The following is a 95,046-nucleotide window of genomic DNA, read 5'->3' as shown; positions in this document are numbered from 1 at the left end:
GTAGATCTCGCCGTCATAGGTACCGTGGGGATAGACGCCGCTCAGCACCTTCATCAGCGTCGACTTGCCGGCGCCATTTTCACCGCAGAGCGCGTGGATTTCGCCTTCCTCTACCGAAAAGCTGACGTCGCTCAACGCCTTGACGCCCGGAAACGTCTTGGTGATGTTGCGCATCTCGAGGATCACGCGCGACGCGGAGCGGCTCCCGGCGGCTGGGTCGGCCATGCTTTCCTCCCATGCGGGCGCTCCCACGCCCGACAAAAAGTCATCAGTTGATGACTTAATACGGGTGGCTGATTTCACCGTCAATGGTGAAGTGATAGGTAGCTTTGCGGGACGACCCATCGGCCGATCGGGCTATAGAGATGGGAACAGGCTTTGGAGGAAGGGCTGGGCATGGACGGGGAGAGCGGTGCGCGACGCCGGACCGGCAGGCGCCCCAAGACGGTGGAGTCGGGACGGACGGCGCTGCTGAGGGCGGCGATGCATCAGTTTTCCCGCAAGGGCTATGACGGCACGTCGCTCAGGGCAGTGGCTGATGAGGCCGGTGTCGACATGGCGCTGATCAATCGCCTTTTTGGCTCCAAGGCGGGGTTGTGGTCGGCGATGATCGATCTCGCCGCTATCCATGAAAGCCGCAACGCCGCGCTCCGGTCCATCAAGGACGACACAGGGATGAGCGTGCGGCAGCGGCTTGAACTGTTCATCGAGGTGGTCGTCGATGTTGCCATCGACCTGCCGGTATTTCCGGGCCTCCTGCTTCAGGAGGCGTCGATTCCGGGCGAGCGCATGGACATGCTGATGGATCGGTTGATCGGCCCGTTCGGGCAGGACGCCATGCCGCTGATCGAGGAGGGAATCCGCGAGAAGGTCATCGTCGATGTGGCGCCGAGCGTCTTCTTCTCGCTATTGATGAGCTCCATCACGCTGGCCATGGCGGCGCCGCACCACCGGCGGATGATCTCCACCGATCCGGTCGAGCTGGCGAACATCGTCAAGGCAGCGGCCAAGGCGATCTTCCTGAGGTGAGGCGAGTGTGATTATTCGGGGGAAGACGGGCGGCTCCTGCCATTGCCTCATCCTCGTGCCAGTGCGAGGTGTTCCTCACCAAACCCCGGGCAGAAGTCGCCAGCGTACCCGGCCGGCGAAATCCTCGTAGCCGGGAAGCTCGGCCCGGAGCAGCCGGTCTTCCCAGGCGGTGCGCAGCACGAGCAGGGCGGACGCCAGCGCGGCGGGCAGCAGCGCGATGACCGAGCCGAGCGCCAGCGCCATGCCGAAGAACAGGGCGATGGCGGCGACATAGCCGGGATGGCGCACGAAGCGGTAGGGACCGCCGTCGATCACCCGATGATGGCGTTCGGACTGGATGCGGACGCCCGGCTCGAAGAAGGGGTTGACCGCCTGTGCCCAGGCCGTCACCGCGATGCCCCAGAGCATCGCCGCATAACCAAGGACAATGAGCGAGAGCGGCAGAGGCAGCCAGTGAAACCGCCCGGCATCGAGCGCCGCGGCCGGCAGGATGGCCGCGATCGCCGGGAAAATGGCGGCGAGCAGCGCCCTGTCCCAGGCCTTGGTACCCTCCTGGAAACGACTCCGGGCGCGAAAGATGATCGGGTTGACGTAAGCGAGCAGCAGCGCCGATGCGCCGAAGGCGAGGACCAGCACGGCAATGAAAATCCACCCCGGCCACCAGGCGAGCGTGCCAGCCGGCAGGAAGATCAATAGAAGCAGCGCAATCGGCAGGCCGACGGCATAGGCGATGGCCTTGTTCCGCGACATGGCGGGCGGCTCACGGGGTGGTTCGGGCGTATCCATGGTGCCTTCCTTCCCGGCGAGGGGTTCACGGGGCGGCATCCATTCTACCACTGGACAAGCGCCCTGGCGCCCTCAGGCCGGCAGGCGCACCGTCGCCTTGAGGCCGCCATGCGGGCTCGGGCCGAGTTCGATGTCGCCGCCGTGGCTGCGAGCGACGTCGCGGGCGATGGCAAGGCCGAGGCCGGTGCCGGGCACATCCTGGTTGCGCGCCGCATCGAGCCGATAGAAGGGGCGGAACACCGCCTCCAGTTCGCTCTCGGGGATGCCGGGCCCGTCATCCTCGATGGTCACCGACAGCCAGCCCTCGCGCCGCTCGCCGGTGACCCAGACGGACGAGCGGCCGTAGCGGACGGCGTTGCCGACGAGGTTGGCGATCAGCCGGCGGAAGGCGGTGGGGCGCAGCGTCAACGCGCCATCGCCGCTGAAGGCGAAGTGGACCGTCCGCCCGGCCGGTTCGGCGGTCTGGCGCAGGCAGTCGGAAATCGTCGCCTCGACGTCCAGCGGCTGCGGCGCCTCGTCGGCGTCGCCCTTGGCAAAATCGACATAGGCCTCCAGCATGGCCTCCATCTCCGCGACGTCGGCCCTGAGGTCGGCGGTCTCCTCGCCATCGGGCAGCAGGGCGAGGCCCAGGCGGAAGCGGGTGAGGATGGTCTTGAGGTCGTGGCCGACGCCGGCCAGCATGGTGGTGCGCTGCTCGATCTGCCGCTCCAGGCGGCGGCGCATGCCGATGAAGGCGTGGGCGGCCTGCCGCACCTCGCGGGCACCGGTCGGTGCGAAGCCTTCCACCGGCCGGCCGCGGCCGAAGGCGTCGGCGGCGGCGGCCAGCCGTTCGATCGGCTTGATCTGGTTTCGCAGGAAAATCAGCGACACCAGCACCAGGAACAGGGCGGTGCTGACCATCCACACCAGGAAGAAATGCCAGTTGGCGGCATAGGCGAGGCTGCGGGCGAAATCGACCCGGAGCACGCCGCCATGGACGACCATCCTGACTTCGATGCGGTTGCCGTCGGAGAGGTCGTGGATGGAGAAGGGCCTGAGCGGCGTGCGCTTCTGGAGGGCGCCGGCCAGCATGCTGTGAACGATGTCGGCCGACGACCGGTGCGTCCGGCCGATCTCGCTGGGCGGCAGGATTTCCGCCGTCAGCCCCATGGCCCGTCCGGCGGTGGAGACGGTATCGGCCCGGAGCTCGTCGGGGAGGGCGGTGTTGTCGGCGATGCTGGCGAGGCCGAGGATGGAGCCGGCGACCGCATCGGACAGACGCTGGGTGACGAGGACCCAGTGGCGGTCCATGAAGACGCCGGTCAGCACGCCGAGCAGGATCAGCATCGGCACGACGACGATCAGCAGCGACCGGCCGAGCAGGCCCTTGGGCAGGGCGCGGTTGATGGCGTGGCCGGCGCCGGTCCAGGCACCGCGCACGAAGGCCGGGCTGTTGCGCGCGATGAAGAGGCGGACGTGACGGATGGCGTCGTCCAGCCGGTCAAGGCCGGCGGCAACGCGGCCGCGGGATTCAGCCGGCTCGGGGGTCTCCGTCATTTCGCTCACTCGAAGCGCAGGCGGTAGCCGACGCCGCGCACCGTTTGCAGGAACATGGGGTTGCCGGGGTCGATTTCAATCTTGCGGCGCAGGCGGTTGATCTGCACATCGATGGTGCGTTCGCCCACCTCGCCCGGCTCGCCGGCCAGCGCCTCGCGCGACAGCGTGCCATCGGGGCTCGCCGCGAACTGGCCGAGCAGTTGCCGCTCGCGGTCGGTGAGGCGCACCGGCGTCTCGCCGTCGTAGAGCTCCTCGCGCTTGGCGTTGAAGACGAAGCGGCCGAAGCGGACCTCCTCACGCGTCAAGGGCGCCTCGGGCAGCGGCCGCCGCCTCAGGATGTTGTTGAGGCGCAGCAGCAGCTCGCGCGGCTCGAAGGGCTTGGTGAGATAGTCGTCGGCACCGGCTTCGAGGCCGCGAATGCGGTCGGCGCCGTCCGACTTGGCAGTGAGCAGCAGGATGGGCACATCCTGCGCCGACCGGAGCGACTGGGTGAGGCTGAGGCCGTCCTCGCCCGGCATCATCACGTCGACCACCAGGATGTCGAACTCGATGGCCGAGATCTTGCGCCGGGCCTCGGCGGCATCGGCGGCAGCGGTGACGCGATAGCCGTGGCCGCCGAGATATTTGGCGAGGAGCTGGCGGATGCGGCTGTCGTCATCGACGACGAGAACGTGGCTGGCGCCATCGGCTGGGGCAATGGAGGCCATCGGTCAGTCTTCTCCGCCGGCGGGTGCGCCGGGCGCACGGACGTCGATCATGTTGCTCAGAAAGTCGCGGACAACGGCGCGTCCACCCGGCGGCAAGGGGGTAAGCGCCCTGGCGATGCGGGCATTCTGGCGGGCGGAGAGGTCGGTTGCCAGCCGTTCGCCCTTCTCGGAGGCGTAGAGCAGCCGCTCGCGACGGTCCACCGGGCCGGGGCGCTGCTCGATATAGCCGTCGTCGACGAGCTGCTTCAGGACGCGGCCGAGGCTCTGCTTGGTGATCTGCAGGATGTCCAGGAGGTCTGAGACGCGCAGGCCGGGGTTGCGCATCACGAAATAGACGACGCGATGGTGGGCCCGGCCGTAGCCGATGGCTTCCAGAATGTGGTCGGCCTCGCCGACGAAGTCGCGGTAGGCAAAGAACAAAAGCTCGATCAGCTCCAGATCGAGCCCCTCTCCGCCGCTGCCATCCTCGCGACTCGCATCGGGCTCATCGCCTTTGGAGATGGCGTCGAGGGGAAAATTTATGGCAGCCATGTTGACATACTTCGATTCATTTGTTACTTGAATGGCCATCACGACGAAACGATCGTTCGTATGACGCGGTCGTCACGGACATTCGGCGCCCTGAAGATGCTTCTCTCCAACGAGCATAACCGCTTGTCGGCGTCGAGGCAAAACGTGTCGCCTTCCGTGCCGTGCACTGTCCGGATGTGCCGGACAGCGGACAAAAAAGAAAAGGTCTGGGAGTTTCAAGATGGCCAGTGTTCCCTTTGACAGCCGCGACGGTGTGATCTGGTACGACGGCAAGTTCGTCGACTGGAAGGACGCCAAGGTTCACGTGCTGACCCACGCGCTTCATTATGGCAGCGCCGTCTTCGAGGGCGAGCGCGCCTATGGCGGCGAGGTCTACAAGCTCCGGGAGCACAGCCAGCGCCTGATCGAGTCGGCTGAGATCCTCGGCTTCAAGCTGCCCTACAGCCTTGAGGAGATCGAGGCGGCCACCAATGCGGCGCTGGCCCGTTCGGGCCTGGTCGACGCCTATGTCCGGCCGATCGCCTGGCGCGGCTCGGAAAACATGGGCGTCTCCGCCCCCAGCAATACCATCCACATGGCCATCGCCGTCTGGGAGTGGCCGAGCTACTTCAGCCCGGCCGAGAAGCTGAAGGGCATCCGCCTGACCTGGGCGCCCTACCGCCGCCCCGATCCGCTGACCATCCCCTGCAAGTCCAAGGCGGCCGGTCTCTACATGATCTGCACCATCTCCAAGCACGCGGCGGAGGCGCAGGGCTACACGGATGCCCTGATGCTCGACTATCGCGGCTATGTGGCGGAATCGACCGGCGCCAACATTGTCTTCGTCCGCGACGGCGAGCTGCACACGCCCGATCCGGACTGCTTCCTCGACAGCATCACCCGCCAGTCGGTGGAGGCGATCGCCGCCCGCCATGGCATCAAGGTCAACCGCCGGCACATCCTGCCGGAGGAGCTCACGACCTTCACCGAGGCCTTCCTCGTCGGCACCGCCGCCGAGGTGACGCCGATCTCCGAGATCGGCGAGCATCGCTTCAAGCCGGGCAAGATCAGCGAACTCCTGATGCACGCCTATCTCGACGAAGTGCAGCCCAAGAAGGTCGCCGCCGCCGAGTGACCGGTCCTGAGGTCCGACATTGATGAGGCCCCGTCGCATGCAAGTGCGGCGGGGTTTCCGCATTCGCGTGTCCTCTCGGGCGGAGGCTTACCGATACCAGGTCGGCCCGGTGACGAGCCTTTGGATCGTGAAGATCATGAGACCCATCGCCACCGCCGCGGCCAGCCAGAAGGGCATTCCCATGCCTTGGAAGTAGACGAGGACAGCGAGGACGAAGGCGAGCGGGCCCAGAAGCCCGGCGGCAAGGAGAAACAGCAGGCCTCGGGATCGCCGGTTGAAGTAGAGGTAGCCCCTCTCGGCGCCGCAGGTGGCGCAGACGAAATCCGTCTTGGAGACGGGGCTCAGGCAGTATGGGCAGTGCGCCATGTCACGACCTACTTGAACGAGAAGACGAAGGCACGATCGGTGTCGGAAATCCGCCGGTCGTCGAGCCGGCTCGCATCCTGGCGGACGCGGTCGAGGCCACGATCGGGCCCGGCGTCCAGCTCCTCCCTGACCCAGGCGGCGCTGAACAGGGTGGCGAGGTAATCCTCGAGTTCCCCGAGCTTGCGGATCAGGTCACGGCGGGCAACCCGCCCCTCTTCGGAGACGGCCGGAATCGCCACGACGTAATCCACCGCCAGTCGAAACTGCCGTTCCAGCTGTCTGGCGCCGTCTTCGCCAAGGCAGAGCTGTCCGGCCAGCCGGACGCGATGGGCAAGCAAGGCGCAAGCGGTCTCGATGTTCCTGTCGATCTCCGAGAGATGCGCGGATAATACGGCGCCGCGCCGCTCCTGTATTTTCGGGTGCATGGCATCCTCAATATGGCTTACGTGACCTGAAACTATGAAAACTAAGTATTTCCAGTGCTTTATCGAAAAGTCAGGCTTGGGTTGACGACCTGTGAAAGCCTGGCCGTACTGATCTTGCGACGTCCGCGATGCCTCGTGGCCGGTCGAGCCGCCACGGTGACCGCATTCACCTTGGATCGTTGTCTTGTTGTACTGTGGGAACGCAGCGCCTCTTGCGGCGTTGAAATCGGGATAACGGGGGAATGCTGTATAAAGCCAGGGAACGAAATGAAAGCTCTCAAACAATACGACGGAAAAACTCCGTCGACCACCCTTCGCGTGGAAAACCGAGCGTCAGGTCAGTTCGATCCGTATATATGACAGGCTATATCCTTGCAAGCGCCGGTCAACTTTGAGGCGGCTCGGCTTTGAGAGGAGCGAAGATGACCCTTTCAGATCCCTGGGACAGCGAGACGGCCAAAGCCTACGACAAACTCGATGCGGCGATGTTCGCGCCCGCCGTTCTGGGACCGATGGTCGACCGGCTCGCCGCGCTGGCCGGCGGCGGCCGGGCGCTGGAGTTCGCCATCGGAACCGGGCGGGTCGCCATCCCGCTCCATGAAAAGGGCGTCCCGGTCACCGGCATCGAGCTGTCGACGGCGATGATCGACGAGCTGCGCGGCAAGGTCGATGACGCGACGATTCCGGTGATCGTCGGCGACATGGCCACGGCCTCGGCGCCGGGCCGCTTCAGCCTCGTCTATCTCGTCTACAACACCATCACCAATCTTCTGAGCCAGCGGGAACAGGTCGCCTGCTTCCGCAATGCGGCGCGGCACCTCGAGGCCGGCGGGCGCTTCGTGCTGGAGCTCGGCGTTCCCGATCTGCGCAAGCTGCCGCCCGGCCAGACGGCCGTCGTCTTCGCCGATCAGCCTGGCTACATCGGCCTCGATACCTATGATCTCCTGAACCAGCGCGTCGTGTCGCATCACTTCCGCTTCGGCGACGACCGGCAGGCGAACCTCTTGCGCTCCGCCCACCGCTACGTCTGGCCGACGGAGCTGGACCTGATGGCGGAGCTCGCCGGCTTCGAGCTGGAAGAGAGGTCGGCGGACTGGGCGGGAGCGCCGTTCACCGCCGAGTCCGGCTCGCATGTCTCGATCTACCGGCTTGCCCGCTGACGGTCAGCCGTTGGCGGCGGCCTGCCTTTTCAGAACGTCGGCGCAGGCGGCCGACAGCTCGCTCTTGTGGTCGGCGAAGCACTGGCGCAGCTCGCCACTTCCCGGCGAGAAGTCGCTGCACAGGCGCTGGTAGTCGGAGTAGCAGGCCTTGCGCATTTCCGAGCGCGAGGGAGCCTGGGCGGCCACGGCTGCCGCCGAGGCGAACAGGCAGACAAGGGCAACGGAGAGGGCACGAAGTCGCATGTTTGTCTCCTTCACCAGCAGCGCCGGCCGGCGCCGACCACCGTGCGCTTGGGACCGGCATAGACCACGCCGCCGGCCCGGCAGCGCGGCTCGCGGACGGGCACAACGACCGGTGCGACGGGGTAGGGCATCACGGCGACCGGAGGCGGAGCATAGTAGTAATGCGGAGGAACCACAACGACGGGCGCGGGCGCCACTCGGACGGGCGGCGCGACGACCACGACGCTGCCGGCCGAGGCGGGCAGCGCCCCCAGGGCGAGGGCAAAGACGGCGAGGGGCAGGCGAAAACGGGTTTGCATGGTCAGCATCTCCAGGGGGTGGTTAGGCTTGACCTTGCTGCTACGTCCGGCCGGCGGCTTTCCCTCGTTCAGCCCTTGCGAAACCTTTCGACCAGCGAGCGGCGCTGGGCCGGGGGCAGGACGGCGAGCATGTCGACGAAGGCATCGACATAGACGTCGCCCATAAGGCCGCGATGGCCGCGTGCTTCGACGATGGCTGCCTTGACGGCGCCGGTGTCGACGGTTTCGGCCGCGATCAGGCTGGCCGCCCTCTCCAGGGCGGCGCGATAGCCGCTCCGTTCCGCCTCCAGCACGGGGCGGCTCGCCTCCAGCCTGGACCGAAGCATCTCGCCCGCCTCGCCGGGCAGGCGCGCGGTCAGGGCGTCCAGCATCTGGGGCGGTATCGGGTCGGACAGCAGCGCCAAGGGACGAATGCGGTAGAGCGCGTAACCGTAGCCGACGAGGGCGGCGTTGAGGGCGACCGACAGGAGGAGGGCGGCGATCAGGAGTGTGCGCAGGCGCATGGCTCAGCCTCCGAGGCCGGGAAGGGCGAGGTCGCCGGCCTCGATCACGAAGGCGATCGGGTCGAGTGCCGGCGGAGCCAGCGGTCCGTGCAGCGCCAGGATCATGCCGAAGGCCGCCGACGCGGCGAGCCCGCCGGCGCCGGCCACCGCCCAGGCGACAAGGCGCCCCAAGGAAAGGCGCGGCCGGGCGGCGATCCGGTCGAGGGTGCCGGCGATGGCCCGTCCGACCCGGTCGGGCGTGGGAGCATCGACGTCGGCCGCCGCAAGGTCGGCTTCGAGGTCGGCCAGCTCGGCGAGCCAGGCGACCGCCCAGGGTTCGGCCGCCAACGGTGTTGCTTCGGCGCGCAGTCCGGCCGGCCAGCGGGTGAGATCGGCACCGTAGATCATCGCCGTCTCGCGGAATTCTTCCTTGCCCATCATGGAGTTCTTCCCTTCGTGCTTGCCGAGACCCAGGCCTTCAGCGCCGCGCGCCCCCGCCCGAGCAGGGACTCGAAGCTCTTCTCGCTGACATTCATCGCCGCCGCCCCCTCGCGGCCGGTGAGGCCTTCGAGGTGGAACAGCGTCAGCGCCGCCCGCTGCCGCTCCGGCAGGGCGGCGAGACCCGAGCCGAGCAGCCTGACGCGCTCGCGCCGAACCAGAGTTTCCTCGCCGTCCGGCGCGCTGTCGGCCACGTCCAGCGCGTCGTCGAGCGGCGCATGGCCGGGCCGGCGCGCCCGGTCGAGCGCCAGGTTCATGACGATGCGATAGAGCCAGGTGGTGAACTGGGCCCTGTCCTCGTCGAACCGCGACGCGTGCTTCCATACCCTGACGAAGGCCTCCTGCGCCACGTCGTCGGCGGCGGCGGAATCGCGCAACACCCGCTCGGCGAGCCGGATGGCGCGCGCCATGTGGCGATCCATGAGAAGGCGAAGCGCCCGCTGGTCGCCGGCGGAGATTCGCTTGAGGAGGCTTTCGTCGGTGTCGGCCTGCATGGTGCCCGGTGTTGCTCGTTCCGGTGCTGCTACGGGGCGGCTGGCGATTCCCCTCGCGACAAACGAAGGAAAGGCGGTGTTCCTTCGTAGCAGGGGGACACACGGCTCAAGGTCCGAGATGATAGCAGCCCCAACATCCGAGAGCACCACCCGTTCGCTGCGGAGGCGCATCCGCCCCCTTCCGGTCGTCCTTCTCCTCCTCGCGGCGGCGGGTGCCGTCGCCTATGCGTCGTCGGTCACCACGCCGGTGAAGCTTCGCGGCGCGATGGTGACCGAGACCGCATTCGAGGAAACGGTGACCGGCGTCGGCACGCTGACGGCCGAAGGACGGGCGGTGCTCGCCGCGCCGGTGCAGGCGGTTCTTCTTTCGATCGACGTCACGGCGGGTCAGGCGGTGACGGCCGGCACTGTCATCGCCAGCTTCGACGCGCGGGCGGCCGAGGCCGACCTGCGTGCGACAAGAGCCAAGGCCGAGGCGGCCGGCCGGGCGCTCGAAAGCGCCGACGCCGCGCTCGCCAAGGCGCGGGCAGCCGCGTCCGAGGCCACCGCCCGCCTTCAGCGGCTCGAGGCGCTGGCGCGGTCCGGCCACGCCACGGCGGCCGATCGCGACAGCGCGGCGACGGCGGCGGAAACCGCCGGTCTCGACGTGCGCGCGGCGGAGGCGGCCCGGGCATCGTCGGCGGCCGACGCTGCGGCGGCCGACGCCTCGGCTGACGAGTTGTCGGCGCGGCTCGCCGACTACACGCTGAAGGCACCCTTTTCCGGCGTCGTCACCAACGTGCCGGCCAGCGCGCATACCCTGGTCTCGCCGGGAAGCCCGGTGGTCGAGATGGTCGATCCCGCAACGCTGTCCGCCGACATCCGGCTCGACGAGGCGTCGATGGCCAAGGTTTCCGCCGGCGCGCCGGCCAGCCTCAGCATTCTTGCCATGAACAGGACGGTGGCGGGCCGGGTGGCGGTGGTCGACCGCTCGCTCGACCCGGCGACGCGGGAGGGTCGGATACGGGTGCGCCTCGCTGCGCCCCCCGACGGCTGGGCGATCGGCCAGCGGGTGACGGCATCGATCACCGTCGGCCGGGTGCCGGACGCCACCGTGGCGCCGCTGATGGCGCTCGGCTGGGAGGATCGCACCCCCTATGTGCTGGCCGCCGAGGCCGGGCGGGCGCGTCAACATCCCGTCGATGTGCTTGCTTATGGCGAGGACAGCGTCCGCCTGGACGGCGTCGCGCCGGGAACGCGGCTGTTGCCGCCCGGCAGCGTCCGGCCGGGGCGGCGGGTGGAGGTCATCGAGTGAACCTTGCCATCCGCGACATCGGCCGGTCCGCCGCGCGCTTCCTGCTCACCGCCTTCGGCATCGGCCTGCTCACCTCCGGCAGCCTGGTGATGCAGGGCATCTATCGCGGCATCGTCACCGACGCGACCAAGCTGGTGCGGACGGTGGACGCCGATCTCTGGGTGGTGGAAGCGGGGACGACCGGCCCCTTCGCCGAAACCTCGCGCGTGCCACGGTCACTGGCCGACCGGGTCGCCGCCGTGCCGGGCATCGAGGCGGCGCGGGCTTTCGCGCTCGCCTCGGAGACGGTGACCACAGGCGGGCGGCGGCAGACCGCCTCGCTCCTGTCGCTGGACCTGCCGGATGACGGCGGCTGGCTGCCGCTTCAGTCCGGCCGCCTGCTGAGATCGGCCGGCGAGATCGTCACCGATGCCTCGCTCGGCGTGCCCATCGGCGGCGCCGTCGCGGTGGGTGGCGAAATGCTGACCGTCGTCGGGCTGATGGAGGGCATGGTCGAGCCGAGCGGCGACCCGATGGCCGCCGTCACTGCAGCCGACTTCCGCCGCATCCAGGCCTACCGGCCGCCGGAGGCGGTGGAGCTCGCCCGCGCCGGCGGCGACAGTTCGACCGGCGAGGGGGCGGGCCTCTCAGCCGTCACCGCGTCGGTCCAGCCTGGGCGATCGCTGGCCGAGGTGCTCGACCGCATCCGGACGTGGCCTGACGTGGCGGTGCTGACGCGCGACGACCAACTCTCCCTGGTGATCAACGGCCGCCTCGAACGGCTGCGAAAGCAGATCCTGCTGTTCACCGGCCTGTTGTCGGTGATCACCGCCGCCGTCGTCACCGTGACCATCTACGCCATGACGGTGGAGAAGCAGCACACCATCGCCCTTCTCAAGCTGATGGGCGCCCGCGACATCATCGTCCTCCGACTGATCCTCGATCAGACCGGGCTGCTCGCCCTCTCCGGCATCGCGCTCGGCTTCTGGATCGAGGCGACCGTGGCGCCGCTGTTCCCGCGCCGCATCGTGGTGGACACCGGCGCGGCGCTGCAGGTGTCGGCGATCGTCGTCGTCACCTGCCTCATCGGCTCGGTGGCCGGCATCTGGCGAGCCTCGCGCATCGACGCCCGCGAGGCGCTGTCGTGACGGCCGTTCTGACGATCGACCGGGTAAGTCGCGTCTTTGAGAGTGGTGGCGAGCGCATCGCCGTGCTCGACGGCGCGTCGCTCACCGTTGCCGCCGGCGAGATGGTCGCCCTCAAGGGGCCGAGCGGCTCGGGCAAGAGCACGCTGCTGCTCATCGCCGGCGCGCTCGACCGACCCGACGACGGCACCGTCACCGTCGCCGGGATGCGCCTCTTTCCCGATCGTCATCCCGAGTCGGCATTGCGCGCCCTGCGCCGCCGGGCCATCGGCTTCGTGTTCCAGAAGGCCAATCTCGTGCCCTTCCTGACCGCCGCCGAGAATGTGGAACTCGCCCGCTTCATCGATGGGGCGCCGCGCGGCGAGGCGAGGGTGCGGGCACGCGAGCTCCTGACGACGCTCGGCCTCGGCGAACGGCTCGGCAGCCTGCCGTCGCGCCTGTCCGGCGGCGAGCAGCAGCGGGTGGCGGTGGCGCGGGCGCTGGCCAACCGGCCGGCGCTGATCCTCGCCGACGAGCCGACGGCGGCGCTCGACGGCGCGCGAGGGCGGCAGGTGCTGGAACTCCTGAAGGGCGCGGCGAAGACCGGCGTCGGCGTGCTGGTGGTCACCCATGACGACCGGGCGCTGGACCTGTTCGACCGGGTGGTATCGATCGCCGACGGAAAGATCGTCCGTGACGGCGAGGGATCGGCGGCGGCGGGGCGTAGCAAGGCCGTTACCTTCAGCGACACGGAGCAGTCATGACCCTCCCGCAACGAATAATCGCCGCCAGCTTCACCTCGCTCTTCCTCGGCATCGGTTCGGCCATGGCCGCCGATCTCGCGGCGCCGGATTCCGTGACGGTTCCCCAGGCCGAGGCATCGGCCTTCGACTGGACGGGCTTCTATGTCGGCGCCAGCATCGGTTACGGCTTCGGTGAGGAGACCACCGACCTCCAGGCCTTTCCCGATGTGCCGGCTGTCGATTTCGGCGCGTTCGACCTCGACGGCATGACCGGCGGCGTCCAGGCCGGCTACAACAGGCAGTTCGGCTCCTTCGTCGCCGGCATCGAGGCCGACTTCCAGATGACGGGCTTCGACGGGCAGGGCTCCGGCAGCGTCAACAGCGTGAACACGGACACCGATTTCGGCATCGACTGGTACGGCACGCTGCGCCCGCGCGTCGGCTATGCCTTCGATCGCACGCTGGTCTACGCGACGGGCGGCTTCGCGTTCGGCAGCGTCTCCGGCACCATCGACGCCGATGACGGCGGCAGCGTTGCGGCTCGGGTCGAGTCCGACAGCGCCGGCCTCGGTTACGCGGTGGGCGCCGGCATCGAGCACGCCCTCACCGAGAACCTGTCGATCAAGGCCGAATACCAGTATGTGCATCTCAGGGCCGAGGGGCACGGCGTCGTTTCCTCCGGCGGCGTCGATACCGGTGTTACCGCCTCGACCTCCTTTGAGCCAAATCTGCATACGGCGAAGGTCGGCCTCAACTATCGGTTCTGAAAAGAGCCTTGCGCCGCCCGCCGCCTTGACCCAGAGAGAAACGCAGCCGGCGGCCCCATGCCGCCGGCTTCGATCATTGGCGGGAGGCGAGGGTGGAGCTGCTTGAGGGAGGACGCGGGGGAATATGCCGCGATGGCGACACCGTCACGCGGCCGGCCGGCCCGTGGACGCCGACGGTGCATCGCTTTCTCCGTCATTTGAGGGACCGCGGCTTTACCGGCGCGCCCATTCCGATCGCCATCACCGAGCCCGGGCAGGAGGTGGTGAGCTTCGTCGAGGGCCGCGTCTCGGAGGATTTGAGCGATCCGCTTGTCGGTTCCGAGGATATGCTGCGGTCGGCGGGCGAACTTCTTCGCGACTTTCATGCGGCGTCGCGCGGTTTCCTTGAGGCCGATCGGCAGGTGCAGACCTTTATGCTCGATCCGAGGGAACCGTGCGAGATTGTCTGCCACGGCGATTTCGCACCCTACAATGTCGCCGGCGACGGCGGCCGGGCCGTCGGCCTCATCGACTTCGACACCATTCATCCGGCGCCGGCGCTCTGGGACCTCGCCTATGCCGTCTACCGATGGGCGCCGCTGTTCTCGCCGGGCCATCAGGGCGGCGTGTTCGACGAGGACACCCAGCTTCGGCGGGCGCGGATCTTCTGCGACGCCTATGGCGCGACGTCCGAGCAGCGGCGGCAGTTGCCGGACATGATCGCGGAGCGCCTCGGGGCGCTCGTCGCCTTCATGCGGGGGAGAGCCGAGGCGGGCGATGAGGCTTTCGTGGAGGACGTGGAGGCTGGCGAGGCCGCGCTCTATCTTGCGGACATCGCCTATATCGAACGCATTGGCGGCCGGCTCCGGCAGATGCTTCGCTGACCTTGTTCCCGCGCATCCGCTGATCCGAAAAGTCTGCAACTTTTCGGGCGGATGCTGTAACGGACTTTTACCTATAGGAAATCTGAAGGGAGCTTTCAGAAGTTGCGATTAGGTCGTGGCGGCTTCCGGGCCTATATTGAGGGCGTCAAGAGAGAAGAGAAAAGAGGCCGGAAACCTCCGGTCTGGAAAGAAGGAAGATCGAAATGTTCGCCACCCTCAAGCGTACCGCCAAGGCCCTCCGCGTTCCGACCCAGGCCGAGCTCGATCTCGCCTACCTCAACGAAGCCGGCGACCGCTACGACCTCGAAGCCCGCGAGCGCAACCTCAGCCGCCGCAGCCTCAACCGCGCCCTCGGCTTCTGAGGAGCGGACGGCCAGACCAGCCGACAGAATGATCCGACGTTGAGCGCTCGACCTGACCGGTTCGGGCGCTTTGTCGTTTCTGGCCCCAGCGACTTCCGGCCGACAATATCGACTTCACCAAGCCGCAAGTATTTCATGATATGAAGAACTTGCCGGCGTTCGGGGCACGAAAGTCCCGTCCGGCATCCGGGGAAGGGGACTATCATGAAGTTTGCATTCGTGGTCGGCGCGCTTGCCGCCGCCCTGCCGACGCTTGCCGTTGCCGGCGAAAAGGTCGACATGGCCGAACTCACCTGCCAGCAGTTCCTGGCCGATGAAGAGGGCATCCTGCCGACGGTGGTGTGGATCGACGGTTATCTCAGCCACCAGAGCGGCAACACGGTGATCGACATGGATCAGCTGGTGGCCAACGTGAAGCAGATCGCCGACGAATGCGCCGGCGAGCCCGACAAGAAGATCATGGAGCTGGTGCCGGAAGAATAATCGGCGCCGTCCATGGATCGATCAGGACCGCTCCCGGCGAGGCCGGCGGCGGTCCTTTTCATTTTGTCGGAGAGGGGGAAGCGGGAGAGGCCGAAGCGGGTTTGGCAGCGGCAAGCTCGGCGTCGATGCCGGCGATGAGACCCACGATGTTGGCGGTGTTGCGCCCGAGGTCGTAATAGCCGATCTGGCTGCGCGAATAGGCATAGAGGTAGGAGCCGCCGCCGCGAGCCGGCGTCACCATCACCGACAGGGTCGAGGGCATGCGAAGGAGCGGCGAATAGACGATCACCCGGAAGCGGGTGTTAACAGGGTTGGCGCCGACTTGCCGCACCTTGCCCGGCAGACGCCGCACCACCTGCTCCGCCAGGGCGAACAGGGTGGCCGGCGGCAGGTCGTAGCGGCGGGTCTCGATGTCGGGAATGCCTTTCTGGCAGTCGTCGGCCGGGCAGGCGAGCGTGTCGTTGAGCTTGCCGGTGCGCGAGGGCACCGAGAAATCATAGGGTCCGAGGTCGGCCCGACCGAACACCGCATCCCAGCTGGCTTCCCGGCCGTAGGTGTAGAAGGCGAGCACCAGGAGCAGAAACGCCCCAAACAGGGCCGCAAGCACCAAACCGAGGAAACGCAGAGGGGACATTGGCTACCGGGGTCACGAGCGCGAACGATCCCAGCTTTTAACCCGATTGAACAGGGCGCGCCAGAGGTCGGCCGAAACCGCCAGCCAGCCGGCGAGAACCGCCATGACGACGATCATCGCGAGGCTGCCCGACCGGTCGCCGGCCGGGCTGCGCGCCTCGGCGACGGCAAAGCTCATGTCGCGCGGCAGCGCCTTGACGAATGGAACGGGGTCGCCCACCGGGCGAATGGCGCCGGTCTCGGCGTCCAGGGTGGCGACGACCGGCGCGGCTTCGGCCGCCCTGACGGGGGTGAGGCTGGCGAACAGCAGCGTCACGGCCAGGATCAGCGAGGCGGCCACGGCGACGACGATGGACGCACCGGCCCCGACGGAAAGCTCGTGGTGCCCGGTGGCTGCGTTGAAGGGGGTGTCGTCGATCCTGTCGGTCATCTCTCTCGTCCTTGCCGCTCTATCGCTTTGCCACCGGATGGTGCCTCTCGCCGGTGACTTTCGATGGGCAAGAGATGCCTTGCGAATGGGTCGTGCCGATGCCGGGATTGAGGTGGGTGACGGGAGATGTCGTGGCGATTTCGTGGCGGGGTTAACACTTGGACGGTGGAGAGCTGGTGGAGAAGATTGCCTCCTTGGAAATGTGGATTTCTTTCAACGGGTTGTATGGCTGCCGCTCCATCGGCTGGTTAATGACAGGTAAACGCAAAAGCTCGCCTTTTCGGCAATCTCGGCGCCACCGCGCGCGTTCGCTCCAACCGTATCAGCAGGTTTTCGGGTCGACGGCAGCCGTTGCATTCTGCGACGATATGGTTGTATGTTACAACTATATCGGAGGCCGCCGTGAACGCCGATCCCCATGTCATCGAAGACATCCGTGCCCTGTCGCGCGCCCTGGTTCGCGACTGGGGCTTCATGGGCGGCGCCTTTGCCGGCACCGACCTGTCCCCCTCGGCGGTGCATGCGCTGATCGAGATCGAGAAGGGCGGCCTCACGGCCCGCGATCTCGGCACGGTCCTGCGCCTTGAGAAATCCAGCGTCAGCCGCATGCTGCGCAAGTTGGTGGCGGCTGGCGACGTGACGGAGACGGCGGATGAGGCCGACGGCCGGGTCAAGCGGCTGTCACTGACCGCCGAGGGTCGGACGCGGGTGGCCGGCATCCACGCCTTCGCCCGCCGGCAGGTCGGCGGCGCGCTCGCTCTCCTCAGGGCGGGCGAGGCGCGGACGGTGCTCGACGGGCTGCGTCTCTACAGCCGGGCGCTGGAGGGGCGGAGCGGGGAAGGCCCTGACGCGGTGGAGATCGTCGCCGGCTACCGTCCAGGGCTGATCGCCCGCATCACCGAGATGCACGCGCGCTACTATGCGCGCGAGCACGGCCTGGGGCGGCGCTTCGAGTGCCTGGTGGCCGGCGGACTCGCCGACTTCTGCGATCGGCTCGATAACCCGCGCAACGGCATCTGGACCGCGCAAAGGGGTGGGGAGATCGTCGGCTCCCTCGCCATCGACGGCGAGGACATGGGCGAGGGCGTCGCCCATCTGCGCTGGTTCATCGTCGGCGACGACCTGCGTGGCAGCGGCGCGGGACGGAGGCTGCTCGATAGGGCGCTTGCCTTCGTCGACGCGCATGGCTTTGCCGAGACGCACCTCTCGACCTTTGCCGGCCTCCATGCTGCCCGCCACCTCTATGAATCGCGCGGCTTCGAGCTCGCCGAGGAGCTCGCCGGCACGCAGTGGGGCAAGGCTCTGCTGGAGCAGCGCTTCGTCAGAAAATGAAAGGGGACCGGAGCCGCAGCTCCGATCCCCCATGGTCTCGCGAACTGTTCAGCGCTTACGACAGCGAGGAGGCGAAGCGCTGGATGCGGATGCAGGCCTCTTCCAGGTCCTTGGTGGCCGTGGCGTAGGAGATGCGGAAGTTGGGGCCGAGGCCGAAGGCCGAGCCCTGCACCACCGCGACGCCTTCCTGCTCCAGGAGCTCGGTGACGAAGTCGTCGTCGGAGGCGATCACCTTGCCGGCCGCCGTCTTCTTGCCGATCAGGCCGGCGCAGGACGGGTAGACGTAGAAGGCGCCTTCCGGCGTCGGGCAGTGGATGCCCTTGGCCTGGTTCAGCATGGACACCACGAGGTCGCGGCGCTCCTTGAACACCTTGTTGTTCTCGGCGATGAAGTGCTGCGGGCCGGTGAGGGCCTCCAGCGCCGCATATTGCGAGATCGACGAGGGGTTGGAGGTCGACTGCGACTGGATGGTGGCGATCGCCTTGATCAACTCGGCCGGGCCGCCGGCATAACCGATGCGCCAGCCGGTCATGCAATAGGCCTTGGAGACGCCGTTGACGGTCAGCGTGCGCGACATCAGCGACGGGTCGATCTGGGCCGGCGTCGTGAACACGAAGTCGTCGTAGACAAGATGCTCATACATGTCGTCGGTCATGATCCAGACGTGCGGATGGCGGGCGAGCACGTCGGTCAGCGCCTTCAGCTCGTCGCGGGTATAGGCGGCGCCCGACGGGTTGGACGGCGAGTTGAAGATGAACCACTTCGTTCTAGGGGTGATCGCCTTCTCCAGCGCCTCGGCGGTCAGCTTGAAGTTGGTCTCGATCGTCGCCTCGACGAAGGTGGGAGTGCCGCCGGCGAGCAACACCATGTCCGGGTAGCTCACCCAGTAGGGGGCGGGGATCAGCACCTCGTCGCCGGGGTTCAGCGTCGCCATCAGCGCGTTGTAGAGCACCTGCTTCCCGCCGGTGCCGACGGTGATCTCGGCCGGCTTGTAGACGAGGCCGTTCTCGCGCTTGAACTTGTCGACGATGGCCGTCTTCAGCTCTGGAATGCCGTCGACCGCCGTGTATTTCGTCTTGCCGTCACGGATCGCCTTGATGGCGGCTTCCTTGATGTTGTCCGGAGTATCGAAATCCGGCTCGCCAGCACCAAGGCCGATGACGTCGCGACCGGCAGCCTTGAGCTCACGCGCCTTGTTGGTGACGGCGATGGTGGCAGAGGGCTTCACACGGGCGAGCGACTGGGCAAGGAAAGACATTGAAGGACATCTCCGAACGCTGAGGGAGGTCAATCGTATCGGTTTAAATACGACGTTCCTGCTCTATTGCGGTGCGCCCGGTTGCGCAAGGCCAAACCGCATCAAAGGCAAGCAAACCAGCTTCCCGAAAATGCAAGGCGGCCGCCTGCGGGAGGCAGCCGTCGATCTTGCGGTAGGTTGGGCACTGCCATTCAGGCGGCGCGGATGCCGTCGAGCAGGGCCTTGAACTGGTCCTTGAGGCGCGTGGCGTTGTCGGCCAGCATGCGGGCGGTGGCCTGCATCTTGTCGGCGCCGGTGCCGGTTTCGGCGGCGTTGCGATAGACGGTCTCGACGCGCCGGACGACGCCGTTGGTGCCGCTCGCCACCTCGGTGATGGAGCGGGCGATCTCCTGCGTCGCCGCCTGCTGCTCCTCGGCGGCGGCGGCCACCTCGTTGGAGGCGGTGTGCATGCGCTTGATGGCCTCGCCGATGCCCTTGATGTTGCCGACGGCATTCTGGGTCGCGGCCTGCAACTGGTCGATCTGCGAGGAGATTTCCTCGGTGGCCTTGGCCGTCTGGTTGGCGAGCGTCTTCACTTCCTGCGCCACGACCGCGAAACCCTTGCCGGATTCGCCGGCGCGGGCGGCCTCGATGGTGGCGTTGAGGGCGAGAAGGTTGGTCTGCTCGGCGATGCCGCGGATCAGCTGGACGATGTCGCCGATGGTCTGGGAGCCGCTGGCCAGCGTCTGAACGTCGTGGTCGGTGCGGTCGACCTGGCCCACCGCCTCGGAGGCGAGGCGGGAGGCGGTCAGGATGCGCTCGCCGATCTCGCGGGCGCTGGTTGCCAGTTCCTCGGTGGCGCCGGCCACGGTCTGGACGTTGTCGGTGGTCTGTCCCGCCGCCTGCGACAGTTCTCCGGCGGCGTTGCTGGTCTCGCCGGCACTGCCGGACATGGCGATGGCGGTCGCCTGCATGTCGGTGGCGGCGACCGAGAGCGAGGTGACCAGCTCGCCGACCTGCCGCTCGAAGTTGGCGGCGATCTCTTCCATCATGCGACGGCGCTCGCCGGCCAGCTCGCTGTCGCGCTGCTCGGCTTCCCGCTGCAGCCGATGACGCTCGGCCAGGTCGTTGCGGAAGCTGGTGACGGCGCCGATCATCGCGCCGATCTCGTCGCGGCGGTTGGCATCGGGCAGCTCGACGGCGAGGTTGCCGCCGGCCATGCGGTGCATGGCGTCGGTGATGGCGACGATCGGCCGGGCGATGCCGCGGTTGGCGAGCAGCAGGCTGACGCCGATGCCGATGAGGATGGCGGCGGCGGCCGTTGCCAGCAGCACCATCGCCGAGCGGTCGGCCTTGGCGCCGGCTTCGGCGCGGGCGGCGGCCATCTTCTCGGAGGAGTAGGTGCTGTAGACCTTCACCTTGGCGGTGACGTCCTTCTGAGCGTCGAGCGCCTTGCCCAGCGCCGGCGCGACGGCGGCCGGATCGCCAGCGGCGGCCACATCGACCATGGCGCCGATGGCCTTGAAATAGGTCTCCAGCGAGGCGCGGATGTCCGACAGCTGGGTCTTCTCGGCGGCATCGGCCACCGCTTCCAGCTTGGGCAGGCGGTCCAGCATCTCCGACGAGCGCTTGGCGGCCTCCGTCTTGAAATCAGAGGCTTTTTCCGGCGCCAGGGCCAACTGGTAGGTCATGCGGCTGATGGCGATGATGTCGACGCGCAGGTCCATCGCCTCGCGGGCGGCCTCTTCGGCACGGCCGACGTTGGTGTAGGTCTCGGTCGTCGATTTCAGTTCGGTCCAGCCAAGGATGGCGATGGCCACAGCGACGAGCCCCACCAACAGCACAACGGCCAGGATCTTGCGTGCAATGGAGATGTTTTTCATCGGACTGTCGCCCTCGTTCGACCATGGTTCGGCAGATGGAACGATGATTGCCGAAGATATCTAATTCGAGGTTAATCAACGCTTTCCGGGATTGCCTGCACCACCGTGGACCCTTGGAAGGTTACCGGCATCCGCGTCCAGCTAGGCTGAATGGTCTTGGCCAGCAGGCGACCTGCCCTCCTCGGCAGCGGCATGACGGACGGGAGTTGGGGAGCAAAAAAAAAGCCGGGCACGAAGCCCGGCTATTAAGTTTTGGAATGCGGATCGCAGGGACGATACCGCACCTTCCAGAGGGGAACAGCTGAAGATTCGCTTTCGCCGGGAGGATGGCGAGGGAACCAACACATCAGCTAAGGTCTATATGCACCCGTGACCGGTGCAAAACAAGCAGGCAAACTGCAAATCTGCTATGCAATATCCCGGTTATTTTGCCCAAACCGTAACATCGCCGTGAAGTCTTTACGGTTTATCGGTGTTTCCCGCTAAGGGAAAACGCGAGTCTTGCACAAGATGCACAAGGATACGTTGGAGAGGGTCGCCGACCCGATGACGGCGGTCCATGGCGTCGGCTTGGCCCGGTTTCTTAATATGACCAGCGCTGGGCCTTCGACACCAGGAAGTCGCGGAAGGCGTGGACGCGCGCCGAGTTCCGGAGTTCGTCGGGATAGACGAAATAGGTGTCGTAGGAGAGGAGATCGACCTCGGGGATCAACTGCTGCAAGCCGGAATCCTCTTCCACCAGATAGTCGGGAAGAAGCGCGATGCCGACGCCGCGCTGCACCGAGTGCTTGATGGCGACGAGGTTGTTGACCCTGAGCGCCGGCAGGCGCGGATTGTCATAGGGGCGGCCGACGCTTTCGAGCCAGTTCATGTCGCGGAGATAGTTGGGCGCCGCGACGCCGAAGGTGATGATGCGGTGCTGGTCGAGGTCCTCGATGGTCTTCGGGCTGCCGAAGCGCTTGATATAGGCAGGCGAGGCGAACAGGTGGAAGTGCACCGTGAACAGCTTGCGCTGGATGAGGTCGGGCTGCGTCGGCTGGCGCAGGCGGATGGCGACGTCGGCCTGCCGCATGGCGAGGTCGAGTTCGTCGTCGTTGAGGATCAGCTGCAGCTGGACGTCGGGGTATAGGTCGACGAACTCATCGACGCGCGAGGTCAGCCAGGTGGAGCCGATGCCGACGGTGGTGGTGACACGCAGCGAGCCCGAGGGGCGTTCGCGGCTGTCGGTCAGCCGGCCCTGCACGTCTTCGAGCTTCAGGAGCACGTCATGGGCGGCACGGTAGAGCAGCTCGCCCTGTTCGGTGAGGATGAGGCCGCGGGCGTGGCGATGGAACAGCGGTACGCCGAGATCCTGCTCGAGCGCGCTGACCTGACGGCTGACGGCGGACTGACTCATGTTCAGCGTGTCGCCGGCGTGGGTGAAGCTCCCGGCATGGGCGGCGGCATGGAATATTCTGAGCTTGTCCCAATCCATCGCTACCCCCTTTGCCGCCCCCTCGGTATCGATGGCCGCTCTCGGCCACCGCTTGTTCACGTCGGGCAAGGGCCGGTCTAGCGGACCAGCCTTGTCGCGTCCTTGCTTTAGCGCATCCGCCTGCCCGAAAAGTTTGGCGACTTTTCGAGCGGGCTCGTCATTTCTTCCTACCGTGGGGCCCTAGCCAAAAAGTGTGAAAACTTTTCGGTGGCCGTTTCTACCTTGGCGCATCCTCGTTTCGGCGCAAGCCCTGAATTGCATCGTACCGCCAGTTGGTTACGCAACCTTGGTATCAGTTTCGAGGGCGCCGATGTAGCGTTCGGCCTCCAGCGCCGCCATGCAGCCCATGCCGGCCGCCGTGACCGCCTGGCGGAAATGCTCGTCGGTGACGTCGCCGGCGGCGAAGACGCCGGGCACCGAGGTGGCCGTCGAATCGGGCGCCGTCCAGATATAGCCCGACGACTTCATCCGGACCTGACCGGTGAACAGCGAAGTGGCCGGCGCGTGGCCGATGGCGACGAACAGGCCGTCGGTGGCGACATCACGCAGCTCGCCGGTCACGACGTTGCGGAGGCGAACGCCGGTGACGGACGGCGGGAAGCCTTCCTTGCCCAGCACCTCGTCGACGACGCTGTTCCAGATCACCTCGATCTTCGGGTGGTTGAACAGACGGTTCTGCATCACCCGCTCGGCGCGGAAAGCCTCGCGGCGGTGCACCACCACCACCTTCTCTGCATGGTGGGTAAGGTAGAGCGCCTCCTCGACGGCAGTGTTGCCGCCGCCGACCACCACCACGTGCTTGCCACGATAGAAGAAGCCGTCGCAGGTGGCGCAGGCGGATACGCCGAAGCCCTGGAACTTGTGCTCCGAGGGCAGGCCGAGCCAGCGCGCCTGGGCGCCGGTGGCGATGATCAGCGCATCGGTGGAATAGGTGTCGCCGGAATCGCAGGTCAGCTGGAACGGCCGCTTGGAAAGATCGACCGAGGTGACGATGTCGGAGACGAGGCGGGTGCCCATGTGCTCGGCCTGGCTGCGCATCTGCTCCATCAGCCAGGGGCCCTGGATGGCGTCGGCGAAGCCCGGGTAGTTCTCGACGTCGGTGGTGATGGTGAGCTGGCCACCCTGCTGCAGGCCGGCGATCAGGATCGGCTCCAGCATGGCGCGGGCGGCGTAGATGGCGGCGGTGTAGCCGGCCGGGCCGGAACCGATGATCAGGACCTTGGTGTGGGTGTGCGTCATGCTCGTCTCGTTTCGTTCGCCGGCCCCGGCAAGCGGGGCGGCTGGGCGGCGTCGGGCGGCGCCCGGAATCGACCGAATGGTAGGTGTCCGGCCCCAGGGTTTCAAGGCGGCGCGGCCAAGGCAGGCTTCGGCGCGGCCCGTCGTCCCCTGCCGAATGTGGCGGAGGCGACCCTCACCCTTATAATAAGTGTTCGCCGCGCCGAAAGATGCTTTCGCGGCGGCGACCGGAAATGTATGTTCTCGGCCGAAGAGAGGGCCGCCCGCGAGCCCTCCGGAGGATGCGACATGAAGGCCCGTCTCGACGCCATCGACTGGAAGATCCTGCGCGAGTTGCAGGCCGACGGGCGCATGACCAACGTGGAGCTGGCGAGCCGCGTCGGCATCTCGGCGCCGCCCTGCCTGCGCCGCGTGCGGGCGCTGGAGGAAGCCGGCGTCATCCAGGGCTACCGTGCCTTGATCGACGAGAAGACGCTGGGCTTCGACGTGACGCTGTTCGCCTTCATCTCGCTCACCTCGCAGTCGGAAGCGGAAATCCTCGCCTTCGAGGCGCGGGTGAAGAACTGGCCGCTGGTGCGCGAGAGCTGGATGCAGTCGGGCGAGATCGACTTCATCCTGAAATGCGTCGCCCCCGACCTCAAGACCTGTCAGAACTTCGTGATCGAGCAACTGACGGCGACGCCCAACGTCGGCCAGGTGCGCACCAGCCTGACGCTGCGGCAGATCAAGAACGAGCCGGTGGTGGTCTGAGCCTGGGGCGGTCAGGCCGTCCACGGCAACAGCTGCCTGTCGCGGGTCGGAGGAGCCTCGATCGGGGCGTCGTGAAGCATTTCCCCATCGAGAATGCGCTCGAAGATCTCGAGGTACTTCAGCGCCATGACCCTTGAGCTGTAGTGCTCTTTCCAGTGCTCGTGAATGGCGCGGTTGTCGTAGCGGGATGCGTCGCTCACGGCGGCGGCGAGCTCCGCGCCATCCGCCGAGAGATGGCCGAGATGCGGCTTCACCAGTTCGGGCAGCGCCCCATAGGGCGTGCCGAAGATCGGAACGCCGAAATACATCGCCTCGATGACCGCCAGACCGAAGGGTTCGTGCCAGCGGACGGGGAACAGGAGCCCGAGCGCGGTTCGTAAATGGCGGCTCTTCAGGGCGTCGTCGACCATGCCGTGGAACTTCACATGAGGGTCGAAGGTGACGCGGAAGCCCATGCGGAAGTTGACCCGCGACCCGCCGAGCACATCGAGCGGGCGGCGGCAGAGCCGGGCGACCTTGATGGCGCCCGTCACGTTCTTCACGCGCCAGGCGGCCTTGGCCAGAAAGGCCAGACGCTCGCGCCCTGCGAAGAAGTCGGGCTCGGCATAATTCTGAGGGTCCATGCCATGGTGGACCCAGACCTTGCCGCCGTGCCTCTCTGCATGGTTCTCCGAAATGAAAACCGTGTTCTGGTGGAAGGTCCGCGGCTCGTAGCTGTTGTCGTGGATTGTCTGGCATGCCGGGCGACCCAGCTCATATGGGAAACCCGAATGCGCGTGGACGATATCGATGTGCTTTGGAATCTGCGCCGCGAGGGGCTTCTGTCGATCGATGGTGACGCAGGGCGCAAAGCCGACATTCGATCCTTCGCGGCAGAAGAAGGTCACCTGGTGGCCGAGGTCGATCAGCGCGGCGCCCAGCCAGATGACCATTCTCTCCGTGCCGCCGTATTTCGGGGCAGGCAGCACGCAATCGATGAGTATTCCAACATGCATGATCTGGCCTTGAAATGATCCGACGGAGCTGTCGGCGGGGCGAGGTCAGCCTCGGGAGGAGGGGTCACCGAGGACTGCCGAACGGTCCTATGGTAACTGCCCGGTCGACTTGAAGTATTTCTCGAGGACGAGGAGCTGCACCAACTTCTCCTGCCGGTGGTCGAGGAACTGGCGGACGTAGGCGTTCGCGTTGGCCACGAGCGCCTTCGCCTCCGCGGGGTTTTTCTCGTAATGGTCGATCTTCTCGTCGAGATCCTCGTAATCGGGACGAAGCTCGACGTAATGCGTGCCGGCGATGAGCCGCCCCTCCAGGAACCAGGTCTCGAAGCGCGGCCGCGGCATCAGGCACAGCGAGTTGGATGCCATGATCCACTTGAGGTTCGTCGCGACATCGTTGCCCTCGATCGACAGGATGTAGCGGTAGCGCATCTGATCGATCGGCGACAGATAGGGCTTGGCGGCGAACCGGCCGTAAGCCTGCGGCGCCGGGCCGACATCGCAGCGCGGATTGTCATAGTGGCGCTCGACAAGCCGCTGGCGCCAGGGCAACGTCTGCACGTTGCCGCGCCAGACGGCGAGCGGCTGCTTCTCCTCGAAGGCATAGGGGTCGTCGTGGAGCTTGAAGTGCCGCAGGCGATCGAGCTTCAGCAGGATGGAGTTGCGGTTGTCGCCATCGATCGGCCGGCTTTTGACGATGGTTGGCTGATCGGGAATGTGCCTGACGTCGCCGAACAGCACCCGGCACCGCAGGGAAGGGTCAAAAAAGCGGCGTGTTTCCATGAAGTCATAGTAATAGCGGCTGCCGTCCCATGGGGTGGGCTGTCGCTCGGCATCGATAGGGTGGAGTTCGCCGACGGTCAGCTTGTTGCAATAGTCGACGCGCGCCAATAGCTCAGGGTCGGCGGAGAGGCGGTCGAGGTCCTGTCGCAAATGCTGAAGGCGCCGCGCGAAATAGGCATGGGGAACGATCTCGGCGGCGACGCCCCGGATATAGTAATCGAGGCGACGGATGGCACTTGCGAGGTCTGGTCTGTTCATGGCGGCACTCGTCGGCGGACGCGATGGGTATGTCGGCTGATGGCCGCTTTGTCCATACCGCTCGCGGGACGACCCCCGCCCTTCGTCCGCGGGCCGCGGGAACGCGGGGCGATTCGGAGCAGGATCGGTATTCGCGCGGTTGACAGCGGTGCTGCCGCGTAGCATTGCGCATGGGCTGGCTCGGCCTGCGAGACCAATGGAGAACGGACTTGGAGTTTCTGAAGCGCCGGATGGCGGGCTGGATCGGGCCGGACGAGAAGCTGGGGCCGCTGGTGCGCCTGTTCCGCTCCAATTTCCGCCCCTATGCCGCGAAATACGCCTTTGCATTCGCGATGATGTTTCTCGCGTCGGCCGCCACGGCGGCCAGCGCCTACATCATCAAGGAGATCATCAACAAGATCTTCATCGAGAAGAGCGAAGGGCTCATCTTTGTCATCGCGGCGATCATCGTCGGCATCTATTCGGTGAAGGGCGTTGCGACCTACCTGTCGTCGGTCACGCTGACCAAGATCGGCAACAGCATCATCGCCCGCATCCAGCGCCAGCTGTTCGCAAGCGTCCTCAGCCAGGACCTCTCCTTCTTTCAGACGCGGCCCCTGGGTGAACTCGTCGTGCGCGTGTCGCAGAATGCCCAGGCGGCAAGGTCCGCCATCGATCTGGTGGTCATCAGCGTCGGCCGCGACGTGTTCACGCTCATCTCGCTGCTGGCGGTGATGATCACCCAGAACCCGCTGATGTCGCTGCTGTCCTTCCTGATCGCCCCCGCTGCGATCTTCGGCATCACCCATCTTCTGCGCAAGGTTCGCCTCGCCGTGCGCCGGGAGGTGATGTCTCTGGCGCAGATCGTGACGGTCATTCAGGAGAGCGTGCAGGGCATCCGGATCGTCAAGGCCTTCGGCCTCGAGCCGCGCCTCCAGAGCCGCTTTGACCGGGCGACGCGCGACGTGGAAAGCATGTCGAACCGCATTTCGATGCTGAGCGCCCGCTCCAGCCCGCTGATGGAATCGCTCGGCGGTTTCGCCATCGCCTTCGTGGTGATGTTCGGCGGCTATCAGGTGGTGAACAACAACGCCGACCCCGGCGCCTTCTTCTCCTTCATCACGGCGCTTCTTCTCGCCTACGAGCCGGCCAAGCGGCTTGCCCGCTTCAACCTCGACCTCGAGACGGCCCTGATGGGCGTCCGCATGATGTACGAGATCCTCGATCTCAAGCCGGCCCTCATCTCGGCGCCCGACGCCGTCGAGGCCCGCTTCGACAAGGCGAAGGTGAGCTTCGACAAGGTGGACTTCGCCTATGGCGAGGTGCCGGTGCTCCGGAATTTCAGCCTGACGGCGCCGGAGAACTCCGTCGTGGCGCTGGTGGGGCCGTCCGGCGCGGGCAAGTCCACCGTCTTCTCGCTGGTGGAGCGCTTCTACGACCCGGTGGCGGGCGCCGTGAAAATCAACGACGTCGATATTCGCAAGTACACCGTCGAGTCCTTGCGCCGGCACGTGGCGCTGGTGACGCAGGACACCTTCCTGTTCGACGGCACCGTGGCCGCCAACATCGCCGACGGGCAGCCGGGCGCCAGCATGGAAGCGATCATCGCGGCGGCGCGCGACGCCAACGCCTATGACTTCATCATGGCGATGCCCGGCGGCTTCGAGGCCCGCGTGGGCGAGGGGGGAACCCTTCTCTCCGGCGGCCAGCGCCAGCGCATCGCCATTGCCCGCGCCATCCTGCGCGAGGCGCCCATCCTGCTGCTCGACGAGGCGACTTCGGCGCTGGACGCCCAGGCCGAGACGGATATCCAGGAGGCGCTGGCGCGCCTGATGAAGGGGCGAACCACCTTCGTCATCGCCCACCGCCTCGCCACCGTGCGCAACGCCGACATCATCTTCGTGATGGACAAAGGCGAGGTGGTGCAATCAGGAACCCACCGCCAACTCCTCGCCGAAGGAGGACTTTACGCCCACCTGCACGCGCTCCAGTTCAAGGAGAGGGTGGAGGAGGTGGCGGGGTAGTCACTGGCGAAATGCATGGGTCCATGCTTGGGCCACCTATCGGCGAGTTCAATCGATGTCCGAGATCTTTTTCGACCTGTCGGAGCTGTTTCTCTTTTCCGGGGTCAAGTTCAAGTACTACGGAATAGTGCGGACGGTCATGGAAGTGGCCTACGAGCTGAATCGCCTCGATCCCGAGGTGCGGTTCGTCGTCTATTCGCCGTATCACAGGCGTTTCTTCGAGGTTTTCCCTCGCGTCGGGGATGCTTCCCCGACTGGCGTGCTGGACCCCAACCTGCCCGCCTCCGCGACGCCTGTGCGGTTGCGGCAGAGCGTGTTCGATCGGAATGTCTTCAAGTCGCTGTTCTACTTCATCTGGGGCAAGATCGTCGACTTCCGCAACCGCCGACGCTGGGCGCAAATACCGGACGGAGCCGTGCGGGAGGTCGATCTCAACGGCAAGGTGCTCGTTTCTCTCGGGCGGCCCAAGTTGATGTCCGATTACCTGACGGCGATGGCCGAGGCTGGGATCAACATCAGGTTCGTTCCGCTTCTTCACGACATGATTCCGCTGCATGACTTCAGCGGGCGAACGGATTTCAAGCCGCCTCGGAACTTTGTTCACGACAACGAGGTCGCGATTCGGGCCGCGGCCCTGATCCTCACCAACTCGCATTTCTCCAGGCGCGAGGTTCTGCATTTTTCCGACTCCGGACTGCTGCCGCCGGTTCCGGAGGTCGTCGCGGTCCCTCTCTGTCATGAGATGCGGTTGACCGATGAGCCGCTTGTGACCCTGCCGCCTGAAGGCCGCTACCTCCTCGGTGTGGGTCTTTTCAACGGCAGGAAAAATCTGGAATGCGTGGTCGAGGCCATGCTGGAACTGCAGCGTCGGGGAGCGGAGGTTCCTGACCTTGTTCTCGCAGGCGGCAGGCGGAAGAAGGTGGAAACATACCTCTCGTCCGAGCGGTTCTCCTCCATCGCAAAGCATGTTCGCTTTGTCATCGATCCGAATCAGACCGAACTCCGCAAGCTGTATGAAAAAGCCTTCGCCCTCGTTCTGCCCAGCCGGATGGAGGGATGGGGGCTGCCGGTTGGTGAAGCGCTCTGGTGCGGCACGCCGGCACTGGCCGCCGACATTCCAGCGCTGCGTGAGGTCGGCGGCGATCTCGCGCTCTATTTCGACCCCGACAAGCCGGCCGATCTGGCGAATCTGCTTGTCGGTCTCCAAGCCGATCCGACTTCCTACGGAGAGCTTCGGAACAGGATCTCAGTGGCGCGTTCCGGTCTAAGGACATGGAATGACGTGGCGGGTGATGTTTTGGCGGCTGTGCGGAAGCTGCCTTGAAAAGGACGACGATGGGCTGGCTCTACACCGGAAACGAGTTCAGGGATGAAACTTGGAGAATAACGTTAACAGCGTAGAGGGTCTTCAGGTCGATCTCGATGCTTGGTTTGCCCACGACAACGCCAAGAGGTCGTATCTCAAGTACACAAAATTGAGCAGAACATCTGTGGAGAAAGTTGACTGCTCTGAGCCAAGTAGGCCGACGAATAGCTCAGGCAACTCATATCAAGCAAAAGATCTGCAGATAAACGGCAGCACGCTGTTGCCAGTTTACGGCTCTCGATCATATCAGAACTCCAGATAAATTAATCGGGGCATCCCTGAGTGAGGCGCCACTACGTGAGGTCCGATTCTCGGTTAGCTCTAGGCTCCAGACTCAATCAGGTCCACCAGATGACGATTGCCGCCAAGTAGCAAGCTGATGCGAAGTTGGCGGCGAGTTTGTCGTATCTGGTGGCGATGCGTCGCCAGTCCTTGAGGCGGCAGAAACTGCGCTCGATGATGTTGCGCCTTTTGTAGGCGTGCGGATCGAAGGGTTGGGTGTGCTTTCGGGTCGGATTGTTGGGAATGACAGGCTGGGTACCGCGCTCGATGAGGAAGCGTCGAAGTGCATCGCTGTCGTAGGCTGTGTCTGCGGCGCACAGCAAACTTGGCGGCAGTGGCGCGATGAGATCTGCGGCAATGGGTGCGTCGCCACGTTGGCCCGGCGTTATCTGGAGCGCGACGGGGCGGCCGCAACCGTCGACAACAGCATGGATTTTTGTCGTTCGCCCGCCACGAGAGCGGCCGATCGCCTGGAGGTCGGCCCCCCTTTTCCGCCGGCGGCCGAGCGATGCGCCTTGGCTGTCGTGCTGTCGATCATGTGGATGTCGCTGGACCCATTCTCCACCAGCGCCGCAAACAGACGCCGCCAGATGCCACGCGCAGACCAGCGGTGAAAGCGGTTGTAGATCGTGGTCGGCGGGCCATAGCACGCCGGACAGTCCTGCCAGCGGCAGCCTGTCTTCAGGACATGAATGATGCCGCTAATGATCCACCGGTCGTCCTTGCGATGCGCCCCGGACTGATGAGGTGGCAGCAGCGGTTCGATCGCAGCCCACTGCTCGTCGTTCAGCCAAAACTCGCCTGCCATGATCCAAACTCCATCGTTTGATGAAGTGAATCATGACGGGCCAGATTAATCAATGTGCTGATTGGGTTTTGACCCTAGCGTTTGCTATAAGCTTCAACACTATGTCTGAAGAGGCGTTCTGCTCAGGATTAGGTCGCCACTACGAACGGCGGCTGCATTCTGCCATTCAATCTGTCTGAGGGGCTGTTGCCACAGAGCCAAATAAGGAATGAACCGCTCACTCCTAAGGAAGTCAATTGTTTCCTCCAAGTGAACGTCCCCCAGAGTGTTCCTGACCAACTCGGGTTCCCACTCAAGAATAAGCTTAATTTCCGGATTACTTTTGATTAGTCCCTGCCCACCCCGTATTACGAGGGCCTCGTAGCCCTCGACGTCAACTTTGAGCGCATCAACACGCTTACCTGTGAACATTGAATCGAGGGTTGTCGTCTCTACGGTAAGCGTCTCGACGCTTTGATCGCGCTTCTCGTTAAAGTAGTTCAACCTTTCTTCAGGAACGGTGAATCCAGACATAGCGGAGTGGGTTCTAAAGTTGGCAAAGCTCGCCGTTCCAATAGAGTCGGATATGGCCATTTGGTAAGTGGTTACTATGTGCCTTGCACCATTAACGTCGACGTTTAACTCCAAAGTCCTAAAAAGGTGTGGGAGCGGCTCAAAAGAGTACACTTTTCCTTGTGGGCCAACTATTGAAGAAGCGAAAAGAGTGTGCAGCCCCACATTTCCCCCCACATCGACAAAGGTCGAGCCGGGCTCTAGAACTTGCATTAATGCACTCCTGATTTGGTCCTCCCAGCATCCATGCTCCAAAACATGCAGCGATATATGCAGATCCTTTGCGTCTAGGAAGAAGCGGTGTCCGTCCGACGTGTGAATGTAGAAATGGGACGTGTCGCTAGAAATGCAGAGTGGAACTGTTACCTTTGTTGTGGCTTGCGTTGTGGGGACCGAACAACCAGAGGCTACTTCGGTCTTAACTAAAGAGAAATTTTTAGACGCTATAATCTTCTCAGAAACTCTGTCCGCTAGGTAGTCTAGTACACGATTGAATCTTGACTGGAGATAACTCGGCATGAAATGCTCCCCCACCTTGCTTCGATCTTTCCGGTAACTTTCAATATGTCTCTACGCGTCAATGGGTAGAACGTGACGTTGCTCCCCAAGTTTGGCCAGTCGGAGTTCATTTCCGACGTCGGTCTTGTCCTGACGGATGATGGCATCGGGCGTTGGTAAGGAGCCTGTCAGTCGGGGTGCCAGAATCCCATAAGGAAAATTTGCTCAGGTTCTGTTCGCCTCGGTATCCCTAAGCCATGCAACAGTTCGCGCGACTCCTTCCTCCAGGGAGGTCTTCGGTCTGTAGCCAACTAGTGTGCTTGCTAGGTCGATGGAAGAAACACGTCTAGAATAGCCGACGGGTCGAGTAATGTCGAACGAGGGAGAAATACCGCGCCCAACCACCTTGGCAATCGTATGCGCGATCTCCGCAATGGACGTTTCGACGCCCTTACCCAAATTGAACATGGCGCCTTGAAATGGTTCCTCTCGAACTGCGGAATGGGCGATTGCTTCCGCAACATCCTCGACAAACACGAAATCTCGGGTTGCTTTTCCGTCCCCCCAAACTGAAAAGCTACCGTTGTCAGGGGTAGAAAGCGCCTTCGTGATCAGGGCCGCGACAACATGAGATGTTGTCGTATTAAAGCGATCGTATGGGCCGTATAAATTAGATGGAATTACCGTAGCCACGTCAATTCCAGCTGACAGGCAAAGCGCATTCGCAGCTAAAGAGACCGAGATTTTGGCCAAACCGTAACTACCCGTGTCGCCTGAAGGCAACCCGGTAAGCAAGTCTGATTCCGTCAGCGGAAGCTTGCAGTTCTCAGCATAGGAACAAGGAGTTCCCGCCAATACAAGTCTTCTCGGCCTTGTTTGTAGGCAGGCGTTTACTACATTGAGCCCCATTCTGAAATTGTCGAAGAAAGCCGCTACGAGATTCTCTCGCAAGTATCCAACGCCACCGACATTGGCCGCTAAATGGATGACGACGTCAGCTCCCTCGATGGCTCCAGCGATCGATTCGGCGTCCAGCAAGTCCACTTCTTTTCTGGAAATCGTCTTCACAGACTGGCCCATACGCTCCAGCGCTAGCACAACATTTCGACCCAAAAAGCCAGTCGCCCCGGTAACCGCAACTTGCATAACCCAATCCTCTTCAGTTCCTTCCAGACGCTTTGCCGCCCAGCACGTCATTGTAAATACGCAGATGCCGACTACAGGTTTCTTCCAGGGAAAACCGCGTCTGAACTGTCTTACGGTGTTTTCGCTGGACACTGTTTTGATCTTGCATGGCGGCGAACAGCCTCTCAAGTTGTGAAGCCGCCAATGAGAAATCAAAGACCTCTCTCTGGGCGTCGGTTTGCCTATAGCTTTCCTGTGTCGATGAAAACAATATTGAAGACGAGAAGCATGTATCCGACTCGGTGCGGTATACAATCATAGACATTGCATCTGAAGTAATAATCGGTACGTTATAGGCCATGCAATCGGCCAATACGGCTGAGCCGGACTGACCAACTTCCTGATAAGGAAGGAGAAAAGCATCCGTTCTTTCCATGTAATATGATTGTTCTGCCTTTGTTTTAATAAAATCCGTAAACAAAATCCTGTCCGATAGGTTCAGCTGATCGGCTTTAGATAGTATAGAGCTCCAGTAGGCCTCAGGATTTCCCTCCTTTGGGTGAAATCCGCCGGCAATCACGAGCTTAAAATTGTTCGGCAAGTGGGATAGAAGCTCTACCGCAGATAGATGCCCCTTATATCTCGAAACAAACCCGATTATTGTAAGCCACACGTCGCTTGCTTGCTTCGTGTAGATGCCTGCCGAAGTGCCTTCGACTTTGCCTATGGGCAGAGGACAGACAGAAATCTTGTCACTCAGCGACTTGGTCGCCTGCATGAGGACCCGCTGCGTACTCTGGCTATGCAGGATTACTCCCCTTGCGCGCTCCATAGCCCGAATAAGATGGAATCTAGAAATAAGTCGTCTTGGATCTATGCGGCGCAATAGCTTTCTTTTGTCTGGATTCAGTAGTTTAACCGGTAAGGTATGCATTGTTACGACGAACGGATGCCTAAGACGCTTGGTAAACCAGTCGAAGTTCACGCACGAGCGAGAGGTGCCGCTCCCGAAAAAAACAAACTCGTGCTGTATATGCACGATATCAGGATCTATCTCGTTAATCTTCTGGAGGATTCTCCTAAAATCTTTGTGAAGCTTATACTTATCTCCAAAAGATCTCCTCGTCCCCATTAAGTTCGGTAGGTCAATGGGAAATATCTCAACCTCGTCCGAGAATCCTGTTACAAGGTGTTTGGAATACTCAGCGTTTCCGCATTTCTGGTCCCAGGGTGTTAACAGTACAACTCGCATAAGAGCTCTCCGAAATTCTGATATATTGGCCTTTGGCTTCATTTCCCAGAATTTCTATGGACTCCCATTGCTCTTTCGATGTCGGCCGCGACCATTTCACGGCAAAGCTCTCGTGGAGAGATCTGGTGCTTCCATCCGAGCTGCTGGTGAGCCTTCGTCGGATCTCCGACCAAGAGGTCCACTTCCGCTGGGCGGAAGTAGCGTGGGTCAACCTGGACGAGAGGCTCCCCGGTTGCCGCATTTAGTCCCTTTTCGTCGATTCCGTGGCCTACCCAGGTAATATCTATGCCAATCTCGGCAAAGGCCCATTCTACGAACGTTCGGACCGTCGTTGTGATTCCAGTTGCTAGAACGACATCGTCCGGGCGTTCCTGCTGTAGAATCAGCCACATGCCATAAACATATTCCCGGGCGTGCCCCCAGTCTCGCTTGGCGTCGAGATTGCCAAGATATAGTATTTCTTTGGAGCCGGCCTTAATTGCAGCTACCGCGCGAGTGATTTTCCGGGTTACGAAGGTTTCCCCGCGGATCGGACTTTCATGGTTGAACAAAATTCCGTTGGATGCGTGCAGCCCATACGCTTCCCTATAGTTCACGACAATCCAGTATGCATAAAGCTTGGCAACGGCATAGGGACTTCTCGGGTAGAAGGGTGTGGTCTCCCTCTGAGGTGTTTCTTGAACGAGTCCAAAAAGCTCAGAGGTTGATGCCTGATAGAAGCGCGTCTTTTTTTCCAGCTTTAAAATTCGAATTGCCTCGAGAAGGCGCAATGTTCCAATCCCGTCAGCATTCGCTGTGTATTCCGGTGTTTCGAATGACACGGCGACATGGCTTTGCGCCGCAAGATTATAGATCTCGTCGGGCTGTATTTCCTGAACCAACCGGATTAGGTTGGCGGAGTCAACAAGGTCTCCGAAATGCAGATGGAACCGAGATTGTTCGTCTTGGGGCGCCTGGTACAGGTGATCGATGCGACCGGTGTTAAATGACGAAGAGCGGCGCTTGATTCCGTGGACGATATACCCTTTACTGAGCAGTAGCTCTGCGAGATAAGCTCCGTCTTGTCCGGTTACGCCTGTAATCAGGGCTACTTTACGCTCGTTTTCCATTTCTACTTAGTCCAATGTTCGGTTTAATAGGATAAACCTGGCCGGAACTTTTCACCCAGGATGCTCCGCAACGTGGACTGACACGTAGACAACGTGCCGGCTGGGGTCAAGGCGCCGGGCTGTGGCTGCTTGATTTTGGTATCATGTCAGGGTTGCGGATTTTGATGAACTTCGCAATCCTTTCAAATACCAATTGTGGACGGATGGTCGTTACACACAGTTGAATCTCACCAGGGGGCACCAGAGGGCAGTCGCGTTTGCGGCAAGGCGCGCAGGGCGTGGTCGCCTCCAGCACCATGGCCCGACGGCCGGCGACGCCGGTGAGGCCCGGCTTGGTGCTGAGGAAGAGGGCGACGGTGGGCCGGTCGAGGGCGGCGGCGAGGTGGGTGAGGCCGGTGTCGCAGCCGACCACCGCGCTGGCACGGCCGATCAGGCTGGCCACCTCGCCGAGCGGTGCGCGGGGAATGAGCTCGGTGCCCGGTGAGCCGGCCACGATGGCGCGGGCGGTGGCCTCCTCGGCGGCGTCGGCGTAGGTCACCTGCGGCCGCAACCCCTCGCGGATGAGTGCGTTGGCGAGTTCGATCCAGCTCTCCGTCGACCAGCGCTTGCTCGGCCATGTGGTGCCATGCAGCAGCACGACGGTGGGATCCGGCTCATCGCTCCCGTGGGCGATGCCGTAGTCGAGGGTAGCGAGGTCGGGCGCATAGCCGAGGATGGCGCCGAACAAGAGGCGCAGGCGGGCGATGGCGTGGCGGTCGCGCGGTATGGTGTGGCGCTCGCCATAGAGACGGGCGGCCAGCGGCTCGCGGGCGCTCGCCGCGTTGAGCCCGGCCACCCTGGCGCCGGTGAGGCGGGCGACCAGCGCGCTCTTCAAGAGCCCCTGGGCGTCGATGACGAGGTCATAGCGCTCGGCCCTGAGAGCCCGAATCAGGGTACGGGCAGCGCGCCAGCTTTCGGCCTTGAGCGCCGCCTTGCGCCAGGCGCGCAGGCGGATCTCGTGGACATGGCGGACGCCGGGATGCAGGCGGACGAGCGGCGCGAAGGCCGCCTCGACGCACCAGTCGACGACAAGATCCGGCCGGGCCTTCAGCGCGTCGGTCAGCGCCGGCAGAGCGTGGACGACGTCGCCCATCGACGACATCTTGACGATCAGCACCTTCATGATGGCAAGGCCAGCAGGCGGTCGGCCGCCCCGGAGACCATCGCGACGTCCAGCGTCTTCAGGCAGTTGAGGTGGCCGAGCGGGCATTCCCGCTTGTGACAGGGCGAGCAGGCAAGGTGCAGGGATATGAGTTCGCGCCGGTCGGTGAGCGGCGGCGTGTTCTCGTAGGAGGTGGAGCCGTAGACGCCGACCACCGGCACGCCGACGGCGGCGGCCACGTGCATCAGGCCGCTGTCGTTGGCCACGGCGATGCGGGCGGCGCCCAGGAGGTCGATGGCGTCCTCGAGCCGGGTCTGGCCGGTGAGGTCGATCGCCTCGGGAACGAGGGCGGTGATGGCCGCGCCCACCTCCCGGTCCTTGGCCGAGCCGAGCAGGATGGTCTTGAGGCCACGGTCGGCGAAGTGCCGGGCGAGGCCTGCGTATTTGTCCTCCGGCCAACGCTTGGCCGGGCCGAACTCGGCTCCGGGCATCAGCGCCGCGTAGCCGCCGGCTTCTAGGCCGTGGGCGGCAAGAAGCGTGGCCTGGTTGGCGGCGTCGATGGCAAGATGCGGCGGGCGGAAGGCGCCGCCATCGGCGAGCAGGTGGAACATCTCCGCCGTACGGCGCTTGCGCTCCCTAGGCAGCGGCACGATGGCGTTGAGAAGGCCGTAGCGCAGCTCGCGCAGGAAGCCGACGCGGGTGGGAATGCCGGCGAAGAACGGCACCAGCGCCGATTTCCAGCTGCCGGGCAGCACATAGGCGCGCCCGTAGCGGCCGCTGAGGGACCGGCCGACCTTGAAGCGGTCGGCAAGGCCGAACTCGCCCGCCTTGAAGGGCGCGTCGATGCGGGCGCGCGCCTCGGGCATGCGGCTGATCAGCGGCGCCGCCCAGGCCGGCGCCATCACGTCGATGGGCGAGGCGGGATATAGCTCTTTCAGCGCCGAGAGTAGGCACTGGGCCATAACCATGTCGCCGACCCAGCGCGGTCCGATCACCAGGATGCCTTTAGCCATTCCATATACTCTTTCACACCGGTCGCCACGTCGCGGAAGGCGCCGTTGTAGCCCACCCCGCGCAGCCGGCCGAGGTCGGCCTCGGTGAAGCTCTGGTAGCGCCCCTTCAGGTGGTCGGGGAAGGGAATGAACTCGATGGCGCCCTGACCAAGCGCGCCGATCACCGCCTCGGCGACGGCCTTGAAGGGCTCGGCGCGGCCGGTGCCGCAGTTGAAGATGCCCGACACGCCGCGCTTCCAGCACCAGAGGTTGACGTCGGCGACGTCGGCGACATGCACGAAGTCGCGCCGCTGTTCGCCGGGGCCGTAGCCGCCATAGGCGTCGAACAGCTTGGGGTTCTCGCCGGCCTTGACCTGGTTGAACAGGTGGAAGGCCACCGAGGCCATGCTGCCTTTGTGGCCCTCGCGCGGGCCGTAGACGTTGAAGTAGCGCAGGCCGACCACCGGCGAGTGCTCGGTGGCGGTGAAGACGTTGCGACGGACGTAGTCGTCGAACAGCTTCTTGGAATAGCCGTAGACGTTGAGCGTCCGCTCGAACTCCGGCTCCTCGCGGAAGGTGTCGCCGCCGCCATAGGTGGCCGCCGAGGAGGCGTAGAGAAAGGGGATCTTGCGGCGCAGCGCGTAGTGGAGCAGCGCCTTGGAATAGGCGTAGTTCACCTCCATCACATACTTGCCGTTCCATTCGGTGGTCGCCGAGCAGGCGCCCTGATGGAAGATGCCGTCGATTTCCAGGGTTTCGTCGCGCTCGACGCGGGCGAGGAAGCGGTCCTTGTCCTCGTAGTCGGCAATGGCGAGGTCGGCGAGGTTGCGGAACTTGGTGCCGTCGGTCAGGTCATCGACGACGAGGATGTCGCTCCGACCTTCGGCATTGAGAGCGGCAACGATGTTGCTGCCGATCATTCCGGCGCCGCCGGTAACGATGATCATGCGGTTGTCCTCAGCATGGCGGCCCCTCCGGGCGCGGTCGGAAAATCTGGTAACACTTTTCGGTCCGATGCTCTAGAAGATGTGCGACTGTCCCAAGAGGAGCCTTGCAAGCGCTGAAATGCCAGACGCCGGTCTTTCCTATCGTGCCGCCGTATCGAAGTTTTCCGCGCTGACCGTGCTGGTGGCCGGCGACTTCATGCTCGACCGCTTCATCCATGGCAAGGTCAACCGCGTGTCGCCGGAGGCACCCATTCCGGTGCTGAGCCACGGCCGCGACAACGTGATGCTGGGCGGGGCGGGCAACGTGGTGGCCAACGTCGCAGCCCTGGGCGGCCGGGCCGTGCCGGTGACGGTGATCGGCGACGACGAGGCCGGCGTGCAGCTGCGGCGCCTGTTCGACGCCCGCCGCGTCAGTCATGACGGAATCATCTCCAGCGCCGCCCGCAGCACCACCCGCAAGACGCGCTTCGTGGCGCAGCAGCAGCAGCTTCTCCGCTTCGACGAGGAGGTGGTGGCAGAGCTCACCGAGGCCGACCGGCGGGCAGTGGTCGCCGCCTTCGCCGCCGAACTGCCGCGCGCCGACATCGTCATCCTCTCAGATTATGGCAAGGGCGCGCTCGCAGGCGGCGTCGCGGCCGAGCTGATCGCCCTCTGCCGCGCCGCCGGCAAGCCGGTGCTGGTCGACCCCAAGGGCAAGGATTACGGCATCTATCGCGGCGCCACGGCGGTGACGCCCAACCGCAAGGAACTCGGCGAAGCCACCGGTCTGCCGACCGGCTCGGACGCCGAGGTCGAGGCGGCCGGACGCCTGCTGCGCGAGACCTGCGCGCTCGACTTCGTGCTCGCCACCCGCAGCGAAGAGGGCATGAGCGTCGTCGAGGCGGGGCGGACGCTGCACATGCCGACCAAGGCGCGCGCCGTGTTCGACGTCTCGGGCGCCGGCGACACGGTGATCGCCGCCTTCGCGCTGGCGCTCGCCGCCGGCTGCGCCACCGACATGGCGGCCGAAATCGCCAATGCGGCCGCCGGCATCGTCGTCGGCAAGCCGGGCACCGCCCAGACCGATCCGGACGAACTTCTCGGCAGCCTTTCGGCGACCGACCGTTCGGACGGGCCGTCGGACCGCGTGGGCATCGCGCGCCTCGCGGCGGCCTGGCGGGCGGAAGGCCTCAAGGTCGGCTTCACCAACGGCTGTTTCGACATCCTGCATGTCGGCCATGTCGCTCAGCTCGAGGACGCCAAGTCGCGCTGCGACCGGCTGGTTGTCGGCCTCAACACCGACGCCTCGGTGAAGCGCAACAAGGGCGAGGGCCGCCCCGTCAACAACGAGGACGATCGGGCGCGGCTGCTCCTGGCGTTGAAGGCGGTGGACGCGGTGGTGCTGTTCGACGAAGAGACGCCGCTCGACCTCATCAAGGCGGTGATGCCCGACCTCTTGGTGAAGGGCGCCGATTATACGGTGGACCGGGTGGTGGGCGCCGATTTCGTGCTGTCGCGGGGGGGCGAGGTGCATCTGTCGCCGATCGTCGCCGGGCGCTCGACCACCGCCACGCTGAAGAAGATCGTTTCGCTTGGATAAGAGGGGTTGGTCGCATGGCCGGACTGCAGGACTACCTTGAGACCTCCATCGAGGGGCTGGCGGCGCTCAAAGCGCATGACCTCTCGGGCGCCGTCGATCGGGCTGTCGATATCATCGTCGCCGCGCTTGGTGCCGGCAAGCCGATGCTGGTCTGCGGCAACGGCGGATCGGCCGCCGACGCCCAGCATATCGCCGGCGAACTGGTCGGCCGGTTCCTCAGGGAGCGCAAGGCCTACAACGTCATCGCCCTCGGCACCGACACGGCGGTGGTGACGGCCTGGAGCAACGACTACTCCTACGAGAGCCTGTTCGCCCGCCAGGTGGAGGCGCATGGATCGCAAGGGGCGGTGCTGCTCGCCATCTCCACCTCGGGCAACTCCAAGAACGTGCTGGCCGCCGCCGAGATGGCGCGCCAGCTGGGCATGACGGTGATCGCGCTGACCGGTGAGGGCGGCGGCAAGCTGATGCCACTCGCCGACGTGCTGCTCGACGTGCCCTCGCGCTTCACGCCGGTGATCCAGCAGGGCCATCTCTGCCTCTATCATTACCTCTGTGGCGCCATCGAGGATCGTCTCGCGGGGGCGGCATGAGCCGCCGGGCGGTCAACGACCCACGGCTGTCAGGCGACGATCCGGGCCTCTGGATCGAGGCGCCGGAAGATGCCGCGCGCTTCGCCGGCCGGCCCGCGCTGTTCCTCGACCGCGACGGCGTCATCAACGAGGACACCGGCTATCCCTCGCGGCCCGAGCATATCCGCATTCTCGAGGAGATCGTCGAGCCGATCCGGCGGGCCAACGCGGCCGGCTGGCCGGTGGTGGTGGTCACCAACCAGTCGGGCGTGGCCCAGGGTCTGTTCGGCTGGGACGATTTCGCCGAGGTGACCGCCCATATCGACGCGGAGATGGCGTCGCGCGGCGCCCGGCTCGATCTGGTGCTGGGCTGCGGCTATTACGGCAACGGCTGGCCGCCGCTCAATGTCGCCAGCCATCCCATGCGCAAGCCCAACTCGGGCATGTTCCTCGAAGCAGGGCGGCTCACGGGCCTCGATTTCAAGCGCTCGCTGATGGTCGGCGACCGGGATACCGATTTTCAGGCGGCGATCGGCGCCGGCCTGTCGCAGCTGTTCTCGCCGGCCTCCGACTATGTCGGCCTGCGCCTTGCGCCGATGGTCGAGCCGGTGCGGCCGCTCGGCAACATCCTCGCTGCGATCGCCGGCTGAGCTGACCGGCGGCCGTGCCGCCACAGACGGTATCGCGGAAGAGCCTGCGAATCAGCGTCCGGCAAGGTTCGTCCGGCCGGCAACATCATGGGCGGTCGCCGCGTGGCTCTGATGGCTTTTGAATCACGCCGGCGGTCTGTGGCCAGCGGAAAAGGCGGGTGGCGCGGGAGGCATGTCCCGCGCCGTTGCGCTTACCGGAATACCACGTCCAGGATCTCGTAGCCGCGGGCACCGCCCGGAGCGGCGACTTCGATCTGGTCGCCGACCGACTTGCCGATCAGGGCGCGGGCGATGGGCGAGGAGATGGAGATGCGGCCGCCCTTCACGTCGGCCTCGGCGTCACCCACGATCTGGTAGGTCTTCTCTTCCTCGGTGTCCTCGTCGACGAGCTTCACCGTGGCGCCGAACTTCACCGTCTTGCCGGTGAGCTTGGCGATATCGATGATCTCGGCGCGGGACAGCATGTCCTCGAGCTCGGAGATGCGGCCTTCGTTGTGGCTCTGCTGCTCCTTGGCCGCGTGATATTCGGCGTTCTCGGAGAGGTCGCCATGGGCGCGCGCTTCGGCGATCGCCGCGATGATGCGAGGCCGTTCCTCGGATTTGCGCCGCTGCAGCTCGCTCTCCAGAGCGGCATGCCCACCGGCGGTCATCGGGATCTTGTCCATCGGTCTCAAGGCCTTTCAAAAAATCACAGCGCCCGGCGCCAAAGGCACCGGGCCGCGATGTTTCCTGTGCCGCCGTATGGAGGCTCCTCCCGGAACCCTGTCGGCGACTCTGTGACACGGGCGGGCCGCTCTTGGGCATCCGCTTTCTCCGAAAAGTCTTCAACTTTTCGGGCGGATGTGTAGCGACCCACCAATTCCGTCCTATCCGGCTTAGCCGAAGTAGGATTGCAGCGGGCGAACCTCGCGAACGCCGGAGGACCAGGCTCCGATGCCGCGCGCCGCTGCGATCGACCCCGCCAAGGTGGTATAATACGGGACTTTCTGCAAGAGGGCAGCGCGGCGCAATGAACGACTATCGGCCAGCGCCTGGGCGCCGTCGGTCGTGTTGAACACCAGCTGCACCTCGCCGTTGTTGATGGCGTCGACGCAGTGCGGCCGGCCCTCGCGCACCTTCTTGGTGAGAACGGCGGGTATGCCGTGCTCGACCAGGTACTCATGCGTGCCGGCGGTGGCGATCACCTTGAAGCCGATCTCGACGAGGCCGCGCACCGATTCGAGGATGCGCGGCTTGTCGGCGTCGCGCATGGAGACGAACAGCGTGCCGGCGGTCGGCACCTTGGTGCCGGAGCCGAGCTGCGCCTTGGCGAAGGCCACCGAGAAATTGCGGTCGAGGCCCATCACCTCGCCGGTCGAGCGCATCTCCGGGCCGAGCACCGTGTCGACGCCGGGGAAGCGGGCGAAGGGGAACACCGCCTCCTTCACCGCCACATGGCCAAGCTTCTGTTCCTCGAGCTTGAAGGTATCCAGCGTCTCGCCGGCCATGACGCGGGCGGCGATCTTGGCCACCGGCTTGCCGATGGTCTTGGCGACGAAGGGCACCGTGCGCGAGGCGCGCGGGTTGACTTCCAGGATGTAGATGGCGCCGTCCTTCACTGCATACTGGACGTTCATCAGGCCGACGACATCGAGCGCCAGGGCGAGCTTGCGGGTCTGGCGCTTCAGCTCCTCGACGGTGGCGGCCGGCAGCGAATAGGTCGGCAGCGAGCAGGCCGAGTCGCCCGAGTGGATGCCGGCCTCCTCGATATGCTCCATGACGCCGGCAACGAACACCTCCTTGCCGTCGGAGAGGGCGTCGACGTCCACCTCGATGGCATCCGACAGGTAGCGGTCGAACAACAGCGGGCTCTTGCCGAGCACCATGTTGATCTGGCCGGTCTTGTCGTTGGGGTATTGCGCCTTGACGTCGGCCGGCACCAGCGCCGGCAGCGTGCCGGAGAGGTAGGCGTCGAAGCCCGCCTCGTCGCGGATGATCTCCATGGCGCGGCCGCCCAGCACGTAGGACGGGCGGACCACCAGCGGGAACTTCAGCTCGTTCGCCACGAGGCGCGCCTGCTCGATGGAATAGGCGATGCCGTTCTTGGGCTGCTTGAGGCCCAGCTTGTCGAGAAGGCGCTTGAAGCGGTCGCGGTCCTCGGCGAGGTCGATGGCGTCGGGCGAGGTGCCGAGGATGGGGATGCCGGCGCGCTCCAAGGTGTCGGCGAGCTTCAGCGGCGTCTGGCCGCCGAACTGGACGATGACGCCGGCGAGCGTGCCGTTCTGCTGCTCGACGCGCAGGATCTCCAGGACATCCTCGCCGGTCAGCGGCTCGAAATAGAGGCGGTCGGAGGTGTCGTAGTCGGTGGAGACCGTCTCCGGATTGCAGTTGACCATGATGGTCTCATAGCCGGCGTCCGAGAGCGCAAAGCAGGCGTGGCAACAGCAATAGTCGAACTCGATGCCCTGGCCGATGCGATTGGGGCCACCGCCGAGGATGACCGCCTTCTTCTTGTCGGATGGCTGCGCCTCGTCGGCCGGTGCGCCGGCGAAGGGCATCTCGTAGGTCGAATACATGTAGGCGGTGGGCGAGGCGAACTCGGCGGCGCAGGTGTCGATGCGCTTGTAGACCGGGTGGACGCCAAGCCTGTCGCGCAGCGCCTTCACGTCCTCGACCGGCAGATGGGCGAGTTCGGCAAGGCGGGCGTCGGAGAAGCCCATGGCTTTCAGGCGCGTCAGCCAGCCGGCCGTCTCCGGCAGACCGTTCTGGCGGATCTTGCCTTCGGTCTCGACGATGCCGTGGATCTCGCGCAGGAACCACATGTCGATGTGGGAGATGTCGTAGATCTCCTCCAGCGTGAAGCCGCGGCGCATCGCCTCGGCCACGTGGCGCAGCCGGTCCGGCGTCGGTACGCCCAGGGCGGCGCGGATGGCGCTACGTTCGTCAGTGCCGGCGCCGGAGATCTCGATCTCGTTGAGGCCGGTGAGGCCGGTTTCGAGGCCGCGCAGCGCCTTCTGCAACGATTCCTGGAAGGTCCGGCCGATGGCCATCACCTCGCCCACCGACTTCATGGCGGTGGTCAGGTTGGGCTCGGCGCCGGGGAATTTCTCAAACGCGAAGCGCGGGATCTTGGTGACGACGTAGTCGATGGTCGGCTCGAAGGCGGCCGGCGTGGCGCCGCCGGTGATGTCGTTGGCGAGCTCGTCCAGCGTGTAGCCGACGGCGAGGCGGGCGGCCACCTTGGCGATCGGGAAGCCGGTGGCCTTGGAGGCCAGCGCCGAGGAGCGCGACACGCGCGGGTTCATCTCGATGACGATCATCCGGCCGTCGGCCGGGTTGATGGCGAACTGGACGTTGGAACCGCCGGTCTCGACGCCGATCTCGCGCAGCACCGCGCAGGCGGCGTTGCGCATGATCTGGTATTCCTTGTCGGTCAGCGTCAGCGCCGGCGCCACGGTGATGGAGTCGCCGGTGTGGACGCCCATCGGGTCGACGTTCTCGATGGAGCAGATGATGATGCAGTTGTCGTCGCGATCGCGGACGACCTCCATCTCATACTCCTTCCAGCCGAGCACCGATTCCTCCACCAGCACCTCGTTGGTGGGCGAGGCCTCGACGCCGGACATGACGAGGTCGTAGAGCTCTTCCAGCGTGTAGGCGATGCCGCCGCCGGTGCCGCCCATGGTGAAGGACGGGCGGATGATGGCCGGCAGGCCGGTCACCTTGTAGGCCTTCAGCGCCTGCAGCCGGGCGGTGAGGTTGTATTCCTCGCGCCGGGCCTTCTCGTCGGCGGCCCATTCGCCCTCGAAGGCGGCGAGCGCCTTGGCGCGGGCGTCGTCTTCGGGATGGGCGGCGATGGCGGCCGAGCGGCGCGCCTCGTATTCGGCGCGGAACTGCTGCTTCAGCTGGGAGGTGTTGACGAAGGCGGCCTTCGGCGTGTCGAGGCCGATGCGGGTCATCGCCTCTCGGAACAGCTCGCGGTCCTCGGCCTTGTCGATCGCCTCGGCGGTGGCGCCGATCATCTCGACGCCGTGCTTGTCGAGCACGCCCATCTTCTTCAGGGACAGAGCGGTGTTGAGCGCCGTCTGGCCGCCCATGGTAGGCAGGAGGGCGAGGCGGTCACCCGGCCGCTCGGCGCGCTCGCGCTCGATGATGCGCGCCACCATTTCCGGGGTGATCGGCTCGATATAGGTGGCGTCCGCCATCTCCGGATCGGTCATGATGGTGGCCGGGTTGGAGTTGACGAGGATGATTCGGTAGCCTTCCGCCTTCAGGGCCTTGCAGGCCTGGGTACCCGAGTAGTCGAACTCGCAGGCCTGACCGATGACGATCGGGCCGGCGCCGATGATGAGGATGGTGTCGATATCGGTGCGTCTGGGCATCTTCACTCGCGTGTAAACGCGGCCGGTGCGCGGGGCACCGACCGGGGCGGGCAGCAAGAAGGGTGATCGTCGTTCGGACCGTTGCCGGGCTTATAGATGAAAAGCGCGCGCCCGCAAACCCCGCTCCGCCTCGAATTGGCGGCTTTGTTAGGCAGGTTTGAAATTGGCGCCGGTCAGGGCGGCGTGGAGGCGGACAAGCGGAGGAGTTGCGGTGAAGGACAGCCTGTCGACGATCCGGCGCATTGGCGCCGACGATGTGGAGGCGTTCCGGCGCATCCGCCTGGAAGCGCTGCGCGAGGAGCCCTCGGCCTATGCCAGCAGCTACGAGGATTGGGCCGGCTTGACGGACGAGGAGTGGCGCAACCGAATGAGCGAGCCGGTTGTCGTGGCCTTCCGGGGTGATGAGCCGGTGGGATTGATGGGCCTCATGCGGCAGCGGTCGAGCAAGATGCTCCACCGCGCCAGCATCGTCATGGTCTATGTGCGCAAGAGCCAGCGCGGCACCGGCGTGGCGGACAATCTCATCGAAGCGATCATCGAAGAGGCGCGTGCCATGGGCATCGTGCAACTGGAACTCGCCGTCACCGCCGATAACCGGCCGGCGGTGCGCTTCTACGAGCGCATGGGCTTCGTTCCGATCGGCCGCGTTCCCGGCGCCCTTATGCATGAGGGCCGGGAGTTGGACGACCTCATGATGGCGCGGCGCATTGGCTGAGGTTGGGGGAGTATCGCGCTCCAGATGCTCAGGGAGCCTGATACATCCCTCGTCACCTTCTCGTCACGAGGTCCTCGCCTGCGCGAGGATGACAGATTTATACAAACGAAAACAGTTATATAGGTCTGTCATCCTTGCGAAAGCGAGGACCTCAGGAAGGATGGGCGAGGGGTTTATATCGGTCGCGACCGCATTGATGCGGCCTGCCGAACCGCTGCAATACCGCGATGCATGTGGGCCGTCCCACGCTCGCCGCCTACCCGGCAGCCTTCGGCTCGCCCGCTTCCCTGCCGTCGAAATCGCGGACGCCCTGGCTGATGGCCCAGCAGGCGAGGCGCACGTGCTTGGGGATCGACACCCGCCGACCGCCGCGCTCGCCCCGCTCGTAATACTGGATCATTCTCCGCTTGAGGCCGAGGTGTTGCGCCGCCTCGTCCTGCGTCAGGCCCTGGCGCTGCCGCCAGGCGCGAAACGTCTCTGCGTCCATGAAGCTTCCACACCCTCACAACCCGGAGGAGAAAGTGCCTCAAGCCGGGCGATTTGTCCACCGTGCCGAAGCCGCGCCGGCAAAGCAATCCGGGTAGGTCGGGGGCTGCCCGGTAGACGATTCCAACTGTTCAGCTTGTCGATTCTGCTGCCATGAAACGGCAGTGGCCGGCCTTAGGTTCGGCGGCGGCACAGTTGGAGGCCGTATATGGACGCCCTCGAAGACTTCATCATCCGCGCCAAGGCGGCGACCTATGCCGGCGACGGCGCGCCGGCCGTGAGTAGCCGGCCCGCTTCGCACGATCTCGCTTTCGCCGACGGCGATTTCCGCTATCTCGACAGCTATTTCGGCGGCACCGATTTCTCCGGCCAGGAGGTGGTCTGGCAGGGCGACCACGTGGTATGGGCGATGGGCTACCACGGCCGGGTGCTGCGCGACGACCTGATCACCGGCGCCGAGGCCGGCGCCACCATCAAGGCGGCGCTGACCGCGCTCTATGGCGAGCATCGCTTCTTGGGCGGCTTCCGCTTCCGCCTCAACGGCCACGACTACATCGATATTGCCGACGGCGACTACCGCGCCTTCTTCGGCTTCGAGGAGATCAGGGTGCGCGATGTCCGCGCCTATGGGTTGCGCTATTTTGGCGGACTGATCCGGAATTGATAGCGCTTTCATTGAATCACTGAACGGCGCCCAGAGTTCATGGAAACGCCGCTCAACTGTCATCGAAACGATAACCAGCCTCCCTAGCGTCCGTGATCGAGCCATTCCTTCCTGAGGGAAGAACGGACCGTTTCATTCAAAGATACTGGGGAGTGCGCCATGAACCGCCGTGAATTTCTGATGGCCAGCGCGGCCGCCAGCCTCGCCGCGTCCACGCGCTTTGCCGCCGCCGCGACGAAGCTCGACCTCTACACCTCATCCGACGCCAACATTTCGGACTTCTTCAGCAACGTGGTGAAGCCGGCCTTCGAGGCCGCCAACCCCGGCGTCGAGCTCAACGTCGTCATCGCCCGTCCGGCGGCGGCGCTCGACGCGGTAGTGCAGCGGGCGCTCGCCGCGCTCGCCAGCAAGTCCGATCCGCAGCTCGACGTCATCGAGCAATATGAGCCGATGCTGCCGGCCGGCGGCATCGAGGCGGGCCTGTGGACCGACTTCCAGAAGGCCGGCCTTGCCAACTATGGCGCCGTCAACAAGCTGGCGATCCAGACGGCCTACGGCCTTCCCTATCGCGGCTCGCAGGTGCTCATCGCCTATGACAGCACCAAGCTGCCGAAGGACAAGGCGCCGAAGACCTTTGCGGACCTCGTCGCCTGGATCAAGGCCAACCCTGGCCAGTTCATCTACAACCGCCCCGACAAGGGCGGCTCGGGCGGCAACTTCATCAACCGCGTCGTGCACGAGGTGTCGGGCCGCGATCCCCAGAAATTCAAGGTCGACAACTTCAACCAGGCCACCGCCGACGAGGTGCTCGCCAAGGCCTGGGCCGTCCTCAACGACATCGCCCCGTCGCTCTACGAGAAGGGTGCCTATACCTCCGGCAACTCCGCCTCGCTGCAACTGCTCGCCCAGGGCGCGGTGACCATGATCCCGGCCTGGTCCGACCAGGTGCTGCAGGCGATCGCCAAGGGCGTGCTGCCGGAGACCACCGGCCTCGTTCAGCTCACCGACCTCGCGCTGTGCGGCGGCTTCTCGCAGGCCGTCGTCCCCACCAACGCCGCCCATCGCGCGGAGGCGCTGAAGTTCGCCGACTTCATGCTGTCTGAGGAAATGCAGACCGCCGTCATCGAGAAGCTGGGTGGCTTCCCCGGTGTCGACTGGTCGACCCTGCCACAGGCGCTGCACGACAAGTATGCCGACGTCATCCCGTCCTCCATCCCGACCTTCCCGTCGGGCGAATGGACCAAGGCGGTGCAGGACGGCTGGTATCGCAACGTCGCCCCCAACATCTCGCGCACCTGATCCTCGCGATGATCGCCGCGCTCCGCTCCGGCGTGGCGGGAGGGAGGCTTTCGGGCCTCCTTCTCGTCGCCCTTCCGGTGGCCTTGCTGATCTGGCTGGTGCTATGGCCGGTGCTGCAGGCCATCGTCGGCACCGTCTACTTCCCCGGCACGGGCTTCAGCACCGCCTCCTACGCCTATTTCTTCACCGACGCCTACAGCCTGCGCAATCTCTGGCTGACGCTCTGGGTCACCGCGCTCACCTCGGTGCTCAGGGTCGCCGTCGCCATGCCGATCGCGCTCTACCTGCGTTTCCGTAGCGGCCCCGTCGCCGCGCTGGTGCAGGCGCTGGCGCTGTTTCCGATGTTCGTGCCGTCGGTCCTGGTGGCCTATGCCTTCATCCGCGTGCTCGGCCCCAACGGCATCGTCGACACCATCCTCGTGGCGCTGCACCTGCCCAAGCTCGCGAGCCCCTATCTCACGCCGGCCGGCCCGATCATCGGCCTCGTCTGGGACGGGCTGCCGCTGACGCTCCTGCTGCTGCTCTCCGGCCTCGGCCGCGTCTCCATCGCCTCGGTGGACGCCGCCCGCGACCTTGGCGCCGGCAGCTTCACGCTGTTCACCCGCATCATCCTGCCGCGCATCCAGAGCTCGATCATCGTGACGCTGGCCTTCAACGTGCTCGGCCTGTTCTCGGCCTTCACGCTGCCCTTCCTGCTCGGCCCGGCCTCGCCGGAGATGATGGGGCCGTACATGCAGCGCACCTTTTCCGACAACGCCGATCCGCTCAACGCCACCACGCAGGCGGTGATCACCTTCGCCTTCTGCGCCGCCTTCGGCCTCATCTACGTGCGCGCCATCGCCAAGGGCAGAAAGGCGCCGGCATGACCGATCTCGCCACGCTGCCGCCCAGCGGCGCCCTGCAAGCCCAGCAAAAGCGGGTGCGACGGCGCGCCCCGGTCGACTGGACCGGCTTCGCCTTCCTCATCGGCCTCGCGGTGGTGATCCTGCTGCCGCTCGTCGTCACCGCCGTCTGGGCCTTCGCCGAAGTCTGGCGCTTTCCGGCCATCCTGCCGCAGCGCGTGGGCCTCGGCTACTGGCAGGAGACGCTGTCGCGCCAGGACGTCTGGCAGGCGCTCTGGCTGTCGCTCCGCATCACCACCACGGTGACGGTGATCTCGGCGGTCATCTGCTTTCCGGCCGCTTATGCCTTCGCCCGGCTGGACTTCCCCGGCCGCAACATGCTGTTCCTTGCCTTCCTCTCCGTGCAGGCCTTCCCGAAGTTCGGCCTGATCATCGCCACGGCGACCATCTTCCTGACGCTCAACCTCATCGGCACCTTCTGGGGCGTGGTGCTGATCCAGTTGGTGGGCACGCTGCTCTACATGATCTGGATCCCGGTTTCCGCCTTCCAGGGCGTCGACCGGCGACTGGAGGAGGCGGCACGCGACGTCGGGGCCGGGCCGATGCGGGTGTTCTGGTCGATCACCCTGCCGCAGGCCTTGCCGACCCTGGCGGCCGCCATCCTGATCACCTTCGTCAACACCTTCTACGAGACCGACGCCGCCTGGCTGATCGGCCTGCCCAACGTGCGCACCATGCCGATGGTGATGATCGCCTTCATCAACAACGCCCTCGAAGTCCAGTATGGCGCGGTGTTGTTCGTCTTCCTCTGGGTGCCGTCCTTCCTGTTGATGCTGGCGGCCCGCCGGGTGATGGGCGCCGATGCATTCGCCAAGGGCCTCGGCGGCTGAGCCTGACCCAAAACTCTACTGGGGCGGGCACCTAGCTTCGCTTTCTGCGCTTCCGGTGCTCACGAACCTCAAGTTCGCTCCGCTCCGGTTCTCGAAACCATCGCCATCTGCCTCGCCCCAGCGAGTTTCGGATCAGGCTCTCTCAGGACGTTTCCCATGGCTCAGGTTCGTTTGAGCGGCATCGCCAAGGCATTCGGCAAGGTCACGGCGCTCGACGCCATGGACCTCGTGATCGAGGACGGCGAACTCGTCTGCCTGCTCGGCCCGTCGGGATCGGGCAAGTCGACGCTGCTCCGGCTCATCGGTGGCTTCGAGACGCCGAGCGAGGGGACGATCGCCATCGACGGCGTCGACGTCACCCGTCTGCCGCCGGAGCGGCGGCCGACGGCCATGGTGTTCCAGAGCCACGCCCTCTGGAGCCACATGACGGTCCACGGCAACATCGCCTTCGGGCTGAAGCTGCGCCGCCTGCCCAGGGCGGAGATCCGCGAACGCGTCGAGCGGGTGCTCGATCTCGTCGGCCTCTCCGGCTATGGCGCGCGCCTGCCGAGCCAGCTCTCCGGCGGCCAGCAGCAGCGCGTGGCGCTCGCCCGCTCCCTGGTGATCGAGCCGAAGATCCTGTTGCTCGACGAGCCCTTCGCCAGCCTCGACCAGCACCTCCGCGAACGGCTGCGCGACGAGGTGCGCGACATCCAGCAGCGCCTCGGCATCACCGCCGTCTTCGTCACCCACGGCCAGGACGAGGCGCTGGCCATTTCCGACCGCATCGTGGTGCTGGCCGACGGGCGCATGCAGCAGGTCGGCCGGCCCGGCGAGATCTACGCCGAGCCGAAGACCGCCTTCGTCGCCGGCTTCATCGGCGCCATGAACATGCTGGACGGCACGCTCGCCGACGGCGAGATCGCGGCGGGCGGCTTGAAGCTCCCGGCCGAGGGCAGCGGTCCGGCGCGCCTCGCCATCCGCCCCGAGGACATTGCGCTCTCCGAACCCGAGGAGGGCCGCATGGTGACGGTGCGGCGGATGATCGACTTCGGCTCGCATGTGGTGGTCGACAGCACGCTTGCCGACGGCACCCACCTGCGCGTCCAGACCGACAAGGCCGTGCGCGTCGAGGCCGGCGAGCGGGTCGGCATCCGCGTCGAGCGCTGGACGGTGTTCGCGGAGGGCGAGGAGCCGCGCCGCTACCGCTCCGACACGGTGCGCTCCTTTCGGGACGTCCGCTATGCATGACATGCACGATCTCGACGAGCCCGGCCTCGACCTCTACCGGGCCGGCCACCGCACCCGCCTCAAGTGGCACATGGGGCGGCGCGTCCGTTCCGACGTGCCGTTCACGCCCAGCCGGGCGCGGGAGGCGATGGCGCTGGGCGCCAGTTTCGAGGTGGACCTCAACCGGCATGCCGGCGCCGGTTTCGTGGTGCTGCATGACGAGACGCTCGACCGCGAGACCGACGGCCACGGGCCGGTGGCGGAGGCGGGGCCGGACGAGCTCAGGCGGCTGAAACTGCGCCGTCCCTCCGGCGAGATCACCGACGAGCGGGTGCTGCTGCTCGACGATCTCGCGGGGCTGGTGCGGGCCGGCTCGGCCCATCCGGAAACGCTGATCCAGCTCGACCTCAAGGTGGGCGCCGACGTCGTCGACGAGGCCAGCGTTGAAGCCTTCGCGGCGACGCTCATGGACATCGCGCCGCGCTTCATCCTCTCGGGCGGCGACCGCGCGGCGGTGGGCCGGCTCGGCCGGGCGACGGCCGGCCTCAACCTCGGCTTCGACCCCTGCGACGAGGAAACGGTGGCCGCGATCGAGGCGGGCGCCGATCTCGATGCCTTCGTGGCCGACGCGCTCGCCGCCCTGCCGGAGGCGGGCCTCATCTATCTCGACTATCGCGCGGTGCTCGCCGCCGACCGGCGCGGCGTCGACCTGATCGCCGCCGTCCAAGCGGCAGGAAAGCGCGTCGACGCCTATACGCTCGATCTCCACCACCCCGGCGCCGACGCCAGCCTCCGGCGGCTCCTCGAACTCAAGGCCGACCAGATCACCACCAACGAGCCCGACGCTCTGGCGCGTCGGGCGGTGGAGTTGGGGTTGGCGGAGAGAGAACTGGCCTCAGGGTGAAAGAGCGTTTCGAATCCAGCAATCACCTATATCGGTGTCGCGCTCTATCCTGCCTGAGGTCCTCGCCTGCGCGAGGATGACAGATTTATATATAATAAAAACAAATAGATAGATGAACTTCCTTTGCCGTAATGCTGTCCACCCGGGGTTTGACTGAAATGTGCATCTCATGCGCTGCCCAACGCTCGCGGCTTTGAAGCTGGGTGCCGCGCTATATGGCTGTTTTCTCTATATAATGCTGTCATCCTCGCGTAGGCCTCTTGAACTCGCGGGCGAGTTCAAGGTGGACCTCGGGCCGAAAGGGGCTACAGGCTGATATAGCGCTTCCTCACCCCCACCTGCGGGTTTCCGCGACTCCCTATGTCGGCCCGAGGCCCTCTTTCGTCTTCTGCGGCTCGGACACCGCCTCCGCGTCCGCCACGAGCGCGATGATTTCACCCAGCAGGGCGTGCAGATCGTCCCGGTGACCCGTCCGGCTTGCCGGAGAGTCGATGTCGGAGGTCATGACGACCGTCAGCGCCAATGCGGGGACGACATAGACCATCTGCCCGCCGTATCCCCAGCCATACTTGACGTCGTGCCCGCCGATCCGCCTCGAGAACCAGCCATAGCCGTAGCCGTCGCCGGTATATCGGGACGTGGTGCGGCTTTCCCAGGATCGCTCGATCCATTCCCGCGAGATCAGGCGTCGGCCGTCCGGCGTCAGCCCCCCGTTGCGATAGAGTTCGCCGAAGGCCAGAAGCGACCTCGGGCTCATGGACATGAGATTGCCGCCGACATGGATGCCCTGCGGGTCGCGATCCCATCCGGCAATGGAAAACCCCTTGAGGGGTCCCAGCCAGTCGCGCGCCAACGCCAGCGTCGAGCGGCCGGACTTGCGGGTCAGGATCGCCGACAGCAGGTGCGTCGAGCCGGTGGAATAGATCATCCGCCCGCCGGGATCGTCCTCGAAGGGTTGGGCGAGCGCAAACCGCACCCAGTTCCGACTGGCGATCCAAGCCCCGTATCGCGGGCCGGAGGTGGAGCCGAGACCGGCCTGCATCGACAGGAGATTGCCCACGGTGATGCGGGCAAGCCGCGGGTCGGGATCGGCCGGCAGATCCTTCGCCAGGATCGGCGCGATCAACTGGTCGGTGCCCTCCAGCACGCCTTTGTCGATGGCGATGCCGACAAGGGCCGAGATCACCGACTTCGACGCCGACATGATGCTGGTGGGCGCGCCGGGCGAATGGCCGCGATAGCCGCGCTCGGCGACGATGCCTCCGTCACGGGCGATGACGACCGTCTGGAGCGGAGCCATGGACTCTGCACGATCGAGCGCCACCTCCAGCGCGGAACGAAGCGGCTCGTCCGCCAGTGCCGGCGTGGACATGAGCGAAAGGACGGCAACCATCGTTCGTAGCAACATGCGCTCCACTCCGGACATGAGGATGATCAACGGGCGAAACTGCGGTGTCAGGCCGCACCGGCAAGGGACGCTCTGCCCCTGGCGGCGCCAAGCTCCACGCCGCGGTTCGAGCGGCGTCTTGTTCCACGACATGGTGTGAAGGAGGCCCCATCGCAATGATCGTGGCCGTGCGGGCGAGAGATGCCACGCCGCACGGCTGACGATCTTCGCCCAACCAGATCACCACCAGCGAACCCGATGCGGAGGCGCGCGGCAGTGAACCTGGGTTTGGCGAGACTGACTCATAACTAATTGAAATATATATAATTCTGTCATCCCGCGCAGGCGGGGACCTCAGGACAAGAAATCTCTTCGGCCTATATCACGCTCCCCAACGGAGGGAGCCTGATATCACCCGCTCGCCCTACCTTCCTGAGGTCCCCGCCTGCGCGGGGATGACAGCTTGATAGAAATGGGCGCTGCGCTATCCAATTGTTTCATTTATATAATTCTGTCATCCCTGCGCAGGCGGGGACCTCAGGACAAGAAATCTCCTAGGCCTGTATCACGCTCCCTCTTCAGGTCTCCTTACTGCGTGAATCGCTCCACCAGCCACGGGTGAACGGCCGGCGTCGCGGCCAGCACGGCGCCGGTCTCGGGAATGGCGGCGCCGTCGAAGCCGCTCACCAGGCCGCCGGCTTCCTCGACGATCAAGACGGAAGCCGCATAGTCGTGTGGCGACAGGCCGTCCTCGAAGAAGGCATCGTGCCTGCCCGCCGCCACATAGGCGATGGAGAGGGCCGCCGAGCCCATCCGCCGCATGGCGGCGGCATGGTCCATCACCTCCATCAGCACCGCGCGGTAGCGGTCGACCGGGACCGACCGCACCTGGCCGGGGATCGGCAGGCTGGCGCCGATCACCGCGTGGTCGATGTCGCGGTCGATACGGACGGTCAGCGGCACCCCGTCGAGAAAGGCGCCCTTGCCACGCTCGGCGCAGAACAGTTCGTCGCGCATGGGATCGTAGACAACGCCGGCGTCGATGCGATCGCCGTTGAGCAGCGAGATCACCACCCCGAAGAAGGGGATGCCCCAGGCAAAGTTGGTGGTGCCGTCGATCGGGTCGATCAGGAAGCGCGGCGCGTCGGGGCCACGGTCGCGGTTGCCGGCCTTTTCCTCGCCGTCGATCGACCAGCCAGGAAAGGCCGTGCCGAGCGCCGTGGCGATGGCTGCCTCCACCGCCACGTCGGCGGCGGTCACATAGTCGCGGGCCGCCTTCTCGTCGATCCTGGTCTGGCCCGATGCCACGAAATGGCGGCGGGCGAGGTCGCCGCCCAGGCGGGCGGCGGCGATCATGGCGGCAAGCAGCGGGGAGGCGGCAGCGATCTCGGGCATGGGGCGGACTCAAGGGTTGAAGCGCAAGCGCCCTACATGCGCCGAAGAGACGACAGTTCCATGTCAACCGGGACTGGAACTGACGCCTCGCTGTGCTGTTATATCCCGGAAAGCACGGAGGGCCGGGCATGCTGTGGAAGGGGCGTCGCCAGAGCGACAACATCGAGGACGTGAGAGGCCGCGGCGGTGGATTTTCCGGTGGTGGCCTGCGCTTTCCGGGCGGCGGCTTCCCGGGCGGCGGCCGGCGCGGTGGCGGTGGCCTCTCCATCGGCGGGCTGATCGTCGTCGGCCTCATCCTTTGGTTCCTTGGCATCAACCCGCTGGTGCTGCTCGACGGCAACATGGGCGGCTCCACCTATGATACCTCCACGGCCGTCGAGCGGCCGCGCGCCGGCGAGCCCGACGAGATGCGCGACTTCGTCGCCACCGTGCTCGGCGACACCGAGGAAATCTGGACGGAGATCTTCAAGGCGGAAGGCAAGCGCTATCAGGCGACGCCGCTGGTGCTGTTCTCCGGCCAGACCCGGTCGACCTGCGGCTTTGCCAGTGCGGCGAGCGGACCGTTCTACTGCCCTGGTGACGGCAAGATCTACATCGACCTCGCCTTCTATGACGAACTGCGCCAGAAGTTCGGCGCGCCCGGCGATTTCGCCCAGGCCTATGTGATCGCCCATGAGGTCGGCCATCACGTGCAGGACCTCGTCGGCCTGTTGCCGGCCTTCAACGAGCGGCGCCAGCAGCTCGACCAGGGCGACGCCAACGCGCTGTCGGTGCGGGTCGAGCTCCAGGCCGACTGTTACGCCGGCATCTGGGGCCATTACGCCGAGAAGAAGGGCTTTCTCGAGCGCGGCGACCTCGAGGAAGCGCTGAACGCCGCCACTCAGATCGGCGACGACGCCATCCAGAAGCGGACGCAGGGCTATGTGGTGCCGGAGAGCTTCAACCACGGCTCCTCGGCCGAGCGCAAACGCTGGTTCAAGATCGGCTTCGACACCGGCGACATGGAGTCCTGCGACACCTTCTCCAGCGCGCGTCTTTAACGCTTCGCGACCGGACCGCCACAGGGCGGCGTCCCGACCCCGGTAATGTCCGTGGTCGGGGACGCCGCCGTGCGTCCAATTGACGCTGCCGGTGATAGTTGGTACATAGATACACATGTACCAACTAAGGAGATAGCAATGGCCGGCATGGTCGTGGAGCGGGTGCAGACGGGCATCCGCATTGAAAAACGCATCCTGAAGGTGCTGAAGGCGCTGGCGGAACATGGCGACATGACGCTGGGCGATCTCGTCGAGGGCATCGTGCTGCATGCCTTCGAGGGCAGGTCGCCGTTTTCGCCCGCCCATCTCGAGGTGATCGCCCAGCTCAAGGCCATCTACGGCCTCGATCTCGACGCCAGCGCCAGCCACAAGCTGACCGAACGCGGGGAGAACGGACATGACTGACGTAACGCTCGACGCCCGGCGGGGCGGCTTCCCCTTCGTGCTTGCCACCGCCTTTCTCGACGCTGCCGGCTTCGGCATGGTGCTGCCGGTGTTGCCGGCGCTGATCGCCTCGCTCACCGGCGAGGGCATGGGCGCGGCGGCGGTCGAGGGCGGCCGGCTGACCTTCGCCTACGCGGCCATGCTGTTCCTGTTCTCGCCGCTGATCGGCGGTCTGTCCGATCGTTTCGGCCGGCGGCCGCTCTTGATCCTGGCCATCGCCAGCTTCGCGCTCGACAACCTGATCTGCGCCCTGGCGCCGTCGCTCGCCTGGCTCTATCTCGGCCGCATCCTCTCTGGCATCTCCGGCAGCACCGGCCCGGTGATCGGCGCCTATATCGCCGACACCACGGCGCCCGACGACCGCGCTGCCCGGTTCGGACGCGTCGGCATGGCCTTCGGCGCCGGCTTCATGCTGGGTCCGGCGCTGGGTGGCCTCGTCGGCGAGCTGTCGCCGCGAGCGCCCTTCCTGGTCGCCGCACTGCTGGCCCTCGTCAATGCCTGTGTCGGCTGGGCCTTCCTGAAAGAAAGTCTGCCGGTCGAGCGGCGGCGCCTGCTCGATCTCGCCAAGGCCAATCCCTTCGGCGCGTTGCGGTTCATTGCCGGTGCTGCCGGCATCGGCCTGCCGATCGTCGTGCTGGTGCTGATGCAGGTGGCCCACGACTCGCTGCCGGCCGTCTGGACCTTCTCGCTGAAGGAGCGCTTCGGCTGGGGCGAGCGGGAGATCGGCCTGACGCTGACGCTGGTCGGCGTGGTGATGACGGCGGTGACCGGCTTCGTCGTCGGCCCCACGGTGAAGCGCTTCGGCGAGCACGGGGCCGCGATGGTGGGGCTGATGGTGGCCGGCATCGGCTTCCTGGGCTTTGCCTTCGCAACGTCCGGCCTCACGATCACCCCATTCATCGCCGGCTTCGCCTTCATCGGCATCGTCGGGCCGTCGCTCACGGCCATGATGAGCCGGCGCGTCTCCGCTGAACGGCAGGGCGAGCTGCAAGGGGCGATCGGCGCGGTCAAGGGTATAACCATGGCGCTGGCGCCCATTCCGATGACCGAGCTGTTCGGCTACTTCACCTCGGATGCCGCGCCGGTTCGCTTCGCCGGCGCGCCGTTCCTGCTGTCGGCCGTGCTGATGGGGATCGCGCTGGTGGTGATCGGCTGGGATCGGCGGGTGCGACGATGATTATACAATAGAAACAAATACATAATATACCTTCCTCTGCGCAGGCAGAGGATCTCAGGCCGAAAAGAACGAAGGGTTGATATAGAGCACCCTGGCGGTTCTCGAAGCGCTATATCGGCGGCTCGCTCTATCCTGCCTGAGGTCCTCGCCTGCGCGAGGATGACAGAATTATATATATGAAACAAATACTTAAATGTTTTTTGCGGAGCTCTTCAGTAATTAAGGTGTCAACTATCAGTTGACATTTGAAAGCTAATTGCTTACATTGCATCATGATCAGGACGTTCAGGAACAAGGCGCTGGCCGAACTGTTCGAGACGGGACAATCGGCCAAGATCGATGTGAAGATGCGAAAGCGCATCCTCCTGCGGCTCGATCGTCTCGATGCCGCGCAACGGCCTGAGGACATGAACCTGCCTGGGTTCGACTTTCACGCCCTGAACGGCTTCAACCCAACCCGCTACACGGTCCATGTCAACGGACCGTGGTGCATCACCTTCGAGTTCGATGGGCAGGATGCCACCCGCGTCGATTTCGAGCAGTATCACTGAGAGGGTCGAGATGACCGAGTATATCGCCAAGCGGGGCGCCGATCGGTGCCCGAGCCATCCGGGTGCGCTCCTGGACGAGATCATCCCGGCGACCGGCAAGACCAAGGTGGAGATCGCCTCCTTGCTAGGGATCTCCCGGCAGCAGCTTTACGACATCATCGGCGAGCGCAAGCCCGTCTCGCCGCAGATGGCGGCCCGCCTCGGCAAGTTGTTCGGGGATGGGGCCGGCGTCTGGCTGCGCATGCAGGCTGCCCACGATGCCTGGAAGGCCGAACATGAGGTCGATGTTTCGTCCATCCCGACGCTCAAGGTGGCCTGAGACCCACCGCAGCTAGCCCAAACAAAAACCGGCCCCTTCGGGCCGGCTCGTCGTCCGTCTATCGTTCGCATCACGCCCGCTCGGGCACCGGCGCTTCGCCCTTCTTCTCGCGGATCAGGTTGACGAAGCGCTTGAAAAGATAGTGGCTGTCCTGCGGGCCGGGCGAGGCTTCCGGGTGGTACTGCACCGAGAAGGCCGGCTTGTCTTTCACGCGCAGGCCGCAGTTGGAGCCGTCGAACAGCGACACGTGGGTCTGCTCGACATTGTCCGGCAGGCTGTCAGGGTCGATGGCGAAGCCGTGGTTCATCGAGGTGATCTCGACCTTGCCGGTGGTGTAGTCCTTCACCGGATGATTGGCGCCGTGGTGGCCCTGATGCATCTTCATCGTCTTGCCGCCGAGGGCGAGGCCCATCATCTGGTGGCCAAGGCAGATGCCGAAGGTGGGGACGCCCGAGTCGATCACCGCCTTGATGGTGGGAACGGCATAGTCGCCGGTGGCGGCCGGATCGCCGGGGCCGTTCGACAGGAACACGCCGTCGGGCTGGTGGGCGAAGACTTCGTCCGCCGTGGCGGTGGCCGGCAGCACGACGACCTCGCAGCCCTCGTCGACGAGGAGGCGCAGGATGTTGCGCTTGATGCCGAAGTCGAGGGCGACGACCTTGTATTTCTTGTCGATCTGCTGGCCGTAGCCCTTGTTCCAGGCCCAGCTCGCCTCGGTCCAGTCGTAGCTCTGCGGGTTGGTGACCTCGATGGCGAGGTCGAGCCCCTCGAGGCCGGACCACGCCTTGGCCTTGGCCTTCAGCGCCTCGAGGTCGAACTTGCCGTCCGGCGCGTGGGCGATGACGGCGTTGGGCATGCCCTTCTCGCGGATCAGCGCGGTGAGCGCGCGGGTGTCGACGCCGGTGATGCCGATGATGCCGCGCGCCGTCAGCCAGGCGTCGAAGCCCTTCAGCGAACGGTAGTTGGAGGGGTCGGTGACCTCGTCGCGCAGCACCACGCCGCGCACGCCGCTCTCGGCGGCCATGTTGACGGTCTCGATGTCCTCGTCGTTGACGCCGACATTGCCGATATGCGGGAAGGTGAAGGTGACGATCTGGCCGGCGTAGGAGGGGTCGGTGAGGATCTCCTCGTAGCCGGTCATCGCCGTGTTGAAGCAGACCTCGGCCACCGCCTCGCCTCGCGCGCCGATGCCGAAGCCCTCGATGACGGTGCCGTCGGCGAGCACCAGGACGGCGGTGGGCGTGGGTTCCTGCCAGGCGGCGGTGGTCATGGCGGACGCTCCTTTGGGCTGAAAAGGCATCGCGGATCGATGCGAAGGCGCACCGAAAGGCCGGCGCGGCGGGCCGCCCGGCATGTCCGTGGCTACATAGGCGACAGGGCCGGCGCCGTCAATGACGGCGGGCGGTCATTCCCCGGTGGTAACAGCCGGTTTTCGGACGAGGCGGCGGAGAAGAGGGCCGGCGATCATCAGGGCGAAGACGGCGATGGGATAGAGGCAGGCCTCGGCGCCCGCGATCCTGAAGGCCTCGGCCGTGCCCGCTCCCTCCGCGAGGGCGGCGAGGCGGGCATTCTGGAAGACGAGGTCGACCACGGCGAAGCCGAGGGCGGCGCCCACCTGCTGGAAGGCCTGCTGCACGCCGGCCGCCGCGCCGTGATCGGCGGAGGGCGAGGCGGCCATCACCGCTCGGAACAGGGCGTTGACCAGCGTGCCCATGCCGAGGCCGCCGAGGCACAGCGTGGCCGCGAAGGCAATCGGCGCGGGTGAGGTGGTTCCGAAAAGAGTGCGGGTTGCCAGCATGCCCAGGACGAACACCAAAGCTCCCAGAGTGAGCTGGCGGTCGATCGGTTGCCCCTTGAGGCGGGCGACGACGAGCGAGGCGGTCAGCACGCCGGACGGGAAGGCGGCGAGCACGGCGCCGGCGATGTCCGGCGGCAGGCCGACGCCGGCTTGCAGGGCTGTGGACATGGCGACGAAGATGCCGGGGCTGGTGGTGAAGACGACGGCGGTCAGCGCCACGGCGCCCACCACCAGTGGCTGGCTGACCAGCGACGCCGGCAGGATCTGCGGCTTGCCCAAGGCGGCGGCGCGGCCGAGATGGCGGCGAAGCAGGAGGGCGATCGGCAGGGCGGCGACGATCGGCAGCGCAATCCAGGCCGGCCAGCCGGCGAGCCGGCCGACGGCGAGCGGCACCACGACGAGAAGAATGGCGAGCGAGAACAGGAGGGTGCCCAGGCTGTCGAAGCCGGCGCGGCTCTTCTCGGTGTCGGGCAGGGTGGGGAAACCGCCCGCGACAATGAGAAGGCCGGCCAGCCCCTGGTAGAGGAAGATCAGCCGCCAGCCGAGCCCGGCAGGGTCGAGCGCCAGCACCGCGCCGCCGAGGATGGGGCTGAGGATGGAACCGCAGGCGGTGGTGGCGATGAAGAGACCGATGCCGCTTGCCGGCCCGCCGGACGGACCGAGCCGGGCGGCCAGCGCCATGGCCTGCGGCAACAGGGCGGCGCCGGCAAAGCCGGCCAGGAGCCGGCTCGCCAAGAGGATGGCGATGGAGGAGGCCAGCGCCATCATGAGGCTGGCGACGACCCAGACGGCCCCGCCGGCGAGCAGTACCTGCCGCCTGCCGACGAGATCGCCGAGCCGGCCGAAGGGCAGCAGCCCCAGGGCGAAGGCCAGCGAGAAGGCGAGCGGCACCAGCGCCAATGTCGTGGGGTCGGGGATGAGGTCGCGGCCGATGGCCGGCAGCGAGATGATCGAGAGGGAAATGTCCATGATGGTCGTGGCGGCGGCGAACAGCGCGAGGGCGAGCGCCAGGCGTGGGCGGCGGACCTCGGGGAACGATGCAGCAGACATGACGGGCCTCGCTGTGATATCTCGAAACTTGATAAGTTACGAATTAGGGCGCGTCAACGGCTCATGTAACTTCTGTTGTTTCGTGATAGGGTCCGAGCGATTCAGGAGGGAACACGATGAGGCACGACGGCCGCCTGTCGCGCATGCTGCACGTGCTGCTCCACATGGAGGAGCAGCAACGCCCGATGACGTCGGAGGAGATCGCCGGCATGCTCGGCACCAACCCGGCGCTGGTCCGGCGCACGCTGGCCGGGTTGCGCGAGGGCGGCTATGTCGTCTCCGAACGCGGGCATGGCGGCGGCTGGATGCTGGGCCGGCCGCTCGCCGAGATGACCTTGCGCGACGTCTATGACGCGGTGGGATCGCCTGAGATCTTCGCGCTGGGCCTTGCCGACGACCAGCCGCAATGCCTCGTCGAACAGGCCGTCAACACGGCGCTGCGCCAGACGCTGGACGAGGCGCGGGCGCTGCTGCTCCGGCGCTTCGCCGAGATCCGCGTGTCCGACCTGCGCGACGACTTCGCCTCCCGCGCCGCCGCGCTGGGTCTCAATGTGGGCTTAAGCTGCGCTGACGCTTGAATCACTTGCCCTTGAGCAGCGGCCCGATGGTCTCGACCTTGTTGGTCCAGACGTAGCCGTCGAAGCCCTTGGGAATCGCGGCGGCCTGCTCCGGCGTGTCGATGCCGGTGGAGAAATCGCCGCCATAGGGGCCGACCAGGATCACCTCGCTGCCGGCGTCGCGCATGCGTCGCATGAAGCGGTGCGGCCAGCCCCAGGCATAGGGCGCGTAGTCGACCGGCAGGGCGACGATCGTGTTGCGGCAGCCACTTGGCACGATGCCGGTCCAGTCGTAGAGTTCGTAAGGCAGCAGGCAGGCCTTGAGCATCGTTCGGTCGAAGCCCTTGAGGCCGGGCACCGCCCTGAGCACCGCCTGCGTCGGCTCGGATCCGCCATAGATGCCGAAGGTGGCAGCGCGCGCGCCCGGATCGGCCTTGAGCATGGCGGCCAGCGCCTCGCCCTCCTCGACGCGCCGGCTCTTGAAGTTGACCAGGAAGGAGCCTTCCGGGAAGGCGGCGTAGACGTCTTCGAGGCGAGGCATCAGGCCGACGCCCTTGCCGCGCAGGGGATAAGTCTTGCCGCCGTCGGCGGTGTAGCCATAGCCGACGTCCAACGTCTTCAGCGTCGTCCACGGCGTTTCCTCGGTGACGCCCTGGCCCTCGGTGCGGCAGTCGACCGTCCAGTCGTGCAGCACGGCGAACGCCTTGTCCGGTGTCAGGGTGGCAAATGCGGCGTCTTGCGCTCAGCGCAGCAGGCCGTCGAGCAGCGGCAGGCCGATGACGACGGCGAGGGCGATCATGCCAAGGCAGATGCGGCGGAAGATCGCCTCGGAGGCGACGCCGAACAGGCGGGCGCCGGCCCACAGGCCGATGCCATAGGCCGGTGCCGTCATCAGGCAGAGCGGCACCAAGGGCCGAGACGAACAGGCCGCCCCACAGATAGTTGAGCAGCGTCAGCGTGGCAGGCGTGAGGTCGGAGGGCAGCGGCCGTCGGTGCTCACAATGTATATCAGCCCGTTGACGATCTCGCACAGGTTCATCGTGCGCTTGTTGCTGCCGCGCTTGGCCGGCGGAAGGCGTGGCACGATCAGCGACCACTCCTCGTCGGTCAGGGCAGATGGATAGCGCAGGCGGCGGCAGTCATAGCGAGCACGGTTTTCGGCTGTCCACATTGGTGGCGCTTCCCTGGGAACCAGACCATCTCTCTTGAATCATAAAAGATTCATCTGAATCAATATGTTCCCGGACAGACACTCAGGTGTTGTCATTTCGATGTAGCCGCTGCAAGAAATTGCGGCTACTAATTCAACCATGCTTGCGTGAGGGCAACATGAGCGGCTTTCTCCCCTTTCGATCGGACATCCAGGGGCTTCGTGCCATCGCTGTTCTGAGTGTTGTTGCCTACCATGCTGGGGCGACTGGGCTAAAGGGCGGATTCGTAGGCGTCGATATTTTCTTCGTGATCTCGGGCTTTCTGATCACCAAGATACTGCTGAAGGAAAATGCTGCGGGGACATACTCCCTGACGGGTTTCTATCAACGACGCCTACGACGCCTGATGCCGGCTTTGATTGTGGTGCTCACCGCGAGCCTGATCGCCGGGATGTTCCTGCTTTCTGCAGGAGACATGAGGAAACTGGGCATCACGTCCGCGGCGACGATGCTGTTCTCATCGAATGTCATATTCTATCTGACATCGGACTATTTCGGCTCCGCGGCTGAGTATCATCCACTTCTCCACACTTGGTCGTTAGCAGTCGAGGAACAGTTCTACATCGTGTTCCCGCTCTTTCTGGCGCTGGTCTGGAAAAGGTGGCGCTCCATGCTTGTGCCCGCCCTTCTGGTACTGGTGGCGTTGTCCCTGGCCGCCAGCGTGGTTGGTGGGATGATGTCGCAGCCCTGGTCGTTTTATCTGCCGTTCAGCCGGGCCTATGAACTGCTGCTTGGCGCGCTGGTTGCGGCCAGACCTGACCTGCTCTCGCGGGTGGGTCAAGCGGGTCGCAACGCTCTGTCGCTGCTCGGCCTGGCGCTGATCGGGGTGTCGCTGCTGCTGATTGATGCCGAGACCATGCTGTTTCCCGGCTATATCGCGCTGGCCCCTTGCATCGGCACTGTGCTGGTCATCGCGGCTGGCCAGTCCACCGAAACCCTCGGCGGAAAACTGATAAGCGGCCCGCCTTTCCTGTTTTTTGGCAACCTGTCGTACTCGCTCTACCTTTGGCATTGGCCAGTTCTGGTGTTCGCCAAGCATTACAACAATGGTCCGCTGACACTCGGCACAGCTTCTATCTTGATGGTAGGGGCAGTTGCGCTGGCGTGGCTGACCTATGTCGGGGTTGAAAAACGCTTCATCCGCGGATTTCCAAGTTTGCCTGTCCTGCGCCTTGGCGTTGCCACCATCGCCTGCTTCGCGGCTGTCGGAGGGCTCATCGCAGTCACCGGTGGATTGGAACAAAGGTTTTCCGCGCAGGCCCATGAACTGGCCAATGCAGATCGGGACTTCAACCCGGAGCGCAAACGCTGTCATTTCGGCGGCGGGACGGTGAGGTCCTACCAGTCGTCATGCGTGCTTGGCGGGGCCGGCGCATCGGTTGCGGTCTGGGGAGACAGTCACGGAGCCGAACTCGCCTACACGCTCGGGGACCAGTTGGCCGCTCGCGGCGCCGGCATCAGGGAAATCACGACCTCGGCCTGCCCACCGGTCATGGGCTACTATTCCATCAAGCGGCCCAACTGCGCTGAGCAGAATATTGCCTCGCTTGAGGGGCTGACAGCAGATCCGGCGATCAGGACTGTGATCATGGTGGCGGCCTTGGAGGGCTACGGCGCCGACCGTCAGGATATGATCGAGAGCGGTTTGAAGCAGTCGGTACAGGCGCTTGAGGTTGCCGGCAAAAAGGTGATCCTGATTGGACCCATACCAAACCAGGACTATGACCCGCCTGCCGCGCTCAGCCTGCGCGCAGACAATGTCGAGGCTCTTTCCTCATGGGGTAGATCAAGGGACGATGTGGAATTGCATCTGCGGAACTATAGAGTAATGGTGAGTGAAATAAGTGCTACCACTGGTGCCACAGTTGTCGACCCTGTCCCGGTGCTCTGCAACACTGACCTTTGTCCGGGTTATGATCCGAATTTTGGCGTGCTCTATTTCAATCAGTCGCACCTCAGCATTGCCGGCGCCAGGAAGCTCTCTGCCGCCATTATCCCGCAATTATTACCTGCTTTGGAGGCGAATTGAAAGCTCACACACTTTTACCTGGCGCGAGTTCCTGCGGTTGTTTTCTCAAAGATTCGCTTGAATCCTGATGACTGAAAGTAGATATTGTAATTATTTGTTTTTGTCTCTGTATAGTGATTCACTTCTTGCTGTCATTTGAGTTCTGGCTTCTTGGCCAAGACATCTGGCGTTATTTTACTGAAGGATATCATATTTTCGTTATTTGTAGATTGCATCTGCAGAATAGCCAGCCGAGAAGCGACCATCGGCAGCGCTATAGATTGCCCTCCCTAGCCCGTCTATTTATCTGGTTTTAGAGCGGTTCCTTTGCTGAGTGAATCGTTTGGGATTCCCAAATCAGTCAGATTCTGATTCAAATTCTCTGCCGGAGCACGTCCCGTGATCGATGAATCAAATGTGAAGTGACGCGCGACGCGGCGTCTGATTCAAAGTTCACTTCAAAGGAGGCGAACGATGGCCAGAGCGCTGAGCGAGGATTTGCGGTCTCGGGTTTTGCAGGCTTCTTCGGATGGACTTTCGGCGCGTCAAGCCGCTGCCCGGTTCGGGGTCGGCGTTTCGACGGCGATCCGGTGGATCGGCAGAGCGAAGCTGGGCGAGCGGTCAGCACGCGCTCAGGGTTGGCGGCGCGGTTCCCGCCTCGATCCGTATGAGACCTTCGTGTTCGAGATGATCGAAGGGCAGAAGGACATCACGCTCGACGAGATGGTGATCCGCCTTGCTGTGGAGGCGAAGTCGTTATCGGCCGCAGTGCCTTGAGCATCTGGCTCGGCCGTCGTGGCTGGACATTCAAAAAAAGACCGCACACGCACTGGAGCAGGAGCGGGCGGACCTCATAACGCGGCGCCAAGCGTGGTTTGATGGCCAACCTGATCTCGACCCGGGACGCTTGGTCTTTATTGATGAGACCGGATTATCGACCAAGATGGCGCGCCAGCGCGGACGAGCATTGCGGGGCGAACGCTGCCGAGCCGCAATCCCTCATAGTCATTGGAAAACCACCCCATTCACCGGCGCCTTGCGTCTGAGCGGCATGACGGCACCGCTGGTTCTCGATGGCGCGATGAACGGCGCCGCTTTCCGCGCCTACGTCGAGCAAGTGCTGGTCCCAACGTTGTCGCCCGGCGACATCGTGGTGATGGACAATCTGCCCGCTCACAAGGCCGAGGGCGTCCGCCTGGCAATCGAGCGGGCCGGTGCCGAGCTACACTACCTGCTGCCCAACAGCCCGGACTTCAGCCCGATAGAAATGGCTTTCTCCAAACTGAAAGCGGTCCTGCGCGGCAAGGCGGAGCGAACCGTCAGCGCGCTCTGGGATGCCGTTGGAGCCGCCATCCCGCTCTTCAGTCCGAACGAATGTGCAAACTACTTCGCAGTCGCAGGATATGAACCGGATTAAGCCGGACGTGCTCCAGAACTTCCCCGACAGGTATGACCGGGCATGACCTGCACTCGGCGTGAGCGCGCTCATCTGCCCTTCAGGAGCGGCCCGATGGTCTCGACCTTGTTGGTCCAGACGTAGCCGTCGAACCCCTTGGGGACCTTGGCGGCCTGCTCCGGTGTGTCGATGCCGGTGGAGAAATCGCCGCCATAGGGGCCGACCAGGATCACCTCGCTGCCGGCGTCGCGCATGCGTTGCATGAAGCGGTGCGGCCAGCCCCAGGCATAGGGCGCGTAGTCGACCGGCAGGGCGACAATGGTGTTGCGGCAACCACTTGGCACGATGCCGGTCCAGCCATAGGCCTCGTAGGGCAACAGGCAGGCCTTGAGCATCGTCCGGTCGAAACCCTTGAGGCCGGGCACCGCCTTGAGCGCCGCCTGCGTCGGCTCGGATCCGCCATAGACGCCGAAGGTGGCGGCGCGCGCCTTGGGGTCGGCCTTGAGCATGGCGGCCAGCGCCTCGCCCTCCTCGACGCGGCGGCTCTTGAAGTTGACCAGGAAGGAGCCGTCCGGGAAGGCGGCGTAGACGTCCTCAAGGCGAGGCATCAGGCCGACGCCCTTGCCGCGCAGGGGAAAGCTCTTGCCGCCGTCGGCGGTGTAGCCATAGCCGACGTCCAGCGTCTTCAGCGTCGTCCACGGCGTTTCCTCGGTGACGCCCTGGCCCTCGGTGCGGCAGTCGACCGTCCAGTCGTGCAGCACGGCGAACACCTTGTCCGGCGTCAGATGGACGTCGAGCTCCACTACGTCGGCGCCGGCCGCGAAGGCGGCGCGCATGGAGGGGATGGTGTTCTCCATGAACTCATGGCTGGGCGGGTCCATGCGGGCCGCCGTGCAGGTCTCGGCGTCGAGACCGACGCGCGAATAGGTCTGGTGGACGCCGCGATGGGCGAGGATGCGCGGCGTGCCGGGCGACGACGGCGCGGCCAGCCAGGAGGCGTTGAGGAGGTAGACGGCGATGCCGACGAGAACGACGCCACCCAGGATTTTCTTTCCGCGCATAAAGCTCTCCCTTGCTGCCCCGACGGCTGGATAGAGGCCAAATGCGGCGTCATCCGGTCGCTTTGGGGGCAGGATCGGGCCTTGCTATTCTGACTCTCGCTCCATCCAGACCGGCCGCACCTCGATGGTCGCTGCCGTTGCCATTGGATGCCGGCGTGCCAGCTCCAGCGCCTCGTCCTGGTCGCGGCAGTCCACCAGCTCGAAGGCGCACATCTGCTCGGCCGAGTCGGAGAACGGGCCGCTGACGATTTGCTCCTTGCCGTCGCGGATCCGGATGGTCTGCGCCGTGTCGGCCGGCTGCAGGGGCTTGCCGGCGATGCGCTTGCCCCGCGCCGTGGTGTCTTCGATCCAGCCGAAGATGTCGCCGACGAGGCTTTCGGTCGGCTGGAAGTCGGCGTCGTGGCTGATGATGAGAAGATACTGCAAGGTCATCTCCAATCGGGAAAAGTTGGCAAAAGGGGGCGCCCGCGTCTCGGCGACGCGAGGTCTCGGTGCGGTTCGTGTCGTCCGCGCTCAGGGGGTATCGTCGGCGTCCAGCCATCTCAGGGAGCCGGGCGTCGTCAGGATGTCGCCGGTCTCAAGCAGGGTCTTGAGGCCGGAGAGAACCATCGGCCATCCGCCGTAGAGCTGAGGACTTGCTCCGCGCGGAAGGTCGTCGTGCGTCAACACCAGACGGCACGTGTCTTCGATCTTCTCGATGTCGACGACGACGCGAGAAGGACCGTATTTTTCGACCTCCTCGCTCCAATGGGCGGAGTAGGTCGTGACGAGGCGCCAGGGCGGATTGGCCTCGACGATGGTTCCGGAGAACACAAGCCGCCCTTGTCCGGTGGCGGTGTAGTCGGACCCAGGGCGATAGTCCGACACCACCTTGAGGCCGAACTGATATTTCCGTCGCATCTCCGGGTCGGTCAGGGCTTGCCAAAGAGCCTGAGGCGACGCGCGGATGTAGCTTTCGTAGACGACGCTCATCATCTTGCCCTCGGTGTAGTCCCGAAGGCCGAAGGTCTCGCCCGTCTGCTCGACGATGTATTTCTGCATCCATCGCGCATACATCTCGCGAACGGGTGCAGCGTTGAGGAAGTGGAGCTTCTCGCGCCCCACCTTGCGAACCTCAATGATGCCGGCGTCTTCAAGCAGCTTGAGGTGTTTGGCCACCCCGAACCGCGACATGCAGAATTTCGACTCCAGTGAACTGAGGCTTTGCCCGTCCTCGACGTTGAGGGCGTCGAGCAAGGCGCGGCGCGTGGGGTCGGAGAGTGCCCTGAACAGCTCGTCCATGGGCTCACAATATGAGACCATATGGTCTCATGTCAAGGGCCGTCCGTCAGCGCAACATGCCGTCGAGCAGCGGCAGGCCGATGACCACGGCAAGGGCGATCAGGCTGAGGCAGATGCGGCGGAAGGTTGCTTCCGAGGCGATGCCGAACAGGCGCGAGCCGCCCCAGAGGCCGAGGCCATAGGCCGGCGCGGTCATCAGGCAAAGCGGCACCAGGGCCGACACGAACAGGCCGCCCCAGAGGTAGTTGAGCAGCGTCAGCGCCGTCGACACCTCGAAATAGAGCACGATGTTGGCGCGCACGATGCCCGCCGGGATGGCGCCGCCCAGCCAGTAGGCGATCACCGGCGGCCCGCCCACCTGGCTTGCGCCGGAGAACAGGCCGGACAACAGGCCGACGCCGACGGTGAGCGGCGGCTTCGGCTTGCCGTGGTAACGCCAGCCCGACAGCAGCAGCACGAGAAGCGCGGCGCAGATGCCGATGATCGCCCAGCGGATGGTGAGGGGATCGAGGTGGGTGAGGAGATAGACGCCGGTTGGCACGCCGACACACGCGCCCAGCGCCATCACCGCCACCTCGCGCCGGTCGGCCCTGCGGAAGGCATCGGGCACCAGACCGACGGTGGTGACGGCGTCGATGATCAGGATGACCGGCGCGGCAAGGCGCGGGCCGATCAGGGCGCTCGCCACCGGCATGAAGATCAGCGCGGCGCCGAAGCCGGAAAAGCCGCGGGCGAGGCCGGCGACGAAGGTGGTGATGACGAGCAGGGTCAGCGTGGCGGGCGTGAGATCGGCGGGCAGCGACATGGACGGCGACTCGGAACGGCGCCGGGTCGGCGTCGACCTGTCCTAGCGCGGGGAGGCCAGCGCGTAAATAACGCGCTGCCGCTCTTGGCAAGGAATTTTGTGCTGTCGAGATATTCCTGCAACGTCTACCATCTGGAGATACTCAGGGAAATTTGTGCCCTCACTTGGCCGTCACGCGCCAGATGACGTTGCCGACGTCGTCGGCGACCAGCAGGCCGCCGTGCCCGTCAGGCGCAACGCCGACCGGCCGCCCCTTGGCATTGCCGTTGGGATCAACGAAGCCGGTGAGAACGTCGCGCGGCGGGCCCGATGGCTTGCCGCCGGAAAACGGCACGAAGATCACCTTGTAGCCGGCGAGCGGCTTGCGGTTCCAAGAGCCATGCTGGCCGACAAAGGCGCCGGCCCGGTAGGGCTGGGGCAGGCCGCTGTTGCCGGTGATGGCAAGGCCAAGCGAGGCGGTGTGGGCGCCGAGCGCATAGTCGGGCGCGATGGCCCTGGCGACGAGGTCGGAGCGCGGCGGGGTGACGCGGGCATCGACATGCCCGCCGAAATAGCTGTAGGGCCAGCCGTAGAAGCCGCCGTCCTTCACCGAGGTCATGTAATCGGGCACGAGGTCGCTGCCGATCTCGTCGCGCTCGTTGACGGCGGTCCACAGCGTGTTGCCGGCAAAGGCGAGGCCGTTGGGGTTGCGGAGGCCAGTGGCATAGGGGCGATGCGTTCCGGTGCGCGCGTCCACCTGCCAGATCTGCGCCCGGCCTTCCTCGGCGGCCATGCCGTTCTCGCCGACGTTGCTGTTGGAGCCGATGCTCACATAGAGGAAGCGTCCATCGGGGCTGGCGATCAGGTTCTTGGTCCAATGGTGGTTGAGGGGACCGCCGGGCAGCTCGGTCAGCGTCTCGCCGGATGTGGTGATGGCGGTGTCGCCACGCTTGTAGGGGTAGCGCAGGATGGCGTCGGTGTTGGCGACGTAGAGATTGTTGCCGATCAGCGCCATGCCATAGGGCGAGTTGAGGCCGGTGAGGAAGGCGCTGCGATACTCGGCGACGCCGTCTCCGTCGCTGTCGCGCAACAGCGTGATGCGGTTGGCGCTGGGCCCGCCGGCGCCGGCGCGGGCCATGACAAGGCGCATGATGAAGCCCTTGAGGCCGGGGCTGTCGTCGGGCTTGGGCGGTGCGGCCGTCTCGGCCACCAGCACGTCGCCATTGGGCAGTACCAGAACATTGCGCGGGTGGTCGAGGCCGGATGCAAAGGCAGTGACGGCAAGGCCCGGCGCTAGCGTCGGTGTCTCGTCGGCCGGCCAGCCGATGGCCGGCGCGATGTTGACGTTCGGGATCGCCCTGTTGACGGGCGGAACGATCCGGGGCGATGGGCCGATATCCGCCGCAGGCGGCAGGATGGAGTGATCACCGCAGGCGGAAAGGACGAGCGCCAGGAGCAGCGGCAGACCCGGCGCGACGACGCGCCTCGAACGACCGGATACGCGCATGCCCAGGGCCTCCTCTAGGGGAAACCACGCTGGGCGCATCGGCGGGGGCTGTCAAGCTTTGGGCGGTCGGCTACAGGGCGGCCGACAGCCAGGGCCATCTCGCCCTGTAGTCCTCGCATTTCCTGCGGAACAGGCCGGACTGAGGGTTGTTCGGATTGATCCGCAGGATGCCGTCCCACATGTCCTGGAAGCCATTCGGCGCGTAGACGTCGCCCGTCCCGACATTGATCCCGAACAGAGTGCAGGCGATCAGAAAGCGGTCGATCCCGTCTTCGACGCAGGTCAGTCGCGGGCAGGGCGCGCCAAACTTCTCAGGGTACCAGAGGTGGACGCGGGCCTGGTTTCGGATCTCGGTCCTGTCGGCCAGATCGCCGAGCACCGCCTTGGCTTTCTGGATCACGGCGTCCTCCGCCTCCCATGTGAGGTCGTCGGGATCGAAATAGAAGACGTCGTAATCCTTGATCGCCCAATCGGGTTGGTTGCCGGTCTTGAGATTCCAGACGGTCTGAAACAGACACCCGGCGGTCAGGGTGGCTTGCGGCAGCTCCAGCGCCGGAAGGATTTCAAGCAGGCGACGGTTCGTCTCGTTTTGCCTGATCAGTTCGGCGAAACTCTGCTCGGAGAGGGACACATCCGTCGCCCTTGTGCAGTTGCCTCACAGCGCCTTTTCGATGGCCTCGATGACGATGTCGGCGTCGGGGGCGGTGTCGGGGGAGAAGCGATCGATGACCGTGCCGTCGCGGCCGATCAGGAACTTCTCGAAGTTCCAGAGCACTTCCGGCGGCTCGGTGGGGGTGATGCCGTGGCTGCGCAGGGCGGCGCGGGCGTCGCTGCCGGGTAGAGCACGCGCCTCGGGCTTCTCGGCGATCAGCGCCTTGTAGAGCGGATGCTTGTCGGGGCCGGTGACGACGATCTTGGAAAACATCGGGAAGTCGACGCCGAAGGTGGTGGAGCAGAAGGTGGCGATTTCCTCGTTGCTGCCCGGCTCCTGGTCGCCGAAGTCGTTGGCCGGGAAGCCCAGCACCTCGAAGCCGCGATCCTTGTAGCGGTGGTAGAGGCTGACCAGCACCTCGTATTGGGGCGTCAGCCCGCACTTGGAGGCGGTGTTGACGACGAGCAGCACCTTGCCGAGCCAGGGCTTCAGCGTGGTGGGAAGGCCGTCGAGCGTGGCCAGCGGCGTATCGAACATGGCGGCGGTCATGGCGATCTCTCCGTTGTCAGAAGGGTTTCACGGTCATCAGGCCGTAGAGGCCGATCAGCGTCGCCACCTGGATGAACAGGCAGGCGGCGAGCGTGCCGTTGGCGCCGGCGGCCATGGCCCGGCGGCCGCGCACGCCGGCGGCCCCATGCAGCCAGACGCCGGCAAAGCCGATCCAGGGGAAGAAGAAGGTGAGCCAGCCGCCCATCCAGGCGAGGATCAGGCCGACGATGCCGGCAAGGCCGACGGTGGACGCCGCGGCGCTGTAGAGCGGCTTCCAGATGCGGCGCTGCGTCCGGAGCGACGGCAACAGGGCGGCGACGGCCCAGGCCACGGTGGTGATGCAGCCGAGGATGGCGAGGCCACGATGGATTTCAAAGAGGGCGGTGTACATCGGTGCTCCCGGATCGATGCTGGCGAGCGAACCCACGGGATTCGCCGCGCGCCAATAGTGGTATTATCTGTTCAGGATGCCGCCGTCTGCGCAAGATGCCGTGAGCGAGGAGGCGGATGGCCGCTGTCGCCCCGAGCGGAGCAATGGATATCCGTGGTCCGTTCTTGGAGTCCTATATCGACGTTGTGCCCCATTCTGCCTGAGGTCCTGCGCCTTCGCGCAGGATGACAACTTATGATATTGTATTTATTATATAAATGTCCTGTCTTCCTGCGCGAGGGCGCAGGACCTCGGGCCGGATAAGGCGAGGGGCCGATATAGGTGTCATGCGTGCGAAGGGTGCGCTCCCACTCGTCGCGCTTTTCATCGCTCCCTCGCTCTGACTATATGACGGCCATGCGCTTTGAACCGTCCCTTCTCGACCAGATCCGGGCCCGGCTGCCGATCAGCCAGGTGGTGGGGCGGCGCGTCACCTATGACAAGCGCAAGAGCCAGCCGGCGCGCGGCGATTTCTGGGCCTGCTGCCCATTCCACAAGGAGAAGACGTCGTCCTTCCACTGCGACGATCGGCGCGGCATCTACCATTGCTTCGGCTGCGGGGCGACGGGCGACCATTTCAAGTTCCTGACCGAGACGGAAGGGCTGACCTTCCCGGAGGCTGTCGAAAGGCTGGCCGAGGAAGCGGGCGTGCCACTGCCCAAGGCCGATCCGCGCGACCGCGAGCGCGAGGCGGTGCGCGTCGATCTGGCCGGCGCCTGCGAGATCGCCGCCAAGTTCTTCGAGCAGAAGCTGCGCTCGCCCGAGGGCAAGCCGGCGCGCGATTACATGCTGAAGCGCGGCATCCTGGAGAAGACCTCCATCGAGTTCCGCTTCGGCTATGCGCCCGACGAGCGCGACGCCTTGAAGCGCCACCTGATCCAGAACGACGTCAAGGAAGAGACGGGCATTGCCGCCGGCCTCCTCATCAAGCCGGAGGATGGTCGCGCCTCCTACGACCGCTTCCGTGGTCGGCTGATGATCCCCATCCACGACGAGCGCGGCCGCGTCGTCGCCTTCGGCGGCCGCACGCTCGACCCGGAGGGCCAGCCCAAGTACCTCAACTCGCCGGAGACGCCGCTCTTCCACAAGGGGACGATGCTGTTCAACGTCCACCGGGCGCGCGAGGCGGCGCACAAGTCGGGGACGATCATCGTCACCGAGGGCTACATGGACGCGATCTCGGTCTATCAGGCCGGCATCCGCAACGTCACCGCCGCGCTCGGCACCGCCTTCACCGAGGACCACATCGCCCGCCTGTGGCGCTTTGCCGCCGAGCCGGTGATCTGTTTCGACGGCGACAAGGCCGGCGTGTCGGCCGCCCACCGGGCGATCGACCGCATCCTGCCGGCCCTCCGCAGCGGCTATTCCTTCAACTTCTGCTTCCTGCCGGGTGGGCAGGACCCCGACGACATCGTGCGTTCCGGCGGCGCCGACGCTTTCCTCGCGGAAGTCGCCAAGGCCCGGCCGCTCTCCGAAGTGCTGTGGGACCGCGAGGCGGCCGACGCCCGCGTCGATACGCCCGAGCGCAAGGCGGCGCTTGAGGCGCGCATCGACGAACTGGTTCGCCAGATCAAGGACGACCGGGTGGCGCGGCGCTATCGCCTCGCCCTGCGTGTCAACATGTCCGAGCTGTTCTGGAGCCACGACCGCAAGGGGCGCGGCGAGGGACGCGGCGACTTCCGCGGTGAGGGCAGGGGCGAGTTCAGGGGGGGCGAGCGGCGCGACAAGCAGGGCCTCGCCGTCACCGCCGAGCTCCGGGCGCCGAGCGAGCCGGACCTTGCCAATATCGAGCGGGTGCTGCTCGGCCTCGCCGTCGAGTATCCCGATCTCTATGAAGCCAACATGGAGCGGCTCGCCCGGCTGGATTTCCACGTGGCGGCGCTGGAAGACTTCAAGCAGGCGCTCTACCGCATCGCCGTCGACTTCGACGCGGACTCGGTCAGCGACTTCTACGAAGGCCTCGACGCCCGCTTCTACTTCGTGCTCAACGAGGTGCATGGCGACGAGATCAAGCGCGAGGACGGTGTCAGCATCGGGCGCGGCCACAAGCTCCGGGAACGGCTGCCGATCCTGCGCTTCCACCCGCCGGAGAGCTTCGTCGAGACCTGCTTCGACCTGTTGATCGAGCGGCTGTGTCTTCGGGCGCTCTCAGCCGACATCGAGCGCGACATGAAGACGGTGACGGCGGAGACCGACGAGAACGTCACCGCCTATATCTACGAGCTGACGCGCGACCTCAACCGCCGCCGCGAGGAGCTGTTCCGCCGCGAGCAGGAGCTGGCCGAGGAAGCAAAAGCCATCCGCGATGCCACGACCGGGGGCGGTTCGTCGCAATCGGCTTTGTGGAAGTGAGATCCGCTGGGGTAATCTCCTCTATTTTTGGAGCGTTATATTGGCCGATTGTTCCATCCTGCCTGAGGTCCCCGCCTTCGCGGGGATGACAGAATTATACATAAGAAACATATAGATAACCTGTCATTCCCGCGCAGGCGGGGACCTCAGGCAGAAAAGGGCACGGGGCGGATATAGGGCTCTGAAAGGGGCGATTGGTTGCGTGGAGGACGGCTTCGGGGCACGCGCTGGCGGGCGAGCTTCCATCCCAGGGCACGCTCCTAAAACCCGTTCACCGCCCAACCGAATCACCCTCCCGTCCCCCGAATCATCGCCGAATCAGAAATTCTCTTCCGAATCACCCTTGCGGAATCCGTTTGCGCCGCTAAATAGACCTTTCCGGGGATTTTCGGCGGGTCGGCAACGGCCCGCCTGTTCGGCTATGGCCGCAGCGATGCCGTGCGTTTTTTCAAGAGCGTCAGGGTTAAGTTGGGCTTAAGGCCTCGCCCCTATTGGTAGCGCGAGCCGCATCATGGGACCTTTTGGCCTCGTGGCGAGTTGAGCGAGCATAGACGCAAGGCGTAACGGCCCGGCGGACGGCGGAGATGACTATGGCAACCAAGGCCACCGAAAACGACGAAGTCCAGGATACCGGCAACGAGGGTCCGGACGGGCCGCTTCTCGACCTCAGCGATGCCGCCGTCAAGCGGATGATCAAGCTCGCCAAGAAGCGCGGCTATGTGACCTATGACGAACTGAATGAAGTGCTGCCGTCGGACCAGAACTCCTCCGACCAGATCGAAGACATCTACGCCATGCTCTCGGACATGGGCATCAACGTCGTCGATTCCGAGGAGGCCGAGGAGGCCCCGGCCGACGACGGCGCCGCCGAGGAAGAGGGCGAAGTCAGCGAGACCACCGGCACCGCCGTCGCCAAGACCACCACCACCCGCGAGCCGACCGACCGCACCGACGATCCCGTGCGCATGTACCTGCGCGAGATGGGTTCGGTGGAGCTTCTGTCGCGCGAAGGCGAGATCGCCATCGCCAAGCGCATCGAGGCCGGTCGCGAGGCGATGATCGCCGGCCTTTGCGAGAGCCCGCTCACCTTCCAGGCCATCATCTTCTGGCGCGACGAGCTCAACGAGGGCAAGATCCTCCTGCGCGACATCATCGACCTCGAGGCCACCTATGCCGGCCCGGACGGCAAGGGCGGCGCGCTGCCCTTCGAGGGCGGCGAAGAGGGCATGGAAGAGGGCGCTGAACCCTCCGAACGTCCGGCCGCCCCGCGCGGTGAGGACGGCGAGGAGCGGCCCGAGGGCGAACTGCCCGAAGGCGAGATGTCCGACGAGGACGATCTCGAGAACAACGTGTCGCTGTCGGCCATGGAAGCCGAGCTGAAGCCGAAGGTGCTCGAAACCTTCGACCGCATCGCCGAGAACTTCAAGAAGCTGCGCCGGCTGCAGGAGCAGCACGTCGAGAACCGGCTCAAGAACACCACGCTCAGCCCGTCGCAGGAGCGCCGCTACAAGAAGCTCGAGGAAGAGATCCAGGAAGACGTCAAGTCGCTCTCCCTCAACGCCGCGCGCATCGAGGCGCTGGTCGAGCAGCTCTACGACATCAACAAGAAGCTGATGGGCTACGAGGGCAAGCTCCTCCGCCTCGCCGAGAGCTATGGCGTGGGACGCGAGGACTTCCTGCGCCAGTATCAGGCGTCCGAGCTCGATCCCAACTGGATCCGCCGCGTCGCTTCCCTGGCCTCCAAGGGCTGGAAGGAATTCGTCGCCAAGGAAAAGGAAGAGATCCGCGAGCTGCGTCAGACCATCCAGACGCTGTCGTCGGAGACCGGCCTCGAGCCCGGCGAGTTCCGCCGCATCGTCCATCTCGTCCAGAAGGGCGAGAAGGAAGCGCGCATCGCCAAGAAGGAAATGGTGGAGGCCAACCTGCGCCTCGTCATCTCCATCGCCAAGAAGTACACCAACCGCGGCCTGCAGTTCCTCGACCTGATCCAGGAAGGCAACATCGGCCTGATGAAGGCGGTCGACAAGTTCGAGTACCGGCGCGGCTACAAGTTCTCGACCTACGCCACATGGTGGATCCGGCAGGCGATCACCCGCTCGATCGCCGACCAGGCCCGCACCATCCGCATTCCGGTGCACATGATCGAGACGATCAACAAGATCGTCCGCACGTCGCGCCAGATGCTGCACGAGATCGGCCGCGAGCCGACGCCGGAAGAGCTGGCCGAGAAGCTGGCGATGCCGCTCGAGAAGGTGCGCAAGGTGCTGAAGATCGCCAAGGAGCCGATCTCCTTGGAAACGCCGATCGGCGACGAGGAGGACAGCCACCTCGGCGACTTCATCGAGGACAAGAACGCCATCCTGCCGATCGACGCGGCCATCCAGTCGAACCTGCGCGAGACCACCACGCGGGTGCTCGCCTCGCTGACGCCGCGCGAGGAGCGCGTGCTGCGCATGCGCTTCGGCATCGGCATGAACACCGACCACACGCTGGAAGAGGTCGGCCAGCAGTTCTCGGTGACGCGCGAGCGCATCCGTCAGATCGAGGCGAAGGCGCTCCGCAAGCTCAAGCACCCGAGCCGCAGCCGCAAGCTCAGGAGCTTCCTCGACAACTGAGGCAGCGGCCGGACGGAAGACATCAGGACGGTGGGTCGAAAGGCCCGCCGTTCTCGCATTCAGGCGATGGCTGTCGCGAGTTTTGCCCGCGTGCTTTCGAGGCTGCGGGAGAAGACCGTGGGGTCGTCGAGCGCCCGCGACAGTACCAGCGCGCCCTGGATGGCGATCACCGTTTCTTCGGAGAGCGAGCGGGCGAGATCGGGGGCGCTGCCGGCCCGGTCCAGAGCCGAGGCCAGTGCCGACCGCCATTCGGCAAAATAGGCCTTCACCGCCGCGGCGAAGCGGTCCCGGACGTTGTCGAGCGCGAAGGCGCCGACGAGGCAGACGCGCCGGCCGGAGCGGAAGTAGTCGTCGACCGCGCCAATCATGCCGTCGATGGCGGCGCGCGGATCGTCGGCCTCGCGCAGCGGCTTGTAGATCTCCTCCTCGAACCACCCGCCGATCTCGGTGAGCACGGCCGCCGCCATCTCGTCCTTGCCGCCCGGGAAGAAGTGATAGAGGCTGCCCTTGCCGAGGCCGGTCTGCTCGCCGATCACCGAGATGCTGGCGCCCTCGAAGCCATGCTCGCGGAACACCTCGGCCAGCAAGGGGATGACATCGGCGCGCTCGGCGATGGTCTTTGCCATGATTCACAAGCCGAGTTCGCTGAGACCGGGATGACCGGCCGGGCGCGGAGCCGACCGGTCCCAGAAGAACTTGCGGTCGGCCTCACGGATCGGCAGGTCGTTGATCGAGGCATGACGCTTTGCCATCAGGCCGTTCTCGTCGAACTCCCAGTTCTCGTTGCCATAGGCACGGAACCAGTTGCCGGAGTCATCGCGATACTCATAGGCGAAGCGCACGGCGATCCGGTTGCCGGCGGTGGCCCACAGCTCCTTGATCAGGCGATAGTCGAGCTCCCGCGCCCACTTGCGGCTGAGGAAGGCGACGATCTCCTCGCGGCCCACCACGAAGTCGGCGCGGTTCCGCCAGCGGCTGTCCGGCGTGTAGGCGAGCGACACCCGCTGGGGGTCGCAACTGTTCCAGCCGTCCTCGGCGGCGCGGACCTTGAGGATGGCGGTTGCCTCGGTGAAAGGCGGCAGGGGCGGGCGTTGCTCGGTCATGGATGCCTCTTTCTGTACCGTTCGGTAAACTCTGTAATGATCGGTACAGATCGAGCGCGGCGATGTCAATGGCATCGACCTCAGCACCGGCCGCAGTGCCGCCCGAAATGGAGGTGACCATGCCGGTGAAACCGCCATGGGAGCCTCCCACGTGAAGACGCCCGTCAGATTATCCCGCGCGCCGTTCCTGAGGTCGATTTCCTTCCGCAAGCCGGAGGAGAGCGACGACTATCCGTTCACCGTGCCGCTGTTCTCCCGCGACTTCGGCATGGCCTTCCTGAAGCCGGTATCGATCTTCGTCGGCGAGAACGGTGCGGGAAAGTCGACGCTTCTCGAAGCCATCGCGCTCCATTGCGGCTTCAACGCCGAGGGCGGCAGCCGGGATCACCAGACCCACGGGCGGAGCGACGTCGATCCAGTGCTCGAATGCCTGCGCTTCTCCTGGCTGCCGCGGGTGACCACGGGCTTCTTCTTCCGGGCCGAGAGCTTCTTTGCCTTCTCAAACTACATCGACCAAGTCTCGGCCGGCCGCACCGACGCCTACAGTCTCAACGGCGGCCGGTCGCTGCATCACCAGTCGCACGGCGAGGCCTTCCTGGCGCTGTTCTCCAAGCGGCTGGGCGGCCGAGGCGTCTACATCTTCGACGAACCGGAGGCGGCGCTGTCGCCGGCCCGGCAGATGACCTTCCTCACCATACTCAGGCGGATGGAGCTGACGACGCAGTGCCAGATCATCATGGCGACGCATTCGCCGATCCTGATGAGCTATCCGTTCGGCGAGCTGTTCTCCTTCGAGGGCAACGGCGACCTCCGGGAAATCTCCTTCAAGGCCAGCGAGCACTGGAAGCTCTATGGGCGCTTTCTTGCCAACCCCGAGAAGTTCCACGACGCGCTGTTCGAGGACGAGTGAGCCTCACGGTTCGGACGGAAAGGCCTCGGTGCTCGGCATGGGTGCGGCTTCCTTCAGCATGATCAGCTCGATGCGGCGGTTGCCGGAGAGGAAGGGATCGTCGGGGAACATCGGGTCGCGGTCGGCGACGCCGGTGACTTCGGCAAGGCTGCCCGGCCCGAGGCCGAAGCTGCCGAGGATGGCGGCGGCCGAGATTGCCCGGTCGGACGACAGTTGCCAGGCCGCCCCGCCGGCGATGGCGAGATCTCCAACCGATTCCGTGTGGCCGACAATGCGGAGCCGGCCCGGCATCTGCTGGATGACGGGCGCGATGCGCGACAGCACGATCTTCAGCCGTTCGGTGGGCTCGCGCGATTGAGACGCGAACATCGGCCGGCCGTCCTGGTCGATGATCGAGATGTGCAGGCCGTCGTCGGCGACCTTGAGGATCACCTGCTTGGAGAGTTCGGCGTAATCGGGGAGGTCCTGCAAGGCCTGCCGCAAGGACTCCGAGGCGGTGAGATAGTCGCGCGGCTTGCTCTCGGCCGCCTTCTCGAACCGGTTGGTGTTCACCTCCGGCCCCTGCTTCTCATACTGGTCGTTGAAGTCGGTGGCGAACTCCACCGCCTCGGACAGGGACATGGACTCGACGTTGCGCAGATATTTGCGCTCGGGCAGGCCGCTCTGCTCGATCATGCCGGCCGGGCGCTGCACCGACTGATAGCCGAAGGCGTCGCGCATCGAGCCGGCCGCCTCGTTGAGCTTCTGCTCGTCCTGGCTGGAAAAGGACACGATCATCACGAACAGCGCCATGAGAAGGCTCATGAGGTCGGCGAAGGTGATCACCCATGGCGCCCCGCCATGGCCGCCAGCCTCGCCGCCGCCGCGCTTCTTCTGGGCCATTGTCTGCCCTCCGCTCCCCAGCGCCTCGACGGTTCCGCCGCCTCGGCATTTCTGGCAGGGTAGGGGCTCGGGTATTAATAAACCGTACCGTACGGTATGATTACTTTATGCATACCGTGGACCACTCACGCGTCCTCGAAATGCGCCCGGGTCTCGTCATCGGCCGGGAAGAAGGATTCGATCAGCACGCCCTCGGCCAGCGCGTCCTGCACCGAACCGAATGTGGTGAGCGTGGTGATGAAACTCAGCGTCTTGCCGTCCAGCCACAGGGATATCGGCAGGATCGGCAGACGGGCGCTGTGGGGATGGTCCTCAAGGGCGGCCTGGACCTCCGGCAGCGCTGACAGCCGTTCGATGCGGCGCGACAGCGGCGAGCGGGGGCCCTGCATCCAGGCTTCGCCGCGGATGCGGTGCACGAGGTCGGCCGCCGTCTCGGGCCAGTTGGCGATGATGTCGCGGAGCGGCGACGGCCCGAGATAGGCCTCCAGGAAGTTGACGCCGGGTTTGGCCTCGATACCGGCGGCTCCGGCCAGCGCGGCAAAGGGATGGTTGGCGGCGAGAACGTTGTATTGGTGATCGAAGACCACGCCGGGATAGGGATCGTGGCGCCCGAGGATCAGGCCGATCGCCTGGGCGATGGCCGGCGGCAGACCGTCGAGCGCCTGGGCCGGCCGGGTGCCGAAATGCGGTCGGAAGCCGGCGGCGGAAAACATCATGCCCTGGTCGCGGGCGGGAATGTCGAGCACGGCGGAGAGCCGGAGGATCATGCCCTCGGTCGGGCGGGAGCGGCCGGTTTCGAGGAATGACAGGTGGCGCGCCGAAATGCCGGCTTCCGTCGCCAGATCGAGCTGGCTCATGCGCCGGTGGCTGCGCCATTCCTTCAGTTGCTCGCCGAACTGCATGGGTCTCTCCGAACATCTTCCGGCATTTGACGGCAAGCGCCGCCGCAAATCCATTACCTCGGAGGTAATGAGGCATTACCTCGGAGGTAATGAGGCATTACCTCGGAGGTAATTGGTTTCCTTCCGTCCGACGATGAAGATCGGCCCGTCAGCACGAAAGGAACACGCCATGTTCGATCTCATCAAGCGCAACCTTCTGAAATCCGTCCTCTTCGCCGACGGCATCGTGTCGGTCACGGCCGGCGTCGCCTTCCTTGGCTTTTCCGGACTCATCGCGAAGTTGATCGGACCGGCCTTCACGGCCGATGCGATCCTGGGCCTCGGCGCCTTTCTGGTCCTCTGGGGCCTTTATCATCTGGTTCTCGGTGGGCAGGCGTCGATCGGCGGCGTGCGGATTGCCATCGCGGGCGATGCCCTCTGGGTGCTCGGCAGCATCGCGGTGCTGGTGGCCGACTGGGATGGGCTCACCTCGCTCGGTGCCGCTTTCATTACCCTCACCGCGGTGGCGGTCGCCGACATCATGCTGCTGAAGATGAAGGGCCTCAGCGATCGGCGGCGCCTGGCGGCGGCCTGACCGGCCCGCGAGGCGCCGCTGCTCTGGTCAAGGTACCGGCCGCTATTTCAGCGGCAGGAACAGGTCGGCGGCCGCCTCGCTCTCCGGCACCTCCGGGTAGAGCATCAGGCGCTGGCAGTAGATCGGGAAGTCGCGGGCTTCCTCGCCGCTCTGCGGCAGCCAGTCGCGATAGAGGAAGAGCGCGGCGGGCTCCAGATTGTGGGTGTCGCCGGTGACGCGCAGCACCGCGCAGCGGCCACCGGGGATCTCGCCGGCCTTGACCCCGTCGCTCTCGTCGATCGGCCGGTCGGTGCCGACGCAGAGATCGACGCTATAGTCGGCGGGATCGGCGGGCCGCCGCTCGGAGCGCCAGACGTTGAAGGTCGGGCTGGTGCTGGGGGAGAGGCCGGCGGCCTTGCGCCAGGCGATGAAGCGCTGGATGGAGGCGCCGAGCGTCGCCGGGTCGCCCCGGTGTTCGACGATCGCCACCCTGGTGGCCGGCACGTCGCGGATGGTCACGTCGTCGGCGGTGAAGGTCTTGTGCATGAGCTTGCTCCTCGCGTCGTCGAGAGGCCCGAAGGCCGCAAGCCACGGTTCCCAGTCGGGAGATTTCTGGAAGGACGACGGCGACTGCCCCAGCCGTTGCCGGAAGGCGCGGGCGAAGGCGTCGGGTGCCTCATAGCCGGCGTCCATGGCGACGTCGGTGACGCTCTGATCATCCCTGTAGGCCAGCCGGAAGGAGGCGCGCTTCATGCGCGCGAGCTGGACATAGCGATGCACCGAAAGGCCGAAGGTCGCCGTGAACTGCCGATGGAAGTGATATTTCGAGTAGGCAGCGATGCCGCTCAGCGTATCGAGGTCCAGATCCTCGTCGAGATGCCGGTCGATGTGATCGAGCACCCGCTGCATCCGGGCATGATAGGCTTGAAGCGCCGCCTTCATCGTCCTGTCCTCCGTGGCGATGCCAGCTAGCCTTGCTCGGGCGCGGTGCGCTCGACCGATCTTGCGGTTTTATCCTTGCCGACCCCTCACCAGCGCGGTCAGCTCGGCAACCAGCGCGTCGAACACGGCGCGGCAGCGGGTGTTGGCGCCGAGGTCCTCGTGCATCACCACACAGGTCTCCAGATCCTCATGGAAGGCGTCGGGCAGCACGCGCACCAGGTCGGGATCGGCGTCGGCGATGATGGTCTGGCAGATGCCGATGCCGAAGCCGGCCTTGATGGCCGTGAGATGGGCGATGTTGCTGTCGACGCGCAGCGCGAACATGGCCCGGTCGAGGCCGGGGTGGCGCTGGGCAAAGGCCCTGACGGCAGGTGTTTCCGCGTCATAGCCAATGATGTCGTGATGTCTCAGGTCGTCCATGCTCCGGGGCGTGCCGCGGCGGGCGAGGTAATCCTTGTGGGCGTGGAGGCCCACGGGAAAGGCGCCGACGCGCCGCGCGAGCAGCGCCTGCTGCTCGGGCCTGACCATGCGGATGGCGATGTCGGCCTGGCGCTTCAGAAGGTCGTCGACGGCGTTGGAGAGCGACAGCTCGATGGCGAGCAGCGGGTAGCGCTGGCGGAGCCGCGTCAGGATGGCCGGCAGGTGGATGATGCCGACCACCTCGCTGGCACTGATGCGGACGGTGCCGTCCACCTCGCCGGTGCGGCCCTCGGCGGTGCGAAGAAGCGCCGCCGACGTCGAGGCCATCAGCTCGGCGAAGGGTCGAAGCTCCAGCGCCGCGTCGGTGGGGGAGAGGCCGCGCGCGGTGCGCAGGAACAGCGGAGCGCCCACCGCCTCCTCAAGGGCGTCGATATGGCGGGCGATGCTCGGTTGCGTCAGGCCGAGCGCCCGCGCGGCGCCGGACAGCGAGCCCTCGGCGAGCACGGCGTTGAACGTGCGGTAGAGATCCCAGCTTGGTTCGCGGCTCATATATTTCCGTATAGCATATGCAAGATTATCGGCAATTTCGTTCATACGCCGCTGGGGCCATCTTCTGTTCATCAGCAGATGGAGATTGACCATGAACATCGCACTCGTTCTCGGCGCCACCGGCGGTATCGGCGGCGAATTCGCGTCCAAACTGGCGTCCACCGGCTGGCAGGTCAGGGCGCTTCACCGCGACCCCGACAGGGCTGGCAAGGATGGCTGCTTCCAATGGATCAAGGGCGACGCCATGGCCGCCGCCGACGTGGCGAAAGCGGCCAAGGGCGCGTCGCTGATCGTTCACGCCGTCAACCCGCCCGGCTATCGCGACTGGGAGAAGGTGGTGCTGCCGATGCTCGACAACACCATCGCCACCGCCGAGGCGAACGGCGCTCGCATCGTCCTGCCCGGCACGGTCTACAACTACGGCCCGGACGCCTTCCCTGATATCACCGACGACGCGCCGCAGAATCCGCTGACCCGCAAGGGTGGGATCCGCCAGGAGATGGAGCGGCGGCTGAAAGAGGCGGCGCGCGGCAGGGCCAGGGTGTTGATCGTCCGGGCCGGCGACTTCTTCGGCCCCACGGCGGCCAACAGCTGGTTCAGCCAGGGGCTGGTGAAGGCCGGCAGCCGGCCCAAGGCGATCACCTATCCCGGCAAGCGTGGCGTCGGCCACCAGTGGACCTATCTGCCGGATATGGCCGAGGTGCTGCTGCGCCTCATCGAGCATGAAGGTCTCGATGATTTTGCAACCTTCAACATGGGCGGCCATTGGGACGGTGATGGCACGGCAATGATCGGCGCCATTCGCCGTGCCCTCGACGAGCCGTTCCTGCCGGTGAAAAAGACGCCCTGGCTGATGATGCGTCTCGCCTCGCCGTTCGTGCCCTTCCTCAAGGAGGTGATGGAGATGCGCTACCTCTGGAAGGTGCCGGTGCGCCTCGACAACGCCAGGCTCGTGGCGACGCTGGGTTCCGAGCCGCACACGCCGCTCGACGAGGCCGTCAGGGCGACGCTGAAGGGCATCGGGTGTCTGGGGGACGAGCCGGCCGCGCGAAGCGCCGGCCGGGCCAGCCTGTCGAGGGTGTGAGCGAGGCCAAAAGGTGACTCGAAATCTCTCCTTGCCTCGATACCGACTAGTTGGTACGTTGCGAGGCGAGGAGAAGGCGATGTTCAGACTGGCCGCGAAGATGGACGCCCGCTCGAAGCTGTTGGACGCCGCGTTGTCGGTGATCCGGCACAAGGGCTATTCTGCGTCGACGGTGGATGAGCTCTGTTCGGCGGCCGGCGTCACCAAGGGCGCCTTCTTCCACCATTTCAAGAGCAAGGACGAACTGGGCGTCGCCGCGGCGGACCACTGGTCGGCCACGACATCCGCGATGTTCGCCGAGGCGGCCTACCACCGCCATGCCGATCCGCTCGACCGCGTGCTCGCCTATATCGACTTCCGCAAGAGCCTCATCACCGGCGGCCTGCCCGACTTCACCTGCCTCGTGGGCACCATGGTACAGGAGACCTACGAGACCGCGCCCGATATCCGCGACGCCTGCGACCGCAGCATCAGCGGCCACGCGGCGACGCTCGTTGCCGACATCGAGGCGGCGATGGCCGAGCGGGACATGGTGGCGACGGGGTTGACGGCCCAGTCGCTCGCCCTGCACACCCAGGCGGTCCTGCAGGGCGCCTTCATCCTGGCCAAGGCCAAGGGAGGGGCGGACGTGGCAAAGAGCAGCGTCGACCACTTGCGGCGCTATATCGAGTTGCTGTTCGGCCGGACGCCGGCGGCATGAACCGCGCTTCCGGTGAGGACGGTCACCGGAAGCGCCGACGTTTCTTGAGGAGGACACTATCATGACCGATCTCGTGACGTGCCTGTGGTACGACCATGGCGAGGCCCGCAAGGCGGCGGAGTTCTACGCCAAGACCTTTCCCGACAGCCATGTCGGCCGTGCCATGGCTGCCCCCGGCGATTTCCCCGGCGGCCACGAAGGCGTCGAGCTGACCGTGGAGTTCACCGTGCTCGGCCGGAAGTTCGTCGGCCTCAATGGCGGCCCGGTGTTCAAATCGAACGAGTCGGTCAGCTTCATGGTGGTCACCGAGACCCAGGAGGAAACCGACCGCTACTGGAACGCCATCGTCGGCAATGGCGGCGCCGAGAGCGAGTGCGGCTGGTGCAAGGACCGCTGGGGCTTCTCCTGGCAGATCACGCCGCGGGTGCTGCTCGACCTGACGGCGGGCCCGGATGCCGCCAAGGCCAAGCGGGTGTTCGACGCGATGATGACGATGAGGAAGATCGACATCGCCACGCTGGAGAGGGCCGCTGCGGCCTGAGGAGCCTCGGATGATCCCGACGATTACCGCCTTCGCGCGGTCGCCCGACGGCGGCCGCGGCCTGGCGCGCGACATGCGCGTGCGCTGGGCGCTGGAGGAGACGGGCCAGCGCTATGAGGTGCGGCTCGTGTCCTTCAAGGCCATGAAGGAGCCCGATCATCTCGCGCTCCACCCCTTCGGCCAGATCCCGACCTACGAGGAGGGCGACCTCGCCCTGTTCGAGACGGGGTCGATCATCCTCCACATCGCCGAGCGCCATGAGGGCCTGCTGCCGAGAGACGAGAAGGCACGAGCACGGGCGATCACCTGGATGTTCGCGGCGCTCAACACGGTGGAGCCGCCCATCCTCGACCGGGAAACGACGGCGCTCTCCGAACGCCGGGAGACCTGGGGAGAGGCGCGCCTCAGGCTCACCGAGGACCGCATCCGCGTCCGCCTGTCGCAGCTTTCCGCCCGGCTCGGCGATGCCGAATGGCTCGATGGCGCCTTCAGTGCCGGCGATCTGCTGATGGTGTCGGTGCTGATGCGGCTCGGGCCGCCGATCGTCGACGAGTTCCCCAACCTTTCGGCCTATGTGGCGCGCGGTCAGGCCCGCCCCGCCTATCGGCGGGCGTTTGAGGCGCAGCTTGAGGTTTTCAGGCGTGGTGGTGGAGGGGGCTAGGCGCTCAGTTGGTCGGGTGTGGTGGGGGGATAACAAAAGCCTTGCCAACCACCCTCCCGTATTTGGCGATTATGCGAGGCAACTCATCGACCATTGCGAACTCGCTCCGATCGGCTTCCATCAGACAGGCTTCGATTTCAGCAGTCTGCCACTCATCTTTGGCGGAGGTGTCTGGCAGTGCGCGCGGTTTCCTTGAGGAGGGTGCTATTTTTCGATGTCTCGGGAAACCTCAGAAATGAGGCGGATGGGTCGGTATAGGGAGGTGACTATGCCATGTCCTCGAACGGTGGAGGGTTCGCTCGGTCGAGTGCCTCTTGCTTGAAAGCAATGCCCGTCATGATATATGATATGCATATCAGATGGAGGCGTTGATGCGGGCGCTGGTGGATATTCCTGACGACATGGTGGAGAAGCTGAATGCCCTGTCGCGCGAGAAGGGCGTTTCCAGGGCGTCGCTGATCCGGGCGGCGCTCTCCCGCCTCGTCGACGAGGCGCAGACGGGCGATGTCGATGCGGCCTTCGGCCTCTGGCGCGGCGGCGAGGACGGCCTCGCTTACCAGGAACGGATGCGGACGGAATGGTGAAGCCGCTGTTCGATAGCTGCATCCTGATCGACTACCTGCAAGGTCTTCCGGAAGCCCGCGAGGAGCTGAAGCGCTACGACCGGAGCGCCATCAGCATCGTCACCTGGATGGAGGTGATGGTCGGCGCGGACGCCAGCGTGGAGGCGGCGACGCGGGCCTTTCTCGCGGCTTTCGAGACGATCGGTGTCGACGCCGAGATCGCCGAACGGGCGGTGGCCATCCGGCGGGAGCGGCGCATGCGCCTGCCCGACGCCATCATCAAGGCGACGGCCGATGTGGCCGGCGCGCTGCTGGTTACCCGCAACAGTCGGGATTTCCCGGCGGATATGCCCGGCGTGCGGATCCCCTATGGGCTGAAGGCACCTTCGTAGGGGAGATCTATATTCGCCGCTCGCCTTGTTCTGCCCAAGGTCCTGCGCCTTCGCGCAGGAAGATAGAATTATCTAATGAAAACATATAGGTAGATTGTCCTTCTGCGCGAAGGCCTCTTGAACTCGCGTGCGAACTCAAGGTGAACCTCGGGCAGAAAGAGGCAAGGGACTCGAATAGGGCGCATATGTCCTGTCCATTGAAGGCGTAACCTGCCCCTCCGCCTTGCCCTCATCCTCTCGCGGCCTTATTGCTGGGGAACCACGAAACGGAGGGAAGCCCATGTCGTTCCTGAAGAAACTGTTCGGCCTCGGTGACGGTGCGCCGGCGGCGGACAAGCCTGTGGAGACGCAGGAGTACAAGGGCTTCAAGATCGCCGCGACGCCCTTCAAGGATGGCGGCCAGTGGCAGCTTTGCGGCGTGGTCAGCCTGGAGGAAGACGGTGTCACTCGCGAGCACCGCTTCATTCGCGCCGACAAGTTCTCCGACGTCGATCAGGCCAAGGAGATGGCCTTCGAGAAGGGCCGGCTGATCGTGGATCAACTCGGCAAGTCTGTCTTTAATTAGCGCTTCGCCGGCTCCACCGCTTCCGCCTTCAGGCGCAGGCGATGACGCTGCGCCTTGACGCGGTTGCCGCAGGAATCCATGGCGCACCAGCGGCGCTTCTGCGAGCGGCTGGTGTCGAGGAAGACGCCGCCGCAGGGGTCGGCCTCGCACATGCGCAGCGTGCCGGCGTGCGGCAGGGCCAAGAAGGCGCCGATGGCGAGCGCGGCCCGGGCGAGCGGCAGGGCCATGTCGGCGCCGGCCAGCGGATCGGCGGGCAGGCCGGCGATCGCCAGATTCTGCGGGCCGAGTGCCGTGGCGACCATGTGGCGCAACGCCTCGGATGGCGGAGGAGCGGTGATCGTCGTGCGCGTCGCCTCGCCGAGATGGATCTTCCAGATATCCCGCAATCGGACGGTGGCCGAGAACACGTCGGCGGCCTGCAAGGGCATCAGCGTCTCCGCCTCTCCGAGGCGGTCGTGCTCGTGCTCCGACAACAGGCCGGCGACGACCGCCCAGTCGATCAGCGCCGGGTAGCCGGTGAGGAAGTCGATCTCGCGGCCGTCGCGCCAATGGCGAGTGTTGGCGAAATCGAGCGCCGCGTCGCCGCCCAGCATCCTGAGCCGCCCGAGCTCGGAGAAATAGGCCGCCACCTCATCTGTTGATCGCTTATGCGGCATCCTGTAACCTCTTACGGGGTTACTTAATCTCCCCGTCGCGTTTTTGACAGTGTGCGAGACAACGATAGCGAGGGGAACCATGCGACGCATCCACTTGTTTCCGACGCTTCTTGCGCTTCTGGTCGCGCTGGCCGTTCCAGCGGCCGCCTTCGAGCCGAGCGACATCTACACATCCCAGGTGGTGGTGAGCGGGCAGGGCGAGGCCAACCGCCTGACCGGCTTCGGCATCTGCCTCGAACGGGTGCTGACGCGCGTCACCGGCGACGTCACGCTGGCCGGCAAGCCCGAAGCCAGGGCGGCGATGACGAAAGCGGCCGATTATGTCGCCGCCTATTCCTATCGCGATCGCCTTGAGGGGCGCCCCATCCACGACGAGCAGGGCACCTATGACCGGCCGCACAACCTCACCTGCCGCTTCAAGACGGCGCCGCTCGACAGGCTGATCGGCGATCTCGGCGGCAAGCCGTGGCTGATGCGCCGGCCGGTGATCGCCGTGTTCCTCGACGTAGAGAAGCCGGCCGCCCGCTACACCGTGGCGGCCAACAACGAGCGCGACCTCGCCATGCGCCAATCCCTCGGCAACGCCTCCAACCTGATCGCCTTGGACGTGGTGTTCCCGCCGGAGACGGCCGCGCTCAACCTCGATCCCGCCCATCTCGATCCCGCGTCGTCCGTGCTGAAAGAGGCGGCCGAGGCGGCTGGCGGCGACCTGCCGCTGGCGGGCCGGCTCGTCTGGAGCGACGCCGATCACGGCTGGGTGGCGGACTGGGCGCTGGAACAGGGCGGCACGGTCCACCGCTGGTCGGTACGCGGCGTCAGCTTCGACGATGCCTTCCGGACGGCGCTCTGGGGCGCAGCGCGGCTTCTCTCGGGCAGCGGAGAGCCGGTTGCAAATCCCCAATAAGCAGCGGTTGCTTCCGTCTCGTCATCTGTCCTAAGACCCACACACCCTCAGGCAATCTCGGGTTGGGACATATGTCGGAAGAACCCTACGGCGAACTCACCATCCGCACCATCGCCATGCCGGCGGACACCAATGCCAATGGCGACATCTTCGGCGGCTGGCTGATGAGCCAGATGGATTCGGCCGGCGGCATGGCGGCGGTGCAGCGCTGCGGCGGCCGGGTGGTGACGGTGGCGGTCAACGCCATGGTGTTCCACCGGCCGGTGAAGGTGGGCGACATTCTCTGCGTCTATACCGACATCGTGCGCGTCGGCCGCAGCTCCATGCATATCCGCATCGAGGTCTGGGTGCGCCGCTTCATCACCGACCTCCACGAGAAGGTGACCGAGGGCGAGTTCACCTATGTGGCGATCGATGAGAACGGCCGCTCGCGGCCGGTCGATCCGGTGGCCTGACGGCAAAACGGCGGGCCCGAGGACCCGTCGAGTGGAGAGATTGGGAGCGCCTGGGAGCTTACTTGGCCGCCGGCTCGATTTCCCAGGTCATATGAACGGTGGCGCGGATGTCCTGCTCGCCGGCCATGAAGGGCACGACTTCGGCCTGCGGCGCCGCCTTGGCCATCATCATGGGCATCGGCGGGTTGTTCTCGCCGCCCTCGGAGACCGAGAGGAGGCGCTTCAGCGTGAAGCCGCCGGCCTTGGCATAGAGCGCGGCGCGGGTTTCCAGCGTCTTCATCGCCTCGACGCGCGCCTCGTCCATCAGGCTGTCCTGGTCGTCGACGGTGAAGCTGATGCCGCGCACGTCGTTGGCGCCGACACGGATCACCTTGTCCAGCAGGCCGCCGGCCTTGGCGATGTCGCGCAGCTTGACGGTGACGGCGTTGGACACGCGATAGCCGGTGATCTTCGGCGGCTCCTGCGTGCCGTCGTCCTTCTGTGGCGGGTAGACCATCACCGGGTCGATGGTGAAGGAGGAGGTGGCGATGTCCTTGTCGGCGACGCCGGCCTCCTTCAGGGCGGCGAGCGTCTTCTCCATGGCCGCGTTGTTGGCGCTCAGCGCCTTGTCGGCGGAGTCCGCCTCCTGCACCACGCCCAGCGACACGATGGCGGTATCCGGCGTGGCACTGACGACGCCATCGGCCGTGAGCGTCAGCGTGGCGGTCGCCGGGTCGGCGGCCAAGGCGGCGGCAGGCAGCAGCACCATGCCGGCGGCGACCAGAAGCGGGCGGGAAAAGGCGATCATCGTCAGTCTCTCCGTCTCATGCTATTCGGGGCTTGCCCGATCGACGCGGACCATCGCCCGGCATTGAGGCGGAATCGTGGGTGGTAGAACTACCGAAGGTCGCAATGCCCGAAAGCGGTCGGCCGGCCTTCGCTTGCCGTCATCGCAGTCCCGGTATGGCAAATCCGCCGTCGATCAGGATGCTCTGTCCGGTGACGAAGGCGGCCTGGTCGGACGCGAGCCACAGGGCGGCTTCGGCGATGTCATCGGGCTGTCCCAACCGCTTGAGGGCCGCATGGTTGGTAAGCGCCTGCCGGACTGCATCGGGCACGCCCGAGCCGCTGAACATCTCGGTTTCGATGACGCCCGGCGCAATGCTGTTGACGCGTATGCCGTTGCCACCGACTTCCAGCGCCAGAGCCCGCGTCATGGCATCGACCCCCGCCTTGCTGGCCGCATAGGCGGTGGTTCCGGCGCTGGCGGCGCGCGCCACGAAGGACGATGTGTTGATGATGGAGCCGCGGGTGGCGGAGGCCAGCATCGCCCGGACTTCCGCCCGCGCCATCAGCCATACGCCGCGCAGGTTGGTGCCGATCACCGCGTCGAACTCCGTAGCCGGCATCTCCGCCAGCGGCGCCATGGAGCCCAGCATGCCGGCATTGTTGAAGGCGATGTCGAGGCCGCCGAAGGTGGCGACCACCTCATCGACCGCCGCCGCCACCGCGCTTTCGTCGGAGACATCGGCCGCGATCGATCTGGCCTTGCCGCCGGCGCGCCGGATCTCCTCGGCCACCGCCTCCAGCTTGGCGGCAGTGCGGCCCAGCAGCGCCAGCGCGGCGCCCTCGCGGGCGAACGTGAGGGCGGTCGCCTTGCCAATGCCGCTGCCGGCGCCCGATATCAGCGCCACTTTTCCAACGAGCCGTTCGTGACCTTGCGTCATGGTTCCACCCTTTCTGCGAACGACTGATAGATCATTGTCCGGTGTGTCCTATACAATGGGCTGAAATGTCAGCTATCTCATGAACGGGATGCATCAATGCGTGGTGTTGAATATGCGGAACTGGAGGCCTTCCTTGCCGTTGCCCGGCTCGGAAGCTTTCGGCGGGCGGCCGAGGCGTTGACCGTATCCCCGTCGGCCATCAGCCATACCGTCCGGGCGCTCGAGGAACGGCTTGGAACCCGCCTGTTTCACCGCACCACGCGAAGCCTGTCGCTGACGGAGGATGGCGCCAGGCTTCGCGACCGGATCGCCCCCGCCTTTGCGGCCATCGCCTTTTCGGTTGCCGAGGCGGCGAGGGAGGCCGGCACGCTGTCGGGCACCGTTCGGCTGACGGTTCCGCGCGTCGCCTCGCAGATGATCCTGGCGCCCCGCCTGCCGTCCTTCCTGCGGCGCCACCCGGACATCTCGGTGGAAGTGGACATCAACGACCAGCTCATCGACAGCGTGGCGGAAGGGTTCGATGCCGGCATCCGATTGGGCGAGGCCTTGCGAAGCGACATGGAGAGCCTGCCGATCTCGCCGCCGCTTCGCGGCCTGCTCGTCGCCTCGCCCGACTATCTCGCCCGCCACGGGCGACCGCGCGAGCCGGCGGATCTCGATGGCCATCGGTGGCTGAACTACCGTCTCGGGGCTGGAAGGACGCTCGCCTGGGAGTTTCAACGCGGCGATGCCGGGACGGTGCTGAGCAAGGCCGGGGCTCTGTCCACCAACGACGCCGATCTCTTGATCGCCGCCGCGCTCGAGGGGTGTGGCATCGCCTGCGTGACGGAGGGCACCGTTGATCCGCATCTGAAGTCCGGAGGACTGGTGACGGTGTTGGAGGAGTGGTCGCAGCCCTATCCAGGGTGGTTCATCTACTTTCCCAAGGGGCGCCTGCTGTCACCGGCGCTGCGGCTTCTCTGCCGGCATCTCGGCGAGGGGTTCCTCGGCGATGACGCCTGAGCGGACGATGCCGCGAGGGACCTGCTCAGGGCTCGCATGCGCGCCGGCTCGCGGCATCGGCCAGCGCGTTGTACTGGCCGTCGACGAGGCGGAGGATTTCACGCTCGGCGAGGTCGGCCAGCGTGCCGTCCGGCTGGCGGCTCCGGAGGCGCGCCGCGTCGAAGTCATGGCCGGGGCCGCCGAACTCCGAGCGGTAGGCCACGGCGGATATCTCCCAGTCGTCGCCGTCGTGGTCCAGGGTGACGACGCAGTCGATGCCACCGAGAAGCACGCCGGCCCGGCCGATCAGTTCCACGTGGGCCGGCACCTCCACGGAGGCACCCTGGAGATCGGGGCCATCGAAGCGGTGGGGATAGGCGGCAAGGCGATTGGCCCAGATGGCATCGGTATCGAGCAAGGCGGTCTCCATCGGCAGCGGGGTGCGATGGGACAACCATAATGGGCAAAAGACTATTTCCTCCGATGGGCTGAATGCGGTGCAGCCCCTTGGGCTCGGCGAGGATCTGCCCATATAGGGCTGAGTGCCGGGGCGGAGGGCCGCATGCATACGCAGGCATCGCTGACAGCCGATCTTCAGGCGCTGGGCCTCCGGCCCGGCGACCTCGTGATGGTCCATGCCTCGCTGAAGGCGATCGGCCCGGTCGACGGCGGCGCCAGGGCGGTGGTCGATGCGCTCCGCGCCGCCGTCGGGCCGGAGGGCACGCTGATGGGCTATGCCTCCTGGGATCGGTCACCCTATGAGGAGACGCTGAACGGCGCCCGCCTCGGCGACGAAGAGCGGCGGGCATGGCCGCCCTTCGATCCGGCGGCATCAGGCACCTATCGCGGCTTCGGCCTGCTCAACCAGTTTCTTCTGGACACGCCGGGCGCCCGACGCAGCGCCCATCCCGACGCCTCGATGGTGGCGGTGGGACGGTTGGCCGCGGCGCTGACCGAGCCGCATCGCCTCGGGGAAGCGCTGGGGAAGGGCTCACCGCTCGAGCGCTTCGTGGAGAGTGGCGGCAAGGTGCTGCTGTTGGGCGCCCCGCTCGACACGGTCACCGTGCTGCACTATGCCGAGGCCATCGCCGACATTCCCGGCAAGCGCCGCGTCACCTACGAGATGCCGATGCTGGGGCCGGACGGTGAGGTCGTCTGGCAGCGGGCGGAGGATTTCGATTCCAACGGCATTCTCGACCGTTTCGCCATCGAGGGTGAGCCCGACGCCGTCGAGACGATCGCCAATGCCTATGTGGCGCTGGGGCGCCACCGCGAGGGGCTGGTCGGCTCCGCGCGCTGCCACCTCATCGAAGCGCGGGATATCGTCGCCTTCGGCGTCGCCTATCTGGAGGCGCTTGACTGAGATCTGCGGCGAAGAGGTGGATGGAGGAGCATCAGACGCCTTGTGCAGAGGAGCGCGATATCAACGTTGCGCTCCATTCTGCCTGAGGTCCACCTTGAATTCGCACGCGAATTC

100 protein-coding genes and 3 pseudogenes are annotated in these 95,046 nt (G+C 65.4%); 47 read left to right on the top strand and 56 right to left on the bottom strand.

Annotation, left to right across the window (positions count from 1 at the left end; translation table 11 throughout):
* The coding region (locus CXZ10_RS11145) for an ATP-binding cassette domain-containing protein (RefSeq protein WP_143741516.1) at window positions 1-225 on the bottom strand (225 nt) is incomplete at its 3' end.
* A gap of 171 nt (window positions 226-396) precedes the next feature.
* On the opposite strand from CXZ10_RS11145, the gene CXZ10_RS11140 reads away from it, so the two are divergent.
* Window positions 397-1,029 (top strand): TetR/AcrR family transcriptional regulator, encoded by a 633-nt coding sequence (locus CXZ10_RS11140; RefSeq protein WP_101289234.1) that lies wholly within the window; start codon window positions 397-399, stop codon window positions 1,027-1,029.
* Window positions 1,030-1,104: 75 nt separating this feature from the next.
* Here CXZ10_RS11140 and CXZ10_RS11135 read toward each other — a convergent pair whose 3' ends face one another.
* The 4 genes from CXZ10_RS11135 to CXZ10_RS11120 form a co-directional block, all read right to left on the bottom strand.
* The gene (locus CXZ10_RS11135; protein ID WP_210199907.1) at window positions 1,105-1,815 is read right to left on the bottom strand and encodes a methyltransferase family protein; all 711 of its coding nucleotides are present in this window, start codon (window positions 1,813-1,815) and stop codon (window positions 1,105-1,107) included.
* Between the two features lie 72 nt (window positions 1,816-1,887).
* Window positions 1,888-3,351 (bottom strand): ATP-binding protein, encoded by a 1,464-nt coding sequence (locus CXZ10_RS11130; RefSeq protein ID WP_101289233.1) that lies wholly within the window; start codon window positions 3,349-3,351, stop codon window positions 1,888-1,890.
* A 5-nt stretch (window positions 3,352-3,356) separates the two neighbouring features.
* Complete coding sequence (locus CXZ10_RS11125; RefSeq protein WP_101289232.1) at window positions 3,357-4,058, bottom strand: response regulator; 702 nt, start codon at window positions 4,056-4,058, stop codon at window positions 3,357-3,359.
* A 3-nt stretch (window positions 4,059-4,061) separates the two neighbouring features.
* On the bottom strand, window positions 4,062-4,589 hold the full coding sequence (locus CXZ10_RS11120; protein ID WP_101289231.1) for a MarR family winged helix-turn-helix transcriptional regulator: 528 nt from the start codon (window positions 4,587-4,589) through the stop codon (window positions 4,062-4,064).
* 220 nt (window positions 4,590-4,809) lie between these two features.
* Between CXZ10_RS11120 and CXZ10_RS11115 the strand changes: the two genes are divergently transcribed.
* The gene (locus CXZ10_RS11115) at window positions 4,810-5,703 is read left to right on the top strand and encodes a branched-chain amino acid aminotransferase (RefSeq protein ID WP_101289230.1); all 894 of its coding nucleotides are present in this window, start codon (window positions 4,810-4,812) and stop codon (window positions 5,701-5,703) included.
* A gap of 87 nt (window positions 5,704-5,790) precedes the next feature.
* Here the strand turns inward: CXZ10_RS11115 and CXZ10_RS11110 are convergent, their stop codons facing one another.
* Both CXZ10_RS11110 and CXZ10_RS11105 read right to left on the bottom strand, forming a co-directional pair.
* Window positions 5,791-6,069, bottom strand: coding sequence for a hypothetical protein (locus tag CXZ10_RS11110; protein ID WP_101289229.1), 279 nt, complete (start codon window positions 6,067-6,069; stop codon window positions 5,791-5,793).
* Window positions 6,070-6,077: 8 nt separating this feature from the next.
* Window positions 6,078-6,494 carry a hypothetical protein gene (locus CXZ10_RS11105; protein WP_101289228.1) on the bottom strand — a complete coding sequence of 139 codons (417 nt, stop codon included), beginning with the start codon at window positions 6,492-6,494 and terminating at the stop codon, window positions 6,078-6,080.
* A gap of 422 nt (window positions 6,495-6,916) precedes the next feature.
* Here CXZ10_RS11105 and CXZ10_RS11100 point away from each other — a divergent pair, with 422 nt between their 5' ends.
* A complete protein-coding gene (locus CXZ10_RS11100) occupies window positions 6,917-7,654 on the top strand; it encodes a class I SAM-dependent methyltransferase (protein ID WP_101289227.1) in 738 nt (245 codons plus the stop codon).
* A 3-nt stretch (window positions 7,655-7,657) separates the two neighbouring features.
* Here the strand turns inward: CXZ10_RS11100 and CXZ10_RS11095 are convergent, their stop codons facing one another.
* The 5 genes from CXZ10_RS11095 to CXZ10_RS11075 all read right to left on the bottom strand — a co-directional run bounded on the left by CXZ10_RS11095 (window position 7,658) and on the right by CXZ10_RS11075 (window position 9,841).
* Complete coding sequence (locus tag CXZ10_RS11095; RefSeq protein ID WP_101289226.1) at window positions 7,658-7,897, bottom strand: hypothetical protein; 240 nt, start codon at window positions 7,895-7,897, stop codon at window positions 7,658-7,660.
* 11 nt (window positions 7,898-7,908) lie between these two features.
* Entirely contained in the window at window positions 7,909-8,196 is a 288-nt protein-coding gene (locus CXZ10_RS11090) for a hypothetical protein (protein WP_101289225.1), read from the bottom strand.
* A 68-nt stretch (window positions 8,197-8,264) separates the two neighbouring features.
* Entirely contained in the window at window positions 8,265-8,699 is a 435-nt protein-coding gene (locus CXZ10_RS11085) for a periplasmic heavy metal sensor (RefSeq protein WP_101289224.1), read from the bottom strand.
* Between the two features lie 3 nt (window positions 8,700-8,702).
* On the bottom strand, window positions 8,703-9,119 hold the full coding sequence (locus CXZ10_RS11080; protein ID WP_101289223.1) for a hypothetical protein: 417 nt from the start codon (window positions 9,117-9,119) through the stop codon (window positions 8,703-8,705).
* Window positions 9,116-9,841, bottom strand: a complete 726-nt coding sequence (locus CXZ10_RS11075; RefSeq protein WP_101289242.1) for an RNA polymerase sigma factor — start codon at window positions 9,839-9,841, stop codon at window positions 9,116-9,118. The genes CXZ10_RS11080 and CXZ10_RS11075 overlap by 4 nt, the downstream gene beginning before the upstream one ends.
* On the opposite strand from CXZ10_RS11075, the gene CXZ10_RS11070 reads away from it, so the two are divergent.
* The 7 genes from CXZ10_RS11070 (at window position 9,789) to CXZ10_RS11040 (ending at window position 15,285) form a co-directional block, all read left to right on the top strand.
* Entirely contained in the window at window positions 9,789-10,964 is a 1,176-nt protein-coding gene (locus CXZ10_RS11070; RefSeq protein ID WP_180335955.1) for an efflux RND transporter periplasmic adaptor subunit, read from the top strand. The two genes, CXZ10_RS11075 and CXZ10_RS11070, sit on opposite strands and share 53 nt — an antisense overlap.
* Entirely contained in the window at window positions 10,961-12,091 is a 1,131-nt protein-coding gene (locus tag CXZ10_RS11065) for an ABC transporter permease (protein ID WP_101289221.1), read from the top strand. The genes CXZ10_RS11070 and CXZ10_RS11065 overlap by 4 nt, the downstream gene beginning before the upstream one ends.
* A complete protein-coding gene (locus CXZ10_RS11060) occupies window positions 12,088-12,831 on the top strand; it encodes an ABC transporter ATP-binding protein (protein WP_101289220.1) in 744 nt (247 codons plus the stop codon). The genes CXZ10_RS11065 and CXZ10_RS11060 overlap by 4 nt, the downstream gene beginning before the upstream one ends.
* Window positions 12,828-13,577, top strand: a complete 750-nt coding sequence (locus CXZ10_RS11055; protein ID WP_101289219.1) for an outer membrane protein — start codon at window positions 12,828-12,830, stop codon at window positions 13,575-13,577. Before CXZ10_RS11060 ends, CXZ10_RS11055 begins: the two co-directional genes overlap by 4 nt.
* 92 nt (window positions 13,578-13,669) lie before the next feature.
* A complete protein-coding gene (locus CXZ10_RS11050; RefSeq protein ID WP_101289218.1) occupies window positions 13,670-14,440 on the top strand; it encodes a phosphotransferase enzyme family protein in 771 nt (256 codons plus the stop codon).
* A 203-nt stretch (window positions 14,441-14,643) separates the two neighbouring features.
* The gene (locus CXZ10_RS11045) at window positions 14,644-14,802 is read left to right on the top strand and encodes a DUF3563 domain-containing protein (protein ID WP_101289217.1); all 159 of its coding nucleotides are present in this window, start codon (window positions 14,644-14,646) and stop codon (window positions 14,800-14,802) included.
* Window positions 14,803-15,006: 204 nt separating this feature from the next.
* Window positions 15,007-15,285: an HdeA/HdeB family chaperone gene (locus tag CXZ10_RS11040; RefSeq protein WP_101289216.1), complete on the top strand. Its 279-nt coding sequence runs from the start codon at window positions 15,007-15,009 to the stop codon at window positions 15,283-15,285.
* 58 nt (window positions 15,286-15,343) lie between these two features.
* Here CXZ10_RS11040 and CXZ10_RS11035 read toward each other — a convergent pair whose 3' ends face one another.
* Window positions 15,344-15,919 (bottom strand): DUF1499 domain-containing protein, encoded by a 576-nt coding sequence (locus CXZ10_RS11035; protein WP_101289215.1) that lies wholly within the window; start codon window positions 15,917-15,919, stop codon window positions 15,344-15,346.
* 12 nt (window positions 15,920-15,931) lie between these two features.
* Entirely contained in the window at window positions 15,932-16,348 is a 417-nt protein-coding gene (locus tag CXZ10_RS11030) for a hypothetical protein (RefSeq protein WP_101289214.1), read from the bottom strand.
* Between the two features lie 402 nt (window positions 16,349-16,750).
* Here CXZ10_RS11030 and CXZ10_RS11025 point away from each other — a divergent pair, with 402 nt between their 5' ends.
* Window positions 16,751-17,680: a bifunctional helix-turn-helix transcriptional regulator/GNAT family N-acetyltransferase gene (locus CXZ10_RS11025; RefSeq protein ID WP_244617213.1), complete on the top strand. Its 930-nt coding sequence runs from the start codon at window positions 16,751-16,753 to the stop codon at window positions 17,678-17,680.
* A gap of 55 nt (window positions 17,681-17,735) precedes the next feature.
* On the opposite strand, the gene CXZ10_RS11020 is transcribed toward CXZ10_RS11025, so the two are convergent.
* From CXZ10_RS11020 to trxB, 4 genes are all read right to left on the bottom strand, one after another.
* On the bottom strand, window positions 17,736-18,938 hold the full coding sequence (locus CXZ10_RS11020; protein WP_101289213.1) for a pyridoxal phosphate-dependent aminotransferase: 1,203 nt from the start codon (window positions 18,936-18,938) through the stop codon (window positions 17,736-17,738).
* A gap of 191 nt (window positions 18,939-19,129) precedes the next feature.
* Complete coding sequence (locus CXZ10_RS11015; RefSeq protein ID WP_101289212.1) at window positions 19,130-20,800, bottom strand: methyl-accepting chemotaxis protein; 1,671 nt, start codon at window positions 20,798-20,800, stop codon at window positions 19,130-19,132.
* A gap of 583 nt (window positions 20,801-21,383) precedes the next feature.
* A complete protein-coding gene (locus tag CXZ10_RS11010) occupies window positions 21,384-22,274 on the bottom strand; it encodes a LysR family transcriptional regulator (RefSeq protein WP_101289211.1) in 891 nt (296 codons plus the stop codon).
* A gap of 276 nt (window positions 22,275-22,550) precedes the next feature.
* Window positions 22,551-23,513, bottom strand: coding sequence for a thioredoxin-disulfide reductase (trxB, locus tag CXZ10_RS11005; protein ID WP_101289210.1), 963 nt, complete (start codon window positions 23,511-23,513; stop codon window positions 22,551-22,553).
* Between the two features lie 285 nt (window positions 23,514-23,798).
* On the opposite strand from trxB, the gene CXZ10_RS11000 reads away from it, so the two are divergent.
* Window positions 23,799-24,260, top strand: coding sequence for an Lrp/AsnC family transcriptional regulator (locus CXZ10_RS11000; RefSeq protein ID WP_101289240.1), 462 nt, complete (start codon window positions 23,799-23,801; stop codon window positions 24,258-24,260).
* Between the two features lie 11 nt (window positions 24,261-24,271).
* On the opposite strand, the gene CXZ10_RS10995 is transcribed toward CXZ10_RS11000, so the two are convergent.
* Together CXZ10_RS10995 and CXZ10_RS10990 are read right to left on the bottom strand one after the other, a co-directional pair.
* Window positions 24,272-25,192 carry a glycosyltransferase gene (locus CXZ10_RS10995; protein ID WP_180335954.1) on the bottom strand — a complete coding sequence of 307 codons (921 nt, stop codon included), beginning with the start codon at window positions 25,190-25,192 and terminating at the stop codon, window positions 24,272-24,274.
* Between the two features lie 150 nt (window positions 25,193-25,342).
* Entirely contained in the window at window positions 25,343-26,293 is a 951-nt protein-coding gene (locus tag CXZ10_RS10990) for a glycosyl transferase family 90 (protein ID WP_101289208.1), read from the bottom strand.
* 209 nt (window positions 26,294-26,502) lie between these two features.
* On the opposite strand from CXZ10_RS10990, the gene CXZ10_RS10985 reads away from it, so the two are divergent.
* Both CXZ10_RS10985 and CXZ10_RS10980 read left to right on the top strand, forming a co-directional pair.
* On the top strand, window positions 26,503-28,296 hold the full coding sequence (locus tag CXZ10_RS10985; protein WP_210199906.1) for an ABC transporter ATP-binding protein: 1,794 nt from the start codon (window positions 26,503-26,505) through the stop codon (window positions 28,294-28,296).
* A gap of 55 nt (window positions 28,297-28,351) precedes the next feature.
* Window positions 28,352-29,620, top strand: a complete 1,269-nt coding sequence (locus CXZ10_RS10980) for a glycosyltransferase (RefSeq protein ID WP_101289207.1) — start codon at window positions 28,352-28,354, stop codon at window positions 29,618-29,620.
* A 380-nt stretch (window positions 29,621-30,000) separates the two neighbouring features.
* On the opposite strand, the pseudogene CXZ10_RS10975 reads toward CXZ10_RS10980, so the two are convergent.
* The 8 genes and pseudogenes from CXZ10_RS10975 to rfaD all read right to left on the bottom strand — a co-directional run bounded on the left by CXZ10_RS10975 (window position 30,001) and on the right by rfaD (window position 38,368).
* Window positions 30,001-30,752: pseudogene (locus CXZ10_RS10975) on the bottom strand (IS5 family transposase).
* Window positions 30,753-30,851: 99 nt separating this feature from the next.
* Complete coding sequence (locus CXZ10_RS10970) at window positions 30,852-31,823, bottom strand: FkbM family methyltransferase (protein ID WP_101289205.1); 972 nt, start codon at window positions 31,821-31,823, stop codon at window positions 30,852-30,854.
* Between the two features lie 204 nt (window positions 31,824-32,027).
* Window positions 32,028-32,948, bottom strand: a complete 921-nt coding sequence (locus tag CXZ10_RS10965) for an NAD-dependent epimerase/dehydratase family protein (RefSeq protein ID WP_180335953.1) — start codon at window positions 32,946-32,948, stop codon at window positions 32,028-32,030.
* A 13-nt stretch (window positions 32,949-32,961) separates the two neighbouring features.
* Complete coding sequence (locus CXZ10_RS21905; RefSeq protein ID WP_342587949.1) at window positions 32,962-34,059, bottom strand: glycosyltransferase; 1,098 nt, start codon at window positions 34,057-34,059, stop codon at window positions 32,962-32,964.
* Between the two features lie 158 nt (window positions 34,060-34,217).
* Window positions 34,218-35,288 carry a GDP-mannose 4,6-dehydratase gene (gmd, locus tag CXZ10_RS10955; protein WP_101289202.1) on the bottom strand — a complete coding sequence of 357 codons (1,071 nt, stop codon included), beginning with the start codon at window positions 35,286-35,288 and terminating at the stop codon, window positions 34,218-34,220.
* A 106-nt stretch (window positions 35,289-35,394) separates the two neighbouring features.
* Window positions 35,395-36,450 carry a lipopolysaccharide heptosyltransferase I gene (gene waaC, locus CXZ10_RS10950; protein ID WP_180335951.1) on the bottom strand — a complete coding sequence of 352 codons (1,056 nt, stop codon included), beginning with the start codon at window positions 36,448-36,450 and terminating at the stop codon, window positions 35,395-35,397.
* A complete protein-coding gene (gene waaF, locus CXZ10_RS10945) occupies window positions 36,447-37,442 on the bottom strand; it encodes a lipopolysaccharide heptosyltransferase II (protein ID WP_101289200.1) in 996 nt (331 codons plus the stop codon). Before waaF ends, waaC begins: the two co-directional genes overlap by 4 nt.
* The gene (rfaD, locus tag CXZ10_RS10940; RefSeq protein ID WP_101289199.1) at window positions 37,421-38,368 is read right to left on the bottom strand and encodes an ADP-glyceromanno-heptose 6-epimerase; all 948 of its coding nucleotides are present in this window, start codon (window positions 38,366-38,368) and stop codon (window positions 37,421-37,423) included. Before rfaD ends, waaF begins: the two co-directional genes overlap by 22 nt.
* Before the next feature lie 118 nt (window positions 38,369-38,486).
* Between rfaD and rfaE1 the strand changes: the two genes are divergently transcribed.
* From rfaE1 to CXZ10_RS10925, 3 genes are read left to right on the top strand one after another with little or no spacing between them, the layout of a single operon-like run.
* Window positions 38,487-39,947 carry a D-glycero-beta-D-manno-heptose-7-phosphate kinase gene (rfaE1, locus tag CXZ10_RS10935; protein WP_101289198.1) on the top strand — a complete coding sequence of 487 codons (1,461 nt, stop codon included), beginning with the start codon at window positions 38,487-38,489 and terminating at the stop codon, window positions 39,945-39,947.
* Window positions 39,948-39,961: 14 nt separating this feature from the next.
* Window positions 39,962-40,537, top strand: a complete 576-nt coding sequence (locus CXZ10_RS10930) for a D-sedoheptulose-7-phosphate isomerase (protein WP_101289197.1) — start codon at window positions 39,962-39,964, stop codon at window positions 40,535-40,537.
* Window positions 40,534-41,166 (top strand): D-glycero-alpha-D-manno-heptose-1,7-bisphosphate 7-phosphatase, encoded by a 633-nt coding sequence (locus CXZ10_RS10925; RefSeq protein WP_101289196.1) that lies wholly within the window; start codon window positions 40,534-40,536, stop codon window positions 41,164-41,166. The genes CXZ10_RS10930 and CXZ10_RS10925 overlap by 4 nt, the downstream gene beginning before the upstream one ends.
* A gap of 191 nt (window positions 41,167-41,357) precedes the next feature.
* Here CXZ10_RS10925 and greA read toward each other — a convergent pair whose 3' ends face one another.
* Both greA and carB read right to left on the bottom strand, forming a co-directional pair.
* The gene (gene greA, locus CXZ10_RS10920; protein WP_101289195.1) at window positions 41,358-41,831 is read right to left on the bottom strand and encodes a transcription elongation factor GreA; all 474 of its coding nucleotides are present in this window, start codon (window positions 41,829-41,831) and stop codon (window positions 41,358-41,360) included.
* A gap of 210 nt (window positions 41,832-42,041) precedes the next feature.
* A complete protein-coding gene (gene carB / locus CXZ10_RS10915) occupies window positions 42,042-45,527 on the bottom strand; it encodes a carbamoyl-phosphate synthase large subunit (protein WP_101289238.1) in 3,486 nt (1,161 codons plus the stop codon).
* Between the two features lie 211 nt (window positions 45,528-45,738).
* Here carB and CXZ10_RS10910 point away from each other — a divergent pair, with 211 nt between their 5' ends.
* Window positions 45,739-46,242: a GNAT family N-acetyltransferase gene (locus CXZ10_RS10910; RefSeq protein WP_101289194.1), complete on the top strand. Its 504-nt coding sequence runs from the start codon at window positions 45,739-45,741 to the stop codon at window positions 46,240-46,242.
* Window positions 46,243-46,498: 256 nt separating this feature from the next.
* Here CXZ10_RS10910 and CXZ10_RS10905 read toward each other — a convergent pair whose 3' ends face one another.
* Complete coding sequence (locus tag CXZ10_RS10905; RefSeq protein WP_101289193.1) at window positions 46,499-46,729, bottom strand: helix-turn-helix domain-containing protein; 231 nt, start codon at window positions 46,727-46,729, stop codon at window positions 46,499-46,501.
* A 207-nt stretch (window positions 46,730-46,936) separates the two neighbouring features.
* Here CXZ10_RS10905 and CXZ10_RS10900 point away from each other — a divergent pair, with 207 nt between their 5' ends.
* From CXZ10_RS10900 to CXZ10_RS10875, 6 genes are all read left to right on the top strand, one after another.
* Window positions 46,937-47,392, top strand: a complete 456-nt coding sequence (locus CXZ10_RS10900; protein ID WP_101289192.1) for a DUF5680 domain-containing protein — start codon at window positions 46,937-46,939, stop codon at window positions 47,390-47,392.
* A gap of 159 nt (window positions 47,393-47,551) precedes the next feature.
* Window positions 47,552-48,691, top strand: a complete 1,140-nt coding sequence (locus CXZ10_RS10895; protein WP_101289191.1) for an extracellular solute-binding protein — start codon at window positions 47,552-47,554, stop codon at window positions 48,689-48,691.
* Between the two features lie 8 nt (window positions 48,692-48,699).
* Entirely contained in the window at window positions 48,700-49,557 is an 858-nt protein-coding gene (locus CXZ10_RS10890) for an ABC transporter permease (protein WP_101289190.1), read from the top strand.
* Window positions 49,554-50,423 carry an ABC transporter permease gene (locus CXZ10_RS10885; RefSeq protein ID WP_101289189.1) on the top strand — a complete coding sequence of 290 codons (870 nt, stop codon included), beginning with the start codon at window positions 49,554-49,556 and terminating at the stop codon, window positions 50,421-50,423. Before CXZ10_RS10890 ends, CXZ10_RS10885 begins: the two co-directional genes overlap by 4 nt.
* 156 nt (window positions 50,424-50,579) lie before the next feature.
* On the top strand, window positions 50,580-51,653 hold the full coding sequence (locus CXZ10_RS10880) for an ABC transporter ATP-binding protein (RefSeq protein WP_101289188.1): 1,074 nt from the start codon (window positions 50,580-50,582) through the stop codon (window positions 51,651-51,653).
* Complete coding sequence (locus CXZ10_RS10875; RefSeq protein ID WP_101289187.1) at window positions 51,646-52,536, top strand: glycerophosphodiester phosphodiesterase; 891 nt, start codon at window positions 51,646-51,648, stop codon at window positions 52,534-52,536. Before CXZ10_RS10880 ends, CXZ10_RS10875 begins: the two co-directional genes overlap by 8 nt.
* 358 nt (window positions 52,537-52,894) lie before the next feature.
* Here the strand turns inward: CXZ10_RS10875 and CXZ10_RS10870 are convergent, their stop codons facing one another.
* Entirely contained in the window at window positions 52,895-53,944 is a 1,050-nt protein-coding gene (locus CXZ10_RS10870) for a serine hydrolase domain-containing protein (protein WP_101289186.1), read from the bottom strand.
* 567 nt (window positions 53,945-54,511) lie between these two features.
* Window positions 54,512-55,318: an inositol monophosphatase family protein gene (locus tag CXZ10_RS10865; protein ID WP_101289185.1), complete on the bottom strand. Its 807-nt coding sequence runs from the start codon at window positions 55,316-55,318 to the stop codon at window positions 54,512-54,514.
* 128 nt (window positions 55,319-55,446) lie between these two features.
* Between CXZ10_RS10865 and ypfJ the strand changes: the two genes are divergently transcribed.
* From ypfJ to CXZ10_RS10840, 5 genes are all read left to right on the top strand, one after another.
* Window positions 55,447-56,358: a KPN_02809 family neutral zinc metallopeptidase gene (gene ypfJ / locus CXZ10_RS10860; RefSeq protein WP_101289184.1), complete on the top strand. Its 912-nt coding sequence runs from the start codon at window positions 55,447-55,449 to the stop codon at window positions 56,356-56,358.
* A gap of 138 nt (window positions 56,359-56,496) precedes the next feature.
* Window positions 56,497-56,763, top strand: a complete 267-nt coding sequence (locus CXZ10_RS10855) for a hypothetical protein (RefSeq protein WP_101289183.1) — start codon at window positions 56,497-56,499, stop codon at window positions 56,761-56,763.
* A complete protein-coding gene (locus CXZ10_RS10850; RefSeq protein WP_101289182.1) occupies window positions 56,756-57,979 on the top strand; it encodes a TCR/Tet family MFS transporter in 1,224 nt (407 codons plus the stop codon). The genes CXZ10_RS10855 and CXZ10_RS10850 overlap by 8 nt, the downstream gene beginning before the upstream one ends.
* A gap of 272 nt (window positions 57,980-58,251) precedes the next feature.
* Complete coding sequence (locus CXZ10_RS10845; protein WP_101289181.1) at window positions 58,252-58,530, top strand: type II toxin-antitoxin system RelE/ParE family toxin; 279 nt, start codon at window positions 58,252-58,254, stop codon at window positions 58,528-58,530.
* A gap of 10 nt (window positions 58,531-58,540) precedes the next feature.
* The gene (locus CXZ10_RS10840) at window positions 58,541-58,849 is read left to right on the top strand and encodes a HigA family addiction module antitoxin (RefSeq protein WP_101289180.1); all 309 of its coding nucleotides are present in this window, start codon (window positions 58,541-58,543) and stop codon (window positions 58,847-58,849) included.
* A 70-nt stretch (window positions 58,850-58,919) separates the two neighbouring features.
* On the opposite strand, the gene carA is transcribed toward CXZ10_RS10840, so the two are convergent.
* Window positions 58,920-60,119, bottom strand: a complete 1,200-nt coding sequence (gene carA, locus CXZ10_RS10835; RefSeq protein WP_101289179.1) for a glutamine-hydrolyzing carbamoyl-phosphate synthase small subunit — start codon at window positions 60,117-60,119, stop codon at window positions 58,920-58,922.
* Between the two features lie 135 nt (window positions 60,120-60,254).
* Window positions 60,255-61,697: an MFS transporter gene (locus CXZ10_RS10830; protein WP_101289178.1), complete on the bottom strand. Its 1,443-nt coding sequence runs from the start codon at window positions 61,695-61,697 to the stop codon at window positions 60,255-60,257.
* 116 nt (window positions 61,698-61,813) lie between these two features.
* Between CXZ10_RS10830 and CXZ10_RS10825 the strand changes: the two genes are divergently transcribed.
* The gene (locus CXZ10_RS10825; RefSeq protein WP_101289177.1) at window positions 61,814-62,275 is read left to right on the top strand and encodes an Rrf2 family transcriptional regulator; all 462 of its coding nucleotides are present in this window, start codon (window positions 61,814-61,816) and stop codon (window positions 62,273-62,275) included.
* 1 nt (window position 62,276) lies between these two features.
* On the opposite strand, the gene CXZ10_RS10820 is transcribed toward CXZ10_RS10825, so the two are convergent.
* From CXZ10_RS10820 to CXZ10_RS10815, 3 genes and pseudogenes are all read right to left on the bottom strand, one after another.
* Window positions 62,277-62,948, bottom strand: a complete 672-nt coding sequence (locus CXZ10_RS10820; RefSeq protein WP_101289176.1) for a PI-PLC domain-containing protein — start codon at window positions 62,946-62,948, stop codon at window positions 62,277-62,279.
* Window positions 62,949-62,996: 48 nt separating this feature from the next.
* Entirely contained in the window at window positions 62,997-63,146 is a 150-nt protein-coding gene (locus CXZ10_RS21535) for a hypothetical protein (RefSeq protein WP_180335950.1), read from the bottom strand.
* Window positions 63,147-63,245: 99 nt separating this feature from the next.
* Window positions 63,246-63,425 (bottom strand): annotated as a pseudogene (locus CXZ10_RS10815) (IS5/IS1182 family transposase); the annotation flags it as partial.
* A 158-nt stretch (window positions 63,426-63,583) separates the two neighbouring features.
* Between CXZ10_RS10815 and CXZ10_RS10810 the strand changes: the two are divergent.
* Window positions 63,584-65,494 carry an acyltransferase family protein gene (locus CXZ10_RS10810; protein WP_101289174.1) on the top strand — a complete coding sequence of 637 codons (1,911 nt, stop codon included), beginning with the start codon at window positions 63,584-63,586 and terminating at the stop codon, window positions 65,492-65,494.
* A 453-nt stretch (window positions 65,495-65,947) separates the two neighbouring features.
* Window positions 65,948-66,890 (top strand): annotated as a pseudogene (locus CXZ10_RS10805) (IS630 family transposase).
* Window positions 66,891-66,958: 68 nt separating this feature from the next.
* Here the strand turns inward: CXZ10_RS10805 and CXZ10_RS10800 are convergent.
* From CXZ10_RS10800 to CXZ10_RS10765, 8 genes are all read right to left on the bottom strand, one after another.
* Window positions 66,959-67,930 carry a glycerophosphodiester phosphodiesterase family protein gene (locus tag CXZ10_RS10800; protein WP_101289173.1) on the bottom strand — a complete coding sequence of 324 codons (972 nt, stop codon included), beginning with the start codon at window positions 67,928-67,930 and terminating at the stop codon, window positions 66,959-66,961.
* Window positions 67,931-68,014: 84 nt separating this feature from the next.
* A complete protein-coding gene (locus tag CXZ10_RS10795) occupies window positions 68,015-68,356 on the bottom strand; it encodes a YciI family protein (RefSeq protein ID WP_101289237.1) in 342 nt (113 codons plus the stop codon).
* A gap of 87 nt (window positions 68,357-68,443) precedes the next feature.
* Window positions 68,444-69,211, bottom strand: a complete 768-nt coding sequence (locus CXZ10_RS10790) for an ArsR/SmtB family transcription factor (RefSeq protein WP_101289172.1) — start codon at window positions 69,209-69,211, stop codon at window positions 68,444-68,446.
* A 46-nt stretch (window positions 69,212-69,257) separates the two neighbouring features.
* Window positions 69,258-70,016 (bottom strand): sulfite exporter TauE/SafE family protein, encoded by a 759-nt coding sequence (locus CXZ10_RS10785; protein WP_101289171.1) that lies wholly within the window; start codon window positions 70,014-70,016, stop codon window positions 69,258-69,260.
* 160 nt (window positions 70,017-70,176) lie between these two features.
* Entirely contained in the window at window positions 70,177-71,502 is a 1,326-nt protein-coding gene (locus CXZ10_RS10780) for a PQQ-dependent sugar dehydrogenase (RefSeq protein ID WP_143741514.1), read from the bottom strand.
* A gap of 70 nt (window positions 71,503-71,572) precedes the next feature.
* Window positions 71,573-72,133, bottom strand: a complete 561-nt coding sequence (locus CXZ10_RS10775) for a nucleotidyltransferase family protein (protein ID WP_101289170.1) — start codon at window positions 72,131-72,133, stop codon at window positions 71,573-71,575.
* Between the two features lie 24 nt (window positions 72,134-72,157).
* The gene (locus tag CXZ10_RS10770; protein WP_101289169.1) at window positions 72,158-72,703 is read right to left on the bottom strand and encodes a glutathione peroxidase; all 546 of its coding nucleotides are present in this window, start codon (window positions 72,701-72,703) and stop codon (window positions 72,158-72,160) included.
* 16 nt (window positions 72,704-72,719) lie between these two features.
* Window positions 72,720-73,094 (bottom strand): hypothetical protein, encoded by a 375-nt coding sequence (locus tag CXZ10_RS10765; RefSeq protein ID WP_101289168.1) that lies wholly within the window; start codon window positions 73,092-73,094, stop codon window positions 72,720-72,722.
* Between the two features lie 396 nt (window positions 73,095-73,490).
* On the opposite strand from CXZ10_RS10765, the gene dnaG reads away from it, so the two are divergent.
* Together dnaG and rpoD are read left to right on the top strand one after the other, a co-directional pair.
* Window positions 73,491-75,485: a DNA primase gene (dnaG, locus tag CXZ10_RS10760; protein WP_101289235.1), complete on the top strand. Its 1,995-nt coding sequence runs from the start codon at window positions 73,491-73,493 to the stop codon at window positions 75,483-75,485.
* 590 nt (window positions 75,486-76,075) lie between these two features.
* Window positions 76,076-78,100: an RNA polymerase sigma factor RpoD gene (rpoD, locus tag CXZ10_RS10755; RefSeq protein WP_101289167.1), complete on the top strand. Its 2,025-nt coding sequence runs from the start codon at window positions 76,076-76,078 to the stop codon at window positions 78,098-78,100.
* Between the two features lie 59 nt (window positions 78,101-78,159).
* On the opposite strand, the gene CXZ10_RS10750 is transcribed toward rpoD, so the two are convergent.
* Together CXZ10_RS10750 and CXZ10_RS10745 are read right to left on the bottom strand one after the other, a co-directional pair.
* The gene (locus CXZ10_RS10750) at window positions 78,160-78,726 is read right to left on the bottom strand and encodes a TetR/AcrR family transcriptional regulator (RefSeq protein WP_101289166.1); all 567 of its coding nucleotides are present in this window, start codon (window positions 78,724-78,726) and stop codon (window positions 78,160-78,162) included.
* A gap of 3 nt (window positions 78,727-78,729) precedes the next feature.
* Window positions 78,730-79,203, bottom strand: coding sequence for a nuclear transport factor 2 family protein (locus CXZ10_RS10745; RefSeq protein WP_101289165.1), 474 nt, complete (start codon window positions 79,201-79,203; stop codon window positions 78,730-78,732).
* Window positions 79,204-79,354: 151 nt separating this feature from the next.
* Between CXZ10_RS10745 and CXZ10_RS10740 the strand changes: the two genes are divergently transcribed.
* Window positions 79,355-80,113 (top strand): AAA family ATPase, encoded by a 759-nt coding sequence (locus CXZ10_RS10740; RefSeq protein ID WP_210199905.1) that lies wholly within the window; start codon window positions 79,355-79,357, stop codon window positions 80,111-80,113.
* 3 nt (window positions 80,114-80,116) lie between these two features.
* On the opposite strand, the gene CXZ10_RS10735 is transcribed toward CXZ10_RS10740, so the two are convergent.
* Window positions 80,117-80,995: an OmpA/MotB family protein gene (locus CXZ10_RS10735; protein WP_101289163.1), complete on the bottom strand. Its 879-nt coding sequence runs from the start codon at window positions 80,993-80,995 to the stop codon at window positions 80,117-80,119.
* A gap of 125 nt (window positions 80,996-81,120) precedes the next feature.
* A complete protein-coding gene (locus CXZ10_RS10730) occupies window positions 81,121-81,897 on the bottom strand; it encodes a helix-turn-helix domain-containing protein (protein WP_101289162.1) in 777 nt (258 codons plus the stop codon).
* A 169-nt stretch (window positions 81,898-82,066) separates the two neighbouring features.
* On the opposite strand from CXZ10_RS10730, the gene CXZ10_RS10725 reads away from it, so the two are divergent.
* The gene (locus CXZ10_RS10725; protein ID WP_101289161.1) at window positions 82,067-82,471 is read left to right on the top strand and encodes a hypothetical protein; all 405 of its coding nucleotides are present in this window, start codon (window positions 82,067-82,069) and stop codon (window positions 82,469-82,471) included.
* A 42-nt stretch (window positions 82,472-82,513) separates the two neighbouring features.
* Here CXZ10_RS10725 and CXZ10_RS10720 read toward each other — a convergent pair whose 3' ends face one another.
* Window positions 82,514-83,392 (bottom strand): AraC family transcriptional regulator, encoded by an 879-nt coding sequence (locus tag CXZ10_RS10720; protein ID WP_101289160.1) that lies wholly within the window; start codon window positions 83,390-83,392, stop codon window positions 82,514-82,516.
* 69 nt (window positions 83,393-83,461) lie between these two features.
* Window positions 83,462-84,361, bottom strand: coding sequence for a LysR family transcriptional regulator (locus CXZ10_RS10715; protein WP_101289159.1), 900 nt, complete (start codon window positions 84,359-84,361; stop codon window positions 83,462-83,464).
* A gap of 91 nt (window positions 84,362-84,452) precedes the next feature.
* Here CXZ10_RS10715 and CXZ10_RS10710 point away from each other — a divergent pair, with 91 nt between their 5' ends.
* The 7 genes from CXZ10_RS10710 to CXZ10_RS10680 all read left to right on the top strand — a co-directional run bounded on the left by CXZ10_RS10710 (window position 84,453) and on the right by CXZ10_RS10680 (window position 88,867).
* The gene (locus CXZ10_RS10710; protein ID WP_180335949.1) at window positions 84,453-85,445 is read left to right on the top strand and encodes an NAD-dependent epimerase/dehydratase family protein; all 993 of its coding nucleotides are present in this window, start codon (window positions 84,453-84,455) and stop codon (window positions 85,443-85,445) included.
* 79 nt (window positions 85,446-85,524) lie between these two features.
* The gene (locus CXZ10_RS10705; RefSeq protein ID WP_101289157.1) at window positions 85,525-86,145 is read left to right on the top strand and encodes a TetR/AcrR family transcriptional regulator; all 621 of its coding nucleotides are present in this window, start codon (window positions 85,525-85,527) and stop codon (window positions 86,143-86,145) included.
* Between the two features lie 61 nt (window positions 86,146-86,206).
* Window positions 86,207-86,686 carry a VOC family protein gene (locus CXZ10_RS10700; protein ID WP_101289156.1) on the top strand — a complete coding sequence of 160 codons (480 nt, stop codon included), beginning with the start codon at window positions 86,207-86,209 and terminating at the stop codon, window positions 86,684-86,686.
* 10 nt (window positions 86,687-86,696) lie between these two features.
* Window positions 86,697-87,347, top strand: a complete 651-nt coding sequence (locus CXZ10_RS10695; RefSeq protein ID WP_101289155.1) for a glutathione S-transferase family protein — start codon at window positions 86,697-86,699, stop codon at window positions 87,345-87,347.
* 371 nt (window positions 87,348-87,718) lie between these two features.
* Window positions 87,719-87,931 carry a ribbon-helix-helix protein, CopG family gene (locus tag CXZ10_RS10690; protein ID WP_101289154.1) on the top strand — a complete coding sequence of 71 codons (213 nt, stop codon included), beginning with the start codon at window positions 87,719-87,721 and terminating at the stop codon, window positions 87,929-87,931.
* Window positions 87,925-88,302, top strand: a complete 378-nt coding sequence (locus CXZ10_RS10685; RefSeq protein WP_101289153.1) for a type II toxin-antitoxin system VapC family toxin — start codon at window positions 87,925-87,927, stop codon at window positions 88,300-88,302. The genes CXZ10_RS10690 and CXZ10_RS10685 overlap by 7 nt, the downstream gene beginning before the upstream one ends.
* 280 nt (window positions 88,303-88,582) lie before the next feature.
* Window positions 88,583-88,867 (top strand): HlyU family transcriptional regulator, encoded by a 285-nt coding sequence (locus tag CXZ10_RS10680; RefSeq protein ID WP_101289152.1) that lies wholly within the window; start codon window positions 88,583-88,585, stop codon window positions 88,865-88,867.
* Here the strand turns inward: CXZ10_RS10680 and CXZ10_RS10675 are convergent.
* On the bottom strand, window positions 88,864-89,523 hold the full coding sequence (locus tag CXZ10_RS10675) for a CGNR zinc finger domain-containing protein (protein ID WP_180335948.1): 660 nt from the start codon (window positions 89,521-89,523) through the stop codon (window positions 88,864-88,866). The two genes, CXZ10_RS10680 and CXZ10_RS10675, sit on opposite strands and share 4 nt — an antisense overlap.
* Window positions 89,524-89,602: 79 nt before the next feature.
* Here CXZ10_RS10675 and CXZ10_RS10670 point away from each other — a divergent pair, with 79 nt between their 5' ends.
* Window positions 89,603-90,427: a DUF2066 domain-containing protein gene (locus CXZ10_RS10670; RefSeq protein ID WP_101289151.1), complete on the top strand. Its 825-nt coding sequence runs from the start codon at window positions 89,603-89,605 to the stop codon at window positions 90,425-90,427.
* A 71-nt stretch (window positions 90,428-90,498) separates the two neighbouring features.
* Window positions 90,499-90,882, top strand: coding sequence for an acyl-CoA thioesterase (locus CXZ10_RS10665; protein WP_101289150.1), 384 nt, complete (start codon window positions 90,499-90,501; stop codon window positions 90,880-90,882).
* A gap of 58 nt (window positions 90,883-90,940) precedes the next feature.
* Here the strand turns inward: CXZ10_RS10665 and CXZ10_RS10660 are convergent, their stop codons facing one another.
* Both CXZ10_RS10660 and CXZ10_RS10655 read right to left on the bottom strand, forming a co-directional pair.
* A complete protein-coding gene (locus tag CXZ10_RS10660; protein ID WP_101289149.1) occupies window positions 90,941-91,669 on the bottom strand; it encodes an SIMPL domain-containing protein in 729 nt (242 codons plus the stop codon).
* Window positions 91,670-91,808: 139 nt separating this feature from the next.
* Complete coding sequence (locus CXZ10_RS10655; protein ID WP_101289148.1) at window positions 91,809-92,588, bottom strand: SDR family NAD(P)-dependent oxidoreductase; 780 nt, start codon at window positions 92,586-92,588, stop codon at window positions 91,809-91,811.
* A gap of 96 nt (window positions 92,589-92,684) precedes the next feature.
* On the opposite strand from CXZ10_RS10655, the gene CXZ10_RS10650 reads away from it, so the two are divergent.
* The gene (locus tag CXZ10_RS10650; protein ID WP_101289147.1) at window positions 92,685-93,590 is read left to right on the top strand and encodes a LysR family transcriptional regulator; all 906 of its coding nucleotides are present in this window, start codon (window positions 92,685-92,687) and stop codon (window positions 93,588-93,590) included.
* Window positions 93,591-93,615: 25 nt separating this feature from the next.
* Here the strand turns inward: CXZ10_RS10650 and CXZ10_RS10645 are convergent, their stop codons facing one another.
* On the bottom strand, window positions 93,616-93,987 hold the full coding sequence (locus CXZ10_RS10645) for a hypothetical protein (protein ID WP_143741511.1): 372 nt from the start codon (window positions 93,985-93,987) through the stop codon (window positions 93,616-93,618).
* Between the two features lie 144 nt (window positions 93,988-94,131).
* Here CXZ10_RS10645 and aac(3) point away from each other — a divergent pair, with 144 nt between their 5' ends.
* Window positions 94,132-94,932 carry an aminoglycoside 3-N-acetyltransferase gene (gene aac(3) / locus CXZ10_RS10640; protein WP_101289145.1) on the top strand — a complete coding sequence of 267 codons (801 nt, stop codon included), beginning with the start codon at window positions 94,132-94,134 and terminating at the stop codon, window positions 94,930-94,932.
* The last annotated feature ends 114 nt before the right edge of the window (window positions 94,933-95,046 follow it).

The sequence above is a fragment of the Pleomorphomonas diazotrophica genome, assembly GCF_002844595.1.
Taxonomy (GTDB): Bacteria; Pseudomonadota; Alphaproteobacteria; order Rhizobiales; family Pleomorphomonadaceae; genus Pleomorphomonas; species Pleomorphomonas diazotrophica.
Note: the sequence above shows the minus strand (reverse complement) of the source record. Positions and strands in the feature narration are given on the sequence as shown.

Excerpts from the sequence above, each read along its gene's own strand:
- CXZ10_RS10765 (WP_101289168.1), bottom strand. The coding sequence starts at position 73,094 with ATGTACACCGCCCTCTTTGAAATCCATCGTGGCCTCGCCATCCTCGGC.
- CXZ10_RS10855 (WP_101289183.1), top strand. The coding sequence starts at position 56,497 with ATGGCCGGCATGGTCGTGGAGCGGGTGCAGACGGGCATCCGCATTGAA.
- CXZ10_RS11100 (WP_101289227.1), top strand. The coding sequence starts at position 6,917 with ATGACCCTTTCAGATCCCTGGGACAGCGAGACGGCCAAAGCCTACGAC.
- CXZ10_RS10995 (WP_180335954.1), bottom strand. The coding sequence starts at position 25,192 with ATGGTCATCTGGCTGGGCGCCGCGCTGATCGACCTCGGCCACCAGGTG.
- CXZ10_RS10885 (WP_101289189.1), top strand. The coding sequence starts at position 49,554 with ATGACCGATCTCGCCACGCTGCCGCCCAGCGGCGCCCTGCAAGCCCAG.
- CXZ10_RS10900 (WP_101289192.1), top strand. The coding sequence starts at position 46,937 with ATGGACGCCCTCGAAGACTTCATCATCCGCGCCAAGGCGGCGACCTAT.
- CXZ10_RS10650 (WP_101289147.1), top strand. The coding sequence starts at position 92,685 with ATGCGTGGTGTTGAATATGCGGAACTGGAGGCCTTCCTTGCCGTTGCC.
- CXZ10_RS10865 (WP_101289185.1), bottom strand. The coding sequence starts at position 55,318 with ATGCCCGAGATCGCTGCCGCCTCCCCGCTGCTTGCCGCCATGATCGCC.
- CXZ10_RS10725 (WP_101289161.1), top strand. The coding sequence starts at position 82,067 with ATGTTCGATCTCATCAAGCGCAACCTTCTGAAATCCGTCCTCTTCGCC.
- CXZ10_RS11135 (WP_210199907.1), bottom strand. The coding sequence starts at position 1,815 with ATGGATACGCCCGAACCACCCCGTGAGCCGCCCGCCATGTCGCGGAAC.
- greA (WP_101289195.1), bottom strand. The coding sequence starts at position 41,831 with ATGGACAAGATCCCGATGACCGCCGGTGGGCATGCCGCTCTGGAGAGC.
- gmd (WP_101289202.1), bottom strand. The coding sequence starts at position 35,288 with ATGGAAAACGAGCGTAAAGTAGCCCTGATTACAGGCGTAACCGGACAA.
- CXZ10_RS11115 (WP_101289230.1), top strand. The coding sequence starts at position 4,810 with ATGGCCAGTGTTCCCTTTGACAGCCGCGACGGTGTGATCTGGTACGAC.
- CXZ10_RS10685 (WP_101289153.1), top strand. The coding sequence starts at position 87,925 with ATGGTGAAGCCGCTGTTCGATAGCTGCATCCTGATCGACTACCTGCAA.
- CXZ10_RS10735 (WP_101289163.1), bottom strand. The coding sequence starts at position 80,995 with ATGGCCCAGAAGAAGCGCGGCGGCGGCGAGGCTGGCGGCCATGGCGGG.
- CXZ10_RS10890 (WP_101289190.1), top strand. The coding sequence starts at position 48,700 with ATGATCGCCGCGCTCCGCTCCGGCGTGGCGGGAGGGAGGCTTTCGGGC.
- CXZ10_RS10690 (WP_101289154.1), top strand. The coding sequence starts at position 87,719 with ATGCGGGCGCTGGTGGATATTCCTGACGACATGGTGGAGAAGCTGAAT.
- CXZ10_RS21905 (WP_342587949.1), bottom strand. The coding sequence starts at position 34,059 with ATGGGGACGAGGAGATCTTTTGGAGATAAGTATAAGCTTCACAAAGAT.
- CXZ10_RS11010 (WP_101289211.1), bottom strand. The coding sequence starts at position 22,274 with ATGGATTGGGACAAGCTCAGAATATTCCATGCCGCCGCCCATGCCGGG.
- CXZ10_RS10850 (WP_101289182.1), top strand. The coding sequence starts at position 56,756 with ATGACTGACGTAACGCTCGACGCCCGGCGGGGCGGCTTCCCCTTCGTG.
- rfaD (WP_101289199.1), bottom strand. The coding sequence starts at position 38,368 with ATGATCATCGTTACCGGCGGCGCCGGAATGATCGGCAGCAACATCGTT.
- CXZ10_RS10745 (WP_101289165.1), bottom strand. The coding sequence starts at position 79,203 with ATGACCGAGCAACGCCCGCCCCTGCCGCCTTTCACCGAGGCAACCGCC.
- CXZ10_RS10680 (WP_101289152.1), top strand. The coding sequence starts at position 88,583 with ATGTCGTTCCTGAAGAAACTGTTCGGCCTCGGTGACGGTGCGCCGGCG.
- CXZ10_RS11095 (WP_101289226.1), bottom strand. The coding sequence starts at position 7,897 with ATGCGACTTCGTGCCCTCTCCGTTGCCCTTGTCTGCCTGTTCGCCTCG.
- dnaG (WP_101289235.1), top strand. The coding sequence starts at position 73,491 with ATGCGCTTTGAACCGTCCCTTCTCGACCAGATCCGGGCCCGGCTGCCG.
- CXZ10_RS11140 (WP_101289234.1), top strand. The coding sequence starts at position 397 with ATGGACGGGGAGAGCGGTGCGCGACGCCGGACCGGCAGGCGCCCCAAG.
- CXZ10_RS10750 (WP_101289166.1), bottom strand. The coding sequence starts at position 78,726 with ATGGCAAAGACCATCGCCGAGCGCGCCGATGTCATCCCCTTGCTGGCC.
- CXZ10_RS10670 (WP_101289151.1), top strand. The coding sequence starts at position 89,603 with ATGCGACGCATCCACTTGTTTCCGACGCTTCTTGCGCTTCTGGTCGCG.
- CXZ10_RS10730 (WP_101289162.1), bottom strand. The coding sequence starts at position 81,897 with ATGCAGTTCGGCGAGCAACTGAAGGAATGGCGCAGCCACCGGCGCATG.
- CXZ10_RS10925 (WP_101289196.1), top strand. The coding sequence starts at position 40,534 with ATGAGCCGCCGGGCGGTCAACGACCCACGGCTGTCAGGCGACGATCCG.
- CXZ10_RS11105 (WP_101289228.1), bottom strand. The coding sequence starts at position 6,494 with ATGCACCCGAAAATACAGGAGCGGCGCGGCGCCGTATTATCCGCGCAT.
- waaF (WP_101289200.1), bottom strand. The coding sequence starts at position 37,442 with ATGGCTAAAGGCATCCTGGTGATCGGACCGCGCTGGGTCGGCGACATG.
- CXZ10_RS10665 (WP_101289150.1), top strand. The coding sequence starts at position 90,499 with ATGTCGGAAGAACCCTACGGCGAACTCACCATCCGCACCATCGCCATG.
- CXZ10_RS10875 (WP_101289187.1), top strand. The coding sequence starts at position 51,646 with ATGCATGACATGCACGATCTCGACGAGCCCGGCCTCGACCTCTACCGG.
- CXZ10_RS11040 (WP_101289216.1), top strand. The coding sequence starts at position 15,007 with ATGAAGTTTGCATTCGTGGTCGGCGCGCTTGCCGCCGCCCTGCCGACG.
- CXZ10_RS11120 (WP_101289231.1), bottom strand. The coding sequence starts at position 4,589 with ATGGCTGCCATAAATTTTCCCCTCGACGCCATCTCCAAAGGCGATGAG.
- CXZ10_RS11125 (WP_101289232.1), bottom strand. The coding sequence starts at position 4,058 with ATGGCCTCCATTGCCCCAGCCGATGGCGCCAGCCACGTTCTCGTCGTC.
- CXZ10_RS10980 (WP_101289207.1), top strand. The coding sequence starts at position 28,352 with ATGTCCGAGATCTTTTTCGACCTGTCGGAGCTGTTTCTCTTTTCCGGG.
- CXZ10_RS10695 (WP_101289155.1), top strand. The coding sequence starts at position 86,697 with ATGATCCCGACGATTACCGCCTTCGCGCGGTCGCCCGACGGCGGCCGC.
- rpoD (WP_101289167.1), top strand. The coding sequence starts at position 76,076 with ATGGCAACCAAGGCCACCGAAAACGACGAAGTCCAGGATACCGGCAAC.
- CXZ10_RS10655 (WP_101289148.1), bottom strand. The coding sequence starts at position 92,588 with ATGACGCAAGGTCACGAACGGCTCGTTGGAAAAGTGGCGCTGATATCG.
- CXZ10_RS10715 (WP_101289159.1), bottom strand. The coding sequence starts at position 84,361 with ATGAGCCGCGAACCAAGCTGGGATCTCTACCGCACGTTCAACGCCGTG.
- CXZ10_RS10840 (WP_101289180.1), top strand. The coding sequence starts at position 58,541 with ATGACCGAGTATATCGCCAAGCGGGGCGCCGATCGGTGCCCGAGCCAT.
- CXZ10_RS10790 (WP_101289172.1), bottom strand. The coding sequence starts at position 69,211 with ATGGACGAGCTGTTCAGGGCACTCTCCGACCCCACGCGCCGCGCCTTG.
- carB (WP_101289238.1), bottom strand. The coding sequence starts at position 45,527 with ATGCCCAGACGCACCGATATCGACACCATCCTCATCATCGGCGCCGGC.
- CXZ10_RS11020 (WP_101289213.1), bottom strand. The coding sequence starts at position 18,938 with ATGTCTTTCCTTGCCCAGTCGCTCGCCCGTGTGAAGCCCTCTGCCACC.
- rfaE1 (WP_101289198.1), top strand. The coding sequence starts at position 38,487 with ATGCCAGACGCCGGTCTTTCCTATCGTGCCGCCGTATCGAAGTTTTCC.
- CXZ10_RS10870 (WP_101289186.1), bottom strand. The coding sequence starts at position 53,944 with ATGTTGCTACGAACGATGGTTGCCGTCCTTTCGCTCATGTCCACGCCG.
- carA (WP_101289179.1), bottom strand. The coding sequence starts at position 60,119 with ATGACCACCGCCGCCTGGCAGGAACCCACGCCCACCGCCGTCCTGGTG.
- waaC (WP_180335951.1), bottom strand. The coding sequence starts at position 36,450 with ATGAAGGTGCTGATCGTCAAGATGTCGTCGATGGGCGACGTCGTCCAC.
- CXZ10_RS10800 (WP_101289173.1), bottom strand. The coding sequence starts at position 67,930 with ATGCGCGGAAAGAAAATCCTGGGTGGCGTCGTTCTCGTCGGCATCGCC.
- CXZ10_RS10880 (WP_101289188.1), top strand. The coding sequence starts at position 50,580 with ATGGCTCAGGTTCGTTTGAGCGGCATCGCCAAGGCATTCGGCAAGGTC.
- CXZ10_RS10830 (WP_101289178.1), bottom strand. The coding sequence starts at position 61,697 with ATGTCTGCTGCATCGTTCCCCGAGGTCCGCCGCCCACGCCTGGCGCTC.
- CXZ10_RS11085 (WP_101289224.1), bottom strand. The coding sequence starts at position 8,699 with ATGCGCCTGCGCACACTCCTGATCGCCGCCCTCCTCCTGTCGGTCGCC.
- CXZ10_RS10990 (WP_101289208.1), bottom strand. The coding sequence starts at position 26,293 with ATGAACAGACCAGACCTCGCAAGTGCCATCCGTCGCCTCGATTACTAT.
- CXZ10_RS10965 (WP_180335953.1), bottom strand. The coding sequence starts at position 32,948 with ATGCAAGTTGCGGTTACCGGGGCGACTGGCTTTTTGGGTCGAAATGTT.
- CXZ10_RS11035 (WP_101289215.1), bottom strand. The coding sequence starts at position 15,919 with ATGTCCCCTCTGCGTTTCCTCGGTTTGGTGCTTGCGGCCCTGTTTGGG.
- ypfJ (WP_101289184.1), top strand. The coding sequence starts at position 55,447 with ATGCTGTGGAAGGGGCGTCGCCAGAGCGACAACATCGAGGACGTGAGA.
- CXZ10_RS10825 (WP_101289177.1), top strand. The coding sequence starts at position 61,814 with ATGAGGCACGACGGCCGCCTGTCGCGCATGCTGCACGTGCTGCTCCAC.
- CXZ10_RS10705 (WP_101289157.1), top strand. The coding sequence starts at position 85,525 with ATGTTCAGACTGGCCGCGAAGATGGACGCCCGCTCGAAGCTGTTGGAC.
- CXZ10_RS11090 (WP_101289225.1), bottom strand. The coding sequence starts at position 8,196 with ATGCAAACCCGTTTTCGCCTGCCCCTCGCCGTCTTTGCCCTCGCCCTG.
- CXZ10_RS11045 (WP_101289217.1), top strand. The coding sequence starts at position 14,644 with ATGTTCGCCACCCTCAAGCGTACCGCCAAGGCCCTCCGCGTTCCGACC.
- CXZ10_RS11030 (WP_101289214.1), bottom strand. The coding sequence starts at position 16,348 with ATGACCGACAGGATCGACGACACCCCCTTCAACGCAGCCACCGGGCAC.
- CXZ10_RS10970 (WP_101289205.1), bottom strand. The coding sequence starts at position 31,823 with ATGCCGAGTTATCTCCAGTCAAGATTCAATCGTGTACTAGACTACCTA.
- CXZ10_RS10660 (WP_101289149.1), bottom strand. The coding sequence starts at position 91,669 with ATGATCGCCTTTTCCCGCCCGCTTCTGGTCGCCGCCGGCATGGTGCTG.
- CXZ10_RS11130 (WP_101289233.1), bottom strand. The coding sequence starts at position 3,351 with ATGACGGAGACCCCCGAGCCGGCTGAATCCCGCGGCCGCGTTGCCGCC.
- CXZ10_RS10780 (WP_143741514.1), bottom strand. The coding sequence starts at position 71,502 with ATGCGCGTATCCGGTCGTTCGAGGCGCGTCGTCGCGCCGGGTCTGCCG.
- CXZ10_RS10895 (WP_101289191.1), top strand. The coding sequence starts at position 47,552 with ATGAACCGCCGTGAATTTCTGATGGCCAGCGCGGCCGCCAGCCTCGCC.
- trxB (WP_101289210.1), bottom strand. The coding sequence starts at position 23,513 with ATGACGCACACCCACACCAAGGTCCTGATCATCGGTTCCGGCCCGGCC.
- CXZ10_RS21535 (WP_180335950.1), bottom strand. The coding sequence starts at position 63,146 with ATGACGGCACCGGCCTATGGCATCGGCCTGTGGGCCGGCGCCCGCCTG.
- CXZ10_RS11000 (WP_101289240.1), top strand. The coding sequence starts at position 23,799 with ATGAAGGCCCGTCTCGACGCCATCGACTGGAAGATCCTGCGCGAGTTG.
- CXZ10_RS10930 (WP_101289197.1), top strand. The coding sequence starts at position 39,962 with ATGGCCGGACTGCAGGACTACCTTGAGACCTCCATCGAGGGGCTGGCG.
- CXZ10_RS11015 (WP_101289212.1), bottom strand. The coding sequence starts at position 20,800 with ATGAAAAACATCTCCATTGCACGCAAGATCCTGGCCGTTGTGCTGTTG.
- CXZ10_RS10720 (WP_101289160.1), bottom strand. The coding sequence starts at position 83,392 with ATGAAGGCGGCGCTTCAAGCCTATCATGCCCGGATGCAGCGGGTGCTC.
- CXZ10_RS10785 (WP_101289171.1), bottom strand. The coding sequence starts at position 70,016 with ATGTCGCTGCCCGCCGATCTCACGCCCGCCACGCTGACCCTGCTCGTC.
- CXZ10_RS11055 (WP_101289219.1), top strand. The coding sequence starts at position 12,828 with ATGACCCTCCCGCAACGAATAATCGCCGCCAGCTTCACCTCGCTCTTC.
- CXZ10_RS11080 (WP_101289223.1), bottom strand. The coding sequence starts at position 9,119 with ATGATGGGCAAGGAAGAATTCCGCGAGACGGCGATGATCTACGGTGCC.
- CXZ10_RS10810 (WP_101289174.1), top strand. The coding sequence starts at position 63,584 with ATGAGCGGCTTTCTCCCCTTTCGATCGGACATCCAGGGGCTTCGTGCC.
- CXZ10_RS11075 (WP_101289242.1), bottom strand. The coding sequence starts at position 9,841 with ATGCGCCTCCGCAGCGAACGGGTGGTGCTCTCGGATGTTGGGGCTGCT.
- CXZ10_RS11070 (WP_180335955.1), top strand. The coding sequence starts at position 9,789 with ATGATAGCAGCCCCAACATCCGAGAGCACCACCCGTTCGCTGCGGAGG.
- CXZ10_RS11110 (WP_101289229.1), bottom strand. The coding sequence starts at position 6,069 with ATGGCGCACTGCCCATACTGCCTGAGCCCCGTCTCCAAGACGGATTTC.
- CXZ10_RS10675 (WP_180335948.1), bottom strand. The coding sequence starts at position 89,523 with ATGCCGCATAAGCGATCAACAGATGAGGTGGCGGCCTATTTCTCCGAG.
- CXZ10_RS10770 (WP_101289169.1), bottom strand. The coding sequence starts at position 72,703 with ATGACCGCCGCCATGTTCGATACGCCGCTGGCCACGCTCGACGGCCTT.
- CXZ10_RS10710 (WP_180335949.1), top strand. The coding sequence starts at position 84,453 with ATGAACATCGCACTCGTTCTCGGCGCCACCGGCGGTATCGGCGGCGAA.
- CXZ10_RS10700 (WP_101289156.1), top strand. The coding sequence starts at position 86,207 with ATGACCGATCTCGTGACGTGCCTGTGGTACGACCATGGCGAGGCCCGC.
- CXZ10_RS10905 (WP_101289193.1), bottom strand. The coding sequence starts at position 46,729 with ATGGACGCAGAGACGTTTCGCGCCTGGCGGCAGCGCCAGGGCCTGACG.
- CXZ10_RS10845 (WP_101289181.1), top strand. The coding sequence starts at position 58,252 with ATGATCAGGACGTTCAGGAACAAGGCGCTGGCCGAACTGTTCGAGACG.